Origin of the sequence: Flavobacterium lacisediminis (genome assembly GCF_025909975.1) — a bacterium.
Lineage (GTDB): Bacteria > Bacteroidota > Bacteroidia > Flavobacteriales > Flavobacteriaceae > Flavobacterium > Flavobacterium lacisediminis.
This window is the reverse complement of the sequence record NZ_JAPCIO010000002.1, coordinates 1-115,343: the sequence shown is the minus strand read 5'-3', so window position 1 is coordinate 115,343 and position 115,343 is coordinate 1. Positions and strand designations below refer to the sequence as shown.

The 115,343-nt window shown below is 32.1% G+C and carries 104 protein-coding genes and 3 tRNA genes (1 of these 107 running past the window's edge); 44 read left to right on the top strand and 63 right to left on the bottom strand.

Features of this window, described 5'->3' with window-relative positions; all coding sequences use genetic code 11:
- From OJ995_RS03095 to OJ995_RS03085, 3 genes are all read left to right on the top strand, one after another.
- A protein-coding gene (locus tag OJ995_RS03095) for a S46 family peptidase (protein WP_264368103.1) crosses the window boundary here: on the top strand, positions 1 to 362 show its 3' end. 1,792 nt of this gene lie to the left of the window's left edge; the window shows 362 of its 2,154 coding nt (coding positions 1,793-2,154); its start codon lies off the left edge, out of view; its stop codon occupies positions 360 to 362.
- A 163-nt stretch (positions 363 to 525) separates the two neighbouring features.
- Entirely contained in the window at positions 526 to 732 is a 207-nt protein-coding gene (locus OJ995_RS03090; protein WP_026724294.1) for a hypothetical protein, read from the top strand.
- Positions 733 to 850: 118 nt separating this feature from the next.
- Positions 851 to 1,078, top strand: coding sequence for a hypothetical protein (locus tag OJ995_RS03085; RefSeq protein WP_264368102.1), 228 nt, complete (start codon positions 851 to 853; stop codon positions 1,076 to 1,078).
- A gap of 47 nt (positions 1,079 to 1,125) precedes the next feature.
- On the opposite strand, the gene OJ995_RS03080 is transcribed toward OJ995_RS03085, so the two are convergent.
- From OJ995_RS03080 to mutS, 4 genes are all read right to left on the bottom strand, one after another.
- Positions 1,126 to 1,479, bottom strand: coding sequence for a YegP family protein (locus OJ995_RS03080; protein WP_264368101.1), 354 nt, complete (start codon positions 1,477 to 1,479; stop codon positions 1,126 to 1,128).
- Between the two features lie 107 nt (positions 1,480 to 1,586).
- Positions 1,587 to 1,672 (bottom strand) — tRNA-Leu (locus OJ995_RS03075).
- Between the two features lie 16 nt (positions 1,673 to 1,688).
- Positions 1,689 to 1,761, bottom strand: a tRNA-Gly gene (locus OJ995_RS03070).
- Positions 1,762 to 1,912: 151 nt separating this feature from the next.
- On the bottom strand, positions 1,913 to 4,480 hold the full coding sequence (gene mutS, locus OJ995_RS03065; protein WP_264368439.1) for a DNA mismatch repair protein MutS: 2,568 nt from the start codon (positions 4,478 to 4,480) through the stop codon (positions 1,913 to 1,915).
- Positions 4,481 to 4,644: 164 nt separating this feature from the next.
- Between mutS and OJ995_RS03060 the strand changes: the two genes are divergently transcribed.
- A complete protein-coding gene (locus tag OJ995_RS03060) occupies positions 4,645 to 5,172 on the top strand; it encodes an RNA methyltransferase (protein WP_264368100.1) in 528 nt (175 codons plus the stop codon).
- 2 nt (positions 5,173 to 5,174) lie between these two features.
- On the opposite strand, the gene OJ995_RS03055 is transcribed toward OJ995_RS03060, so the two are convergent.
- On the bottom strand, positions 5,175 to 5,693 hold the full coding sequence (locus tag OJ995_RS03055; RefSeq protein ID WP_264368099.1) for a hypothetical protein: 519 nt from the start codon (positions 5,691 to 5,693) through the stop codon (positions 5,175 to 5,177).
- Positions 5,694 to 5,700: 7 nt separating this feature from the next.
- Entirely contained in the window at positions 5,701 to 6,834 is a 1,134-nt protein-coding gene (folK, locus tag OJ995_RS03050; protein WP_264368098.1) for a 2-amino-4-hydroxy-6-hydroxymethyldihydropteridine diphosphokinase, read from the bottom strand.
- A gap of 115 nt (positions 6,835 to 6,949) precedes the next feature.
- Here folK and sppA point away from each other — a divergent pair, with 115 nt between their 5' ends.
- The 6 genes from sppA to OJ995_RS03020 all read left to right on the top strand — a co-directional run bounded on the left by sppA (position 6,950) and on the right by OJ995_RS03020 (position 13,538).
- The gene (sppA, locus tag OJ995_RS03045) at positions 6,950 to 8,716 is read left to right on the top strand and encodes a signal peptide peptidase SppA (protein ID WP_264368097.1); all 1,767 of its coding nucleotides are present in this window, start codon (positions 6,950 to 6,952) and stop codon (positions 8,714 to 8,716) included.
- A gap of 143 nt (positions 8,717 to 8,859) precedes the next feature.
- The gene (locus tag OJ995_RS03040; protein WP_264368096.1) at positions 8,860 to 11,466 is read left to right on the top strand and encodes an AsmA family protein; all 2,607 of its coding nucleotides are present in this window, start codon (positions 8,860 to 8,862) and stop codon (positions 11,464 to 11,466) included.
- 146 nt (positions 11,467 to 11,612) lie between these two features.
- Positions 11,613 to 11,816, top strand: a complete 204-nt coding sequence (locus OJ995_RS03035; protein ID WP_264368095.1) for a hypothetical protein — start codon at positions 11,613 to 11,615, stop codon at positions 11,814 to 11,816.
- 26 nt (positions 11,817 to 11,842) lie between these two features.
- Positions 11,843 to 12,259: a hypothetical protein gene (locus OJ995_RS03030; RefSeq protein ID WP_264368094.1), complete on the top strand. Its 417-nt coding sequence runs from the start codon at positions 11,843 to 11,845 to the stop codon at positions 12,257 to 12,259.
- Positions 12,260 to 12,265: 6 nt separating this feature from the next.
- Positions 12,266 to 13,105, top strand: a complete 840-nt coding sequence (locus tag OJ995_RS03025; RefSeq protein WP_264368093.1) for a glycoside hydrolase family 19 protein — start codon at positions 12,266 to 12,268, stop codon at positions 13,103 to 13,105.
- A gap of 7 nt (positions 13,106 to 13,112) precedes the next feature.
- Complete coding sequence (locus OJ995_RS03020; protein WP_264368092.1) at positions 13,113 to 13,538, top strand: hypothetical protein; 426 nt, start codon at positions 13,113 to 13,115, stop codon at positions 13,536 to 13,538.
- Between the two features lie 112 nt (positions 13,539 to 13,650).
- Here OJ995_RS03020 and OJ995_RS03015 read toward each other — a convergent pair whose 3' ends face one another.
- Positions 13,651 to 14,442 carry a DUF2797 domain-containing protein gene (locus OJ995_RS03015; RefSeq protein WP_264368091.1) on the bottom strand — a complete coding sequence of 264 codons (792 nt, stop codon included), beginning with the start codon at positions 14,440 to 14,442 and terminating at the stop codon, positions 13,651 to 13,653.
- Positions 14,443 to 14,542: 100 nt separating this feature from the next.
- On the opposite strand from OJ995_RS03015, the gene OJ995_RS03010 reads away from it, so the two are divergent.
- The 3 genes from OJ995_RS03010 to OJ995_RS03000 all read left to right on the top strand — a co-directional run bounded on the left by OJ995_RS03010 (position 14,543) and on the right by OJ995_RS03000 (position 18,151).
- Positions 14,543 to 16,054: a GH3 auxin-responsive promoter family protein gene (locus OJ995_RS03010; protein ID WP_264368090.1), complete on the top strand. Its 1,512-nt coding sequence runs from the start codon at positions 14,543 to 14,545 to the stop codon at positions 16,052 to 16,054.
- 367 nt (positions 16,055 to 16,421) lie between these two features.
- The gene (locus OJ995_RS03005) at positions 16,422 to 17,984 is read left to right on the top strand and encodes an OmpA family protein (RefSeq protein ID WP_264368089.1); all 1,563 of its coding nucleotides are present in this window, start codon (positions 16,422 to 16,424) and stop codon (positions 17,982 to 17,984) included.
- A gap of 32 nt (positions 17,985 to 18,016) precedes the next feature.
- A complete protein-coding gene (locus OJ995_RS03000) occupies positions 18,017 to 18,151 on the top strand; it encodes a hypothetical protein (RefSeq protein ID WP_264368088.1) in 135 nt (44 codons plus the stop codon).
- A 50-nt stretch (positions 18,152 to 18,201) separates the two neighbouring features.
- Here OJ995_RS03000 and clpX read toward each other — a convergent pair whose 3' ends face one another.
- From clpX to OJ995_RS02960, 8 genes are all read right to left on the bottom strand, one after another.
- Positions 18,202 to 19,434, bottom strand: a complete 1,233-nt coding sequence (gene clpX, locus OJ995_RS02995; RefSeq protein ID WP_264368087.1) for an ATP-dependent Clp protease ATP-binding subunit ClpX — start codon at positions 19,432 to 19,434, stop codon at positions 18,202 to 18,204.
- A 72-nt stretch (positions 19,435 to 19,506) separates the two neighbouring features.
- Entirely contained in the window at positions 19,507 to 20,163 is a 657-nt protein-coding gene (clpP, locus tag OJ995_RS02990; protein ID WP_111566130.1) for an ATP-dependent Clp endopeptidase proteolytic subunit ClpP, read from the bottom strand.
- A 108-nt stretch (positions 20,164 to 20,271) separates the two neighbouring features.
- Positions 20,272 to 21,597 (bottom strand): trigger factor, encoded by a 1,326-nt coding sequence (gene tig, locus OJ995_RS02985; protein WP_264368086.1) that lies wholly within the window; start codon positions 21,595 to 21,597, stop codon positions 20,272 to 20,274.
- A gap of 101 nt (positions 21,598 to 21,698) precedes the next feature.
- Positions 21,699 to 22,043 carry a phage holin family protein gene (locus OJ995_RS02980; protein WP_264368085.1) on the bottom strand — a complete coding sequence of 115 codons (345 nt, stop codon included), beginning with the start codon at positions 22,041 to 22,043 and terminating at the stop codon, positions 21,699 to 21,701.
- Positions 22,044 to 22,120: 77 nt separating this feature from the next.
- Positions 22,121 to 23,734: an SGNH/GDSL hydrolase family protein gene (locus OJ995_RS02975; RefSeq protein ID WP_264368084.1), complete on the bottom strand. Its 1,614-nt coding sequence runs from the start codon at positions 23,732 to 23,734 to the stop codon at positions 22,121 to 22,123.
- Between the two features lie 17 nt (positions 23,735 to 23,751).
- Complete coding sequence (locus OJ995_RS02970; protein ID WP_264368083.1) at positions 23,752 to 25,002, bottom strand: OmpP1/FadL family transporter; 1,251 nt, start codon at positions 25,000 to 25,002, stop codon at positions 23,752 to 23,754.
- Positions 25,003 to 25,124: 122 nt separating this feature from the next.
- Positions 25,125 to 25,886: an alpha/beta fold hydrolase gene (locus OJ995_RS02965; protein WP_264368438.1), complete on the bottom strand. Its 762-nt coding sequence runs from the start codon at positions 25,884 to 25,886 to the stop codon at positions 25,125 to 25,127.
- Positions 25,887 to 25,890: 4 nt separating this feature from the next.
- On the bottom strand, positions 25,891 to 26,604 hold the full coding sequence (locus OJ995_RS02960; protein ID WP_264368082.1) for a pyridoxine 5'-phosphate synthase: 714 nt from the start codon (positions 26,602 to 26,604) through the stop codon (positions 25,891 to 25,893).
- Positions 26,605 to 26,698: 94 nt separating this feature from the next.
- On the opposite strand from OJ995_RS02960, the gene OJ995_RS02955 reads away from it, so the two are divergent.
- From OJ995_RS02955 to murI, 8 genes are all read left to right on the top strand, one after another.
- Positions 26,699 to 27,358 (top strand): CBS domain-containing protein, encoded by a 660-nt coding sequence (locus OJ995_RS02955; RefSeq protein WP_133608348.1) that lies wholly within the window; start codon positions 26,699 to 26,701, stop codon positions 27,356 to 27,358.
- Between the two features lie 11 nt (positions 27,359 to 27,369).
- The gene (locus OJ995_RS02950; protein WP_133608351.1) at positions 27,370 to 28,254 is read left to right on the top strand and encodes an NAD kinase; all 885 of its coding nucleotides are present in this window, start codon (positions 27,370 to 27,372) and stop codon (positions 28,252 to 28,254) included.
- 120 nt (positions 28,255 to 28,374) lie between these two features.
- On the top strand, positions 28,375 to 29,058 hold the full coding sequence (gene porG, locus OJ995_RS02945; protein WP_264368081.1) for a type IX secretion system protein PorG: 684 nt from the start codon (positions 28,375 to 28,377) through the stop codon (positions 29,056 to 29,058).
- Positions 29,059 to 29,060: 2 nt separating this feature from the next.
- Complete coding sequence (gene uppS / locus OJ995_RS02940; RefSeq protein ID WP_264368080.1) at positions 29,061 to 29,816, top strand: undecaprenyl pyrophosphate synthase; 756 nt, start codon at positions 29,061 to 29,063, stop codon at positions 29,814 to 29,816.
- Positions 29,734 to 32,484 (top strand): outer membrane protein assembly factor BamA, encoded by a 2,751-nt coding sequence (bamA, locus tag OJ995_RS02935; RefSeq protein ID WP_264368079.1) that lies wholly within the window; start codon positions 29,734 to 29,736, stop codon positions 32,482 to 32,484. The genes uppS and bamA overlap by 83 nt, the downstream gene beginning before the upstream one ends.
- A 102-nt stretch (positions 32,485 to 32,586) precedes the next feature.
- Entirely contained in the window at positions 32,587 to 33,612 is a 1,026-nt protein-coding gene (locus OJ995_RS02930) for an OmpH/Skp family outer membrane protein (RefSeq protein WP_264368078.1), read from the top strand.
- 24 nt (positions 33,613 to 33,636) lie between these two features.
- Complete coding sequence (locus tag OJ995_RS02925; protein WP_026724328.1) at positions 33,637 to 34,140, top strand: OmpH/Skp family outer membrane protein; 504 nt, start codon at positions 33,637 to 33,639, stop codon at positions 34,138 to 34,140.
- A gap of 73 nt (positions 34,141 to 34,213) precedes the next feature.
- Entirely contained in the window at positions 34,214 to 34,993 is a 780-nt protein-coding gene (gene murI, locus OJ995_RS02920) for a glutamate racemase (protein WP_264368077.1), read from the top strand.
- A gap of 1 nt (position 34,994) precedes the next feature.
- Here murI and OJ995_RS02915 read toward each other — a convergent pair whose 3' ends face one another.
- Both OJ995_RS02915 and OJ995_RS02910 read right to left on the bottom strand, forming a co-directional pair.
- A complete protein-coding gene (locus OJ995_RS02915) occupies positions 34,995 to 35,507 on the bottom strand; it encodes a gamma carbonic anhydrase family protein (protein ID WP_194093319.1) in 513 nt (170 codons plus the stop codon).
- 63 nt (positions 35,508 to 35,570) lie between these two features.
- A complete protein-coding gene (locus OJ995_RS02910) occupies positions 35,571 to 36,560 on the bottom strand; it encodes a PorP/SprF family type IX secretion system membrane protein (protein ID WP_264368076.1) in 990 nt (329 codons plus the stop codon).
- 326 nt (positions 36,561 to 36,886) lie between these two features.
- Between OJ995_RS02910 and OJ995_RS02905 the strand changes: the two genes are divergently transcribed.
- Positions 36,887 to 37,786 carry a NifU family protein gene (locus tag OJ995_RS02905; RefSeq protein WP_264368075.1) on the top strand — a complete coding sequence of 300 codons (900 nt, stop codon included), beginning with the start codon at positions 36,887 to 36,889 and terminating at the stop codon, positions 37,784 to 37,786.
- A 46-nt stretch (positions 37,787 to 37,832) separates the two neighbouring features.
- Here the strand turns inward: OJ995_RS02905 and OJ995_RS02900 are convergent, their stop codons facing one another.
- Complete coding sequence (locus OJ995_RS02900; RefSeq protein ID WP_264368074.1) at positions 37,833 to 40,085, bottom strand: inorganic phosphate transporter; 2,253 nt, start codon at positions 40,083 to 40,085, stop codon at positions 37,833 to 37,835.
- A 134-nt stretch (positions 40,086 to 40,219) separates the two neighbouring features.
- Between OJ995_RS02900 and OJ995_RS02895 the strand changes: the two genes are divergently transcribed.
- Positions 40,220 to 40,420, top strand: a complete 201-nt coding sequence (locus OJ995_RS02895) for a dodecin family protein (protein WP_262316947.1) — start codon at positions 40,220 to 40,222, stop codon at positions 40,418 to 40,420.
- A 105-nt stretch (positions 40,421 to 40,525) separates the two neighbouring features.
- Positions 40,526 to 41,296 (top strand): mechanosensitive ion channel family protein, encoded by a 771-nt coding sequence (locus OJ995_RS02890; RefSeq protein ID WP_264368073.1) that lies wholly within the window; start codon positions 40,526 to 40,528, stop codon positions 41,294 to 41,296.
- Here OJ995_RS02890 and tsaB read toward each other — a convergent pair whose 3' ends face one another.
- The 3 genes from tsaB to OJ995_RS02875 all read right to left on the bottom strand — a co-directional run bounded on the left by tsaB (position 41,297) and on the right by OJ995_RS02875 (position 44,718).
- The gene (gene tsaB / locus OJ995_RS02885; protein WP_264368072.1) at positions 41,297 to 41,956 is read right to left on the bottom strand and encodes a tRNA (adenosine(37)-N6)-threonylcarbamoyltransferase complex dimerization subunit type 1 TsaB; all 660 of its coding nucleotides are present in this window, start codon (positions 41,954 to 41,956) and stop codon (positions 41,297 to 41,299) included. It lies immediately after the preceding gene.
- A gap of 99 nt (positions 41,957 to 42,055) precedes the next feature.
- Positions 42,056 to 43,378, bottom strand: coding sequence for an efflux RND transporter periplasmic adaptor subunit (locus tag OJ995_RS02880; protein ID WP_264368071.1), 1,323 nt, complete (start codon positions 43,376 to 43,378; stop codon positions 42,056 to 42,058).
- Positions 43,379 to 43,398: 20 nt separating this feature from the next.
- Positions 43,399 to 44,718, bottom strand: a complete 1,320-nt coding sequence (locus OJ995_RS02875; protein ID WP_264368437.1) for a TolC family protein — start codon at positions 44,716 to 44,718, stop codon at positions 43,399 to 43,401.
- A gap of 105 nt (positions 44,719 to 44,823) precedes the next feature.
- On the opposite strand from OJ995_RS02875, the gene OJ995_RS02870 reads away from it, so the two are divergent.
- The gene (locus OJ995_RS02870) at positions 44,824 to 46,215 is read left to right on the top strand and encodes a DUF4403 family protein (protein ID WP_264368070.1); all 1,392 of its coding nucleotides are present in this window, start codon (positions 44,824 to 44,826) and stop codon (positions 46,213 to 46,215) included.
- A gap of 34 nt (positions 46,216 to 46,249) precedes the next feature.
- On the opposite strand, the gene OJ995_RS02865 is transcribed toward OJ995_RS02870, so the two are convergent.
- From OJ995_RS02865 to OJ995_RS02705, 33 genes are all read right to left on the bottom strand, one after another.
- Positions 46,250 to 46,492, bottom strand: a complete 243-nt coding sequence (locus tag OJ995_RS02865; RefSeq protein ID WP_264368069.1) for a hypothetical protein — start codon at positions 46,490 to 46,492, stop codon at positions 46,250 to 46,252.
- A complete protein-coding gene (locus OJ995_RS02860) occupies positions 46,482 to 47,021 on the bottom strand; it encodes a DUF420 domain-containing protein (protein WP_133608387.1) in 540 nt (179 codons plus the stop codon). Before OJ995_RS02860 ends, OJ995_RS02865 begins: the two co-directional genes overlap by 11 nt.
- Before the next feature lies 1 nt (position 47,022).
- A complete protein-coding gene (locus tag OJ995_RS02855; protein WP_264368436.1) occupies positions 47,023 to 47,652 on the bottom strand; it encodes an SCO family protein in 630 nt (209 codons plus the stop codon).
- A gap of 3 nt (positions 47,653 to 47,655) precedes the next feature.
- Positions 47,656 to 48,357: a hypothetical protein gene (locus OJ995_RS02850; protein ID WP_264368068.1), complete on the bottom strand. Its 702-nt coding sequence runs from the start codon at positions 48,355 to 48,357 to the stop codon at positions 47,656 to 47,658.
- Between the two features lie 77 nt (positions 48,358 to 48,434).
- Positions 48,435 to 48,785: a cytochrome C oxidase subunit IV family protein gene (locus OJ995_RS02845; protein WP_133608393.1), complete on the bottom strand. Its 351-nt coding sequence runs from the start codon at positions 48,783 to 48,785 to the stop codon at positions 48,435 to 48,437.
- A gap of 20 nt (positions 48,786 to 48,805) precedes the next feature.
- Positions 48,806 to 49,786: a cytochrome c oxidase subunit 3 gene (locus OJ995_RS02840; RefSeq protein WP_264368067.1), complete on the bottom strand. Its 981-nt coding sequence runs from the start codon at positions 49,784 to 49,786 to the stop codon at positions 48,806 to 48,808.
- 45 nt (positions 49,787 to 49,831) lie between these two features.
- The gene (locus OJ995_RS02835; protein ID WP_133608397.1) at positions 49,832 to 50,419 is read right to left on the bottom strand and encodes a cytochrome c oxidase subunit 3; all 588 of its coding nucleotides are present in this window, start codon (positions 50,417 to 50,419) and stop codon (positions 49,832 to 49,834) included.
- 2 nt (positions 50,420 to 50,421) lie between these two features.
- A complete protein-coding gene (gene cyoE / locus OJ995_RS02830) occupies positions 50,422 to 51,324 on the bottom strand; it encodes a heme o synthase (RefSeq protein WP_264368066.1) in 903 nt (300 codons plus the stop codon).
- A 146-nt stretch (positions 51,325 to 51,470) separates the two neighbouring features.
- Complete coding sequence (locus tag OJ995_RS02825; protein WP_264368065.1) at positions 51,471 to 52,229, bottom strand: hypothetical protein; 759 nt, start codon at positions 52,227 to 52,229, stop codon at positions 51,471 to 51,473.
- A gap of 30 nt (positions 52,230 to 52,259) precedes the next feature.
- Entirely contained in the window at positions 52,260 to 52,583 is a 324-nt protein-coding gene (locus OJ995_RS02820; protein WP_264368064.1) for a DUF1493 family protein, read from the bottom strand.
- Positions 52,584 to 52,639: 56 nt separating this feature from the next.
- Positions 52,640 to 52,975 carry a hypothetical protein gene (locus OJ995_RS02815; RefSeq protein WP_264368063.1) on the bottom strand — a complete coding sequence of 112 codons (336 nt, stop codon included), beginning with the start codon at positions 52,973 to 52,975 and terminating at the stop codon, positions 52,640 to 52,642.
- Between the two features lie 86 nt (positions 52,976 to 53,061).
- Positions 53,062 to 53,412, bottom strand: coding sequence for a hypothetical protein (locus tag OJ995_RS02810; protein WP_264368062.1), 351 nt, complete (start codon positions 53,410 to 53,412; stop codon positions 53,062 to 53,064).
- 56 nt (positions 53,413 to 53,468) lie between these two features.
- Positions 53,469 to 55,571 carry a capsule assembly Wzi family protein gene (locus OJ995_RS02805; RefSeq protein WP_264368061.1) on the bottom strand — a complete coding sequence of 701 codons (2,103 nt, stop codon included), beginning with the start codon at positions 55,569 to 55,571 and terminating at the stop codon, positions 53,469 to 53,471.
- 10 nt (positions 55,572 to 55,581) lie between these two features.
- A complete protein-coding gene (deoC, locus tag OJ995_RS02800; RefSeq protein ID WP_264368060.1) occupies positions 55,582 to 56,325 on the bottom strand; it encodes a deoxyribose-phosphate aldolase in 744 nt (247 codons plus the stop codon).
- Positions 56,326 to 56,399: 74 nt separating this feature from the next.
- On the bottom strand, positions 56,400 to 57,161 hold the full coding sequence (locus tag OJ995_RS02795; RefSeq protein ID WP_264368059.1) for a TonB family protein: 762 nt from the start codon (positions 57,159 to 57,161) through the stop codon (positions 56,400 to 56,402).
- A gap of 92 nt (positions 57,162 to 57,253) precedes the next feature.
- Complete coding sequence (locus tag OJ995_RS02790; protein WP_264368058.1) at positions 57,254 to 57,991, bottom strand: energy transducer TonB; 738 nt, start codon at positions 57,989 to 57,991, stop codon at positions 57,254 to 57,256.
- Positions 57,992 to 58,035: 44 nt separating this feature from the next.
- Entirely contained in the window at positions 58,036 to 58,428 is a 393-nt protein-coding gene (locus OJ995_RS02785; RefSeq protein ID WP_264368057.1) for a VanZ family protein, read from the bottom strand.
- Positions 58,397 to 58,777 (bottom strand): glycine cleavage system protein GcvH, encoded by a 381-nt coding sequence (gcvH, locus tag OJ995_RS02780; protein ID WP_264368056.1) that lies wholly within the window; start codon positions 58,775 to 58,777, stop codon positions 58,397 to 58,399. The genes OJ995_RS02785 and gcvH overlap by 32 nt, the downstream gene beginning before the upstream one ends.
- A gap of 138 nt (positions 58,778 to 58,915) precedes the next feature.
- The gene (gene sov, locus OJ995_RS02775) at positions 58,916 to 66,076 is read right to left on the bottom strand and encodes a T9SS outer membrane translocon Sov/SprA (protein WP_264368055.1); all 7,161 of its coding nucleotides are present in this window, start codon (positions 66,074 to 66,076) and stop codon (positions 58,916 to 58,918) included.
- A 63-nt stretch (positions 66,077 to 66,139) separates the two neighbouring features.
- Positions 66,140 to 66,721 (bottom strand): Holliday junction branch migration protein RuvA, encoded by a 582-nt coding sequence (gene ruvA / locus OJ995_RS02770; RefSeq protein WP_264368054.1) that lies wholly within the window; start codon positions 66,719 to 66,721, stop codon positions 66,140 to 66,142.
- A gap of 7 nt (positions 66,722 to 66,728) precedes the next feature.
- A complete protein-coding gene (locus OJ995_RS02765; RefSeq protein WP_264368053.1) occupies positions 66,729 to 69,011 on the bottom strand; it encodes an NADP-dependent malic enzyme in 2,283 nt (760 codons plus the stop codon).
- A gap of 170 nt (positions 69,012 to 69,181) precedes the next feature.
- On the bottom strand, positions 69,182 to 69,616 hold the full coding sequence (locus OJ995_RS02760) for a hypothetical protein (protein WP_264368052.1): 435 nt from the start codon (positions 69,614 to 69,616) through the stop codon (positions 69,182 to 69,184).
- Positions 69,617 to 69,624: 8 nt separating this feature from the next.
- Positions 69,625 to 70,506, bottom strand: a complete 882-nt coding sequence (locus OJ995_RS02755; RefSeq protein WP_264368051.1) for a DUF808 domain-containing protein — start codon at positions 70,504 to 70,506, stop codon at positions 69,625 to 69,627.
- An 89-nt stretch (positions 70,507 to 70,595) separates the two neighbouring features.
- Positions 70,596 to 71,522: a tRNA epoxyqueuosine(34) reductase QueG gene (gene queG / locus OJ995_RS02750; protein WP_264368050.1), complete on the bottom strand. Its 927-nt coding sequence runs from the start codon at positions 71,520 to 71,522 to the stop codon at positions 70,596 to 70,598.
- A 1-nt stretch (position 71,523) separates the two neighbouring features.
- Positions 71,524 to 72,546: a Holliday junction branch migration DNA helicase RuvB gene (ruvB, locus tag OJ995_RS02745; protein WP_111566171.1), complete on the bottom strand. Its 1,023-nt coding sequence runs from the start codon at positions 72,544 to 72,546 to the stop codon at positions 71,524 to 71,526.
- Between the two features lie 74 nt (positions 72,547 to 72,620).
- On the bottom strand, positions 72,621 to 74,387 hold the full coding sequence (locus OJ995_RS02740; protein ID WP_264368049.1) for a cytochrome c oxidase subunit I: 1,767 nt from the start codon (positions 74,385 to 74,387) through the stop codon (positions 72,621 to 72,623).
- Between the two features lie 31 nt (positions 74,388 to 74,418).
- On the bottom strand, positions 74,419 to 75,579 hold the full coding sequence (locus OJ995_RS02735) for a cytochrome c oxidase subunit II (RefSeq protein WP_264368048.1): 1,161 nt from the start codon (positions 75,577 to 75,579) through the stop codon (positions 74,419 to 74,421).
- A 19-nt stretch (positions 75,580 to 75,598) separates the two neighbouring features.
- Positions 75,599 to 77,107, bottom strand: coding sequence for a quinol:cytochrome C oxidoreductase (locus OJ995_RS02730; RefSeq protein ID WP_264368047.1), 1,509 nt, complete (start codon positions 77,105 to 77,107; stop codon positions 75,599 to 75,601).
- 27 nt (positions 77,108 to 77,134) lie between these two features.
- Positions 77,135 to 77,680 carry a c-type cytochrome gene (locus tag OJ995_RS02725; RefSeq protein WP_264368046.1) on the bottom strand — a complete coding sequence of 182 codons (546 nt, stop codon included), beginning with the start codon at positions 77,678 to 77,680 and terminating at the stop codon, positions 77,135 to 77,137.
- 9 nt (positions 77,681 to 77,689) lie between these two features.
- Entirely contained in the window at positions 77,690 to 78,214 is a 525-nt protein-coding gene (locus OJ995_RS02720) for a DUF3341 domain-containing protein (RefSeq protein WP_264368045.1), read from the bottom strand.
- 4 nt (positions 78,215 to 78,218) lie between these two features.
- Positions 78,219 to 79,628: an NrfD/PsrC family molybdoenzyme membrane anchor subunit gene (gene nrfD, locus OJ995_RS02715; RefSeq protein WP_264368044.1), complete on the bottom strand. Its 1,410-nt coding sequence runs from the start codon at positions 79,626 to 79,628 to the stop codon at positions 78,219 to 78,221.
- 31 nt (positions 79,629 to 79,659) lie between these two features.
- Positions 79,660 to 82,695 (bottom strand): TAT-variant-translocated molybdopterin oxidoreductase, encoded by a 3,036-nt coding sequence (locus tag OJ995_RS02710; protein ID WP_264368043.1) that lies wholly within the window; start codon positions 82,693 to 82,695, stop codon positions 79,660 to 79,662.
- 32 nt (positions 82,696 to 82,727) lie between these two features.
- Complete coding sequence (locus tag OJ995_RS02705) at positions 82,728 to 83,996, bottom strand: c-type cytochrome (RefSeq protein ID WP_264368042.1); 1,269 nt, start codon at positions 83,994 to 83,996, stop codon at positions 82,728 to 82,730.
- A 216-nt stretch (positions 83,997 to 84,212) separates the two neighbouring features.
- Here OJ995_RS02705 and OJ995_RS02700 point away from each other — a divergent pair, with 216 nt between their 5' ends.
- Complete coding sequence (locus tag OJ995_RS02700) at positions 84,213 to 84,602, top strand: SPOR domain-containing protein (protein WP_264368041.1); 390 nt, start codon at positions 84,213 to 84,215, stop codon at positions 84,600 to 84,602.
- 61 nt (positions 84,603 to 84,663) lie between these two features.
- Here the strand turns inward: OJ995_RS02700 and infB are convergent, their stop codons facing one another.
- The 3 genes from infB to rimP are packed head-to-tail and all read right to left on the bottom strand — an operon-like array spanning position 84,664 to position 89,266.
- Positions 84,664 to 87,495, bottom strand: a complete 2,832-nt coding sequence (gene infB, locus OJ995_RS02695; protein WP_264368040.1) for a translation initiation factor IF-2 — start codon at positions 87,493 to 87,495, stop codon at positions 84,664 to 84,666.
- Between the two features lie 48 nt (positions 87,496 to 87,543).
- Entirely contained in the window at positions 87,544 to 88,785 is a 1,242-nt protein-coding gene (nusA, locus tag OJ995_RS02690) for a transcription termination factor NusA (RefSeq protein ID WP_264368039.1), read from the bottom strand.
- A gap of 13 nt (positions 88,786 to 88,798) precedes the next feature.
- A complete protein-coding gene (gene rimP / locus OJ995_RS02685) occupies positions 88,799 to 89,266 on the bottom strand; it encodes a ribosome assembly cofactor RimP (protein ID WP_264368435.1) in 468 nt (155 codons plus the stop codon).
- Between the two features lie 170 nt (positions 89,267 to 89,436).
- Here rimP and OJ995_RS02680 point away from each other — a divergent pair, with 170 nt between their 5' ends.
- Entirely contained in the window at positions 89,437 to 90,261 is an 825-nt protein-coding gene (locus tag OJ995_RS02680) for a universal stress protein (RefSeq protein ID WP_264368038.1), read from the top strand.
- A 120-nt stretch (positions 90,262 to 90,381) separates the two neighbouring features.
- Here OJ995_RS02680 and OJ995_RS02675 read toward each other — a convergent pair.
- Positions 90,382 to 90,452: transfer RNA gene (locus OJ995_RS02675), tRNA-Gln, on the bottom strand.
- Positions 90,453 to 90,608: 156 nt separating this feature from the next.
- Between OJ995_RS02675 and OJ995_RS02670 the strand changes: the two genes are divergently transcribed.
- Both OJ995_RS02670 and OJ995_RS02665 read left to right on the top strand, forming a co-directional pair.
- Entirely contained in the window at positions 90,609 to 93,809 is a 3,201-nt protein-coding gene (locus OJ995_RS02670; protein ID WP_264368037.1) for a glycosyltransferase family 117 protein, read from the top strand.
- A 76-nt stretch (positions 93,810 to 93,885) separates the two neighbouring features.
- Positions 93,886 to 94,524 carry a polysaccharide deacetylase family protein gene (locus OJ995_RS02665; RefSeq protein WP_264368036.1) on the top strand — a complete coding sequence of 213 codons (639 nt, stop codon included), beginning with the start codon at positions 93,886 to 93,888 and terminating at the stop codon, positions 94,522 to 94,524.
- On the opposite strand, the gene OJ995_RS02660 is transcribed toward OJ995_RS02665, so the two are convergent.
- Together OJ995_RS02660 and OJ995_RS02655 are read right to left on the bottom strand one after the other, a co-directional pair.
- Positions 94,521 to 94,817: a thioredoxin family protein gene (locus OJ995_RS02660; protein ID WP_026724375.1), complete on the bottom strand. Its 297-nt coding sequence runs from the start codon at positions 94,815 to 94,817 to the stop codon at positions 94,521 to 94,523. The two genes, OJ995_RS02665 and OJ995_RS02660, sit on opposite strands and share 4 nt — an antisense overlap.
- A 73-nt stretch (positions 94,818 to 94,890) precedes the next feature.
- Positions 94,891 to 96,120, bottom strand: a complete 1,230-nt coding sequence (locus OJ995_RS02655) for a metallophosphoesterase (RefSeq protein ID WP_264368035.1) — start codon at positions 96,118 to 96,120, stop codon at positions 94,891 to 94,893.
- 124 nt (positions 96,121 to 96,244) lie between these two features.
- On the opposite strand from OJ995_RS02655, the gene polA reads away from it, so the two are divergent.
- The 7 genes from polA to OJ995_RS02620 all read left to right on the top strand — a co-directional run bounded on the left by polA (position 96,245) and on the right by OJ995_RS02620 (position 103,175).
- Positions 96,245 to 99,097, top strand: a complete 2,853-nt coding sequence (gene polA / locus OJ995_RS02650; RefSeq protein ID WP_264368033.1) for a DNA polymerase I — start codon at positions 96,245 to 96,247, stop codon at positions 99,095 to 99,097.
- A gap of 97 nt (positions 99,098 to 99,194) precedes the next feature.
- Positions 99,195 to 99,734, top strand: coding sequence for a hypothetical protein (locus tag OJ995_RS02645; RefSeq protein ID WP_264368032.1), 540 nt, complete (start codon positions 99,195 to 99,197; stop codon positions 99,732 to 99,734).
- Entirely contained in the window at positions 99,724 to 100,146 is a 423-nt protein-coding gene (locus tag OJ995_RS02640; protein ID WP_264368031.1) for a DUF1493 family protein, read from the top strand. The genes OJ995_RS02645 and OJ995_RS02640 overlap by 11 nt, the downstream gene beginning before the upstream one ends.
- A 68-nt stretch (positions 100,147 to 100,214) precedes the next feature.
- A complete protein-coding gene (locus tag OJ995_RS02635; RefSeq protein WP_008256034.1) occupies positions 100,215 to 100,469 on the top strand; it encodes an autorepressor SdpR family transcription factor in 255 nt (84 codons plus the stop codon).
- Between the two features lie 3 nt (positions 100,470 to 100,472).
- Complete coding sequence (locus OJ995_RS02630) at positions 100,473 to 101,114, top strand: SdpI family protein (protein WP_264368030.1); 642 nt, start codon at positions 100,473 to 100,475, stop codon at positions 101,112 to 101,114.
- 41 nt (positions 101,115 to 101,155) lie between these two features.
- The gene (locus OJ995_RS02625) at positions 101,156 to 102,463 is read left to right on the top strand and encodes a serine hydrolase domain-containing protein (RefSeq protein ID WP_264368029.1); all 1,308 of its coding nucleotides are present in this window, start codon (positions 101,156 to 101,158) and stop codon (positions 102,461 to 102,463) included.
- A gap of 1 nt (position 102,464) precedes the next feature.
- The gene (locus OJ995_RS02620; protein ID WP_264368028.1) at positions 102,465 to 103,175 is read left to right on the top strand and encodes a nicotinamide mononucleotide transporter family protein; all 711 of its coding nucleotides are present in this window, start codon (positions 102,465 to 102,467) and stop codon (positions 103,173 to 103,175) included.
- A gap of 44 nt (positions 103,176 to 103,219) precedes the next feature.
- Here OJ995_RS02620 and OJ995_RS02615 read toward each other — a convergent pair whose 3' ends face one another.
- Together OJ995_RS02615 and OJ995_RS02610 are read right to left on the bottom strand one after the other, a co-directional pair.
- The gene (locus OJ995_RS02615) at positions 103,220 to 103,702 is read right to left on the bottom strand and encodes a hypothetical protein (protein WP_264368027.1); all 483 of its coding nucleotides are present in this window, start codon (positions 103,700 to 103,702) and stop codon (positions 103,220 to 103,222) included.
- Positions 103,703 to 103,885: 183 nt separating this feature from the next.
- Entirely contained in the window at positions 103,886 to 104,911 is a 1,026-nt protein-coding gene (locus OJ995_RS02610) for a LacI family DNA-binding transcriptional regulator (protein WP_264368026.1), read from the bottom strand.
- 197 nt (positions 104,912 to 105,108) lie between these two features.
- Here OJ995_RS02610 and rplM point away from each other — a divergent pair, with 197 nt between their 5' ends.
- From rplM to OJ995_RS02570, 8 genes are all read left to right on the top strand, one after another.
- Positions 105,109 to 105,564 carry a 50S ribosomal protein L13 gene (rplM, locus tag OJ995_RS02605; RefSeq protein ID WP_133608466.1) on the top strand — a complete coding sequence of 152 codons (456 nt, stop codon included), beginning with the start codon at positions 105,109 to 105,111 and terminating at the stop codon, positions 105,562 to 105,564.
- Complete coding sequence (rpsI, locus tag OJ995_RS02600) at positions 105,564 to 105,950, top strand: 30S ribosomal protein S9 (protein ID WP_008256015.1); 387 nt, start codon at positions 105,564 to 105,566, stop codon at positions 105,948 to 105,950. The genes rplM and rpsI overlap by 1 nt, the downstream gene beginning before the upstream one ends.
- 175 nt (positions 105,951 to 106,125) lie before the next feature.
- Positions 106,126 to 106,887, top strand: coding sequence for a 30S ribosomal protein S2 (rpsB, locus tag OJ995_RS02595; protein ID WP_008256012.1), 762 nt, complete (start codon positions 106,126 to 106,128; stop codon positions 106,885 to 106,887).
- 139 nt (positions 106,888 to 107,026) lie between these two features.
- Positions 107,027 to 107,848: a translation elongation factor Ts gene (gene tsf, locus OJ995_RS02590; RefSeq protein WP_264368025.1), complete on the top strand. Its 822-nt coding sequence runs from the start codon at positions 107,027 to 107,029 to the stop codon at positions 107,846 to 107,848.
- A 109-nt stretch (positions 107,849 to 107,957) separates the two neighbouring features.
- Positions 107,958 to 111,659: a TraB/GumN family protein gene (locus tag OJ995_RS02585; protein ID WP_264368024.1), complete on the top strand. Its 3,702-nt coding sequence runs from the start codon at positions 107,958 to 107,960 to the stop codon at positions 111,657 to 111,659.
- A 1-nt stretch (position 111,660) separates the two neighbouring features.
- A complete protein-coding gene (locus OJ995_RS02580; protein ID WP_264368023.1) occupies positions 111,661 to 112,320 on the top strand; it encodes a queuosine precursor transporter in 660 nt (219 codons plus the stop codon).
- Positions 112,310 to 112,870 carry a DNA-3-methyladenine glycosylase I gene (locus OJ995_RS02575; RefSeq protein ID WP_264368022.1) on the top strand — a complete coding sequence of 187 codons (561 nt, stop codon included), beginning with the start codon at positions 112,310 to 112,312 and terminating at the stop codon, positions 112,868 to 112,870. Before OJ995_RS02580 ends, OJ995_RS02575 begins: the two co-directional genes overlap by 11 nt.
- A gap of 4 nt (positions 112,871 to 112,874) precedes the next feature.
- Entirely contained in the window at positions 112,875 to 113,087 is a 213-nt protein-coding gene (locus tag OJ995_RS02570) for a VF530 family protein (RefSeq protein ID WP_264368021.1), read from the top strand.
- 125 nt (positions 113,088 to 113,212) lie between these two features.
- On the opposite strand, the gene OJ995_RS02565 is transcribed toward OJ995_RS02570, so the two are convergent.
- On the bottom strand, positions 113,213 to 115,343 hold a 2,131-nt coding region (locus OJ995_RS02565), incomplete at its 5' end, for a LamG-like jellyroll fold domain-containing protein (RefSeq protein ID WP_264368020.1).

Here is a 115,343-nt window from a genome sequence, read left to right as displayed (position 1 = left end):
ATATCCCTGGTGATTACGAATTTGACGTTCCAAAAAAATTAATCGATTTGTATAATGCAAAAGATTACGGAAGATATGCCGATAAAAATGGAAAAATGCCATTAGCGTTTATTGCAACAAATCATACTACAGGAGGAAACTCTGGAAGTCCGGCTTTAGATGCAAAAGGAAACCTTATCGGATTGAACTTTGATAGAGTTTGGGAAGGTACCATGAGCGACATTTATTATAGTCCAGAAATCTGTAGAAACATCATGGTTGATGCTCGTTATATTCTATTTGTGATTGATAAATTTGCAGGTGCGAAAAATCTTATAGAGGAGATGACGATAGTATATCCTAAGTCTCAAAAAGCCAAATAATTACAAATATTCATAAAAATAAAAAGTTTGGCACGCCATTTGAAATAAAGCATTTCGGAATACAAAGAAAAAAAATGAAAAAAAATGTCTAAAAATATTTTGACATGTTAAAAAATTTATATCTTTGCTCCGAATTAATAATTAACCTTTATAATTTAGTAAGATGAAAAAAGTTGTTTTAAGTTTAGCAATTGTTGCTGCTATGTTCGTATCATGTAAAGAAAATGCTGCTGAAGAAACTCCAGCTGTTGACTCAACTGTAGTTGAAACTCCTGCTGTTGAAGAAGCTCCTGTAGCTGATTCTACTGCTGTAGTTGCTGATTCTGCTGCTACTGCTGCACCTGCTGCTGAAGCTGCACCTGCTAAGTAATTTATTGCTGACAGAAAAAATCAAGCTCCACAATGTGGGGCTTTTTTTTAAATATAAAAAAATACAGGATAGTGAAATTCTATTCAAAAAAATTTTAACCTTTTATAATTAAAACAAAATGAAAAAAGTTGTATTAAGTTTAGCAGTTGTTGCTGCTATGTTCGTTTCTTGTAAAGAAGCTGCTGCTGAGGCAGAAACTGTAGTTGATTCTACTGCTACTGAAGTAACTGAAACTGTTGAAGCTGTTGCTGACTCTACTGCTGTAGTTGCTGATTCTGCTGCTGCTAAAGTTGAAGGAGCTGCTACTGAAGCTGTTGAAGCAGTTAAAGAAGAAGTAAAAAAATAATTTTTAATTATTTTATATTTAAAAGCCTCGCAATGCGAGGCTTTTTTTTATTCTGATGGTCCAAATATATCTTCAGCAGAAGAAAAGTCTAAAAACTCCGCTTTATCTGCATACTTGATAATTTCATCAATCCCTTTTTGAAGCAACAATTGTGTAGTATACCTTCTACTTACTGCCACCTCATGCTCATCCAATATCAATCGGAAGAAAAACTTTCCGCTAGACGATTTAAAACGCATAAAAACACAACGTTCTAAAGAACATTTAAGTTTTTCTATCTCTTCTTCACATTCAAAACGCAATTCAAAATCGTTGCTTGTAAAAATAGTCTTCCCTTTTCTGGAAACAAACTCATATTTATAAACTCCACTTAATCGTTGTGCGATTACAAATGTACCCATATAGTTGTGATTGATAATTTTATAAAGAATTCTTTAAAGATAACAGAAAATTCTAAATGGAGAATTTTATAAACAAAAAAAGCTCCGAACAATGTTCGGAGCTTTTGTACTCAAGGCGGGACTTGAACCCGCACGGGCATTACTACCCACTGGATTTTAAGTCCAGCGTGTCTACCAATTCCACCACTCAAGCAAATATTTTGGTATAGAGCGAAAAACGGGGTTCGAACCCGCGACCTCGACCTTGGCAAGGTCGCGCTCTACCAACTGAGCTATTTTCGCGTTTCGTATTGTAATCTCTTAAAGAACGTCGCCATACTTGTTCCGTATTGCGAGTGCAAATATAGTACATATTTTTATTCTTGCAAGTACTTTTTAAATAAAAATTGAAACTTTTTCATAACCTTTTGATAACGAATATTTTATTTTGAAATTATTTTTTAACCAACATTCGTTTTATTTCGTTTAGCTTCATTAAAGCTTCAACAGGCGTTAAAGTATTAATGTCGATATTCATGATTTCTTCTTTAATATCTTCTAAAAGTGGATCATCTAAATTGAAAAAACTCAATTGCAATTCATCATTTGCTGATTTAATTCCGGATAATTCTTCGCTCGAATGTCTTTTTTCTAATTGCTTCAATAGTTTTTGTGCTTTTTGAATCACAATTTGAGGCATTCCAGCCATTTTCGCTACGTGAATACCAAAACTATGTGCGCTTCCGCCTTTCACTAATTTACGAATGAATAAAACGGTATCTTTTAATTCCTTTACCGAAACATTGAAATTCTGAATTCTGTCAAACGTAACTTCCATTTCGTTTAACTCGTGATAATGTGTAGCGAAAAGTGTTTTCGGCTTATTTGGATGTTCGTGCAAATATTCAGAAATCGCCCAAGCAATTGAAATTCCGTCATAGGTTGACGTTCCTCTTCCAATTTCATCTAACAAAACCAAACTCCTTTCAGAAATATTGTTCAAAATGGAAGCGGTTTCGTTCATTTCCACCATAAAAGTAGATTCACCCATCGAAATATTATCGCTTGCTCCTACTCTGGTGAAAATTTTATCCACAACACCCATTCTCACGCTTTCTGCTGGAACAAAACTTCCCATTTGCGCCATTAACACAATCAAAGCCGTTTGACGCAAAATTGCCGATTTACCCGACATATTCGGACCGGTAATCATGATGATTTGCTGGGTTTCTCTATCCAAATAAACGTCATTAGAAATATACGGCACACCAACAGGCAACTGCTTTTCAATAACAGGATGACGTCCTTCTTTAATTTCTAAATCGAAACTTTCATCTAAATCAGGACAAACATATTTATTATCAATCGCTAATTGAGTGAAAGAAGTCAAACAATCCAATTGTGCAATTAAATTCGCATTCAACTGAACGTGTTTGATATAAGTCGCAATCCAATTCACCAACTGCTCAAACAACTGTGATTCTAATTGATGGATTTTTTCCTCAGCGCCTAAAATTTTAGATTCATATTCTTTTAATTCTTCCGTAATGTATCGCTCTGCATTTACTAAGGTTTGCTTACGAATCCATTCGGCTGGAACTTTATCTTTATGTGTATTTCGAACTTCAATATAATAACCAAAAACGTTATTGAACGATATTTTCAACGAAGGAATACCTGAAGCAGCGCTTTCTCTTTGTTCTAATTCTTCCAAATATCCTTTCCCAGTTGAAGAAATCGCTCTTAATTCATCTAATTCGGAATGAACTCCAACAGCAATTGCGTTTCCTTTATTTACACTTACTGGTGCATCTTCCTGAATGGTCGTTTTGATTTTTTCTCGTAACAATTCACAAGCGTGTAAACTATCCCCAATAACTCGCAACGCTTCATTATCACTAGCTAAAGCCAAGGTTTTGATTGGAATAATCGCATCTAAAGAATCTTTTAAGAAATTGACTTCTCTTGGCGAAATTTTGCCTGTTGCTACTTTTGAAATCAAACGTTCCAAATCGGAAATTTGTTTGATTTGATATTGAATTTGTTGTAAAACTTCAGGATTGGTTTTCAAATATGAAATCACTTCATGACGACTTCTTATTTTTGAAATATCTTTCAACGGAAGCGCCAACCAACGTTTCAAAAGCCTTGCTCCCATTGGCGAAAGCGTTTTGTCTATCACATCTAAAAGCGTAACTGCATTTGGATTATAACTGTGATATAACTCTAAATTTCGAATCGTGAATTTATCCATCCAAACGTAAGCATCTTCGGCAATACGTTGAATATTGGTAATGTGTTGGATTTTATTATGCTGCGTTTCCGACAAATAATACAAAATCGCCCCCGAAGCAATCAAACCTTCAGTTAATTCTTCAACACCAAAGCCTTTTAGCGAATTGGTTTGAAAATGTTTGGTCAAACTTTCTAACGCATAATCTTCTTTGTACACCCAATCTTCCAAAAAGAACGTATGAAAATCATCACCAAAAACCGAATTAAACTGATTTTTAAATTGTTTCGGGATTAAAATTTCACTCGGACGAAAGTTTTGCAATAATTTGTCGATGTATTCTTCATTGCCTTGCGAAACTAAAAATTCACCTGTAGAAACATCTAAAAATGCTACACCAAGTGATTTTTTTCCAAAATGAACTGCTGCTAAAAAGTTATTCGACTTCGATTGTAACACCTCATCATTCATTGAAACTCCTGGCGTAACTAATTCTGTAACTCCACGTTTTACGATGGTTTTAGTCATTTTTGGATCTTCTAATTGATCGCAAATAGCTACTCGAAGTCCGGCTTTAACTAATTTGGGTAAATACGTATTAATGGAATGATGGGGAAATCCTGCCAACGCCGTTTCGGTTTCAGAACCAGCACCACGTTTGGTTAAGGTAATCCCTAAAATTCCGGCTGCACGCACTGCATCTTCTCCAAAAGTTTCATAAAAATCGCCCACACGAAACAACAAACAGGCATCGGGATATTTATTTTTTATCTCGTTGTATTGCTTCATTAAAGGCGTTTCCTTGGGTGCTTTATCGGGAGTTGCTGCAGATTTTTTAGCCACAATTTCAAATTTTAAGTATGATTGCGAAGGTAAGAAAATCAAAGACAATGACAATATGATTTTTAAAAATCGAGTTTTCAAGTTTTATAATTAATCTTTACTTTTGCCACATGAGAAAATTAGCCAACGCAGAATTAGAACGTAAAAACATCAACGAGTTTAAAGAAGCTCAAAAAACACCCATTATTATCATCTTAGACGATATTAGAAGTTTGCATAATATTGGTTCGGTTTTTAGAACTTCGGATGCTTTTTTAATTGAAAAGATTTATTTGTGCGGTATTACGGCTACACCGCCCAACAAAGAAATCCACAAAACAGCCCTTGGCGCTACGGACACCGTGACTTGGGAATATGCGAAAGATGTTTTAGAAGTGGTGAATCAATTGAAACTAGAAAATGTAAAAGTGTATTCGGTAGAACAAACCGAAAATGCGATTATGCTAGATGATTTTCAGCCTGAAGCGAATACAAAATATGCTTTAATTTTTGGAAATGAAGTTAAAGGTGTTTCGCAAGAAGCTATTAATTTAAGTGATGGCGTAATTGAAATTCCGCAATTAGGAAGTAAACATTCGTTGAATATTTCGGTGAGTGCTGGAATTGTAATTTGGGATTTTTTTCAGAAGATGAAATAAAATTAATCTCCATAGATAATTCCCCAAAAACCAATTTTCAAAGTATAATTTACAAATTCCTGACCATCATATTTTTCTGTTCTTAACTCTACCTTTCGATTTAATTTTTCATCATTAATTTCAATATTATAATAATCCCCTCCTCTTCCTGTATGATGATAAACGTAAGTTACATTACCAGAAATTATAATCTCCTCATTTCTTATCAAAGCGTTACTTACAACAACTAAAAATCGAGTAAAAAAGAACAAACTAAAAAAAATCAATATTGAATATATTAAAGGAGCAAAAACTCGATCAAACTTTTTTGGTTTTTCATTTTCTTGCTTTACAATTTTAGAATAAAACTTATAAACAAAAAAAGCCAGAATACCTGACAAAAAAATAATTGGAATAATTAAATTTTGAAGAACTAATTCTGAAGCTTTTCCAATCTCAATTATATCGAATGGAGAAGTATAACTTGCAAAAAAAGCTGTGAAAAGACCAAAAATAACAGGAAAAATTATTTCTTTTTTCATAATTTATTCAATTAACTAACTTTCTTTTTATACTATCCAAAACTCTTATATAATCCTCCTGTTTTTTCACGAAATCTAAATCCGAAACATCAATAATCAACACATTCAAATCGGTTTGTGTTTTGATGTAATCTAAGTAGCCTTGATTGATTTTTTCTAAATAATCCGCTGGAATTTCTTGTTCGTAACTTCTACCACGTTTCTTGATGTTTTCCAAAAGACGGTCGGTGTTTTGATACAAATACACATACAAATCAGGTTTTGGCATTTCTTTGTGGATGATGTCAAACATGGTTTTGTACAAACGAAATTCGTCTTCTTGAAGTGTAACTTTGGCAAAAATCAACGATTTGAAAATATGATAATCGGCAACCACAAAATCTTTGAACAAATCAAATTGCGCTAAATCATCGGATAATTGTTGATATCTATCGGCTAAAAACGACATTTCTAAAGGAAACGCATAGCGACTTTGGTCTTTGTAAAACTTTGGTAAAAACGGATTATCAGCAAAACGTTCTAACACTAATTTGGCATTACAATCTTCTGCTAACTTGGTTGATAAAGTGGTTTTTCCTGCTCCAATATTTCCTTCAATGGCAATGTAATTGAATTGTTGTAATTGGAGTTTTTCAATTGGAGAAACTATAGAATGGACTGCTTTAATTTCGCTTTTATCTTCGGTTTGAAATAATAGTTGCGCAATAGATTTCTTTAACGTTGGATGTTCCCAATTTAATCCCAAATCCATCATGGGTTGCAAAACAAATTTTCGATTTTGCATTAATGGATGTGGAACTTGTAACGTTTCGTTCGAAATAATTTCTTCATCAAAAGCAATAATATCTACATCAATTATTCGGGCTTGATAACCTAAATCTTTGGAACGCACTCTACCCAACTTCTTCTCTACTTTCAAAACCTGATTCAAAATTTTTTGAGCCGATTTTGACGTATGAATTAGAATAGCAGTATTATAAAAAGGTTCGCTTTCAAAACCCCAGGCTGGAGTTTCATAAATTTTAGAAACCTTTATAACCGTCGCTACTTCGTTATGAATCAAATCAATACAAGACTGAATCGTTTCTAATCGATTGCCTTGATTGCTTCCTAATGATAAAATGACTTGATGTTGACTCATATTGGCAAAATAACAAACAATTTTAGACTTATAATTTACCTTTTCGGTTTTTTTATGAACATGTAACAATTTTACACTTTTAACTACTAATCAAGTAAATAATAAATAAATTGAAATGAGATTTTTAGGAAATGTATTAGCTACAATTGTAGGTATATTTATTTTTTGCATGATTTTTTTCTTCGGAATCATTATCATTGGCGCTATTGCTGGCAGTGGTGAAGATACGGTTACTGTTAAAAAGAATTCGGTGATTGAATTAGACTTATCAAAAGTATCTTTAGACTACGCCGGAAAAACCAACTATAAAGACTTCAATTACTTTGAAGCGCATCACAATGGTGTTACCGATATTTTAAATGCAATTGAAGCTGCAAAAACTGATGATAAAATCAAAGGGATTTCTATTCTTAATAATCAATCACAGCTAGGATTAGCGCAAAGCAAAGCCGTTCGTGATAAATTAGAAGATTTTAAAAAATCAGGGAAATTCGTTTATGCTTATGCAAACAGCTATTCTCAAAAAGAATATTACATCAATTCTGTAGCCGACCAAGTATATTTGAATCCAATGGGCGAAGTAGATTTAAAAGGTTTATCTGCGGAAATTTTATACATGAAAGACTTACAAGAGAAAACAGGTGTAAAAATGGAAGTTATTCGTCATGGAAAATACAAAAGTGCAGTAGAACCTTTCTTAGCTCAAGAAATGAGTCCAGAAAATCGTGAACAAATGACGGTTTTGTTGAACTCGGTTTGGAATACAATTGTTGCCGATATTTCTAAAAGCAGAAAATTATCTGTTGCCCAATTGAATGCTATTGCCAATACTTTAGGTGCAAGAACTCCAGAGTTAGCTTTAGCCAATAAATTAGTTGACAAAGTAGCTTATGAAGATGAGTATCACGATATGATTAGAACGAAATTAAAAATAGACAAAAAAGAAAAATACGATATTGTTAGCATTACTGATTATGCTAAAAAAGCAGCTTCTACAGTTGAAGATTATTCAAAAGACGATATCATTGCGGTAATTTATGCTCAAGGCGAAATTGCGGGTGGTGAAGGCGATGTTAACGTAATCGGTGAAGGCTCTATTAAACGCACATTACAAGAAGCTCGTGAAGATAAAGATGTAAAAGCGATTGTATTGCGTGTAAATAGTCCTGGAGGAAGCGCTTTGACTTCTGAATTGATTTGGAGAGAAATTGAAATTACTAAAAAAGTGAAACCAGTTGTAGTTTCCATGGGGAATTATGCAGCTTCCGGCGGTTATTATATTGCAGCTAATGCAGATAGAATTTTCGCAGAACCAAATACGATTACAGGTTCAATTGGAGTTTTTGGAATGTTACCAAATATGAGTGAATTAGGCAAAAACATCGGAATTAATGCCGAACAAGTAAAAACACATGAAAACGCAAGTGGATACAGTGTTTTTGAACCGATTGACGAAAACTTTAAAGGGATTGTTTTAGAAAGCATTGAAAAAACATACGCTACTTTCTTAAAACGTGTCGCGGATGGCAGAAAAATGACAACAGCTCAAGTAGATGCAATTGCACAAGGAAGAGTTTGGACAGGTGTTGACGCACACAAACTTGGTTTAGTTGACGAAATTGGAGGTTTAGATGCTGCAATCAAATACGCAGCTAAACTTGGAAAAACTTCTTCTTACAGAACAGAAAACTTCCCAGAGTACGAGAAAAGTTTTGAAGATTTATTAGCTAATTTCACAGGAATGGCAATGTTTAAAACCAAAGAGCAATTATTAAAAGAGCAATTAGGAGAAGAAGGTTTTCAAATGTTAGAACAAATCAAACGTGTTAAAAGCAGAAAAGGCATTCAAGCGATGATGCCTTACGAAATTGAGATTCATTAATCTATACTATAAACATCAAAATCCCAAAGACAATATGTTTTTGGGATTTTTTTTATAAGTTTTACTTAAAATTAATGTTTAAATTTACAATTGGTATTAATTTTGCGTAACTTAAAATCACATTCACTTCAAAAAATACAATTATGTTAAAAAAAGTTTTAAAAGGACTTGGGATATTTCTTTTGGTAACCATCATCGCGTTAGCAGCAGCTCCTTTTTTGTTTAAAGACAAAATCAAAGAAATGATTGCCAAAACGTTGAATGAAAACGTAAATGCAAATATTGCATTTGAAGATGTGGATTTGAGTTTATTTAAAAGTTTTCCGCAAGCGCATGTAACAATCGACAAGCTTAGCATTATTAACAAAGCTCCTTTTGCCGGAGATACACTTTTATATGCTGGAGAAACTAATGTTACCATGAGCGTTAAAGAACTTTTCAAAGGTGAAGGCGAAACCATGAGTTTAGAAAGTTTCAGTGCAATTGACGGAATTGTAAATATCATTTTCAATAAAGATGGTGTGGGCAATTTTGATATCGCATTAAAAGAAGCAGAAGAAAAAAAACCTACAGATAGCAAACCTTTTGCTTTGGATATTCAGAATTATGAGGTTGAAAATTTAAAATTCAGTTATGTAGATGAAGGTTCTGATATGAAAATGGTATTGGACAGCATTTATCATGAAGGAAAAGGAAATTTTGCCGCTCAAAAATTAGATTTGGAAACAAAAACTACTGCCAAACTATCTTTTGAAATGGAAAAAATGAACTACATGAACAATGTAGGCATTACTTTAGACGCCGTTTTAGGAATTGATTTAGAGAAAAGCAAATATGAATTCAAAGACAACAAAGCGTTGATTAATCAATTGCCACTAGAATTCAACGGATTTATTCAAATGGTGGAAGCAGGTCAAACGTATGATTTAACATTCAAAACACCAACTTCTGATTTCAAAAACTTCTTAGGATTAGTTCCTGCTGCTTATTCAGGTGATATCAACAAAGTAAAAACAACTGGGCAATTTTCAGTAGATGGAAAAGTAAAAGGGAATTTAACCGAAACTACAATTCCTGCATTTGATGTAAAAATCGCTTCTAAAAATGCGTCATTCCAATATCCTGAGTTACCAAAATCAGTTAAAAATATTGTGATTGATACACACATTATCAATGAAACTGGCTTGATGAATGACACTTACGTGAATTTAAATCAATTATCTTTTGCTATTGATCAAGACGTTTTTAATGCTAAAGCGAATATTAGAAACATCGCAACAAACGCATTAGTTGATGCCGAATTAAAAGGTGTTATCAACTTGGCAAATGTTACCAAAGCGTATCCGGTAAAACTAGACAAACCTTTAACAGGAATTTTAAAAGCAGATGTAAAAACGAAATTCGACATGCTATCGGTAGAGAAAAGTCAATATCAAAACATACAAAATTCAGGAACTGTTAATTTAACTGGATTCAATTATGAAGGTCCAGAAATGGCAAAACCATTTAAAATTAATCAAGCTAATGTAGTGTTCAATCCGAATCACATTAACTTAAGTAAGTTTGATGCTAAAACTGGCACATCTGATATTCAAGTAAACGGAACCTTAGATAATTTCTATGGCTTTATGTTTAAAAATCAAATTTTGAAAGGAAATTTCAACATGAATTCGACCAAATTAGTGGTTTCTGATTTCATGGCTCCAACCACCACTACATCCGAAGATGGCAAGAAAACAACTGAAGCGGTTAAAATTCCTTCATTCTTAGATTGTAGCATTACAGCTAAAGCAGGGACTGTTGTTTATGATAATTTAAACTTGAAAGATGTTTCTGGAAACATGGTTATCCGAGATGAAGCAGTTACCTTAAATAATTTAAAAATGGGTATTTTTGGAGGAAACATTGGTTTAACTGGAACTGTTTCTACTAAAGGAAATACACCAAAATTTGATATGAATTTAGGATTAAACGCCGTGAATATTGCTGAATCATTTACCCAATTAGATATGTTGAAATCGATTGCACCAATTGCTGGAGTAATTAACGGAAAACTGAATTCAACCATCAAACTTTCTGGAAATTTACAAAATGATATGACGCCTAACTTAAAAACCATTTCTGGTGATTTATTTGGGCAATTATTATCTACTACTATAAATGAAAAGAACTCAGCCATGTTAACTTCATTGAGTTCAAATATGAAATTCATCGATTTAAACAAGTTGAATTTGAATGACGTTAAAGCAGCATTATCCTTTAAAGATGGGAAAGTAAACGTTAAACCATTTGATATTAAATACCAAGACATTACCGTAAACGTAGGCGGAAGTCACGGGTTTGATCAAAACATGAATTACAATTTGAAATTTGATGTTCCAGTAAAATATTTAGGAAAAGATGTAAACAATTTAATTGCTAAATTAACACCTGCCGACCAAAAACAAATAACTAGCATTCCTGTAAACGGATTAATGACAGGAAACTTTTCGCAACCAAAATTTAATTCCGATTTAAAACAATCGACTACGAATTTAACCACACAATTAGTTAAAATGCAGAAAGATAAATATGTAAATCAAGGCACAACAGCTTTAACTAATATGTTAGGAGGAACTAAAAACAATACTTCTGGAACCACTACAACGGCAACAGATACTACAAAACCTAAAACCACTCCTAAGGAGGAAATTAAAACAAAAGCAACTGATGCAATAAATGGTTGGCTTAAAAAGAAGAAAAAAGAATAAGCATAATAAAAGAAACCCTTTCAATCTTGAAAGGGTTTTGTTTTACTTTGAAAAAAATTGAAATTTTAACATAAACTGCAGAAAAACTACAGCAACGCATTCAAAAAAGTTTCATTTGTTTGTTGAAAATTTTAAAACAGACAAATATGAAACAAAAACTCAAGAAAATTTTATTGCTCTATTTATTTACTGGAACACTTTTTGTATCTTGTACAATGGAAGAAGAAGTGATACGGAATCATAATTATTCAAAAGATATTAAAATTTATCAAAAATCTTTTGACGAATTAATTAAAGATTCAAAATTTGCTACATCTTTCAACAAACTACCAAAAAGAAAAACAATTTAAAATCGAGTGCGCAAGCAAGAACTGTTATGGAAGAACAATATGGCTTTACAATAACAAACACACCGGTTAGGGTAATGCAAGTAGGAAATTTAACTTCCTACACATTTCATATTGAACGAGATTCGCCTAACAGCACTTATTTTGAAAATTTAGTGGTTCAAAATGATAGTATTGGTAATACTACTGCACATATTATTAAATATACACCATTTATGCCTATGATGCAATTTGCTGAACATAATAGTTACAGTTTTGTAGGCGATAGTGAAGTTACTTCTATAGTTTATGATGATAATACAATAAATATAAATGGTAGAGTAATAACTGTTTGTAGAAATTTATACCGAACAATGTGCAATGGTAAAAGTGATGGTAGCTGTACTGGCAGCCCACACATAGTTAATGGTGCATGTCTAAATTATTCTCCAAATTGTATTTTTTAACAGTTTTTGAATGAAACTTGTTCAACATATGATGATGGAGAAAATGACGAGGTTATTTCTGACGACTCAGCAATTGGAGGTGATAATACTTCTGGAGGAAGTGGGACAGTAGGAACTGATCCAATTTATTCTGACCCTTTGTGCCCAACTTGTCCTGAATTTTCAGATAAAGATTGCAATATAACTGTCGAGCAATTGCAACAATTATTTCCAAATTCTACAGCAGATATAAGAAATAAATTAGCAGAAATGATAAATGAAGTTGCAAATGATTTTGGTATAGATACAAAAAATGAAATTTGTCACTTTTTAGCTCAAACTGGAGCGGAAACAGGTGGTTTTATTACATTAAATGCAACAGAGGGTTTGAATTACACATCCGCTAATAGATTATTAATAGTCTACCCGAGTAAATTTTCTTTAACAGACCCTAGTTTAGCAAACCCAAATAATTACTTAAATAATCCTCAAGCTTTAGCAAACTATGTATATTGTTGCAAATACGGAAATGGTAATGAAGCGAGTGGCGATGGCTGGAGATATAGAGGAAGAGGAATTGTACAATTAACATGGAAAAGTAATTATGATGCGTATGTTAATTTTTTGAATAACATAGGTTTAGGTTGGTCATATAGTAACCCAGATATTATAGAGTCGGACTATCGACATTCAATTGTAAGTGGAATGTGGTTTTTCAAGCAAAATGTTCTAGATAAAATGGAAATTAATGATGCTACAACTTCAAATTCAGTTACAAAAAAAGTAAATAGATATGCCCCTAAAGACACTAAAATAATTAGGCAAAACTATCTTAATTCCGCAAAAAATATTATTAACTGTCAATAATTTAATTATGAAAAATAAATATATCATACTCTTATTTATGTTAACTACTTCAATACTAGTTTTTGGCTTTTCAGGTTATAAATTTATAAATAAAAAAACTAATGAAAATCTAATAATAACTGAGGATCCTGAAACTGAAATTCTCGGATTTTGGGTTTTAGAAAATGATCCATCAACTAAAATTGAATTTACAATTGATGGATATATAAAAAGCTATACTGATAATCAATTAGAATCAACAGACCTATATCAAATAACAAATACATGTGAGGGAGAAACTTTATCAAATAATGAAAAGTTTTTAAAAATTATTGATTCAAATGACGCATCCATTTTTTGTAGTATCATTAATGGTGTGAATGCTAACAATAGTAACATTTTATCCTTAACAACGTCTAATCAAGGTAAACTTGTTGTATACATAAGACCATAAATACAATTTCGTTTCTAATTATAAATTTTTATTGTAAAAATTTAAATAGTCATATTAGATTAAAAACAATCATAAACCCTTAATTCTTTTAACAAGAATTAAGGGTTTCTTTTTATAAACTCATTTTCACCACATAACCCTCATAAGTTCTTACATTAAAAACAGTACCATCTTCAAAAAGCAGGTATTGTCCTTTAATACCTGTTAGCGTTCCCATAAAGCTTGGCGTTTTATCTAAATTTAAACTCGTTACTTTTTTTGGATATTGCAAAACTGGAAAATCTAATTGAATGATTTTTTCTTCCTTTGGAAAATAATCTTTTACTTCATTGGGTAACCAATCCAAGACTTTATTTCGTTCTGAAATTAAATCCATATTGGGCACTTCGTTTTTTAGCATTTTTTGCCAATTGGTTTTATCGGCAAAATGGTTTTTTAATGCTACTTCTGTAATTCCAGCTAAATATCTATTTGGCACTTCTACAATGGGAATGGCTTGCACAGCACCTTGATCAATCCAACGAGTTGGCACTTGGGTTTTTCTCGTTACTCCTACTTTCACTTCACTTGACAAAGCTAAATACACCACATGCGGTTGTAATTGTACGCGCTTTTCATAGGCTAAATCTCTATCTTCAATATCTAAATGCGCAGTGCTTAATTCGGGTTTCATAATCCAATCGCCTACTGCTGGACTACTCATAAAACAATCATAACAAAATCCTTGACGAAAAATTTTCTTGGCTTTCCCACAATTCAAACACTGATAGCCTTGAAATTCAATTTCCATTTGTTTTCCTAAAAGTTGATTCAGATTTAAAAAACTATTTTCAAAAACCAAATAGTATTGAATTGGGCTTTCAAATTCGGTTTGCATTTTACTAAGCGTGCCTTGATAATTCATTTGTGTTAAGATTTACTTTTTCGTTCTATTATTTGAAAAAATTGCTATTTTTGGTAAAGTTATTATTCCGTTTTAATAATTCAAAATTAGAAATAGGTAAATGCCATTACAAATTATAAATTCTGTTGCCACTTGGATTTTGAAGAAACGAATTCATCAAATGGAATTGTTTTTAAAATATCCTCATGAAGTGCAAGAAGAATTGCTTTTCAACCTTATAAAATCAGCCGAAAGCACCCAAATCGGAAAGAAATACAACTTTTCTTCCATGAAGAATTACACCACTTTTAGTGAGCGAATTCCTGTTTCAACTTATGAAGATTTAGAACCTTTGATTGAAAAAACAAGACAAGGAGAACAAAATGTGTTTTGGAATTCTAACATTAAGTGGTTTGCTAAATCAAGTGGAACTACTAATGCTAAGAGTAAATTTATCCCTGTAAGTGCAGAATCGCTAGAAAACTGCCATTATAAAGCCAGTAAAGATTTATTGTGTTTGTATTTAAACAACAACGAAGAATCACAAATGTTTACTGGAAAAAGTTTACGTTTAGGAGGAAGCAAACAATTATACGAAAACAACAATACTTTTTTTGGCGATTTATCAGCAATTTTAATTGACAATATGCCTATTTGGGCCGAGTTCAGCTCCACTCCAAGCAGTAAAATATCGTTAATGGGCGATTGGGAAACCAAATTACCAGCTATCATTAATGAAACAATTAACGAAAATGTAACGAGTTTAGCAGGTGTTCCGAGTTGGATGATGGTTTTATTACAAAAGACATTGGAAACCACTGGAAAATCTAATTTATTAGAGCTTTGGCCAAATGCAGAAGTATATTTTCATGGAGGCGTAAATTTTGACCCTTATCGCGAACAATACAAGAAATTATTTCCAAAAGACAATTTCAAATATTACGAAATTTATAATGCTTCGGAAGGTTTTTTTGCTATACAAGACTTAAATGATTCAAACGAATTGTTGTTGATGTTAGATTACGGAATTTTCTACGAATTCATTCCAATGGATACTTTTGGAACTTTAAACCAACGTGTTATTCGATTGAATCAAGTAGAATTGAATAAAAATTATGCTTTAGTAATTACAACTAACTCAGGTTTATGGCGTTATTTAATTGGAGATACCATACGATTTACTTCTTTAAATCCATATAGAATTAAAGTAACTGGAAGAACCAAACATCATATTAATGTTTTTGGAGAAGAACTAATGGTTGAAAATACCGATACGGCTCTAACTAAAACTTGCAAAGAATTCAACTGCGAAATTACAGATTATACCGTTGCTCCCATTTTTATGAGCGATAAACAAAAAGGTGCTCATGAATGGATTATCGAATTTAAAGCCAAACCCGATAATATAGAAAACTTCAGAAATGCATTAGATAAAAATCTTCAAAATGTAAATTCTGATTACGAAGCAAAACGCTACAACAATATGACTTTAAATCCGTTAGTATTAAATGTGGCTCGTGAAAATCTTTTTTATGACTGGTTAAAACAACAAGATAAATTAGGTGGGCAACACAAAGTACCAAGACTTTCTAATGAAAGAACCTATTTAGAAAGCCTATTAACGCTACAATAATCATTATGAAAAAGAAGATAATTTATTCACTTATCATGTTAGTTCTACTTACAGTATCTTGTGGACCAAGACGTTATAAATGCGGACCATACCGAAAATGCGAAAATTCGATAGAAAAAAACAAAAATCATTCCTTTTATAGAGAATTTCATAAAATTGCAAACTGTTAAATACATTTCATTGCGATATTCTTAATAAAATCGATTTACTAAAAATGCAGTAAATCGATTTTTTTTGCGTTTTATCGAAAAAAAGGAAGGAAATATAACAAAAAAAATATTTTTTGTGTTTGTTTAATAAAAATAACACTAATTTTGCACGCGTTTTAACGAATCATTAACTAATTATTATTTAAGCAATTAAATTTATGAAACTAACAAAAATCCTTACGTTATTTTTACTTTTAGGAAGCCTATTATCTTTTGGACAAGAACCAAAACGTTCAGAAGGAGCAGAAGCTATTGTAAATGCCATCAATAAAAATACAAAAGGAATTAGCTTCATTATTAGTGACACTGGAATCAATTCGGAGTTAAATGAAATTGGCACCACTTTCTTTAAAAACAAATACATCATTTTGTCTAATAAAAAAAGAAGACATGCAGATGTAACTGTTAATCCAATTACAAATACTCCTAATAACAATTTATATTGTGTAGATGTAAAAGAAGATGGAAACTTATCTTTCCCTTTACTTTTCTCTCAAGCATTAGATTCTGAAAACGAAGAGGGTTCAATCGGATTTTCGTCTGATCAAAGAACTATTTTCTTTACACAAGAAAACCCAACCAACAAGCAATTGTTCACATTACACAAAGCAACTCTTAATGAAAAAGATGCTAAAAAATGGACTGATATTACTAATTTAAAAATTGTTCCTGAACAGTATTCAGCAGAAACTCCTAGTGTATCTCCTGATGGGAAGAAAATTTATATTGCAACAAATATTCCTGGTGGCTTTGGAGGATTTGATATCTATGAAGCTACAATTGCAGAAGACGGAACAATTGGCAACTTAGTTAATTTAGGCCCAAATGTAAACACTGCTGATGATGAAAAATATCCATATATGTCTTCTGACAACAAATATTTATATTTTTCTTCAAAAGGTCATTTAAATTTAGGTGGTTATGATGTATTTAGATCTGCATACGTAGATAATTCATTTTTAACAGCTATGAATTTAGGAACTGATTTAAATTCAAGAAGAGACGATGTTGCTTTTGTAATGACATCTCCATCTAAAGGATATATTTCAACTGACAAACATCAATCAGGAAACTTTGATATTTTAAAATTCGATATTAAAAAGCAAGACAATCTATTCTTTAACTACACAATAGTTGAAGAAGTAACTAAAACTGCTTTACCAAATGCAACAGTAGTAGTAACCGATGAATTTGGAACTAAGTTAGCAGAAACACAATCTGACAATAACGGTAAAATCAAATTAGCTCTTGAGCCATTAACAACTTATAATGTTGTGGTTAACAAAGATGGTTATGAAACTAAAAAGTTAAATATTGCAACTGGTGATACTGATAAAAATATTGCTTTAACTCAGAAAAAAGCAGTTGTTACTGATGATGCGATTGTAATTGAAAACATTTATTTTGATTTCAATAAATCAAGCATCAAAAAAGAATCTGAATTATCTTTAAATAAAATTGTTGAAGTACTTAAGAACAATACTAACATGAGTATTACAATTAATGCTCATACAGACAGCAAAGGTACAGATACATACAACCAAACGTTATCTGAAAGTAGAGCAAAATCTGCTTACCAATATTTACTTAAAAAAGGTATTCCAGCAACTCAGTTAACCTACAAAGGTTTTGGTGAAAGCGAATTGTTAGAAAAGTGCGAAAAATGTACTGCAAAACAAGATCAAACTAACCGAAGAGTGGAATTCAAAATCGTTAAATAAAAACTCTCTCAATTAAATACAACTATAAAAAAATGAAAAAAATCTCTTTAGTATTAGCCTTATCAACAGTAGTATTATTAACATCATGTTCAAGCGGATGGAGTTGCAAAGCAAGATATTGCAACACCAAACAAACAAAAACAATCGAGCAAAAGAAAAATGCTTAATCATAAAAAAAGGTCGCCAATTGGCGACCTTTTTATTTCTATTACTTTCATTAAGAAACTGCTTTCAAACGTTGAAGTAAGTTTTTACTCAAACTGTTTTCTGCATATTCTTTTGTAACTTGTAAATGTTTGTCATCAGAACTTGGTAATTCGTACATAGCATCTGTTAAAATCGCCTCACATAACGAACGTAAACCTCTGGCTCCTAATTTATATTCTAAAGCTTTTGCTACAATGTAATTCAAAGCTTCTTCCTCAATTTCTAAGGTTACTTCATCCATTTCAAACAACTTCTTGTATTGTTTTACTAAAGCGTTTTTAGGCTCAGTTAAAATAGCTCTTAATGTTTCTGCGTCTAAAGGATCCATATGCGTTAGAACTGGTAAACGACCTATAATTTCTGGAATTAATCCAAAATCCTTCACGTCTTTCGGAATCAAATATTGCAACAAATTATCTTTATCAATTTGGTCGGTTCCAATAGAAGAACTATAACCAACTGCTTGTCTGTTTAAACGTTTTGAAATAATTCTTTCAATTCCGTCGAAAGCACCACCTGCGATGAATAAGATATTTTGTGTATTAACTTCGACAAATTTTTGGTCGGGATGTTTTCTTCCTCCTTTTGGTGGTACGTTTACAACTGTTCCTTCTAACAATTTCAACAAAGCTTGTTGTACTCCTTCACCGGAAACATCACGCGTAATTGATGGATTATCACTTTTACGAGCAATTTTATCAATTTCGTCAATGAACACGATTCCTCTTTCAGCTTTAGCTACATCATAATCAGCAGCTTGTAGCAAACGAGTTAAAATGCTTTCCACATCTTCTCCTACATAACCCGCTTCGGTTAAAACAGTAGCATCTACAATAGCCAAAGGAACATTCAACATTTTAGCAATGGTTTTTGCTACCAATGTTTTTCCAGTTCCAGTTTGACCCACCATTAAGATGTTACTTTTTTCAATCTCAACTTCGTCTTCTAATTGAATTTGCATCAAACGTTTGTAGTGATTGTAAACCGCTACACTCATTACTTTTTTAGTTTGATCTTGCCCAATTACGTAATCATCTAAAAACGCACGAATTTCTTTTGGTTTCAACAGAATCAAATCGGCAACCAAATTGGAATTACCCGATTGTTTTAATTCTTCTAATACAATTCCGTGAGCTTGTTCGATACATTTGTCGCAAATATGCGCATTAATCCCTGCAATTAATAAATTGGTTTCAGGCTTTTTCCTTCCGCAGAATGAACACTCTAATACTTCTTTAGCCATTTTTTTGTGATTAGTGAAAAGTGATTAGTAAGTAGTTTATCACTATTTACAAATCACTTTTCACTTTTTAAATTATCTTGTTAAAACCTCATCAATCATTCCATATTCTTTTGCTTCAGCAGCAATCATCCAATAATCGCGCTCAGAATCTTTGTGCACTTTTTCGAACGATTGTCCAGAATGTTTAGAAATGATTTCATATAATTCATCTTTTAATTTCAACATTTCTTTCAAGTTGATTTCCATATCGGTTGCAACACCTTGTGCGCCTCCTGATGGTTGGTGAATCATAACTCTTGAATGTGGTAAAGCTGAACGTTTTCCTTCTGCTCCAGCACATAATAAAACAGCGCCCATTGAAGCCGCCATTCCTGTACAAATTGTAGCTACGTCTGGTTTTACGAATTGCATTGTATCATAAATTCCTAATCCAGCATACACACTTCCTCCTGGAGAATTGATATAAATACTGATATCTTTAGAAGCATCAACACTTTCTAAAAACAACAATTGTGCTTGAATAATATTTGCCACATAATCATCAACTCCAGTTCCTAAGAAAATGATTCTATCCATCATTAAACGAGAGAAAACGTCCATTGAAGCTACGTTTAATTGGCGTTCTTCAATAATATATGGAGTCATACTTCCAACAATTTTATCGTAATATAAACTGTTTACTCCGTGATGCTTAGTAGCATATTTTTTAAATTCTTTTCCGTAGTTCATTTTTGTATGGTTTAAATAATTAATATTTAGAAATTCTGCTCTTGAATACAGAATAAAAAAGCGCCAAAACTAGTCTGACGCTCAAAGATAATTATTTTTTGTGAGATATTATTCTCCGTACATTTCTTTAATGAATTGCTCGTAATTAACTTCTTTAGTTTTTGTTTTTACTTTTTCTTTGTAAAGACCTAACATTTTTTCGCTCATTACTTGCTCTGATAAACGTTTTACTTCATCTTGGTTAGACATTACACGAGCTACAATTCCGTTAATTTCATCTTCTGAAGGATTTAACTGACCAAATTGCGCCATTTGTTTCTTGATTAATTCAGCAGTATGTGCTTTTAAATCTTCGAAAGTAATTTGTAAATTATTATCAGCCATTACTTTTCCTTCAATTAATTGGAAACGTAATCCTTTTTCAGCTTTTGCATATTCTTCTTCCGCTTGTTCAGCAGTTAAAGGAGTTTCACCTACATTTTGAATCCATCTTTTTAAGAAAGCTTCTGGCAAATCGAATTTTGTAGTTTCAATTAAGAAATCAGTAACATCATTTAAGAATTTTTGATCTGCTTGTTGAGCAAATTGTGCTTCAGCATCTTCTTTAATTCTCGCTTTTAAATCCTCAACTGAAGAAAGAACTCCAGGTCCGAATAATTTATCTAGTAATTCTTGGTTTAATTCAGCTTTTTCAATTTCATTGATTTCTTCAATTGTAAAATCAACATTAATATCCAAACCGTGAACATCATCATGACCTACTTTTAAGTAATCCATTAATTTGTGATCGTCATCGAATAAACCTTTAGTTCCGATAGTTACTACATCACCTACTTTTTTTCCGATAAATGCTTTTGCTACTTTTTTATCAGCAAAAATATCTAAACCGAAGTTAGCTGGAGCATTGATTCCTTTTTCTTCGTTTGTAAAAGTTCCTCTAACTTCAAAGTCAGCTTTTACTTCTGCTTGAGAAATTAATTTTCCGTATTGTTTTTGGATTCTTTCTACTTGATCATTCAACATTTTATCATCTGCAATAACGTTGAATTTTGTAACGTTGTTTTTTGCTGTTAAATCAACTGAAAACTTAGGAGCTAATCCTAATTCGAAGTCAAAAGAAAAATTTTCCGCATCCCAATCGATACTATCTGTTACTTTTGGAAGTGGATTTCCAAGAATATCTAATTTTTCAGTAGTTAAATAGTTATTAAGAGAAGTTTGCAACACTTTATTTACTTCTTCTAACAAAACAGCTTTACCATATTGTTTTTGGATTAAACTCATTGGAACAGCTCCTTTTCTGAAACCAGAAATTGATGCGTTTTTTCTATAATCTGCTAATACTTTCTCTACTTTATCTGAATAATCTTCTTTAGAAATTGCTACTGTTACAATAGCATTTAAATCATCAACTTGCGTTTTTGTAATGTTCATTATCTGTTTATTTAAGTACCATAAAATTTGGGTTGCAAAATTATAGAATTTTTACAACCCAAACAAGTTTTTAATTTATTGAAATTCAATTCGCTATAAATTTATTTTTCGTCGATGAAGATTTTATTCAAAATAGACTGAGTAATTGACAATAAGATACTAAACAATAAGGCGTCTAAAAAACCATCAACACTAAATTCAACTATAAAATAATCACAAATTATAATGATAATTGCGTTGATTACTAATAAAAAAAGACCTAATGTAAAAAAGGTAACTGGAATTGTTAGCAACACTAGTATTGGTTTTAGAAAAGTATTCAAAAGTCCTAACACAACCGCTACCATTAAAGCCCCTGTTAAGCTAGTAACATGAACTCCAGGTAAAAAATAAGAAAGTACAAATACTACAATTGTACTGATGAAAAGTTTAATAATTAAATTCATTTTATTGTCTTTAGAAATTTAAAGTTACAAAAAAAAGGCATCAATAATGATGCCTTTTTTAAATATTTATATCAAATTTAGTTTGAACCTACAATATTAATTCCAGGGAAATAAGATGGATTATGTAATGGTAAATTTGCATTATAATGACGATTAATTACTTTAATAATCTCATTAGTAATTACTGCATACCCACGCGCATTTGGATGAACTCCATCTAAAGAGAACAACACAACACCTTCTGTAGCCGCTCCACTAAAATAATTTGCAGTATAAACCTGACCTGTTTCAACTCTTAAAGCTCCAACTAATTGGTTCATGATTGCATTCATATCTGCAACAGCCAATCCTTTAGATGCAGCAATTGAACGAATAGATGAATTGTATGAAGCAGTTGCATTAGAAACTTTCAATTGCTCAGTAGTAGTTAACACCCATTTGTTAGCCATTGGGTAAGAAACACCATTAATATTGATTAAAGTTGATGGCGAAGAAGCATTTGGTGTTCCAATTACTCCAGAAGCTCTCAATACAACTAAATCATCACGAGTAGCTTGACGTGCTTTTCCAAACACCATACCAAAAGCAGTTGCAGTTGGCGCTCCTAATGTTGGTGTCAAAACAGCTGTAATTTGAGCTGATCTATCAGCAGCGTCAGCATCATAAATTAAAATTGGATTAGCAGCAGTAGCTGATAATAATTTTACTCTATTTGGCTCACCAAAAGCAGAAAAAATTTGATTTAACGGACCATATAATTGCGCATTTAATGCATTAATATTTGCTGAACCACCTAAAGCAGTAGGCGAAAGCGGATTATAAGGAACTGTTGTAAAATAAGGAATAGAAGTTACACTAGGAACCGTAGCTACAACTCCTTTAGCACCATTCATTGTTAATGTATTAATGATAGTAGAATAAACACTTGCATAAACATTAGCATTCGTAATATCATTTCCACCATAAGTTGAAGGATCTAAATTTCCAGTTGCATTGTGGTCAGCAGCTGGAGTTGGCAATAAACTTTCATCAACTGATGGTGTTAATGGATTGTCAGGCAAAGCCCCACCACCTGTAGCATAAGACAACACATCATTAGCTCCAATCCAGTTAGTAAAGAAGGTTGGATTTTTTGTCATTGCATCACCTAATACCGTTGAAGAAGCTGTAATAGCGTGTCTTACGAAATATGGATTTGCATAACCAGGCATAACACCAGCAACATCACCATAAGTATTTGATAATAAATGGAATGATTTTGCTCCAGGAACTCCCATGTTATTATAAGCTGTTGCTTGAGGATTTGAAACTTCAATTGTAGATGTTCCAGCAATTGGTTCTGGTCTTCCTTGTGAAGCATCGATTACTAATCTTGTGCCACCTATTGGAATACCTCCTAACATTAACCCTCCTAAGTTATTAACATCATCTGCATAAGAAGGTTGTGTAAATTCTCCACCTCCTACTAATGCGAATTGTCTTGCTAATAAACTTGGGTAAGAATACGATTGACTTACTCTAGAAACTGTTCCATCCATATAACCAGCGGTTAATGAATTTCCAATAGCAACATAAGAAGAGAAGTCAGCATCACCTGCTGAATATTCTGCGTTTACTTCATTTTCGAATTCTGGCTCACACGAAGCAAAACCAGCAGCTAAAATAGCTAAATATATAAATTTATTTTTCATCTTTCTTTAAGTTTAAATTAGAAACCGTAAGTTATACCAATACCTGGTGAAAAAACAGAACTTTTGTAAGTTCCACCAAATGGTTGGATATTTCCATTTTCTGAATAATGGTTATAAGAGTTATCCACTTCGTCAAAGTGTAAATAAAGGAATGAAAAATCAATACCTAATTTACCATTTAATTGGTAAGTTAAACCTCCTGTGTATCCCATCGAATCATTTCTTGGTGTTTCTGGAGCAAAATACCCATCTTGTACTGGACTTTCGTCAAAATACCAACCCGCTCTGAAAGTAAATTTATCATTAGCTTTGTATTGTGTTCCAACACGGTAAGTACTTGAATTTTGATAATTTCTTGGGTTAACAGATGAAGTACCATTTTCAAAGTTAACAGTCAATGCTTCATAAACACTCCACATTGCTCTATTATAATCAAATGCTAACATCCATTTATCAGTTACTTGATAAGACAAACCTACTGTAAACTCAGCTGGCAATGGAAGGTCTGCATCAAATTTTTGATCTTGAAATCTTGGATCTGTAGAAGCAAAATCAGGAATATCATTAAAATTAGCATCACCACCGCGAGCTTCCATGATAATTTCAGAACGATAATTCATTCCTAATCTTAACTTATCAGTTGGATTAAACATAATACCTGCTGTATATCCCCAAGCATTGATTCCTTGTGCATCTAATGTTACATCAGCTGGTTGTCCGTCAACAGACAACAAAGGATTTGTTGCTAAATTTCTATTAAAATTAACCCCACCCATTGCTAAGATAGGTCCTCCACCAAAACTAAAGTGCTCCCCTACTCTTACTGAAATTGAAGGTTGAAAAAAGATAGCTTTTAAATCAATATTATTAACTAAGTGAGCTCCTTCCCAATCTTGATCCCATTCAACTGAACTTCCATAAGGCGTATAAACCGCTAGTCCAGCAGTAAACCAATCATTTAATCTGTAAGTAGCATAAATATTGAATGGAGTACCAACATTTTGAGTTGAAGCTTCCCAATTATATTGAGAATTTTGAAACTTTGTTTCTGCAAATAATCCACTAACCCCAACAGATAAATTGAATTTTTTATCTAAAAAAGCCATACCTGCAGGATTGAAAAAAGCAACCTCTGCGCTATTTACTACAGCAACACCTGTGTGTCCCATAGCTAATTGTTTTTGACCTTGGATGCTTACTCTATATCCTCCTGCAAAAGCAGTAGAGCCAGCCAAAGCCAATAATGTTAAAGAAAGTAATTTTCTCATAATGTAAAAATGTGTTAGTTTTTTCTTTGTTTATAAAAATCTATACTTCAAAATTATAACAAAATATGAATTTTACAATTTTTTTAACTAAAAAATTATGCATGCATAATTTTTTAGCTGTTTTATTTAATAAAATTTAGAACATAGAAATAAAAATCTTTTGGATTTTCTGCATGCAACCAATGCCCGGCATTCTTAATTGTTTCAATCTTCGCCATTGGAAAATGATGATAAATAGTTTCAAAATCACTATCTAAAATATAATCTGATTTATCACCTCTTAAAAACAATGTGTCTTTAGAAAAAATATTTTCAAATGGTAAAGCCGTTCCAATAGTTTCTATTTTTTCATTGAAAACTTTTAAATTAAATCGGAATGCCAATTGCTCTGGAGTTTCCCAATATAAATTCTTCAATAAAAACTGTCGGGTTCCGAAATCTTTAATGTAACCTGAGACTAGTTCTTCCACTTCAGCTCTACTTGGTTTTTTTGAAAAATCGACTGCATTTAATGATGCTAAAATCGTTTGGTGATGCGGCGCATAATATTTTGGACCAATATCAGCCACAATTAATTTAGAAACCAATTCGGGATAAGTTGTAGCTAAAAGCATCGCAACCTTTCCACCCATAGAATGTCCAATTATTGTGATATCTTTTAATTGATGAAATTCGCAATATTGTTTTACATCCTCTACCATGATTTCATATGAAAAATCTTCAGAATGGAAACTTTTTCCATGATTCCTTAAATCTAAAGCATGTACTTGAAAACCTTCATTAGCAAATTGCGTTCCTAATGTTTTCCAGTTATCAGACATTCCTAAAAAACCGTGAATAATTACTAGTGGCTTGCCTTCGCCTTCTATTCTTGAGTGCAACAACATCTTATTTTAATTTTTGAAGATACATATTCACTACATTTTCTAGACCTAAATATAACGACTCAGCAATTAAAGCATGCCCGATTGAAACTTCTAGCAATCCTGGAATATTATCTTTAAAAAATTTGATATTATCCAAACTTAAATCATGACCCGCATTAATACCTAATCCTAATTCATTCGCTTTGATAGCTGCTTTTACATAAGGTTCAATTCCGCTTTTGTTTCCTAAGCCATATTCATGAGCGAATGATTCGGTATATAATTCGATACGTTCTGTACCTGTTGCTTTTGCTCCTTCAATCATTTTTTCGTCAGCATCTACAAAAATGGAAGTTCTAATTCCGTTTCTTTGAAATTCTTGAATTACTTCTAATAAATACGATTGATGTTTAATTGTATCCCAACCTGCATTTGAAGTCAAAGCACCAATAGCATCAGGCACCAAAGTAACTTGAGTAGGCTTACATTCTAAAACCAAATCAATAAAATTGTGTTGCGGATTTCCTTCAATATTATATTCGGTATACACAACCGATTTTAAATCGCGTGCATCTTGATAACGAATATGTCTTTCATCTGGTCTTGGATGAATGGTAATTCCATCTGCTCCAAATTGCTGAATGTCATTTGCAACTTTCAATAAATCAGGCACATTACCTCCTCTTGAATTACGAAGCGTTGCTATTTTATTAATATTTACTGATAACTTTGTCATGATAATTTTTAATTTATACAAAAATACAAAGTATAAGTTAGCTAGCATGTGGTATTTTTTGATTATTTTGCGATATATTTTCATCACATCCACAATGAATAATCTTACAAGCTACATAAATAACGAAATAAAACCTCTAAAGCACACCGATTCTATCGCTGAAGCTCAGGATTTGTTTTTGGATTTTCCTTACACGCATTTCCCAGTTACCGAAGATGGTATATATATAGGATGCGTGAGTAAAGAGAACGTTGAACTTTTAAATAGCGATGCCATTGTAAATGAAACTCGCTTTCATTTTGAGCGATTTTTTGTTCGCACTTCCACGATTTGGCTTGATGTGCTGGAAATTTTTGCTAAAAACGAAAGTAATTTAATTCCGGTTTTAGACGATAAAAACACCTATTTAGGTTATTATGAATTAGAAGATGTTATTCGGTTTTTCCATGAAACTCCTTTCTTAAAAGAAGAAGGCGGCATTATTGTCGTAGAAAAAGAAACAGATAAGTTTTCTATGAGTCAAGTGGCTCAAATTATCGAGAGTAATAATGCGAAGATCTTAGGTTTATTTATTTCGAATGTAGTAGGAAACAAAGTAGAAATTACTGTAAAAATTAGTCAAAGCGGATTGAACGATATTATTCAAACTTTCAGACGTTATGAATATGAAATTATTTCAGAACATCAAGATGATTCTTACTTAAACAGTTTAAAAGAACGCTCTGATTATTTAGATAAATACTTGAACATTTAAAAGAGACAACAATGAAAATAGCGTTATTTGGCCAATATTACCAAAACAGTACCGCTGAAATCGTACAAAAAGTAGTTACTTTTTTAGAATCAAATGCTATTACAATTGCTTTTGAAGCGAGTTTTTTAGCTAGTCTTAAAGAAAAAAATATCATTTTAAAAGAGTACGAAACCTATTCCAATTACAACAATTTAGATGCCGATTTCAAAGCGTTAATAAGTATTGGCGGAGATGGAACTATTCTAAAAGCAGCAACTTTTGTTAGAGATAAAAACATTCCGATTATTGGAATAAATGCTGGGAGATTAGGGTTTTTAGCAACTATTCAATTTGAAAATATTGAAACGCTTTTGCAAAAATTACTTAATGACGATTATGCAATTTCAAAAAGAACATTATTAAGCATTGAAACTACACCAGAATATGATAATTTTAGCGAATTAGATTTTGCCTTAAACGAAGTTACTGTCGCTAGAAAAGATACTACTTCGATGATAACGATTGTCACCTATTTAAATGGAGAATATCTTACTTCATATTGGGCAGATGGTTTAATTGTTTCAACACCAACAGGCTCAACAGGATATTCACTTAGTTGCGGCGGACCAGTTCTTACGCCAAATGTAGAAAGCTTAGTTATAACTCCAATGGCACCTCACAACTTAAACGCAAGACCTTTAGTTATAACGGATGACATGGAAATTGAACTTCGAATTTCTGGACGAGAAGAACAATTTTTAATTTCATTAGATTCGAGAATTTCTGCGGTTTCAAAAGATACGATTGTTCGAATTAAAAAATCGCCTTTTACCATTTCGATAATTGAATTTAAGGAAGAATCTTTCCTAAATACTATCAGAAAAAAATTACTTTGGGGAGAAGACAAAAGAAATTAACACCTTCATTATATCATTTTTCGTTTTTTAACGTTTTTAGTTTATCAAAAGACAACAAAAAAATCCTTTAAAATAGGGATAAGAAGTCATTATTGTTATATTTGCAAACTATTTTAAAAAATGAAGTACTTTTTAATCTATATATCGCTGATTTTCTGTGGGTTTAACACACATGCTCAAATAAACGAATTAGGTGTATTTGTGGGTGGTGTGAATTATATTGGTGATGTTGGTCCAACGACCTATATCGCGCCAAACGAACCTGCAATAGGAATTATCTACAAATGGAATAGAAGTCCTCGTCATGCCTATCGTTTTTCATACACGCAAGGAAGTTTGAAATCGAAAGACATAGATAGCGATGTTCCAAGTCGCTACTTAAGAGGGAATTCATTTGAAAATAGTGTAAAAGAATTTTCAGCAGGATTAGAATTTAGTTTTATGGATTTTGATTTACACGATTCTAAAACAAAGGTTTCGCCATATGTTTATAGCGGTGTAAGTTATTTTATATATGATGAAATTTATATATTAGACAATACGAGCTATCTGGATTATCAGAGTAGTACTTTTGCTATACCAATGGTAGTGGGAATAAAAGGACGTTTTTTTCAGAATTTTATAATTGGAGCTGAAATAGGGTTCCGATATACATTTACTGACAATTTAGACGGAAGTAATCCTGAAAATGATAATTTTGAAACGTTGCGTTTTGGGAATTTAAATAGTAATGATTGGTATGTATTTACCGGTTTAACATTAACATATACATTTGGCAAAAACCCTTGTTTTTGCGCAGAATAAAAATGGAGCTAGTTCAACAAATAAATACCGCTGCTTTACCAGAACATTTGGCCATTATTATGGACGGAAATGGTAGATGGGCAAAACAAAAAGGATTAATTCGAGCATTGGGACATGAAAGTGGAACAAAGTCGGTTAAAACTACCGTTGAAACTTGTGCGAAACTTGGAATAAAAAACCTTACTCTTTATGCGTTTTCAACAGAAAATTGGAATCGCCCAAAATTAGAAGTTGAGACCTTAATGAAACTATTAATCTCTTCTTTAAAAAAAGAAATCAAAACTTTACAAGGCAATAATATTAAATTAAATGCTATAGGAAATTTAACAAATTTACCTTCTAGCGTACAAAAAGAATTACAAGAAGTAATAGACAAAACTTCCGAAAACACTAGGATGACACTCACTTTAGCACTTAGTTATGGCGCTAGAGAAGAACTTATTCAAGCTGTTAAAAAAATTTCTGACAAAGTTAAAAATAATATAATTTCTGAAGAGGCTATTGACGAATCAATTATTAATCAGCATCTTTACACACACAATTTACCTGATGTCGATTTAGTAATCAGAACAAGTGGAGAACATCGTATAAGTAATTTCCTGTTATGGCAAATAGCCTATGCGGAATTTTATTTCACAGAAGTCCTTTGGCCTGATTTTTCAGAAAATCATTTATATGAAGCAATTATTAGTTATCAAAAAAGAGAACGCCGTTTTGGAAAAACCAGCGAACAAATTATACCCGAAAAAAATGTTTAAAAAAGGATTACAACTACTTTCAATTATTATATTACTAAACAGCTCTTCAATTTTTTCTCAAGAAACTAAACTTGAAAACGGAAAAGAATACATATTAGCTAAAGTATCTGTTACAGGAAAAATATCCTATAACGAGCAAACTGTTACAACATTTACTGGTTTAGAAAAAGGGCAATCCATCATGGTTCCTGGAGAAGACATTAGTACGGCTATTAAAAAACTTTGGAAATTAGGTTTGTTTTCTGATGTAAACTTCTATGTTAATGAAATAAAAGGAGATAGTATTTACCTTGAATTAAACATTAATGAATTACCAAAACTTTCAGATATTAAAATCCAAGGTGTAAAAAAAGGTAAATCTGAAGAATTAATTAAAGAAACTGATTTAAAGAAAGGGAAAATTGTTAATGAAAATCTATTAACAACTACTAGAAATTATATTGAGAATAAATATAAAAAAGATGGTTACTTTAATACGAAAGTAGCAATAAACATTATTCCTGACAGTACCGAAACCGAAGTTAAAATGGTGATTAATGTAGATAAAGGAAGTAAAGTTAAAGTAAGTAAAATCGATTTTGATGGCAATTCCGAAATATCAGATTCAAAATTGCGAAGTGCATTTAAAAATACCAAAGCAAAAAACCCAATTCGAGTATTTAAATCTTCAAAATACATTAAAGAAAAATACAAAGAAGATTTAAACACTGTTGTAGATAAATACAAAGAAAATGGATTTCGTGACGCTAGAATCATAAGTGATTCTGTCATATATGATAAAAAAAACAACACCATTGCTATAAAAGTCAAAATTGAAGAAGGTAGAAAATACTACTTTGGAGATATTCGTTATTTAGGTAATACCGTTTATACTGATAATTTTTTAAATTCATATCTTGGGATTAAAAAAGGGGATGTTTATAATGGTACACTCCTAGAAGAACGAATTGCAGACAAAAGCAAACCCGATGGTGAAGATTTAACTAATTTATACCAAAACAATGGATATTTGTTTTCAAATATAAATCCTGTAGAAATAAGAACTGTTAATGATACTATTGATTTTGAAATTAGAATAACAGAAGGACCAATAGCGTATTTTAACAAAATAACTGTTGTAGGAAATGACAAAACTAATGACCATGTAATTTACAGAGAGCTTAGAACAAAACCAGGACAAAAATACAGCAAAGAGGATTTAATTCGTTCTATTCGTGAAATTGGTCAATTAGGTTTCTTTGATCCAGAAGCTATAAAACCCGATTTTAAAAATGTAGATCCACAAGCTGGAACTGTTGACATTGAATACAATGTAGTTGAAAAAGGATCAAGCCAAGTTGAGCTTCAAGGAGGTTACGGAGGTGGAGGTTTCATAGGAACTCTAGGTTTATCTTTTAATAATTTTTCTGCAAGAAATATCTTTAAAAAAGATGCTTATAAACCATTACCAATGGGAGATGGACAAAAAATGTCTTTACGCTTACAAGGAAGTTCTTATTTCAGAACTTATAGTTTGTCTTTCTCTGAACCATGGTTTGGAGGAAAAAAACCAGTGAGTTTTTCTTCTTCATTTTCATATAGTAAACAATTTTTGTATAATTACCAAACTCGTGACGTAACAAGGGATCAAAGTTTTAATATTATAGCACTATCAACCGGTATTGCAAAAAGACTAACTGTGCCTGATGACTATTTTGTATTATCACAAGCATTATCTTTCCAATACTATGACTTAAACAACTACAATACTGGGTTATTTACATTTGGTGATGGCGCATCTAGAAACTTAACATATACAATTGGTTTAACAAGAAACAGCAAAGGAGTTAATCCTATTTTCCCTACAAGTGGTTCTGAATTTAGTGTTTCTGCAAAATTCACTTTACCATACTCAGCATTTAATGGAGTTGATTATGAAGACTTAGAAAATCAAAAAAGTTATAAATTAAAGTATGATCCTAATGATTCAAGTATTCAATTACAACCAACAGAAGATGGTCAAATTGCAATTCCAGGTGATTATTTAGCTGAAACGGAAGAAGGTTCTGGTGTGTATGAAACAGTTGGTACTGATTGGACACGCGCTTCAGCCGATGTAGGCAAAGTGGATCAGAAAAAGTATAATTGGTTAGAATATTATAAAATTAAATTCAAAGGTGATTGGTACATGAGAATTTGGGATAAACTTGTATTAAGAACCTTAGGAGAATTTGGTTATATGGGAGCCTACAATAACGATAGAGGTGTTGTTCCTTTTGAACGATTCTATTTAGGTGGAGATGGATTAGCTAACTTTTCATTAGATGGTAGAGAAGTAATTCAGTTGCGCGGATATCCAAACAACTCACTTTCTCCTGTAAATGCAAATGGAGAACAATTAGGAGCAACAGTCTATAATAAATTTTCATTAGAACTAAGATATCCAATTACATTAAATCAATCAGCTTCTATTTATGCATTATCATTCCTTGAAGCAGGTTCATCATATAATGACTTTAAAAGCTATAATCCTTTTAATTTACAACGTTCAGCAGGAGTTGGTTTACGTGTATTTATGCCAGCTTTTGGACTGTTAGGAATTGATTTTGCTCACGGTTTTGATGCTATCCCGGGACAAACAGTTAAAAGTGGTTGGCAAACACACTTTATTATTGGACAACAATTTTAAGGTTAGTTAGTACTTTTTTGTTAAATTCGTAAAAATATTTTACATTTTATTGCGTTTGACAATTATTAAGTTGGTTCAGCTACTAAACAAAATTAAGTTGAAATGAAAAAATTATTATTTATACTTGCACTAATCTCTTTTTCTACCCAAGCACAAACTGCTAAAGGAGTTAAAATTGGATACATAGATATGGAATATATCTTAGAAAAAGTGCCCGATTATGCTGATGCTATTAATCAATTAGAGCAAAAAGCACAAAAATGGAAGCAAGAAATTGAAGTTAAAAAGGCAGAAATCACCAAGTTAAAAGAAAACTTAAAAACGGAAAGAGTACTTTTAACAAAAGAATTAATTGAAGAAAGAGAAGAAGAAATTGCTTATTTAGAAAAAGAGCTTCTAGAATACCAAGAAAAAAGATTTGGACCTAAAGGGGATTTAATTATTCAAAAATCGGTTTTAATAAAACCTATTCAAGATCAAATTTTCACTATAGTTCAAGATGTTGCTGAACAAAGAAAATATGATTTTATTTTTGATAAATCATCAGATTTAACCATGTTATTTGCCGCTCAAAAATATGACATTAGTGACTATGTTGTAAAGAAATTAACTGCTTCTCAAAAAAGAGAAGAAATGTCTAAAAAACAATTGAAAGCCTTGGAAGCAAAAGAGGCACTTGATGAAGCTGTAGAAGAGAATCCTGCATTTACAGAAAGACAAAGAATTTTAGATGAGAAAAAAGCTGCAAGAGAAAAATTACTGGAAGAACGCAGAATAGCAAATGAACAAAAGAAAGCTGATGCCGCAGAAAAAAGAAAAAAATTATTAGAAGAACGTGATGCTAAAAAAAATGGCACAGTAATTGAAAATAAAACTTCTGAAGGTGATAAAGACGAAAAAACAGAAGATAAAAAAGAAGAAGGTTCTAAGCAAGATAAAGAAATAGTAAAAGAAGAAACAAAAAAACTATCTCCTGAAGAAGCTCGCCAAAAACTGATTGAAGAGAGAAACAAAAAACTCGAAGAAAGAAAAAAAGCTTTAGAAGAAAAAAAGAAAAAAATAGCAGAGGAAAGAGAAGCTGCTAAAAAAGCAAAAGAACAGAAAACAGAAACAGAGAACAAAAATTAAATAACTTAAATTTTAAAATCAAAAATGAAACAATTAAAAACTTTAGCAATTGCAATCGTACTTTTTATTGGAACGCAAGTTTCAGCTCAAACAAAAGTTGCTCATATAGATGTACAAGCTTTAATGACTTCTATGCCTGAAATGAAAACAGCACAAGATCAAATGAAAAAAATTCAGGAGACTTACGATAAAGACTACAAAAACATGGTAGCTGAATACCAAACAAAATTACAAAAATACGAGCAAGAAGCTCCAACTGCAGGAGACGCTTTAAACGAAACTCGTTCTAAAGAAATGCAAGACATGGGTGCTCGTATCCAACAATTTCAACAAACAGCTCAAAAAGAATTAGGCCAAAAAGAAATGGACTTAATTAAACCAATCATGGAAAAAGCTCAAGCTGCTATCAAAAAAGTAGCAAAAGAAAAAGGATTTAACTATGTATTGGATTCTACTACAGGAAGTGGCGTATTAGTTGCTGATGGTACAGATTTATTAGCTGATGTTAAAAAATCATTAGGTTTCTAATTAATTCAAAACAGAATTTTAAAAACTGCTCAATCTTAGTTTAGATTGAGCAGTTTTTTTTATTTTTGTTATCATGATAAACAAAAAACCCATAGGCCTATTTGATTCAGGTATTGGCGGAACATCCATATGGAGAGAAGTTCACACGCTAATGCCTAACGAAAACACTATCTATCTTGCAGACAGCAAGAATGCTCCCTATGGACTTAAATCTAAAGATGAAATTATAGCTCTCAGTTGTAAAAACACAGAATTTTTACTCGAAAACAACTGCAAAATTATTGTTGTAGCCTGCAATACAGCAACTACAAATGCCATTAAAGAACTTAGAGCTAAATACGATGTTCCCTTTATAGGTATAGAGCCTGCAATTAAGCCAGCAGCACTTCAATCTAAAACTCAAACAATCGGCATACTAGCTACAAAAGGAACGCTTAATAGCGAATTATTCCATAAAAATGTATCAAATCATCCTGATGTAAAAATAATTGAGCAAATAGGCCATGGTTTAGTTCAATTAATCGAAAATGGCGATATGGATTCTGCAGAAATGGAAGATTTATTAAAAAGCTATTTAAACCCAATGGTGGAAAAAAACATCGACTATTTAGTGCTAGGCTGTAGCCATTATCCTTATTTAATCCCTCAAATTCAAAAAATTATTCCACCACACATTAAAATAATTGATTCTGGTGAAGCAGTAGCTAAACAAACACAAAAAATATTAGAACAAAATCACTTACTAAATCATTCAAATGAAAAAAGCTCGCAAATATTCTATACGAATAGCGAGCCAGAAGTTTTAAAAACTATACTAGGAAATCGTGAAACTGTGATTTATAAGAATTTTTAGTTTATTCTTTAAACCAACCTGAATACATCACATAATTATTTGAAATACGTTCAATTTCACCTGCAAAATCACTCTGATCTATATCTTTAACTTTCTTTGCAGGAACACCCGCATAAATACAACCCGATTCTACAACTGTATTTTGGGTAATAACCGAACCTGCAGCAACTATTGAATTACTTTCAATTACACAATTATCCATAACTATTGCTCCCATGCCTATTAACACATTATCTTTTATCGTACAACCATGCACGATAGCATTATGTCCTATAGAAACGTTATTTCCAATAACTGTGGGATGCTTTTGGTAAGTACAATGAACTACTGCACCATCCTGAATATTAACCTTATTTCCAATTGTTATGGAATTAACATCACCTCTTATTACAGCATTAAACCAAACACTACAATTAGAACCAAAAGAAACTTCTCCTACAATAGTTGCATTTTCAGCAACATAACAATCGTCTGGGATTTGAGGAAATTTCCCATTTACTTCTTTGATTAACATAATTAACTCTTTTAAAAAAAATGTCCCGATAAATCGGGACAAATATACTTGAAATTTTTATTCTTAATTAACAGCTGGACAATTACAATCCCATTGTTTGTCTTTACAGAAAACATTAATACCTAAAGTAATTTGGTGAAATCCACCATTATCAAACTTAATATCACCCATAACATGACTGTATGTATATGAAAACATAAAATTATTATAATTAACACCTAAAATTGGTGAAACCCACTGTAAATTTTGTTTACCACCTTCATACTGTGCGCTATCAAAACTTCTTCTATATGAAACTGCAGCCCATAACTTACCAAAATCAACTGCTTTATAAACTTTAAGATTTAAATCAATTGAAGATTCTTTAGTTTCAGAAATACGTTGATACATTAATGATGGCTCGAAAAGCAATTTGTCTTCATTTCCAAAAACAGCACCTACACTCCACAATAATTTACTTAAATTATCAGATTCAAATCCTTCCGAATATAGTTCTCTTCTTTGGCTTGCTAAAAAGTTTTTCATAGTTACATGAGTAAAGAAATCCATGTAGTGATACGAAACCCCTAAATCTATATTAAAATAAGCATCTTTTTGAATTACTCCATTAACGATAACTGGATCATTTCCTGTAAAAGTTGAACCATCTAATGTACTTTGAACAAAAGCAGTGCTTAATCCAAAAGATAATTGATTTAAATCAACAGTACCTCTAGAAAATCTCAAATGGTGAGCATAAGTTAATTTAGCCCCTTTTTGAGAATGATAACCATTTTTATCATTAAATAGAATTACTCCAACACCAGAAACACCATCTTCATCTATTGCTGTATTAAAACTAACTGTTTGTAATGATGGAGCTTCATCTTGTCCAAACCATTGTTGACGACCAGTTAATCTAACTTTACCACAATTAGCAGCACCTGCCATTGAAGGGTGAATTAAATAATAATTATCCGACAAATAATCCGAATAAACAGCTATTCCTTCTTGTGCAAAAGAAAATTGTGCCAATAAAAATGCTAAAATAAAATAACTCTTTTTAAAATTCATTGTAGTTATTGTTTAATGAAAACATACTTCTTACTATTCTAATCAAACTTCTAGGTTTTAAAATTAGAACATTATTAATAAAAAACAACTAAAAATGTGGTTTTTTACTACGAACTTGCCAAAGATATAAATTTTTAGGTTTCTTTTACAATTCGCTTAAAATATTCTTAAGTTAAATTTACATTTTTTTAATGATTAGAATACAAAAAGAGCTTTTCTAACTTTTAAGTTCATCAAAATCTAATAAAAAGTTAAATAAAAAAGTCTATATCCAAAACAAACCACAAATCTTTTGAACTTTGTATCTTTGCAAAAAATTAATTATCATGCAAGTAATCGCAACTAAAATAACTCAAAATCCAGCCATTGTAAAATTTGAATTGGATGAAATAATCGTAAGAACAGAGAATTTTGAATTCAAAAACATTGACGAAACGCAAAATTCACCTTTAGCCAAACAATTATTTTTCCTTCCTTTTGTAAAAACAGTTTATATTTCTGGAAACTTCATCGCTATTGAAAAATTTTCAATTGTAGAATGGGAAGATGTTCAAGAAGATGTGGCTAATCAAATAAATGAGTTTATTTCAAATGGTGGCATTATCATACAAGTTGATGAAAACAAATCTAAAAAACAGCCTATCACCGTTTATGCTGAAACCACCCCTAACCCATCAGTTTTAAAATTTGTTTGCAATAAACTTTTAACTAAAACGGCTTTAGAATGTAAAAACATTGATGAAACAAGTGCTTCACCTTTAGCGAAAGAATTATTTAAGTTTCCTTTTGTGAAAGAAATTTTTATTGACGAAAATTACATTTCAGTTACCAAATTTGCTGTGACAGAATGGGATGAAATCACTTTAGAGTTAAGAACTTTCATTAAAGAATACATCGAAAACGGAAATACTGTAATTGACGAAACTGCCATCGTAAAAACAGAAATCCACCAAAAACAACAAGAAGCTTATTTCGACACACTTGACGTAACTTCACAGCAAATCATCAACATTATTGAAGAATATGTAAAGCCTGCTGTTCAAAGTGATGGCGGAAACATTATGTTTGAATCTTTTGACCCAATAGAAAAAAGAGTTAAGGTAGTTTTGCAAGGTGCTTGTAGTGGTTGCCCATCGTCTACCTTTACTTTGAAAAACGGAATTGAAAACATGTTGAAAGATATGTTAAAAGACGAAGCTATTAAAGTAGAAGCTATTAACGGATAATTTCTAAAGTTTATAAAAACAAAAAAGAGCCTTACGGCTCTTTTTTTTATTTCTTATTGTTTTGCTGATTAAATTCTTTAAACAATTCTAATAAATTCATAATAGATTTAATTAAATCATTTGTTTCAAGAAGTAATGAGAAATACAACTTACTGTTTTTTGGACTTGTTTCAGTTGTTCTAATTCTTGTAATCTGTTTCGTGATTAATTCAGATACCGTATCTAAGAACACTTTTTTATCTCTTAAAATTTCATCTAATTTAGAGAAATCTTCTGTTTTAAAACTTTCTTCTAAACGGCTGAACAATTCTTGCAATTGCGCATCAACTATTTTAAGATCACGAATTTGATTGAATTTTAATTTCTTGTGATTGTTATTTACATGTGAATGACTGCTTGATGTTATGTAATCAATCGACTGCACCATGTCTTGTAAATAACCTAAAATTAAGATATAAAATTTACTTGCTTCAACAGAATTTTCATCTAAATTCTTAATAAAATAGAAAACATTACTTTTTAACTCATCAATTTCTTTTTCAAGTTTTTTTAGTGATTTTTTGTTTTCTTTAAGTTTAGCTAAATCTTGTAAACCTAAATTATCAACCACATTCGAATATAATGCACTTGTTTTTCTTAAAACCTTAGAAATTTGAGAAGAACTTTCTGTAATCATTTCTTTTAACGTTACAATATCTTCTTTTCTTAAGCTTTTAATTTCTTCTTCTTCTTTAACTTTCTTTTTGTGAATTTGGTTACTTCTGTAGAAGAAAATTGCTACAATAATCATAAAAGCAAAGAAGGCAAATACTTCCCCAACAAATAAGATGTAGGCAATGATAGCAGACGATAAGAAAGCCGCTAAAGCGGTTACAAACCAACCTCCAATTACATTAAATACTCCAGCCACACGATATACAGCACTTTCTCTATCCCAAGCTCTATCAGCAAAAGACGAACCCATTGCCACCATAAAAGTTACATAAGTAGTAGATAATGGTAATTTCATAGAAGTTCCGATAGAAATCAGAATCGAAGCTACAATTAAGTTAACAGAAGCACGTACCATGTCAAACATAGGTTGCTCATCTCTTTTTCCAGTATATTCTGGCTGAACAAACTGCGCATCTAATTTTCTTTGTAACGATTTTGGCAAAATAAAACTAATAATGTTACCTAAATACATCATAGCACGAACTAAATTTCTTGATAAATTATTCGCGTTGTATTTTTCGTTTCCTTCTCCTTGTCTTGATAAGTTCTGTTCTGTTTCAATTACAGATTTTGCTTTTTTAGATGTCCATAATGTGTAAACCATTACTAATCCAGCTAAAGCTAAAAAGATGAAAGGCGCTGGTAAATTTTCCTTTTCTAAACCAGACATCATAAATTCAGTTGCTCCAACAGTTTGTCCAGGTGCAGCCCAAATTTCAAAAGCTTGATAAGCAGCAATTGGAACACCAATAAAGTTAACCAAATCATTTCCTGCAAAAGCAAGTGCTAATCCAAAAGTACCAACTATGATGATAAATTTAAAAACACTGTATTTAAAAACACTTATTAATAATTGACAAACAATTGTCCATAAAATTAATGAATAAGCAATAATTGTAAATGGACTTTCTTTAATAAAATCTTTTACTTCAGAAGGCACAAATGTTATTGATTTTAATCCTTTTACCAAAATGAAAAAAGTAATAGCTGTCATAGCAACTCCTCCAAAAAGTGCCGCAACATATTTATATCTTTTTTCGATATGGAACGTAAAAATTAACCTTGACACATATTGTACTAACGAACCTAAAGCAAAAGACAATGCCACAGAAAGCAAAATACTATAAACAATTTCTGAAGCTTTCTCAGTGTTGATATATTTCCCTAAAGTACTAAAACTATCATTACTTACATATACTTTATAAACAGCTAATGCTACAGAAGCTCCTAATAAAGAGAAAATCACAGAAACCGTTGTTGAAGTAGGTAATCCTAGAGTATTAAAGACATCAAGTAACAATACATCGGTAATCATTACCGCTAAAAAGATGATAATTACATCATTAAAGCTAAACATACTAGGTGTAAAAATACCATTTCTGGCAATTTCCATCATCCCGTTTGAATAAAGTGCTCCAACTGCAACACCTAAACTCGCAACAATCATAATTGTCTTAAACGAAACTGCTTTTGAACCAATTGCTGAATTTAAGAAATTAACCGCATCATTACTTACTCCTACCATTAAATCGGTAACCGCAAGGATAGCTAATGCAATTAACATAATAATATAAATCTGCTCCATTTTTTTATGAATTAATTTGGTGCAAAAGTCCTCCAAGATTTTTAATCTAACGTTAATTTAATGTTATCAATTTTAACAAAAAAGTGTTCTTAGAAAAAAATCCTTAACTTTAATTTAAAATTAAATCTATTCTTATGGCAGTATTAAAAGTAATTGAAGTTCTGTCTAGCTCAACAGTAAGTTGGGAAGACGCAACAAGAAAAGCAGTGGCTCAAGCAGCAAAATCATTAAAGAACATTCGTTCTGTTTATGTACAAGATCAAAGTGCTTCGGTAAAAGACAACGAAGTAACCGAATTTAGAGTAAATCTAAAACTAACTTTTGAAATTGAATAAATTTAAAAAAATATTTTAAAGTAAGCGTTCTAAAAAAGTACGCTTTTTTTATACTTTTTATAAATCGTAAAAGAATCTCAGAATATCTTTGCAAAAAAATTAAGCATGAACCCAACAGAAATCCAAAATTACATCGAAACCATAAAGAAATTAATCTTAGAATATTCTCCCAAATTTGTAGTAGCCATTATTATTCTTGTATTTGGATTGTGGGCAACAAGTTTTATCACCAAGACAGCTAAAAAAGTAATGATAAAACGCAATGTAGAATTAACACTTTCTAATTTTATAGGAAACTTGATTTTTTGGACATTACGTGTTTTACTTTTTGTAACTGTAATTTCAAAATTAGGTATTGAAACATCAGCATTTGTAACCATTTTGGGCGCTGCAGGTTTAGCGATTGGTTTATCACTACAAGGTTCGCTTTCTAATTTTGCTGGTGGAATTTTAATTATTCTTTTCAAGCCTTTTAGATTAGGAGATACTATTGAAGCACATGGAGAAACAGGAAAAGTAGATGAAATTTTGATTTTTTCCACAAGATTAATCACCGCAACTAATCAAGTAATTTATATTCCAAACGGAATTTTATCCAACGGAAAAATCAAAAATTATTCGCAATTAGGAATTAGAAGAGCCGATTTAGTTTTAAAAACAAACTATGATTCTAATTTTTCTAAAATTAAAACTAGTATTTTAAATTTTACTTCTTCTCACGACTTAGTTTTGCTAGATCCAAAACCAGAAATTTTAATCACTGATTTGTCTGAAACCACAATTGTTTTTACAGTGAAAGTTTGGACAAATAATAACGATTACCCAAAGGTAACTTCTGATATTTTAGAATTTAGTAAAAGTGAAATATCGCTTTAACTATTTACTCAAAACGAAATCTTTCAAATAATAAGGTTCAAAATAAGCGACATCAACAAAGTCGCATTTTTGATATTTATCAAACGACAAATGACTCATTTCGTTAGCCGAAGGAAAAACTACATCCGAATGAAAAACAAATTTAACATCAGTTAAAGTGTTTTTGAATTTTTCAGTGCCATCGCCTACTAAATGAATTGTTTCTGTAATTTCTTGATAAGAAGTTTCATCAATAATTTCGGCTTGAGTGTTTCTAATTTGATTGTGGTTTTTATCGTAGAAAGCAGTAAAAACTTCCATTCTACGAGCATCAATCATTGGAATGATAATACCGTCTTCAATTTGAATTTGTTTTGCTAAAAGTTGCAATGTATCAATAGCAATCATCGGAATATTCAATGCATAGCATAATCCTTTTGCAGAAGAAACACCAATTCGTAAACCTGTATAAGAACCAGGCCCTTGACTTACCGCAATTGCAGACAAATCAGAAAATTTTAAATTGCTTTCCGAAAGCAATTCTTCAATAAAAACATGTAACTTTTCTGCATGAGAAAAATTTTGCTCTGCAATTTCTTTACAGGCTATTGTTATTCCATCCTTTGCTAAAGCTACTGAGCAATTTTTTGTTGCGGTTTCAATATTTAGAATAATTGACATAATCCGGTTTTTGAAATGCAAAGTTAAGAAGATAAACGTGTAAAAAAAATAAGGCGCAGTTTCCCACGCCTTATTTACTCAAATTAACTAATAAGAAATCTATTCTTTACTATCTTTTTTGTCTTTTTTATCTTTTTCTGTTTCCACTCGAACTTTATCATTAGAAACTAAATCTTTAGAAACCGTTGTATAAGGCCCAACAATAATCTCTTCTCCTGGCTTTAAACCTGAAATGATTTCGATATTACTATCATCTTGAATTCCAGTTTTTACTACTCGTAATTTTGCTTTATCTCCAACTTTTACAAAAACACATTCATATTTTTTATCGCTTTTAGGAGCTGTTCCTTTTTGCTCTTGCTCTTTCTTTTCTAACTCAGCTACTACATCTTTTTTTACAGAAGTTGTATCATCTTTTACCACAACAGCACTAATTGGAACCGCAACAATATTTTCTTTACGTTTCGTGATAATATCAACCGTAGCTGTCATACCTGGTCTAAATGGAGAGAAATTCTCTGGCTTTCCTTCTAATAAATCTTGGTACGATTCTTTTAAAATTCTAACTTTTACTTTAAAATTTGTAACCTGATCAGCTGTTAAAGCCGTACTTGCTGAATTAGAAATACTTGTAACAATTCCTTTAAACTCTCTTTTTAAATACGCATCTACTTCAATATTAGCTGAATCTCCAATGCTAACTTTTACAATATCATTTTCGTTTACATCAACTTCTACTTCCATATTATTTAAGTTAGCAATTCTAAGAATTTCAGTTCCTGCCATTTGTTGCGTTCCTAAAACTCTTTCTCCTAACTCAACATTCAACAACGAAACAGTTCCGTCTGCTGGTGCGTAAATCGTTGTTCTACCCAAGTTATCTTTTGCTTCAGTAACCGTTGCTGAAGCACTTTGTACTTGGTAATAAGCCGATTGCTTATTAGCAACAGCTACTTCATAAGCCGATACAATTCTATCCCATTCTGATTTTGAAATAATTCCTTTATCGAACAATTTTTTATTTCGGTCGTAATTGGCTTTTGCTTCTTTAACCTGAGCATCAGCTTGACTTAACCCAGCTTTTGTAGTTGACATAGAAGCTACTGAGCGGTTTACTCCAGATTCATATAAATCAGGATTAATTCTTACTAATAAATCTCCTTTTTTAACTTGTTGTCCTTCTTTAATAGGCAATGCAATAATTTCACCTGATACTTCTGAAGATATTTTCACCTCAATTTCAGGTTGAATTTTTCCAGTAGCAGAAACCGTTTCTACAATTGTTGTTTGAGCAACTTTTGATAATTCAACAATTTTTGAATCCTCATTATTTCCGATAACTCCACCTTTTTTAAGCCCAATTAACAATAAGATTAATCCGATTGTGCTCCCTAATAAAATGAATATGGTTTTCTTTGACATGACTAGGTATTTAAATTTTATTATTGTTTTTTGATTAATGGAATTCCAAAATAGAATTCTAAAATTTTTGTTCTAAAAATGTAATCGTATTTAGTTCTCAAAACTTCTGATTGTGCATTTTCATATGCAAAAGATGCTTGAGAAAAATCAAATGAATTCATCAAACCTACTTCAAAACGTTCTTTAGAAAAATTGAAAGATTGTTTTCTAGCTTCTAAAGTTTTTTGAGCTGCTTCGAAAGATTTTTTAGCATTTAATACATCGTTATATGCTTGGTATACATTACGCTCTAAATCTAGTTCTGCTTGTTTTAACTGAAACTCCGTACGTTCTTGATTGATTTTTGCACGTTGAACTCTTCCTCTTGTAGCAAATCCATTTAAAATTGGAACATTTAACTGTAATCCAACTGCTGTACCATCAAACAATGATAACTGATCTGCAAAATTAAATGGAGTACTTTCAGACCAACGAGTATTATACCCAACAAAACCAGTTAATGTTGGCAAGTAAGACGAGCGTGAAATAGATACATCTTTTTTAGCAATATCAACATTTGACAAAGCAATTTTTACATCTTTAACCGATTCTTTTGCTTTAGCCAAAATAGACTCTTGTGTTTCATTTAGCACATTAGACATTGGCAAATCAATTACTTCGTCAGAAATATCAAATGTGGCATAATCTTCCAATAATAAAGTTTGACACAATGCAATTTTAGAAATTAGAAGTGCATTTTCAGTACTAATAATTTGTTGTTGCTGAGTAGCATCAGTAGCTTGTAATTCATAAATATCCCCTGCCGGAAGAGAACCTGCTTCTATTAACTCTTGAGTTCTTTTAATATTTTCTTTAGTAACTAAATTTTGATTTTTTTGGACTTTCAATTGTTCTTTATTGAACAAAATTTGCAAGTATGAATTAGCTACCGAAAGCGCAATATCGTCTTTCATCTTATCTAATCGATAAGAATTTGCAATTTTATTTAATTTGGATCTTTGTAACGTTTTCCAATTTGCTAATCCGTTAAACAAAGTAATATTCGAATTTGCACCAGCTGAAAACGATTTAAATGTTTCGTTTTGAAATTGGTTAGTAACTGGATTAATACTTGCTCCTGTATTGATACTATAATTTGCATTAGCATTCAAAGTTGGTAAAAAACCACCTATAGCTTCTAGTTTTTCAATGTCTGAAGTTTTCAAATCTAACTCTGACTGCTTTATAGAAATATTGTTTTGAATGGCATAATCCACACACTCTTCTAAAGTCCATTTCTTATTCTGAGCCGAAAGTTGAAAACCAACTAACAATAGAAAAAGAACTATTTTTTTTGTTATCATTTTATGCGCTTTAATTCTCATTTCTTATAAGACCTCTTTTTTATTATTTTGTTACAGCATATCGATTAAAATTTTACTTTTACACCGAAAATTAGATTTGCTATGAAAACCTTTCTTGTAGTTTTTGCTTTACTTTTTACAATAGCCTTGACTGTTTCATGTGGCACCACAAAAAAAATTGAAGCCTTAAAACCTTTACCATCAAACAATAATTCAGTTGTTTTTAAAAACAAAGTTTCTTTTATATCAATGCCAGTTGAAATTACTCTTAAAGAATTAGAGCAACAATTGAATAAAAATGTAACTGGATTAATCTACAATGATTCTATCTTAAGCGACGACAAAACCGAGATGAAAATTTGGAAAACAGCACCAATAAAACTAAGCGAAAAAAACGGCAATATCATATCTATTATTCCTTTGAAAATTTGGGCAAAATTCAAATATGGAACTGATTTTATGGGATTGAACGACACTCGTGAAGTCAATCTAAATGGCACTATAACTTTAGATAGCAAAACCCACTTATCGAATTGGAAATTAACCACTATTTCCAAAATAGAAGATTTTGAATGGAGTGAAAGTCCAACTATTTTAGTTGCTGGAAAAAACATCCCAATAACTTACATTATCAATCCAACACTCAGCTTATTCAAATCTAAAATATCTAAAAAAATTGACGAAGCTATTGATAAAACTTGCGATTTCAAACCTCAAGTGTTAGCAGTTTTAGAAAAATTAAGCACTCCTTTTTTAACCAGCGAACAATATGAAACTTGGTTTAAAATGGTTCCTCTGGAATTATATGTTACAGAAGCCAAACTTACCAAAACTAAGATTATGCTAAACATGGGTTTAAAATGCAACATGCAAACCATGGTGGGTCAAGAACCTAAAAATAGCTTTGATGCAACAAAAATTATACTAAAACCTGTAACCACAATTCCTGAAAACACAACAGCTTCTATTGTAGCAGTGTCTACATATGAAAGTGCAAGTAAAATTGTAACCAAAAATTTCCAAGGTCAAGAATTTGCATCAGGAAGTAGAAAAATTGTGGTTCAAAAAGTAGATTTATGGCAAAAAGACGGTAAAATGATTATTGCTTTAGATGTTTTAGGAAGCATTAATGGTACTATTTATTTGTCGGGAATTCCGAATTACAATCCTATTTCGAAAGAGATTTACTTTGACCAAATGGATTATGTGTTAAATACAAAAGGGATTTTAACCAAATCGGCAAATTGGCTTTTACAAGGAACCATTTTAAGAAAAATTCAAGAAAACTGCCGCTACTCGATAAAAGGAAATTTAGAAGAAGGCAAGAAAAGCATGAATCCATATTTATCAAATTATTCACCAATGAAAGGTGTTTTTGTAAACGGAACTTTAAACGATTTTGAATTTGAAAAGGTGGAATTAACTGATAAAGCTATCATTGCATTCATCACCACTTCAGGAAAAATGAGTATAAGTATTGACGGAATGGAATAAAAAAAGGCGTTTCAATTGAAACGCCTTTTTTTATTTAAACTTCTTTCTTTTTACCATATTTTAATCGGTAAATGGCGTAACCTAAAATACCAACTAATATGTATGGAATTGCCATTAAATATACAATTCCGTCGTTAACAGCCTCAGCTTTTACTCCGCCTTCTTCACTTTCAAGAGCTGCTCGACACATGGCACATTGGGCACTTGAGATATTAGAAAAAAGAGAAAAGGATATAGTAAAAACTACTATTTTTAAACTTTTGAATTTAGTTTGCATAATACGGAGAAATCATTAAATACACCACAACTCCTGTAACGGCAACATATAACCAAATTGGGAATGTAATTTTTGCAATCTTTTTGTGTTTATCAAATCGTTGTGACCAAGCTTTTACATACGTAGTTAAAACCAATGGAATAATAATAATTGATAATAAAATATGAGTAATCAATATAAAATAGTAGACATATTTAATCGCTCCTTCTCCACCAAATTTTGTAGAATCAGAAGTCATGTGATATGCCACATACATACCTAAAAAAGCAACCGAACATGCGATGGCAACTTTCATTAAATTTTCGTGTAATTTTCTGTTCCCATTTTTGATGGCGATAACTGCTGCCACCAAAACAACAGCTGTTAATCCGTTGATAGTTGCATAAATTGGTGGTAAAAATGATAATGGTTGCACATCATAACCTAATTTTCTTAGATTAACTCCAAAAAGCAAAGCCACAACTGCCGGAATTGCTACAGATAAAACAACAATTAGTTTGTTATATTTTGTTTCTTTATTCGTTTCCATATTATTCATCTAATAATTTTTTGATATCTTCTTTTATAGCTTCAACTCCAGAAGCCTCTAACCCATCGTAATACAAAATTGGATTCCCTTGAGCATCTTTTCTGCATCTGATTTTTCCATCTTTATCTACTAAAGCAAATAAACCTGAATGTTCAAATCCACCAGCTACTTTGTTGTTTTCGCCAGCATATAAGTTAAAACCTTTGTTAGCTAAACTGTAGATGTATTCTTTATCACCGGTTAAAAAATGCCAATTGTAATGTTTTACCCCTAATAAATTAGCATGCTCTTTCAATACTTGAGGCGTATCTTTTGCCGGATCAATCGTAATGGAAGCTATTCCGAAATTAGGATTCCCATAAAATTCTTCTTGCAATTGCAACATGCTTTGATTCATTTTTGGACAAATCGTTGGACAAGTTGAAAAGAAAAATTCCACTACATACACTTTCCCTAAATAATCTTTTTCGGAAATAGATTTATCATCTTGATTCGTTAATTTGAATGCTGGAACAGGACCAATTTCTACTAAATCTGATTTTTGAAATTTTGCAATAATTTTAGGCACAGCCCAAATTCCAAAAATCAATATAATAAAAGAAATACCTATGTATGATTTATTTTTCATCAGTAATTACTTTTGTCTTTCAATGTTTTCTTTGATGTTATCTCTAAAAGCATCTTTTCTTTCGTTCTTATTCTTTTTAAGTGCTAAACGATATTCACGTAAAATAATCTTAATATCATCTGTCATTTCATTGTGTAAATCGGCTGCCGAAATGGTGTTATAACTTTCTTTATACTCATTTTCACCTTTTCGATTTTTACCATTCCTACCGCGATGATTTAATTCTTTGTCAACAATAATAACAGCTGGTGTTCCTTTGTTATCATCTAACTGACCATTCAATTTGTAACTATCATAGAATTCCTGAATTTTTTCTGGAGTTGAAAAAACAAACTTCCAACCACTCATATCTCCTGTAATAGGAGCTAATTCATCTATGATTTGTTGACATTCTTTTTCCTTTCCTGAAGGAACCACCATAATCATTTGGAAATCTTTAAACCCTTTGTATTTATTATAAATCTTCTGATTCAGATTGAAAAAGTTACCTCGATTTGTAATTACTTCTGTACCTACAAAACCTAAAACAGTAATTTTTCCTTTCATTGCCTGTTTTGTTCCGTCTAAACTTGACCAATCGGAAGGAATTTCTTGATTGTTCTTAGAAATCGTTGGTAAAAAAAGAGAATTATGAGATGCCGTAGAAAACACCAAATAAATGGCGATTGGCAATATAAAAAGAGATATGAGGACTAATTTATTTTTCATTAGATGAAACTAATTTTGTTCATACAAAAGTAAAAAAAATCCCGATGTAAATCGGGATTATATATTAGAAACAAGTGTTAAAATATCCACTTTAAGTGACCTGTTTTGAAAACTTCGTAAACGTAATCTCCTTCTACTAACAAAATAAAGCATAAGTAAAGGATTAAGAACGTAACTGTCCAAACAATTGATCTTCTAAACCATTTTTTTTCACCTTCCATGTGCATGAATGCCCAAGTAATGTAATATGCTTTTACAATAGTTAAGATGATGAACAACCAGTTCAATAAATTCATTCCTAAAAAATTAGTGAAAAATAATGATTTAGGTTTATAGATTCCGAATAAAACCTCTACTATAGTAATTACAGATAGAATTCCAAAAACTATCCAAATTCTCTTTGTATTTGATTCGTGTGCGTGTGCCATGATATACTTTTATTATATAATTATACTAAATAGAAGAAAGTAAATACGAATACCCACACTAAATCGACAAAGTGCCAGTATAATCCAACTTTTTCAACCATTTCGTAGCTTTTTCTCTTTTCGTAAGTACCTAATAACACATTAAAGAAAATGATGATATTAATCAATACTCCAGTAAATACGTGGAATCCGTGGAAACCTGTGATAAAGAAGAAAAAGTTAGCAAACAATTTATGTCCGTATTCGTTTCTAACTAAGTTAGCACCTTCAACAACATATTTAGCTTCCGCTAATCTTTTTAAAGATTCTTCTCTTGATAAAACAGTTTTGTGTTTTTCAGCATTTAAATATTCTGAACGAACTAAAATAGACTCATCAGCTTTGAAACCTTCTACTACTTCATTAACTGAATATGTAGGCAAAGTAGCTTCATTCATGAACCAAACTCCATCATTTCTATCTAATTGCTCTCTAGACTCTGGCAAAGTTGTAGCAAATTCAGCTAAAGCAACTCTTTTAAAAGTTCCGTCTTCTTGTTTTTGAACAAATTGTAAGATTGAACCTCCTTTAGTTTCAACAGCACCATATTCTCCTTTGATGAAGTTCTTCCATTCCCAAGCTTGAGAACCTAAGAAGATAAAACCACCAATAATAGTTAAAAACATGTAGAATGCTACTTTTGTTTTTTTCATGTGATGACCAGCATCAACAGCTAAAACCATAGTAACTGAAGAGAAAATTAAGATAAAAGTCATTAACGCAACATAATACATTGGCGCATTTACACCATGTAAAAATGGAAAGTGGTTAAAAACTTCATCGGCGATAGGCCAAGTTTCAATAAATTTAAATCTTGAAAAACCGTACGCGGCTAAGAACCCAGAAAAAGTTAATGCATCTGACAAGATGAAAAACCACATCATCATTTTACCATAGGTTGCTCCTAATGGTCCTGGACCTCCGTCTAAAGCGTGTTCGTCTGAAATAACTGTCGCTCCCATAAATTTTTTAATTGTTAAAAAGTTCCCAAATTTATTATTTTTTTTCTATTTGAAAAAATAGAAAAATAAAAACAAATAAACCCAAATAAAATCCATAAAGTGCCAATACATCGCACTTAGCTCTATACCAAGGGTTTGAGCCGAATTGTATTTTTGTTTATAATGATTATAAATTACTACTAAAAGCGAAATAATACCTCCCAAAAGGTGAGCAATGTGAACCAAAACAGCAATATACAAGAATGAAGTCGTTACATTACTTTCACTTCCTGTAAAGAAATAGCCATTTTCGATTACTTGTCCAAATCCTTTAAATTGTAATACTATAAACGCAATTCCAAGCGCTAAAGTAAGCAATAAAAAGGTTGTAGCCATACTTCTGTTATCTTTTTTTGTAGCTTGTAATGCTAAATAAAAAGTAAAACTACTTACTAACATAGCTACTGTACTGATTACAAAAGCAGAAGGCAATACAAAATCTTTTAACCAATCAGGTCTTGACTTACTTACAACGTAAGCACTAGTTAATCCTGCGAAAATCATACAAATGCTAATCATTCCAAACCACAATAACAATTTGTAGGTTTTGCCTTTGCGAGCTTGTTCTTCTTCCAATGTCATTCTATTTTCCATAACTATCGTAAAAATTTATCTATCACATATATTATCTGCAACAAAGAAATATAAGATACACTTACTATCATTAATTTTCTTGCTGCTTTTGCATCCATTTGTTTGTGTAATTGTACCGCATAAAACAACATCCACAATCCTAATAAAAATACGATTACCGCTGCAGTTTTCGATAAAATCAAGTTACCAGTAAATCCGAAAGCTGGAATTATGGAAGCTAAAATCATCCAAATGGTGTATAGTATCGTTTGAAGAGCGGTTTTTTTGTCTTTTTTACCTGTTGGCAACATGAAAAAACCTGCTTTTTTGTAATCGTCATATAAAAACCAACCAATTGCCCAAAAATGAGGAAATTGCCAAAAGAATTGAATAATAAACAACGTTCCTGCTTCAATTCCGAAGTGACCTGTTGCCGCTACCCAACCTAACATAAAAGGAATAGCTCCAGGAAAAGCTCCAACAAAAACAGAAAGCGGAGTTAACGTTTTTAATGGCGTGTACAAACTCACATACATGAAAATCGAAATCGCGCCAAACATAGCGGTTTTAGGATTTACATTGTATAAAATAGCTAATCCTAAAATAGTTAAAACGCAACCTAAAATAAAAGCATTTTGTTTAGAAACACGACCAGAAGGTAAAGGACGATTTTTAGTTCGGTCCATTTTGGCGTCTAATTCAATTTCGATGATTTGATTGAAAACATTGGAAGCGCCCACCATGCAATAACCCCCAACAATTAATAGCACTAAAACTAGCCATTGAAAAGGTTGTTCCTCATTAAATCCTAACAAATAACCCGCAATGGTAGAAACCACTACACTAATAGATAACCGCGCCTTTGTGATTTCTACAAAGTCTTTGTAAAGAGATTTTTTTATTTGAGGTTGTGTATTCGTGTCCACTTTAGTGTTTTTCGCTGTGAAATTGCGCGCAAAGATACGATATGAAAATTAGAATTTAGAATTTAGAATTTAGAAAATTCGTTAAAAGTGGGAAATATTGAAAATTGTTTATCAAAAACAATTTTCAATATAAGAAATTATCAATCTTATTTAAATTGAAAATTTAATCTAATATCATTTTTAGGTTTTGTAATTTGTTTTCTTAATTCTTCTTCACTTCTAAAATAATATCTAAAAACTTCAGATTTGATGAATTTTTCAGAAAATATATCACATTCAATCTTTACAAACTTTACTATTTTTTTATCTTTAACTACTTTTAAATCAGCATCAATATTTTCGTCTTTAAAAGTTTGATCATCAATTATAGGTGTAATATAATAAACCTTATTGTTTACAATTTCAAACATCCCATTAGAACATGTATCTGTGAAAAAATAGAAACTATTTAAATCAAAATCATAAACCGAAAAAATCATTCTCATCGCTCCTAAAACACTTACCCTCAAATTCTCTTTTATGTAAAAAGGAAAATAGCAATCTGTAATTGGAATAAAATCTGAGATAATATATTTTTCTTTGTTTAAAACAAAAACAATTTGGGAATCGTAATTCTCAAAATCTATACTTTCTATGAAATTTTTAGTATTATCACTCTTTTTAGTATTGAAAATAGGAATTGGCAATAATTCTAAATCTACTTTTTTTGAAACTGTATAAATGGTTTCTTGAGAATTATTAAGAGTGTCAGGATTATTTTTATAATATTCATAACACTTTTCAAATTCTTCTTTAGCCAATTTATTTATGCTCGTTTTATTAATAATAATCTTTTCCTCTAATTTTTGAGAATAAGAAAATTCAAAACAAGTAAGTAGAATATAGATTATTAATACGTTTTTCATTTACAACTAAGTTTTTAGAACCTAAAAAAATTACTTTTTATTGTTTTCCATAAAATTGAATAAGTCTTGAATCGTTAATTCTTTTTCGATTTCTCTTACTTTTTTCTTTTTAAACAAAGTATCAAATGAAATTAGAGTACAAAGCTCCGTTTCTTCTAAAAAATATTGTTTAAAATTAAATGTATCAAATGAAACATTAAATTCTACTCCTAATTCTTGAAATAAATAAAGAACTTCATCTCCATCGAATTCAACATTGAAATCATTTCTTACTATACTTGAAGGAAATATTTCATCTTCATCATAAGATTTATTTTTAATAAACGAAATCAAATTATCTAATGTTAGTTCCATTTTTTCTTATTTAAAAGAGATTGTAAGATGATTACGAAAGTCACCGAGCAAGACCACTAATTTATAGATTTCTCTATTACATTATTTGAATTTAGCTTTTCTCTATTCTTATTAGCCCCTATAACAAAGAATAATCCAATTAAAAATATTATCATTAAAACCAAAAAACCTCCAAGTTTATCTTTCTTAAATGATCTTTTTAAAAAAATTTCATTTTTAACTACTAAATAATAATTAATCATATAAATCGCAACTCCAAAAATCAAAAGCACAAAAATATTATCTATATTAGGGATAGTCTTATCAGTCCAATAATAATTAAATAAAATTAGCACATAAAAAACAAAACATAAAAAAACACAACTGAAAATAGCCGTTGAAGTAAGTGCCATTTTGTGATTTTCTTTTGAAAAATCCCTAAATGACGAATAAATTCTAAATAAAAAATAATAATAAAAATTCATGAAATTTATTTTACTTAATGATCAAAACCTGAAGTTGCCCATTCAAAGAAATTAAAAAGTAAAAATATTACCATAAATATATTTATTGCAAAAACTAACTTTTTAACAATGTGATTCTTTGTTAACAAAGCAAAACCATTTAAAGCAGCATAAGCTAAAACCAATATTCCAAGTAGTAAATTCCATTTTTTAAAATTTTCGATACTCTGATATTTCCATTCTGTAGCATTTTCAGAAATGCTATAAACATGAATGTATTCAACTGAATTTTTAGAGATAGTATTAATTTCCAAAAACAAACCAAAAGCTATAATTATACTTATAACTATAAGTAAAATAGAATTAATTTTAAAAAAAACCTTCATTAAACTATACTAATTTTATAAAAAAATCTTGTCTTCGTAATTTAATTTTAAATCCACTAATAATCAAAATACCAGTTAAATAAATCGCTTCTTAGTCCTATTGAAAACCAAGTCGTGTTTGATTTTATGGTTGCCGCAGTTTCAGCTGTTGGATCAAAATTTCTGAACATTACATTTCCGAAAACTTTTAAATTATACGCTGGATTTACTAAATATCCTACTTGTAAATCAGCAATCATAACGGTAGTTTTATTTCCTTGTGCAATCGAAACTCCGGTGTCGTATGGACGATTTTCATCGTAATCTAAATAGATATTTCCTCCGTAGTTGAAGTTGTCTGTTCCGTTGTTGAAATCAAATCCGCGTTGGCCGTAAATTAACTTGGCATCAGCAAAATATCTTCCTTTGTAATAACGAGCAATTGCAACGAATTCTCTAAAATTCGCTCCCCATAAATGCCCCATACTTTGGTTATTATGCCCATAATTGGTAATAGGATCACTATGAGAATACACATAAGGACGTACTTGGTTGTATTCTACTTGAAGCAATAAGTTTTTCACCTTAAAAGCATCGTAATACTTCGCTCCTATTTGGTAAGCAAATTTATTTCTCCAACTTTGATTGCTTTCTTTTACATCGCCAATAGCAAACTCGTCAATTAAAAACTGTCCGTAGAAGTTAATTTGATTGTTCCATTTGTATTTTGAAGTTAATCCAAGCAATGCATTTCCGGTTTTAGACGATGAGCCAAACTCAACCGTTCTGTAAAAAATTAAAGGATTTACGAAGTTGAAATCGAAACCTCTATCATTGGTATTTGTCCAAACCACATTTTCAAAGAAACCTAAATTCCATTTTTTAGTTACATTCCAACTCAAATAATGACTTGCCATGTATTTTGTAGCATAAGTTCCATCTATTGTGGCCGCATCACGAACATCTTTCAGCCACATATACGTGTTTGTATATTTAATTTTCCAAAAAGAAGTATTTATTTTAAAGTAAGGATAAGGGCTTGCACCATCGCTTTGTAATAATGAGCGATAACCATCACCTAAGAAATTTCTTCCGTAACCCAGTTGCAGATTTACGAATTTACTTGGTTGGTATTTAATATTTGCTTCTGCCAATGGAAAATCATAAGCATCATCTTTAAAACGTTTTGCAATTCCAATCCCTGGAATAATTGCTGGATTTCCACCTGAAGGTCGAATACTTTCTGCATAAGCATTATAGTAATCAGCAAATCTACCTTGACTTTCATAAATGGAAGTTGTAAAAGTTAATTCCTTTCCAAGTCCACCATTAACAATTAAACCTCTTGTATTTACAAATGTATTGGACGCTTCACTCTCAGTGTCTTTTCCTATTCTAAAATCGAAAATTGGATTTAAAGTAAACCAATATTCTTCACCTTGAATTGCAACTAAATTTTCGTTCCATAATTTTCTTCCCCACCAAGATGCTTTTTGTTTTGCAAAAGATTGATTTGCGGTTTCAAAATCATAATATTTCGCTACTTCATCATACGAATAGGGCTTTGATGCAGTATGATTATTACTTCCTACTTGATTTAACAAAGCGTCAAAAACACCATAATTTTGATGTGAAAACTGCACAATTCCCGAGCTTTTAAATTGTGGATTTTCAAATGGTTTTATCACTAAATCATTATATTCTGATAATTCCTTTTTGTTATCAATTAAAACGGTATTTGTTTTGGCATACTTTGTAGCTACATCCTCTTGCGTGTTTGGAGCAACTAAAGGAATATTAATTTTTATAGAAAATTTAGAATACGTTGGTTTACCTGAATAAGTAGCAGGAGAAACTTTTGGTAACGATTCAAAAACGCGAGCTGCTTCTTTTTTAAGTGACTCGTGAGCAGCATCGGTATACAAAACCTTGAAATTTCCGACAGTATCTACTTCAAAAACAGCAATTACTATTCCTTTGTAGTTTTGCTCTTGAAGCTCTTGTGGCACTTTAAAATTATTATAAAAATAATTTTGAATCGTATTATAAAAACAAGATTCTTGTTGTTTGCCAATAGCATTTACACAATCTGGAAATACTGGAAATTGTTCGTTAGACGAATTTTGAGCAAAAGTTGTTAATCCAATGAACAACAATAGTAAACAATATATTTTTCTCATTTGGTTATTTTTAATAATCGCTATTTGAAATTTCACCATTTGCAATTGCTTTTGCGGCAGATGTACCAATTCTTTTTACTCCCAATTGAATCATTTCTACTGCTTCTTCATACGTTCTAACGCCTCCGGCTGCTTTTACCGGTAAAGGAAATGAATTTTCTAGCATTAATTTGATTGTTGGAACTGTAGCACCATTTGGAACTCCTTCCGGTGTTTTATAAAAACCTGTAGATGATTTAACAAATACTTTGTCGTATTCTTTTTCGCTAAAATTAGCAATTACCACATTTTTAATTAATGTAGTAAGTTGCACAATTTGATGATTATCTAATGCCGCCACTTCAATAATCCATTTTACAATTTTATTGTGAGCCAAACCTAATTTTGTTCCCTGAACAACTTGTTCTTTCACTGCATCAACTTCACCTCTTTTGAATGCTTCATAATCCACAACGTAATCTAAATCGTCAGCACCATTTTCAATAGCTTGTTTGGCTTCAACTAATTTATCTTCTAAAGTTCCGTTTCCTAGAGGGAAATCGATAACTGTTCCAATAGTAACCTTTGAATTAGCCTTTTGAATCATTTTTTTTGCCAATACTACTTTATCTGGTCGAATCATGATTAATTTAAAATCGTTATCGATGGCTTCTTGGATACAATTTATCACAACTTCCGTATTCTCATTTTCAGAAAGGTTAGCTTGAGCAGCTGTTTTAAGATACGTAGAATCTAAATATTGTTTGACATTCATATTACTTAGGATTATAATGTGTAAAAATAAAAAAATCCCATCGAAATGGGATATTTTATAGTAATTATATTTATTTATTTCATTCTGAATCCAACTGGAATACTGTATTTGATTTTAACAGGTTTATCAGCATGTGTTGCAGGGATAAGCTTTGGGATTTTTCTAACTGCTCTTTCAGCAGCTTTTTGCATATCAATTGTAGCTCTTTTATTATCTAAAGCTTTAACATTTGTTATCATTCCTTTTTCATCAATAACAAACTCTACCAAAGCCACACCTTGTCTCCCTTTTTCTAAATCATTATCTGGATACACAAGATATTTAGTGATTGCTTTCGCCATTTGCTCATCAAAACATGCTTTTTGCTCAACTCTGCTCAAGCCTTTACAAGCCTCAAACATTGGTAAATTATCTACTGAATAAGGAGTAAACTCTTTAGGCAACTCTTCTTTTCCAACTCCATTATCTTTAGGGTCTTCTGTTGGAGTTGTATTTGGATTAGTGTTTTGATTATCAGGATTCTCTTGAGGCGTTACTTTAACACTAGTATCATCTTTTTTAGGCTCTTCTTTTGTAGGTTTAAAAACATCTGTAACTCTAGTTACTTTAACAGTAACTGGCTTACTTACTTCTTGTTTTGTTACAGGAGCTGGATTATACACAAATGTTGGCTCAGGAGTAATTTCAATTGGAGGAATACACCCAATAGATTTAGTAATATCCTTAAAATTAAATTCTAAAATAAAAAGCACAACTAACATAGTGGCAATTAAACCAACTTGAAAATAGATAAAACTATTTTTTACTCTTTTCGGAAAATCAACATTTGCTTTCATGATTATATAGATTAATAGTTAACACTTTGTTAATTAATCTATACAATTTATATGCCAAAAAAAAATCCCAGCTAAAAAGCTGGGATTTAATATTATTGTAATTTGAATGTAATCGGCTGACTATATTTTACTTTTACAGGTTTACCTCTTTGCATACCTGGTTTAAATTTTGGTAATTTTTCAATTACTCTTTTTGCTTCTTTTTCTAAAAGTTCTCCACCTTTAGGTCCTCTAACTTGTACATTTGAGATACCACCGTCTTTATCAATTACGAATAAAACAGAAACTCTACCTTGAATACCATCTTCCATAGCTTTTTCAGGATACTGTTGGTTCTTTTTAATGTGTTTAGCCATTTGCTCCATAAAACAATCTAAACGTTTGCTTTTTTCAACTTTTTCACATCCAGGAAAAACAGGAACGTCTTCAATTACAGCGAAAGGAACTTCCTCATCAATTTCTTCAGCTGTTCCACCCTCTTCACCATATGAAGAAGCTGTATTAATTACAACTGCCTTATTTTCATCTACTTCTGTAGTTTCAATTTTTTTGTCTTCAATAACTTGTTTGTTATCTACAATTTGAATTACTTCAGGAGCTGGTGGTGGTGGTGGTGGTAATTTTTGTACAGGCGGCATCGTTAAGATAACTTCCTCATCATCTACAACCATATTGTCTGCTACACTAATTTGTTCCGTTTCTTCTCTTGGGTCTTCAGTTTTCATTTCAATGCTTACATAAGTTAACATTAAAATTGCAGTAAGGCCAATTAGAAAATATAGCGAACTATTTCTCTTTGGATCAACATTAGGATTTTTCTTTACTTCCATAATTTTAATTTTGAGGTGCTAATATAGTTAATATTAGAAATGTTTTAAAAATATTTATTAAAAATTTTATTTTTTACAACAAAAAAGCCAATAAAACCTACAATTGCTCCTAACGAATTAGCGAACATATCATATAAATCAGCTTCCCTTGTTTTAGTTAATACACTTTGAAGAACTTCAATAATTATGCCATACAATATTGCAAAAGCAACAATTAACAAATCATACTTGATATTTAAATAAGATTTTACAGTTGCAAAGCTCCAAAGAACAACAAATACAAAATAAAACAAAAAATGTACTATTTTATCGTTCCCAAGTATACTCACTTTAGGGATATTATTAGAACTCACCAAACTTGCAACTGTAATTAAAACAGTCCAAATTATAGCGAGAAATAAAAAATTACGCTCCGATAAGTGCTTTATAATCTTCACTCGACAAAAGTGCTTCTACTTCAGATGCATCAGAAATTTTGACTTTTACCATCCAACCATCACCGTAAGGATCAGTATTTACTTTTTCAGGATCTGACTCTAATGAATCATTGAATTCAATAATTTCTCCAGATAAAGGCAAAAACAAATCTGAAACTGTTTTTACAGCTTCAACTGTTCCAAAAACTTCGTCTTTATCTAAAGTTTGATCTAAAGTTTCCACTTCTACATACACGATATCTCCTAATTCTTTTTGAGCAAAATCAGTAATTCCTACAGTTGCAACATCTCCGTCAACTGAAACCCATTCGTGGTCTTTAGTGTATTTTAAATTAGTTGGTATATTCATTTGGTTATAATTTTTTGACGTACAAATGTAATTGTATTTATTGAATTGAAAAAAAGGTTTTTGTTATTTTTTTGTATAAAAAAACACCCGTTAAAAAAAATACTTTTAACGGGTGTTTTACTTTTATCTTTTAATTAATTAATTTCCAAAATTATATCTTAAGGTAAATCCACTTCTAATATTAGTTGTTGGAAAAGAAGTTGAAATAACCGCTTGGGAGAATTGATGATCATAAAAGAAAATTGCCGTTAAATATTTACTAAACGAATAATCTGCCGTTAATTTAATTGACCATAAATCTTGTCCTCCTCCTAATTGATTGTTGTCATAATCTAAATATCGAACAATAGTATTACTTTTTCTTAACGAAAAATCTGCCTTTATATTGATATCACTTTTTATAACTCCAGCAGCATTATCCGCTAAAGCAGAATTAATTGTTACATCTTTAATTCTATACCCAAGACCAATGATATATTCGTTATCGCTAACCTCGGTAAGTAAATTATTATCAAAACTCATATTAAGCGTTCTTCCTTTTTTAATTTCAGCTAATACTTTAAACGAATTTTTCAAAGTCATATCAAGCTTCACCAAAGGATTAAACTGTTCCGTTAAATTGACGTTTGACACAATTTTATTAGCATAAAAATTACCATTCGCATCTACTGGAGCAGCATTTAAATTAGAACGAAATGCATTTACATTATAACTTGCTCTATAACCATGTTGAATTGAGAATGTTTTGAAGTTTTCTTTAAACCAAGAATAACGCATCAAACCTGTATATTTAACAGTCCAATTTGGCAATGGAGTGTTTCTGAAAACTCCTGTTGCTACTTTTCCAGCATCTTGTCCAGAATAGGCTGCAATAAACGATGGCAATAATACTTGTTGGCTATTTTTACCATAACCAACTGGGTAACCTTCAGCATCTCTTGGGAAAGTTGTAGATCCGTAATAGCTTTCTGCCAATCGATTTGCAACAACCAATCTGTTATCTCTCAAATCTTGAAATGCTTGAGAAAAATTCACATCACTTTGTGAAAATGAAGTTTTAAGTAAGACTGTTGAAATATTAAAATTACCAAAATCATATGGCGAACGAGAATTATAATTTCCACCCGTTACATCGTATTGTTCTGAAAAATTATATGTGTAAGAACGTTCTGCACTTAAATCAATTTTCAAATCAGGAAACACCTCTAACTGAGCCGTCAAATTCAATTTAGTATTTTCAACTTTTGTAAAATTTTGATTAAATTCTGGAAAACCAGTTAACCAACCATTTCTTGCCGCTTCATAACGCACATCTGCTTGACTACCAAAAATAAAACCTAAAGTAGGCTTTGAAGAACCAAAAAACCCTAAACCAGGTAAATATCCTGGCAAGAAAGTACCTTTGTTTTCTGTATAATTTACTTGAATGTTTTTTACACTTGTAACAACACCAATTAATCCCGACATAAAAAGATTACGCTCATTAGAAATGTTTTTATTTCCTGCAGATGTAACTTTTTGCCCTGGTTTTGGAGCAGCTTGTTTTTCTTTTGTGTTAGCTACGTTTTTATTTTTGTTTGATTTTGTTTTAGTTAAACCTACATATTTATAAAACATATCCATGTTAAATGTAGTGTTCAATTTATGAGAACTCGCATTTTGTATCGTATTCCCCAACTGATATAATGTTCCATCTTCAGCCTCAATACTTGAAAAAGCATCTGACGAACGTTGCCAGTTATAATCTCCAGTATAAGTATAAGTAGATTTTACAAAACTCAATATTGGCAATTTATTAATTGGAAGATCATAATTTACCACAAATTGTTGGTTGTGCTGATTAGCTGTTCCTGTATTCCAGTAATCATCCCAAATATCCAATCCGTCAATTGGCAGGTTATTTTCATCCAAATAATTTCTAACGATATTATTTGAAGCAGCTGTATAATTTACACGTAATGATTTTGTAATATTATAATTGAACCCATATTGATAATTGAAGAAATAATTTCTTCTGTATAAATCTCCTAATCCAATACCTTCAACATCTACTAAACGGAATCTTTGTTTGTTAAACTGTCTTAATATCGTAGAACTGAAAGAAATATTTGTAGGCAAGAAATTAAAATTAAAATCACTTAACAATTTATAATAATTACTCTTTTTAAATACTTTAGTTTCTTTAAAAGGCTCAACTGTTAATGGTTTAAATGAGAAAGCGTAATCAACCGTAGATCTATTTTGTTGATCAATTAAATTTTCAATTTCATAATCATGATGTTGTGTTTCATTTAATGAATATGATAATGTTAAATTCTCAACATCATAAAAATGAGGTTTTTTCTCTGGATTTTTTTCCTTTTTAACCCCAATCAAGTTGATACTTGTTCTCTTAGTATAATCAATAGCTCTGTTTTCAATATTAGAACGCTCAGCTGGGTCTGTTGTTAAATCTAACAATTGTTGTAATTCAATATCCTGATAAAAAGGATCATATTTAGGAGTTATTGTTTCCTCACCAACCCCATAATTAAAAGGAAGATTAATTCCCCATTTCTTTGGCAATAATTTCCCTAAATTTATATTAGTTACAATATCGTATTGAAAAACATCTTCTCTACTTCTTTCATTTGGACCTTGTTCTAAAGACCCAAATCCAATAGTACTCATTCGAGTTGTAGCGGAAACAGTTGCGAAATCAGCTAAATTGGAATCTAAATTAGCAACTGCGGCATAACCGCCTTTGTTATCCATATCAGACATACGTAACTCATTAAACCAAACTTCTCCTCTTTGAATTTGTCCTGATTTATTTTTAACCCCAATCATTAAAGTTCTAACTAACCCAAAATTAGGATTCCCCTTTATCCCTAACGTAAGCCTATCATTTGAAGACCCTATATTTTCCTCTTCAACAAAACCAATTCCGTTTGCATCATAAGTAATAGATGGATCATTAGCCAATGCTAATATTTTCAATTGTGTTAAAAGTGATAGCGGCACATCTATTTCATTTTCTGATGGCCAAATTCCATCAGCTGAAGATTCTCCATAAGCAGTAACTTTTAAAGGAATTTCTACTTGATAAAAGTTGTCTGTAAAATCGTTTCCAAATCTAATGAAAGCTGTTAAATCATCATCTTGCAAACCACCAGTCTCTGTTGCTTCTGCATGCAAAAACATACGTAATTTTTTATATTGACGCATGTCAACACTAACATTTTTGAAAACTGCTCTAGAATCATTTGGCTGTAAACCATTCGCTATGCCTCCTGATTTATCATAAACTCTTAATGACAGTGATTGTTCATTCTGATTTATTACAGTATTGTTATTATATAGTTGCTCTCTAACAACACCTGGAGGCGTTACATATTTAATTGGTGTTCTATCCCCATTCTCCTGAATATTCAAAGCAACAACATCAAACGCTGTATTATCATCATCGGGTTCTGGATCATTAAAATCTAATGAATTTACATAACGTCTCCATTCGCCTCTTACTAAATCTAATGCTCCAAAACGCAATGTAACTTCATCTTTAAATCCAGTCATATACATACGCATAAAACGAATCGATCTAAAATCATTTATAGGCCCTACTTTATTCGCATCTGTAAATTCTTGAATTGGAATTTTATATAAAATCCATCTAGCATTAGCTGTTTGTCCGTTTGGCAATACATCCGTGAATTTTCTTGAATCCACAATGTAGTTTTGACCAACTGGTACTCCATTGTCGGTATCAGGATATTTCAATATAGGCACTTCAAACTTAAAGTAAGCATTAATGGTATTCATCGTATTGTCTCGATTGATATCTTCAACATCTGGATACGTTGTATTACCTCTATTTGCATCAGTTACTGTAACAGGAGAGTTTCCTTCAAAGCCGTTATAATTTTTATATCGCGTAACGATATCACCTGTTGTATTTAAATAAAATTGATAATTATCTGCTGATGGATCCAATTGAGATGCAAATGTTGGGAATTTTGCAACTTCATCGTTATCGGTTAACCCATCAAATCCTGCATCTTGAACCGCTCTATTTGCTCCATTAGTATCAAATGCATAAATTAGTGATTGTGATGCTGGAACTTCTCCCCAAGAAGTTGATACTACTGGCTGAATTGAATTCTCTTCAGGCAAACCATTTTCATATAACTTTCTTCCATCTCTCAAAATATCTTCTGAAATTTCACCTAAATTGAATACTATTTTTCCAGTGTTAGTAGGATCTGCAACATCACCAGGATTTCCGTAGTAAGGATCTAATACCCAAAACTGAATATATTCAACATTTGACTGTTCAAAATTTGTTGAATTTATAGAACGCATAATTCCTCCCCAATTTTCAGGAGCTTCAAGATCTGTAAATTGATTAGTAGCAGCCAAAGTAGGATTAAAATTATACGGACCTCTATCTTTTGGATAATAGGTTAAATCTAAAGTATTAATAACAGTTGATTGTCCTTGAGCAATATCAGTAACTGGATATAACTCTCTACTAAAAATTCTTCTTGTTTTATTCAAAGACAAATCTGCATCAGAAATTCCTGCAGGAGGTTGAACATAAAAAACAGGATCTATACTATACCATGACATTTTAGCTCTTTTGAAACCAACATTCAAAGCATCTACTGTGGTTTCATTTGATGTTGGATCACCGTCAAAAGACTCTTCTAATGGAATACTTGCTAAAGACCATGCTTGTGGGCTTCTCATATCAATTGTTGATTGCGACCCTTCAAAATCATCTATATAAGATGTAGATTCTCCATTAAATTGATCCGCTTTTGATGCTCCTGGTTTTAAATAAGCTATTTCTCCTCTTAAGGAAATATTTGAAGGCACATCGGTATCAATATTTGGAAGTTTATTTACTAATCTAGTTAAAAAAGGAACTTCAGTTGAGTAATTTCCATTAAATCCAAAAATAGTATTGTTAACAGACTCTTGTCCATAATTTGATTTTGTAGTAAATGGTCGCTCCGACATGTTTAACAAAGTTGCACCTATCAAAAACTTGTCATTGAACTTATGTTCAACATTGAAACCCCAAAATCTTCTTGTTTGCTGACCAAAAACTGAATTGTTTTCTACTGAGACTTCAATAGGTGTACTAGCTAAAGATGGATCTAAAATATTCACCTTACCCATCTGATAATTAACTGTATAGTCAACACCTTCAACTAAAACTCTTCCTCCAGCAGTTACAACAACAGAACCCTGTGGCACATTAAAAGCACCAATTGAAATTCCATCGCCACCCATGGATTTAAATCGTCCTTTTAATTGAAATTTATTTTTAGCACTTTCTTGTAAAGCAGCAGCTTGTGTTGTTTTATATAAATTTCTGAAAACGTACTTAGCCTGATTACTATTATAAGTTAATGGATCATCGTAATTTTCCGCAAGTGTTGAAACATCTAATTTATTAAATAAGTGTTTCCCAAAAGGTTCAACTTTCAAGAAAATAATCCTTCCTTTTTGGGCATCAACTGTTAAACCTGGATAAAAATCAAAAAAACCGTCTCCTCCTTCTTGAGGGTCATTGGTGAAATTTAATTTATCTAAATCAAATACTTTAAGTAAAGGAGTTTCAACAACATCCGCTGGCAAAGGATCAACCCCAGATTGTGTAATATAATTTAATGGAGAAGGATCCGTGTATAATATATTTAACTTAAAATCATCTTGTTGTAATTGAGAACCTCCTGGAATTTGATAGATGTTTTTCATCATTATATTCCATGTTGGCATTGTGAAAAAAGGACCAGAACCTCCTACTTGATATTTATCAATTGTCAAATTACTCTTTAACAATTTCAAAATTAAAGCTTGAGAACTTGGAACACCTGAAGTATCTACGTTTGTAGCATCTACTCCGTCTGTACCAAACTCTCCCACTTGATAAACTTGATCTCCAATTGTATATTGATAAGCTACTGCTAACACTTCATCATTTGCTAAACGCTGATTAAGCGAAATATAACCAAGCTGTGGATGAAATGTATATTCGGAAGATGTTAATTTTCTTGCATTTTCTAATTTAGCAAAGTCAACTCCTTCAGCCATTCCTGGAATATTAAAACCATTAGACGCGGTAGAAACATCCCTAATAGAACTATTCAAAAAATTACTCCCAATATTTGTTGGGTCAAATTTGTTATTTCCGTTATTTGATGGATTATCAGTAGCTACATTATAAAAAGTTGGGTTAGCAGTTACATTAACATGCACGGTTTCTTCTGGTAAAACATTGGTCAAAGGACCTTCTCCAATATCTTGTAAGGCTACAATGTTTCTTAAATTATTTTCAGTTGAATTTACTCTATTTTGCTTATTTGTAATCCAAACCTCAATTCTATTAATTTGAACACGTGAGTTCACATATGGAAAAGTTTCCAAAGATTTATCATACTTATCTCTAAAATATTGTGATAAGAAATAGTGACGATCTACATCATAATCTAAAGCAAACAATTCAAAATCTTGAAGCGTACCTCCTCCTTGAGCGGTTACTGATTTTGTCTGAGACTTTTGTTCTGAAAAAACACCAGTGAATGTTGTTTTACCAAATTGTAACTGAGCTTTAACCCCAAATAAACTTTGTGCACCTCTAATTAAAGAATTTGACAATGGGAAACTAACATTACCCACTTCAATTTTTTGAATGATATCATCTTCCGTAGGGGTGTATTCTAATTTTATTAAATTTTGAAAAGCAAAAGTAGATTGTGTGTCATAATTTACATTGACATTCAAACGTGTTCCTACTTTTCCTTGTAAACCAACGCTGATTCTCTGATCAAAATCAAAACTTGTTGTTTTTCTGTTTCTAGGAGAAAAAGATGGATTATCTTGTTTTGTAAAACGAACTCCTAAATCCAACTCAACAGAACCTGTAGGTTTTACATCAATTGTATTTCCACCAAAAATAGTTTCAAAAAACTTAGAATTTACATAATATCTTGGCAATAAATTTTTCTTTGCCTCCTCAGAACCTGCTTTTTTACCGTCTATTGCAGCAGATTTCTCCTGATAATATTTACGCATTTGCTCACGAAGAACTAATTCTTCATATTGCTTTGGCGTAAGTATCATAGGATAGTTAATATTAAATCCGTCTACAGAACTAGTATAGATATAACGATCAGATGCTGGGTCGTATGTATATTTATCCAATATACTTACAGGATTAGGCAAATTTAACTTTCCTAAGTCAACTCCAGTTTTTACAGAATCTTTTTCCTCTTCGTCTACTTGAGCTTGTAGCGAAAAAGAAAAAAGCATACATAATAATGCAAGGCTATATTGTAATTTATTTATTGCTTTTATGTTTATGTTTTTCAAGTTTTATAAATTTTTTAAAGCTTGTTTTATTAAGTTTTCAACAGTAGCATTTGGGGTTTCTCTGATGATTTTGTCGATTACTTTTTCGGCTGCTTTTCTTGCAAATCCTAAAACTTCTAAAGCTGATAACGCTTCATCTTTATTTGTATTGCTTTCAATGACCGAAACTTCATCTAAATTGTACACTTTTAACACTTTTTCTTTTAAATCTAAGATAATTCGTTGGGCTGTTTTAGCTCCAATTCCTTTCATCGATTGCATCGTTCCTACATCATTTGAAGCAATTGCCTGAATAATTTGACTAGGCGCTAACGAAGACAACATAGTTCTAGCAGTACTAGCTCCAACTCCAGAAACTGAAAGTAATAATTTAAACAATTCACGTTCTTGTTTTTCCACAAAACCATACAACGTATGAGCGTCTTCTTTTATTTGCAAAAAAGTGAATAATTTCAGACTTTCAGAATCGGGTAATAATGAATAAGTGTGTAATGAAATATTGATATGATAGCCCACACCATTACAGTCAATAATGACTTCGGTAGGTGTTTTTTCAACTAATTTTCCTTGAATGTGCGCTATCATATTTGTATTATTTGTTAAGCTTTCTTCCTTTTTCTTGAGCGTCTACAACAGCTACTGCTGCCATATTTACCATTTCTTCCACGCTTGCTCCTAATTGAAATACGTGAACTGGTTTGTCTAATCCTAAAATAATTGGACCAATAGATTCTGCCTTATTCAGCTCTTTCAATAATTTGTAAGTGATGTTTGCAGCATCTAAATTAGGAAAAATAAGTGTATTCACTTTTTTATTTACCAACTTTGAAAATGGAAACTTACTTTTTAGCATGTCTGGATTCAAAGCAAAGTCCGTTTGAATTTCTCCATCCACCACTAAATCAGGGAAATTTTCATGTAAATAAGCTACTGCTTGACTTACTTTACTTGGTCCTTCATTATGTGATGAACCAAAATTTGAGTACGACACCATTGCAATTACTGGCTCCATTCCGAACATTCTTACGGTTTTAGCTGTCATTAAAGCAATTCTAGCTAAATCATCAGCAGAAGGATTTGGATTTATCGCTGTATCCGATAAGAAAATTGGACCTCTAGTGGTCATCATCATATTGGTTGTCGCGATTTTAGAAACACCTGGCGCTTTATCAATTAATTGAATAACAGGCTTAATCGTTGAAGGATAACTTCTTGAATATCCAGTTACCAATGCATCTGCTTCACCTGTGTTTACCATCATTAAACCAAAATAGTTACGCTCACGCATCCATTTTTCAGCATCTAATAAGGTAATTCCTTTGCGTTTTCTGGTTTCCCAAAAATGCTTCGCATATTCTAATCTCTTAGCTTCAGATTCTTTAGTTTTTGGATCAAAAACTGGCACTTCAGTATCGAAACCAATTTCATCTTTTAATTCTTTGATGATTTCTTGGTTTCCTAATAAAATTGGGAACCCAATACCTTCTTCATGTACAATTTGCGCTGCTTTTAACACATCAATTTGATCTGCTTCTGCGAAAATGATACGTTTTGGATTCGTTCTTGCTCTGTTAGTTAACAAACGAATCATTTTATTATCAGAACCCATTCGTTCTAACAATTCGTCTTTATATTTTTCCCAATCGGTAATAGGCGCTGTTGCTACACCTGATTCCATAGCGGCTTTGGCTACGGCTGGTGGAACTGCCGCAATTAATCTTGGGTCAAAAGGCTTTGGAATGATATAATCGCGACCAAACGTTAATTTGGTTTCTCCATACGCAATATTTACTTGCTCTGGAACTGATTCTTTCGCTAATTCCGCTAAAGCGATAACAGCTGCTTTCTTCATTTCCTCATTAATTTTAGTCGCTCTAACATCTAAAGCACCTCTAAAAATAAACGGGAAACCAAGCACATTATTTACCTGATTAGGATGATCAGAACGGCCTGTTGCCATAATGATATCTTTTCTTGTATCGATAGCTAAGTTGTAGTTAATTTCAGGTGTAGGATTCGCCATCGCAAAAACGATAGGATTATCCGCCATTCCTAACAACATTTCTGGTGTAACGATATCTCCAGATGACAATCCGATAAACACATCAGCACCTTTCATAGCGTGTGCTAAATCGTCATAATGTTTATCCGTAGCATAAACACGTTGCATATCTGAAACTCTTGGGTCGTCTTTTCGTAATGCACCTTTACTGTTGAACATTATCACGTTTTCAGGTTTCACGCCAAAAGAAACATATAAATTAGCACAAGCAATAGCAGCCGAACCTGCTCCAGAAATGACCATTTTCACATCTTCCATTTTCTTGCCTGCTAATTCTACTGCGTTCAATAAAGCGGCCGATGAAATAATAGCGGTTCCGTGTTGGTCATCGTGCATTACTGGAATATTCAATTCCTCTACCAAACGTCTTTCAATTTCGAAAGATTCTGGTGCTTTGATGTCTTCTAGGTTAATTCCTCCGAAAGTTGGAGAAATATTTTTTACCGTTGCAATGAATTCTTCGATGTCTTTTGTTCCAACTTCGATATCAAAAACATCAATATCAGCGAAGATTTTGAACAACAACCCTTTTCCTTCCATTACAGGTTTTGAAGCTTCTGGACCAATATCTCCTAAACCTAAAACAGCGGTTCCGTTTGTTATTACGGCTACTAAATTTCCTTTTGCGGTATATTTATAAACGTTATTAACGTCTTTTTCAATTTCTAAACAAGGTTCTGCAACTCCAGGAGAATAAGCTAATGCTAAATCTCTTTGTGTAGCATACTTTTTGGTAGGAACAACCTGAATTTTACCAGGTGTAGGTTTTGCGTGATATAATAAGGCTTCTCTACGTTTACTATCTTTATGCATGGTTTTATATTTTACTAACTTACAAATATAGTAGTATGCACATTAAATGGGAAATTATTTTGGCATTCTTTTGAAAAAAATAAATGGATTATTTATTGAAGTTGATTTGGTTTTAGACTTGAAGGAATATTTTACAAAACAAAAATACTTTACTAGTATAAAATATTCATTTAAGGAAAAAATTGGGTTAGCCAACCATTTAACAAATCATCAAAATAGCTTTCAACATATTTTTGATATTTTTTAATAGGTATTTCTTTTAAACCATCTTTTGGAATAAATTTAATTGAATCAGGCGCTGGACATTCAACAAAAAAAGAACTATGCTTCGGATTTTTCTCATCAAATACAATAAAATAATTAGCCCCTTCTAAAGCTTTTTTACTTGTACTATCCCAAGCTAAATAAATACTATCATTTACTAAATATCTATATTCAACACCACTATTACCGCTACCATAAGTATTCCGTAAAGCTATTGCAGTTGTAAACTTAGCATTGCTATATAAGACTTTATTTTCATAATAAATATAATAAACTACAGATAAGTAAATTAAAACTATGAGTAAAAAAATCTTGACCAATGTATTTATTTGTAATTTCATCTATCATTTTATTTCACAAACAAAAGTTTTATCTTCTTAAAACCTGTCATTAACAAAACTGCTACTAAACCAAATGCGATTCCAACACCAAATTCAGCTATTGTTGATGGAATACTATGTGGTACTAAATGATGAATATATTCGATATTATGCAGAAAAATACCTCCTGAAACTAAGATAAGCGCAATAGTTCCTACGACAGCAAGGAATTTAATAACAAGTGGCAATGCTTTAATCAAAATACCACCTAAAGAAGACAAAAATCCTTTATCGTTGCCTTTTCGCATTAAATAAAATCCGGCATCATCCATTCTTACAATTAAAGCTACAATTCCGTAAACTCCAACGGTAGCAATAATAGCTACAAAAGTTACACTTAAAATTTGGGTAATCAATGGATGTTCTTTTTCCATTGCTGTTCCTAAGGCGATAATGACAATTTCAAGCGAAAGAATAAAATCGGTTTTAATAGCCGAACTTACTTTTGCTTTTTCAGAATTTTCGTTATCTTCCTCAAGCTTACTTTCTTTGATAACTTCTTCGCCTTTTTTTGCACGATGAAAAAGATATTCTATAATTTTCTCCACACCTTCGTAGGCTAAGTAAACTCCTCCAATAATTAAAGCGGCTTTAATGGCTGGCGGATACAACCAATTCAACACAAAAACTACTGGCAGAATAATTAGTTTATTGATAAACGAGCCTTTTGTAATTGCCCACAACACAGGAATTTCTCTTGAAGCTAAAAATCCAGTTGCTTTTTCGGCATTTACTGCTAAGTCATCTCCTAAAATTCCAGCTGTTTTTTTGGTTGCTAATTTACTTGTCATTGCTACATCGTCCATCAATGCAGCGATATCGTCTAAGATTGCGAAAAATCCTGATGCCATAATATTTAATTTTCTTTTTAATAACCCTCAAAGCTACGTCAAAGTTTTCTTTTGGAAAATATTTTTTGTCTGAAAAAGTTTATACAATTTTATTTCTTCAAAAAATTGATATTACGAAGCAAGCCTTCGTATTTGGTTCGTTTCACAGCAGAATTTTTAAATACTTTCTGAAAAGTATCCACCGTAATTTCTTCCCAATCCGATTTTGAAAAATTTAAAATATCCGAATTCGTTTGAAAAAGCGGTTCATTATGTGGTTTTGAAAAACGATTCCACGGGCAAACGTCTTGACAAACATCACAACCAAACATCCAATCGTCAAATTTACCTTGCATTTCTTGTGGTAAATTATCTTTCAATTCAATGGTGAAATAAGAAATACATTTGCTTCCATCCACAACATAAGGTGCAACAATAGCTTCTGTAGGACAAGCATCTAAACAAGCAGTGCAAGAACCACAATGGTCGGTTGTTGGTGTATCGTAATCTAATTCCAAATCGATAATCAATTCGGCAATAAAATAGAACGAACCGACTTTTTGGGTGATAAGATTACTATTTTTTCCAACCCAACCCAAGCCACTTTTTGCCGCCCAAGCTTTGTCTAAAACCGGTGCCGAATCTACAAAAGCCCTGCCTGAAACCTCTCCTATTTCGGTTTGAATGAAATGTAATAATTCTTTTAATTTTTCTTTTATGACATGATGATAATCTTGTCCGTAAGCGTATTTTGAGATTTTATACGAATCTTCATTTTGAAGTTCTGGAGGATAATAATTTAGCAACAAAGAAATCACACTTTTAGCATCATCTACCAAAAGCGTTGGATTCAATCGTTTGTCAAAATGGTTTTCCATATAACTCATTTGACCGTTCATTTGATTGTTTAACCAATTTTCTAAACGAGGTGCTTCTTCTTCAAGAAAACCAGCTTTAGAAATACCGCATGACAAAAAGCCGAGGCGTTGGGCTTCGGCTTTTATCAACTGTGTATATTTTTCTTTATTGTTTATCAAACTAAAATAAACCTCCTTGAATGTTATTTTTAATTTTGCCTAAATGTTTATAGGCTTTTTCAGTCACTTCTCGACCGCGAGGTGTTCTCATAATAAATCCTTCTTGAATTAAGAAAGGTTCGTATACCTCTTCAATAGTTTCACCACTTTCGGAAACAGCGGTAGCCAAGGTTGATAATCCAACTGGTCCGCCTTTGAATTTTTCGATTATGGTTAATAGAATTTTATTGTCCATCTCGTCTAAACCGTGTGCATCAACATTAAGTGCTTTTAATGCAAATTTTGCAATTTCAATGTCGATTTTACCGTTTCCTTTGATTTGAGCAAAATCTCTAACACGGCGCAATAAAGCATTAGCAATACGAGGTGTTCCTCTACTTCTGCCAGCGATTTCTATTGCAGCTTCCATTGTAATTGGCATCTTTAAAATGGATGAACTACGTTGCACAATTGTGGTTAATAATTCGGTATTGTAATATTGTAATCTACTCTGAATTCCAAAACGAGCACGCATTGGAGCCGTCAATAATCCAGAACGAGTGGTTGCCCCAACTAAAGTAAATGGATTTAAATTGATTTGAACCGTTCTTGCATTTGGACCCGATTCTATCATGATATCAATCTTGAAATCTTCCATTGCCGAATACAAATATTCTTCAACTATAGGGCTTAAACGGTGAATTTCATCAATGAATAAAACATCTCTTTCTTCCAAATTGGTCAATAATCCAGCTAAATCACCTGGTTTATCTAACACAGGTCCTGAAGTAATTTTGATTCCAACGCCTAACTCGTTTGCCAAGATATTTGCCAAGGTTGTTTTACCTAAACCTGGAGGCCCATGAAACAACGTATGATCTAAGGCTTCTTTTCGCAAATTAGCTGCTTGTACAAAAACAATTAGATTTTCTAATACTTGTTCTTGTCCGGAAAAATCATCGAAACTAAGTGGGCGCAACGCTTTTTCGATATCAATATCTTGCGGAGAATAGGATTCTTTATTGGGATTCAAATTATCGTTCATAAAAGCAAAGATAAGTAAAGTTATAAAACAAAAACCTCTCCGATTGGAGAGGTTTGTATATTGTGGAAAAAATCTTAGTGATGTAAAACTTCTTCTCCTTCTTTCATTGGTGTGATTTGAGTAACAAAGTCTTCATCATGACCTGGTTTACTGTAATCATAAGGCCATCTGTGTACTTCAGGAATTTCTCCAGGCCAGTTACCGTGAATATGTTCTACTGGAGTAGTCCATTCTAAAGTATTTGATCTCCATGGATTTTGAGTTGCTTTCTTACCATAGAAAATACTATAGAAGAAGTTCCAGAAGAATACGATTTGGAAGGCAGCTCCAACGATAGCAAAAATCGTAATCAAAACATTCACATCAGCTAATTCATCAAATAATGGGAAAGCTGAGTTAGTGTAGTAACGTCTTGGTAAACCAGCCATTCCAATAAAGTGCATTGGGAAGAAAACTCCGTAAGCACAAACAGCAGTTACCCAAAAGTGAACGTAACCTAAGTTTTTGTTCATCATTCTACCGAACATTTTAGGGAACCAGTGGTAAACACCAGCAAAGAAACCGTAAAGTGCAGAGATACCCATTACTAAGTGGAAGTGAGCTACTACGAAATACGTATCGTGAACGTTAATATCTAAAGTTGAATCTCCAAGAATAATACCCGTTAAACCTCCAGTGATGAAAGTAGATACTAATCCAATAGAGAATAACATTGCAGGATTTAATTGTAAGTTACCTTTCCAAAGTGTTGTAATATAGTTGAACGCTTTTACAGCAGATGGAATCGCAATTAATAATGTTGTAAAGGTAAATACTGAACCTAAGAAAGGATTCATTCCTGAAATAAACATGTGGTGACCCCAAACAATAGTTGATAAGAATGCAATTGCTAAGATAGAAGCAATCATTGCACGGTAACCAAAAATTGGTTTTCTAGAGTTTGTAGCAATAATTTCAGAAGTAATACCTAAAGCTGGTAATAATACAATGTATACTTCAGGGTGACCTAAGAACCAGAATAAGTGCTCGAATAATACTGGAGAACCACCTTGGTAATGTAAAACTTCACCTTGAATGAAAATATCTGATAAGAAGAATGATGTTCCAAAACTTCTATCGAAAATTAATAATAATGCCGCAGAGAATAATACTGGGAAAGATACAATACCGATAATAGCTGTTACGAAGAAAGCCCAAACTGTTAAAGGCAATCTTGTCATCGTCATTCCTTTAGTTCTTAAGTTGATAACTGTAACTACGTAGTTCAATGATCCCATTAATGAAGATGCAATGAAAATAGCCATAGAAGCCAACCATAAGGTCATACCTAAACCAGAACCAGGAATTGCTTGTGGTAAAGCACTTAAAGGAGGGTAAATTGTCCAACCTGCAGAAGCTGGTCCTGATTCTACAAATAAAGAAGCAATCATGATAACACAAGAAATGAAGAACATCCAGAAAGAAAGCATATTCATAAATCCTGAAGCCATATCACGTGCTCCAATTTGTAATGGAATTAACAAGTTACTAAATGTACCACTTAAACCAGCGGTAAGTACAAAGAATACCATGATTGTTCCGTGAATAGTTACCAAAGCAAGGTAAATATCGTTACGCATTACTCCATCTGGCGCGAAATTATCTCCTAAGAATACTTTGAAAATTTCGAAAGATTCTTCTGGCCATGCAATTTGCATACGGAAGAATAAAGATAAAACAACTCCAACAATACCCATCAATAAACCTGAAATAAGGTATTGCTTCGCTATCATTTTGTGATCAAGACTAAAGATGTATTTAGTAATGAAAGTTTCTTTATGATGACCGTGATCGTGTGACATACTAATTCTATTATATTTAATATAAAATAACTTATTTAATAACTTGAGCTACAACTTTAGTTGAATCAACAGCTACAGCTGGAGTAACTACAGCTGGTGCTACTGCAGGAGCAGGAGCATTAGCTTCTTTCCATTGCTGTGCTAATGTAGGTTTTTCAGCTAACCATGCTTTAAAATCAGCAGGTGTATCAACAACAATTTTCATTTGCATGTTGTAGTGAGATGCACCACAAATTTTATTACATAATAATAAATAATCAAATGTATATGGGTCTAAAGCTACACCACCTTCAGCAACAATTTTCTTACTGTTTTTAGTTCTGATTTTGTTGATTTTATCAACTTTAGCCATTATAGCTTCATCAGATCTCATATCAACAGTGGTAACTGTTGGAATAAAAGAAAACTGAGTAATCATACCAGGAACACAATTCATTTGTGCTCTAAAATGAGGCATATAAGCTGAGTGTAAAACGTCTTGTGAACGCATTTTAAAAATCACTCTTTTACCAACTGGCAAATGCAATTCAGTAACCACTTTATCATCTTGAGCAGCTGGGTCAGCTAAATCAACTCCTAAAGTATTGATACCTTCGATTAATCTTACATTTGCTTTTCCTAATGTTTTATCATCACCAGCATAACGCGCTTCCCAACCAAATTGTTTAGCGTATAACTCGATAACAATAGCATCTTGCTCGTCTTCTTTATCAACAAACATGATGTCGTTCCAAGTATATAAACCATACATAATTAAACCAGCTAAAACGATAACTGGAATAATTGTCCAAATAGCTTCTAACCTATTGTTATCTGCAAAATATAATGCTTTTTGACCTTCTTTACCTCTATATTTGAAAGTAAAGTAGTGCAATAAGAACTGAGTAATAGTTTGAACAAAGAAAATTAATACCATAGAAATAGCCATTAAATTATCAACGTCTTTACCATGCTCAGAAGCAGGAGTGCCTAATACTAAATCACCCCAAGCATATAATGAATAAATAGTGAATACATAAATGAAACCAACAAAGGCAAACATTAAATAACCATTAACACTATTATCTTTATCATTAGCAATTTCATCATTGTCTGAAGAACCGCCAATTTGGGTTAAATCAAAAATTTTAGTTAATTGCCAAACTGCAATACCGACTAGAACTAAAATTATAAATACCAAGAAACTTGTCATTTTTATTTCTTTTTAACTATTAATAATGAAAATGTTTACTTTCCTCAATGAAAGGATTTCCTTTTGGAACTAATGGAGCCTTAGTTAAAGCTGTAAATACAACGAAGATAAATAAACCTAAGAAGAACATTAAAGCTCCAATTTCAGGAATACCAATAAACCATTGATCACCAACTGTTGCAGGCATAATCATATTGAAGAAATCAACATAATGTCCAAATAATATTACGATACCTGCCATAACTACAATCCAAGTTAAACGTTTGAAATCTGTATTGATTAAGATTAACAATGGGAAAATGAAGTTTAAAGCTAACATTCCGAAGAAAGGTAATTTGTAGTGTTCGATACGAGTTACGAAATAAGTAACCTCTTCTGGAATATTTGAATACCAAATCAACATAAATTGAGAGAACCACAAGTATGTCCAGAAAATACTGATACCAAACATAAATTTAGCTAAATCGTGAATATGACTTGTATTAACATGCTCTAAATATCCTTTAGATTTTAAGTACAAAGTAATCATTGCAATTACAGTAATTCCACTTACGAAGAAACTTGCAAATACATACCATCCAAATAAAGTACTGTACCAGTGTGGGTCAACAGACATAATCCAATCCCAAGACATAATTGATTCAGAAACTATAAAGAATACTAGGAAAAATGCAGCTAATTTGAAGTTTTTCTTGTAAGGTGCGTTATCTTCAGCGCTATCTTGTGCTAATGAATTTTGTCTGAATTTGAAACGAACAAAATTCCATACAACTAAAATAATTGCTGCAGTTGCTAAAAATCTTCCAACACTTAACCAACCTTTTTTAAGGAAAATAAGTTTGTCAAATTTAACTGATTCTGGATTAACAACTTCAGGATCCATCCAAACAAATAAATGGTTATAATGCATACCAGCCGCAACTAACAATACAAAGAAAATAATAGAACCTGGTAATAAATACGCAGTAATACCTTCCATTACTCTAAATAAGATTGGAGACCAACCTGCTTGAGCTGCATATTGGATAGCGTAGAAAGCTAAAACCCCAACCGAGATTAACATAAAGAAGATACAAGCAACATACAAGGCAGCCCAAGGCTTGTTTTGTAATTGGTGTAAAACATGTTCTAAATGTTCTTTATGATCATCGTGAGAATGAGCGTCAGCTTTAGCATGAGCATCGTGATTGTCTGAATGAGCAGGAGCTTCAGCAACAGCTACAACAGCAGTAGTATCTTCTGCATGTGCAGTAGAATCAACTGAAGTAGTATGAGCTGCGACATGTGTTGAATCTATAGCATGAGCCTCAGCAACTTTTACAGTATCAGCTACAACATGAGTATCTACAGCATGTGGAGCAACTTTCTCTACATGAGCAGCTTCATGTCCATGATGACTATCTGCTAATAATTTTTCTACATCCTCAATTGTTTTAGGAGCTGCCATGAAACCAATTCCAATACCAATTGCACCTAAAATCATTAGGACGAATGAAAAAGTTTTTAATTTACTTGAAAACGTGTACATATCTATTATTTTCAAAAAGTTTTACTATTATAATCCAGCTTTTAATTTTAAAACGTAGTCTGCAACTACCCAACGTTCTTCTTGAGACAATTGGTTAGCATGAGAACCCATAGAATTTAATCCATAAGTAACTACGTGAAAAATACTTCCATCTGTAATTTCTCTATCTTTATAACTTGGTACTCCAAGGAATTTTTCTTTAACCACTAAATTTCCTTTTCCATCACCTTTTTCACCGTGACAAATTGCACAATAAACAGTGTATAATTCTTTAGCTTTATCAGGATTGATTGCTGTAGAATCTAATGGAGATTTTAAAGTTGCTTTAGCTAAAGCATATCCTTCTGGTGTATTTGGAATATCGTAAGGAACAAATCCTCTTTTAATTGATCCCTTTGCAGGCACTTGAGCTTCCACTCCTCCTTTAAATACACTATGCTCAGAATAAGTCTCATAAGAAACCGCCTCGTACATATTAGGGAAAAACTGATAGTTTGGTTTTGCTTTATCGAAACATGAAGTTGCCATGAAAGACAAACCTACTACTGCTACTATTTTATATAAACTTTTCATAACTATCTATTAATGCTTTTCTACAACTTTAACTTCAACTGCTCCAGTACTTGTAAAGAAAGAAACTAATTCTTCTTCGTTACAATGAACACCAACTTCCATTAAAAAATGGTCATCAGTTGTTCTTACATCTGGATTTTCAGCTTTTTTAAATGGCCATAATTTACTTCTCATGTAAAAGGTAATTACCATTAAGTGAGCTGCAAAGAAAACCGTTCCTTCAAACATAATAGGCACAAATGCAGGCATGTTATCAATATAACTAAAACTTGGTTTTCCTCCAATATCTTGAGGCCAATCATTTATCATTACAAAATTCATCAATGTAGTGTAAATTGAAAGTCCAACTAGACCATAGATAAATGCACAGATAGCTAGTCTTGTTGGTGCTAAGCCCATAGCCTTGTCCAATCCGTGAACTGGAAAAGGTGTATAAATTTCTTCAATATGATGATGAGCTGCTCTTGTTTGTTTAACAGCATCCATTAAAACATCATCATCATTATATATAGCGTGAATTACTTTATTACTCATGATATTAATGATTATCTGAATGATTATGACCGTGTTGTTCTCTTTCTCTCTTATAATTATCTCCAGAACCTTTTAAGATTGTTTTAACCTCTGCCTGAGCAATTACAGGGAAACTTCTAGAATATAATAAAAATAATACGAAGAAGAATCCGATAGTTCCAATATAGATACCAGCATCAACAAAAGTTGGTTGGAACATAGTCCATGAAGATGGTAAATAATCTCTATGTAATGAAGTTACGATAATTACGAAACGCTCAAACCACATACCTACGTTTACTACAATTGAAATGATGAAAGACGCCATAATGTTAGTTCTAATTTTCTTAGACCACATTACTTGTGGAGAAATTACGTTACAAGTCATCATTAACCAATATGACCACCAGTAAGGACCAGTTGCTCTGTTTAAGAATGCATATTGTTCGTACTCAACTCCAGAATACCAAGCTACGAATAACTCCGTAATATATGCACAACCTACGATAGAACCAGTAATCATAATTACGATGTTCATTAATTCGATATGTTGGATTGTGATATAATCTTCTAGGTTAGATACTTTTCTCATAATGATAAGAAGTGTATTTACCATTGCGAATCCTGAAAAGATAGCTCCAGCAACGAAATATGGAGGTAAGATTGTGGTATGCCATCCAGGAATTACAGAAGTAGCAAAGTCAAAGGATACAATAGTGTGTACAGAAAGTACAAGAGGAGTTGCTAAACCAGCTAATACAAGAGAAACCTCTTCAAAACGTTGCCAGTCTTTAGCTCTACCAGACCATCCAAAAGATAAGGTAGAATAAACTCTTTTTGTAAAAGGAGTTACGGCTCTATCACGTAGCATAGCAAAGTCAGGTAATAAACCAGTCCACCAGAAAACTAATGATACTGATAAATACGTAGAAATTGCGAATACGTCCCATAATAATGGAGAGTTAAAGTTAACCCATAATGATCCGAATTGATTTGGAATTGGTAATACCCAGTATCCTAACCATGGACGACCCATGTGAATAATTGGGAATAAACCTGCTTGCATTACCGAGAAAATCGTCATTGCTTCTGCAGAACGGTTAATTGCCATTCTCCATTTTTGACGGAATAATAATAATACTGCAGAGATAAGAGTTCCGGCGTGACCGATACCTACCCACCAAACGAAATTGGTGATATCCCAAGCCCAACCTACTGTTTTATTTAATCCCCATGTTCCAATACCAGTGGTTACAGTATAAATCATACAACCTAATCCCCATAGGAAAGCGGCTAATGCAATTGAAAATACTGTCCACCATTGTTTGTTTGCTCTACCTTCTACAGGTCTAGCCACATCTACCGTTACATCGTGGTAAGATTTACTTCCTACTACTAAAGGTTTTCTAATGGGTGCTTCGTAATGAGACGACATAATCCTTTATATTGTTTCTATTAATTAATACTTATTTATCGTTTCTAACTTTCACGTGATACATCACGTTTGGTTTTGTTCCGATGTGCTCTAATAAATGATACATTCTGTCTGATTCTACTAATTTAGCAACATCTGATGCTGAATCATTAATATCACCAAATTTCATAGCTCCACTTGAACAAGCAGCAGAACAAGCAGTTTGGAATTCATCCTTACCTACAGCTCTACCTTCACGTTTTGCTTTCAATTTAACAGCTTGAGTCATTTGGATACACATTGAACATTTTTCCATAACTCCACGAGAACGTACATTTACATCTGGATTGATAACCATACGACCTAAATCATCATTCATATGATAATCGAACTCGCTATTTTTGTTATATAAGAACCAGTTGAAACGTCTTACTTTATATGGACAGTTGTTAGCACAGTAACGAGTACCAACACATCTGTTGTATGCCATGTGGTTTTGACCTTCTCTACCATGAGATGTAGCAGCTACAGGACAAACCGTCTCACAAGGAGCGTGGTTACAGTGCTGACACATTACAGGTTGGAAAGCTATTTGAGGATTTTCTGAAGGATCTTCCATACTTGCAAAAGTATCGATAGAACTCATTAATCCACTTGCAGATTCTTTTAATTCGATATCTCCAGCAAAAGTTTCTTTAGAAGAATAATATCTGTCGATACGTAACCAGTGCATATCTCTACTTCTTCTAACTTCATCTTTACCTACAACTGGCACATTGTTTTCTGCATGACATGCGATAACACAAGCACCACATCCAGTACAAGCATTTAAGTCGATAGATAAATTAAAATGATGACCAACACTTCTGTCAAAAGAATCCCATAAGTCAACTTCTGTAGCAGCTGTTGGTTTATGATCTAATGATACCATTGGAACAGGATTCCAAACTTTAGCATCTTTAGTATTGAAAACTTCTAATGTAGTTTCTTTGATAATATCACCTCTACCCATTAATGTTTTTTGTAACTGAACACAAGCAAATTCATGCTCACCTTCCACAACAGTAATAGTAGCTGATTGATTCGAGTTTAAGTTAGTGTATAAAGCATAAGCATTAACACCTACTTGCATCTCTTCTTTTAATCCTAATTTTTTACCATATCCAAAAGCTAAACCTAAAGTTCCTTTTGCTTGACCTGGTTGGATAATTGCTGGAACATTCTCTAAAGTAGCGTTACCTGCTTTAATTGTAACATAACTTCCGTTTAAACCCCCGTTAGCCACATTCCAGTTTTTAACACCTGCTGCATCAGCATCTGCTTTAGAAATAGTCACATAGTTATCCCAAGATACTCTTGTAATAGGATCTGGGAATTCTTGTAACCATGGATTGTTTGCTTGTTGCCCATCTCCCATTCCAACTTTAGAATATAAAACTAAATCGAAGTTAGAAGATTTTGATTGTGCTAAAGCTGAAGCTGCCGAAGCATAATCAGCAGAAACTGCAGTTAACGGACTTGCTACAGAAGCAACAAAACCATCATGAACTGCTTGATTCCAAGATTTTCCAGCTAAAGAAGTAACTGAGAAAGATTTTAAGAAATCGTAATAAGCAACTGTATTGTCTGTCCAAGTTAATAAAGCTTCTTGGAACTGTTTTGTATTGAATAAAGGACGAATAGTTGGTTGCATAATGCTGTAATTACCTCTAGTAATTGCAACATCTCCCCAAGATTCTAAATAATGTGGAGCCGCAGCAGCAATTGAAGTTAAAGTTGAAGTTTCATCTTCTTTCATAGAGAAAGAAACTGAAAGTTTAACTGATTTTAAAGCTGCTACGAAATCTTTTGAATTTGCTAAAGTATACGCTGGATTAACACCATTCATAATTAAAGTGTGAACTTTACCAGCTTTCATATCTGCTACTAATTGAGCAACTGCTTTTGCATCACCTTTTCTTGTAAGGATAGCATCAGAAGGATTGAATGCCTCAGACTGTAATGCATTGTTAATAGCTAAAACTACTAATTGCGCATTAACATCATCTAAACCAGTTACAATAACACCTTTGTTTTTAGCATCTTTAAGCTGCTTAGCTGCTTTTGCAATTTGAGCATTTTTTGGTTGAGCACCATTTACAACAGCATAATATAAATCAGCTAATGATTGTTTTTGTTGCGCAACTGTCATTGGAATTCTAACATCTGCATTAGCACCTGCTAAAGACATATTAGATTCAATTTGAATATGTTTAGACATCATTCCGTTTTTAGGAATACGACCTTGAGCATATCCTGCATCAAAACCTCCTCCTTGCCAATCTCCTAAGAAATCCGCACCAACAGAAACGATAACATCTGATTTTGAAAAATCATAATTAGCCAAAGCTCTTACACCATAAACTGCTTGAAAAGCATCTAAAGCGTTTGATTCAGAAACTGCATCATAAACAACATGTTTAGTTGTTGGATATTTAGCAACTAAAGAAGCAATTAAAGCATCTGTTGAAGGACTTGCCATGGTGTTTGTTAACACTACTACATTTCCACCTTTTGCTTTTGCATCTTCTAAACTAGCTTTAACTTTAGTGTTTACGTCAGCCCAAGTTGCATCTTTACCAGCAATTTTAGGTTGTTTTAAACGTAAACTATCATATAATGAAAGAACAGAAGCGTGAACTCTTGCATTTGCTCCAGTTTTTGCTCCTTCTAAATTATTGTTCTCTACTTTAATAGGACGACCCTCACGAGTTTTGATTAAAATATTAGCAAAATCAAAACCATCAGCCATTGTTGTTGCATAATAATCAGCAACACCAGGAATAATTTCTTCTGGTTGAACTACGTAAGGAATTGACTTTACAACAGGACCTTCACAAGCTGCTAATGAAGCTGCAGCCGTGCTAAATCCAACATATTTCAAAAAGTCACGACGAGTAGTTGACGAAGCAGACAAAGATTCTTTATCTCCTAAGAATTGGTCAACCGGAATTGGTTCCACAAACTCGTTGTTTCTTAGCGTCTCAACAATAGAACTATTTTCGTTTAGTTCTTCAACACTTTTCCAGTATTTTTTGTTTGATGCCATTGTATAGTATATTAGCTTCTTAAATTATTTTATTAATAGTGACATTTACCACATTCTAAACCTCCCATTTGAGCAGCAGTTAACTGAGATACTCCGTATTTTTTAGAAAGTTCTTCATGGATTTTTTTGTAGTAAGCATTATCTTCTACTTTCACATTTGTTTCTCTGTGACAGTTGATACACCATCCCATTGTTAATGGAGCATGTTGTTTCATGATTTCCATTTCTTCAACTGGACCGTGACAAGTTTGACACTCAACTCCTGCAACAGTTACGTGTTGAGAGTGATTGAAATAAACGTGATCTGGTAAATTATGAATTCTAACCCATTTAACTGGTTTAGTTTTTCCTGTATATTTTTGTAACGATTTGTCCCATCCAACAGCATCGTATAATTTAGCAATTTCACCATCGTAAAACGCTTTTGAATGCTCTTCAGTTGCAGTAGTTTCAGCTACTTCACTAATGTTTTTGTGACAGTTCATACAAACATTCAAAGAAGGAATGTTAGAATGTTTACCAACTCTTGCTGCAGAGTGACAGTATTTACAATCAATTCCGTTTTCACCAGCATGAATTCTGTGTGAATAATGAATTGGTTGCACTGGCTCATATCCTTGATCAACCCCAATTTGCATCATCCATCCGTATGCAAAATAAGCAGAAACCAACAATAACAAGATTGCAGAAACTAATACTAAGAATTGATTTTTAGCGTATGCTCTGAAAACATTCATTAATGAACGATCTTTTTGCGCAACCTCTAATCCTTTAGCACTAGCAATTTTAGTTAACATATTATTCACTAAGAACAACATAACAACTAACATTATCATTACTAATGAAAGCACTCCTAATATAACATTATTAGAAACACCAGATTCATCAGTAGCTGTTTTTGCATCAGGTCCAGGAACCGGAGTAGCAACAACAGGAGCTGGCTCAGAAGTATAAGCAATAATATTGTCAATATCCTCATTTGACAATTGTGGAAATGCAGTCATCGGAACTTTATTATTATCCTCAAAAACCTTTACAGCTTGCGCATCTCCTGACTTGATTAATTCTCCACTATTCTTTATCCACTTATACAACCATTCTTTGTCATACTTAGCCTCAACTCCACGAAGTGCTGGACCCGTAGCTTTTGCATCTAATTTATGACATGCCGCACAATTGGTATTAAATAATTCTTTACCCTTTGCCGCATCCTGAGAGAACGCAGATAAAGAAGTCACTAGCACGAATGCTACACTGAAGAAAATCTTTGAAAACGATTTATGGTTACCCACCTTTTTCATATTTAAAATGATTATCGACTTAATTTGGTATACTTTTAGATATATGTTATCTAAAAACAACACGTTATTTTTTCAAAACTCCGACAAAAATACAATATTCGAACTATTATTAAAACCTTAATTTTATCTTAAAATGTAATTTATATTTGTTCTAAATAATTTTTAAGCATCCTATTATCATCTTAAATTGTATTTTTGTATTAAAATCACTTGTGTATGAAAAATTTATCAAAACATAACTTATTGTACTTCTTTATTCTATCTTCTTTTTTTTGTTTGAGTTCGAACGCTCAGGACGGAAAAACAAACATTTCAGTTGATCCAAAAATCGATCAACTATTGAAAGAAAAAAGAAAACTAAATACTGGTTTGTTTTTAAACGAAGGATATAAAATTCAAATTTTTTACGGAAATAGCGAAGAATCTAAGAAGAAATTACAAGAATTTAAAAAAGAATTCAAAGACCTTGATGGCACTATCATTTTTAACAGCCCCAACTATAAAGTATGGATTGGCAATTTTAAAACAAGAATAGAAGTAGAACGTGTAATGCTTGACATAAAGAAAAAATACCCTACTGCTTTAATCATCAAACCATCAAATTAAAAAATAAAGAACAATAAAAAAGCCATTCATTTGAATGGCTTTTTTATTGTCTATAATTGAACTATTTCAATTTTTTCTTAACCTCTACCTCATGGAATCCTTCAATTAAATCATACTCACGAATATCGTTGTAATTTTTAATCTGCATACCACAATCGTATCCTTTAGAAACTTCTTTAACATCGTCTTTGAAACGTTTTAAAGTAGCTAATTCACCAGTGTAAATTACAACTCCTTCTCTAATTAAACGTATTTTAGAATTTCTAAAGATTTTACCATCAGTTACCATACATCCTGCAATAGTTCCCACTTTAGAAACTTTGAAAATTTCTCTAATTTCGGCTGTACCTGTGATTTCTTCTTTCATCTCAGGAGACAACATTCCTTCCATTGCATCTTTTAAGTCATCAATTGCGTCGTAAATAATTGAATAGTTACGAATATCGATTTCTTCTTTTTCTGCTAATTGTTTTGCATTTCCTTGAGGACGAACGTTAAATCCGATAATAATTGCATCGGAAGCAGAAGCTAACAATACGTCAGATTCAGTAATTGCTCCAACTCCTTTATGAATAATGTTGATTTGAATTTCTTCGGTAGATAATTTAGAGAATGAATCCGATAATGCTTCAACAGAACCATCAACGTCTCCTTTAAGGATAATATTCAATTCTTTAAATTGTCCTAATGCAATACGACGACCGATTTCAGCAAGCGTAATGTGTTTTTGCGTACGAACCGATTGCTCACGTTGTAATTGTGTACGTTTAGATGCAATTTGTTTTGCTTCTCTTTCGTCTTCGTAAACATTAAATTTATCACCCGCTGTTGGTGCACCATCTAAACCTAATACAGATACCGGAGTTGATGGACCTGCTTCTTTGATTTGATGTCCTCTTTCGTCAAACATGGCTCTAATTTTACCATGATTTTTTCCAGCTAACACATAATCTCCAATACGAAGTGTTCCTGCTTGTACTAAAATAGTAGAAACATATCCTTTTCCTTTATCTAACTGAGCCTCAACAACCGTTCCAAGCGCAGGTTTTTTTGGATTTGCAGTAAGCTCTAAAACTTCTGCTTCCAATAATACTTTTTCTAATAATTCTGAAACACCAGTTCCTTGTTTAGCAGAAATATCGTGTGATTGGTATTTACCACCCCAATCTTCAACTAATAAATTCATTCCAGCTAATTGCTCTTTAATTTTTTCTGGATTAGCCGCTGGCTTATCTACTTTATTAATAGCAAAAATCATAGGAACACCAGCAGCTTGCGCGTGACTGATTGCTTCTTTTGTTTGTGGCATGATATCATCATCCGCAGCAATTACGATAATAGCAATATCCGTAACTTGAGCTCCACGTGCACGCATCGCGGTAAACGCCTCGTGACCTGGTGTATCTAAGAATGTGATTTTTTCGCCATTTTCTAAAATTACTCCGTATGCTCCAATATGTTGTGTAATTCCTCCTGATTCACCTGCAATAACATTTGCCTTACGAATATAATCTAATAAAGAGGTTTTACCGTGGTCAACGTGACCCATTACGGTAACAATTGGTGCTCTGTGTACTAAATCTTCTGGATTATCTTGAACTACTTCAGCAGCTTCTTCAATATCAGTTGTAATAAATTCAACTTCAAATCCGAACTCATCTGCAACGATAGACAATGTTTCTGCATCTAAACGTTGGTTCATCGTAACCATGATTCCAAGCGACATACATGTTCCGATTACTTTTGTAATAGGCACATCCATTAAAGATGCAATTTCACCTACAGTAACAAATTCTGTTACTTTTAATGTTTTACTTCCTTCTTCTTGTGCTTGTAATTCATCATCAACACGTTGACGGTGAGAATCTCTTTTATCTCTACGGTATTTTGCCGATTTCGATTTATTACCTTTTCCTTGTAATCTTTCAAGAGTTTCTTTAATTTGATTTTTAACGTCTTCTTCAGAAGGCTCTACCTTTTGAATAATTGGTTTTTTACCTTTATTAAATCCACCTCCAGCTGATCCTCCTTTAACAAACTCTTTCTTAGGTCCGCCAGCGTTATTGTTTGCTCCAGGAGCTCCAGGTCCGCCAGGTTTAATAATACGTTTACGTTTGTTTTTATTGTTATTATTAGCAGCATTTGCCCCACCAGCATTTGGTGCTTGAGGAGTTCCTGGCTTTTTAATATCTTTTTTAGGATCTTCTTTTTTCTTTTTAGGTTTTTCAAATTGAGATAAATCAATTTTTTGACCTGTAAATGTAGCTCCAGAAAGTTTTTGATACTGCGTTTCAATTTTTTCTTCTGCAGCTTCCTCTGAAGAGGCTTCTGCTTTTACTTCAACTTCTTTATCAGGCTTAACAATTTCAGCTTTTTTAACCACTGGAATTTCTTCCTTAACCTCAGTTTTAACAGGCTCTGGAGTTTTCTCAACAACTGGTTTTTCTTCTGCTACAACTGGTTTTTCTTCTGTTTTAACAACAGGTTTTTCTTCAGAAACTGGCTTTTCAGACTTAACTTCTTGTTTTTTAGGATCTAAATCGATTTTACCAACTGCTTTTGGAGCAGATAAAACTGCTTTAGCTTTGATAATCTCTTGTCTTTGACGCTCTTCTTCCTGCAAACGCTTTGCTTCTTGTTCTTTTTCTAGTTCGCGTTTAAGCGCCTCTTTCTCTTTTCTTTTTTCTTCACTCACTTCAAGAGAGGCTACCTTATTCCCTTTGTCAGCAGAAAATTGACCGCATAAGACTTTGTATTCCTCTTGTGATATTTTAGCATTTGGACTTGACTCAATTTCATGACCCTTTTCTTTAAGAAAATCCACAGCTCTATCAAGAGAAATATTTAACTCCCTTAAAATTTTGTTTATTCTTATTACTCTTTCTTCAGACATATAACCTTTTTAAAATTCTTTGTATTGTTGTGTTGTTTGGTTAAAGAATTATCCTTCTAATTCTTCTTTTAATATATTCATTACATCTAAAATAGTTTCCTCTTCAAGATCAGTTCTTCTTACCAAGTCAGCAACATCTTGATTTAATACGCTTCTAGCTGTATCTAAACCGATTTTTTCAAATTCTTCAATTACCCAAGCCTCGATTTCATCAGAAAATTCTCTTAATTCCACGTCATCTTCTTCTTCTGTAATACCTTCACGGATAACATCAATTTCGTAACCTGTTAACAAACTCGCTAATTTGATGTTATTCCCACCTCTACCAATAGCTTTAGAAACTTCTTCAATTTTTAAGAACACCTCTGCGGTTTTAGCTTCTTCGTTAATTTTAACGGTAGAAACTTTTGCAGGACTTAAAGCTCTAGTAATATATAACTGAGCATTTGTTGTATAATTAATTACGTCGATATTTTCGTTTCCTAATTCACGTACAATTCCATGAATACGAGAACCTTTCATACCTACACAAGCTCCAACAGGATCAATTCTATCATCATAAGAATCTACCGCTACTTTAGCTTTTTCACCTGGTATACGAACTACTTTTTTGATAGTGATTAAACCATCAAATACTTCAGGGATTTCTTGTTCGAATAATTTTTCAAGGAATTCTGGAGCAGTTCTTGACATGATGATTTGAGGTTTATTACCTTTTAATTCAACATTTTCAATCACACCTCTTACATTATCTCCTTTTTTGAAATAATCGTTTGGAATTTGTTTTTCTTTTGGCAAAACAATTTCATTCCCTTCATCATCCATCAAAATTACAGCTTTTGGACGAACATGATGCACTTCTGCAGTATAAATATCACCAATTAAATCTTTAAATTGTTTGTAAAGATTTGTGTTATCGTGCTCATGAATTTTAGAAATTAAGTTTTGACGTAATGCCAAAATAGCTCTTCTTCCTAATTGAATTAATTTTACTTCTTCAGAAACATCTTCACCCACTTCAAAATCAGGTTCAATTCTTCTTGCTTCAGACAAAGAAATCTCAGAATTAGGATCCTCTACTTCTCCATCTTCAACCACAACACGATTTCTCCAAATCTCCATATCCCCTTTGTCAGGATTAATGATGATATCGAAATTATCGTCAGATCCGTATTTCTTTTTCAATGCATTTCTAAATACATCTTCTAAAATTGCCATTAGTGTAACTCTATCGATGAGTTTATCGTCTTTAAATTCTGAAAACGATTCGATTAATGCAATATTCTCCATGTCAACTCTTTATTTAAAATGATATTATAACAATTGCTTCTTTTATATTCTCGTAAGGAAGTTCCAGTTTTTTATCAACTGTTTCTTTTCCTTTTCCAATTTTTTTAGGCTCACGAGCCTGCCACTCCAAAGTAATTTTTTCATCGTCAGCTATCGTCAATTTCGCTTCAACTTCTTCCGATGTAATGGTTTTAACTTTTAGAGTTCTACCAATATTTTTCTTATATTGTCTTACTAACTTTAATGGACTTGAAACGCCAGCTGAAGCAACTTCCAAAGAAAAATCTTGTTCTTCTCGATCTAAATTATTTTCAACTGCTCTACTAACATCGATACAATCCTGCAAATTTACACCAAAATCACCATCTAAAATAATACTAATTTTATTAGCTTCATTAATAGATAAATCAATCAAAAAAAGATGTTCACGCTCGGCCAATGCCGCATCCAATACTTCTTGAACTTTATTTTTAAATGTCATATTTTTATAAAAAGAGGCACGCTGTGCGTGCCTCATAATCCTTAGTCCTTTAATAACGATGCAAATATACAAATTTTTTTGAATTAAAAAAAAGATTGTCAGTTTGGATATTTTTTGTACTTTTATGGTGTAATTCATTTTACACCATTAAAATAACCTAAAACAAACTTATGAAACGAATTTTAGTACCAACCGATTTTTCAAAACACGCAGAATACGCATTAAAAGTTGCAGCACAAATCGCCAAAAAGAATGACGGAGAGATTTTTTTACTACACATGTTAGAATTACCAACAACTGGAAATGACGCTGTTTCAAGAGCTCACGACATACCAGAACTGATGTTTTTCAAAAATGCAGCCGTAGCTAAATTAGATGAATTAATGGATGCCGATTATTTAGACGGAGTTAAAATTTCAAGAATTATTCAATTTGAAATGGCTTTCGAAGGAATTATTAAAAACGGAGAAGCTCATAATGCCGATTTAATTGTCATGGGATCTCACGGAGCAAATGGTTTCCAAGAAATGTTTATTGGCTCTAACACAGAAAAAGTAGTAAGAAATTCTGATGTTCCTGTATTAGTTATCAAAAGAGAAGAAGAAACTTTCAATGCTTCTAAATTTGTATTTGCTTCAGACTTTTCAGACGAAATCAAAAAACCATTTGAAAAAGTAGTTGAATTTGTTAACAAATTTGGCTCTCACCTTTATTTAGCAAACATCAATACTCCAAACAACTTTAAGTCTACTAAAGTAGCTCAAAAGCAAATGGACGAATTTATTGCAAACTTCAAAGTAGACAACTATTCAACTCATATTTACAATGATGTAAATGTTGAAAAAGGTATTTTACATTTTGCGAAAAGCATTGATGCTGATATTATTGGAATGAGTACACACGGAAGAAAAGGTTTATCACACTTCTTCAACGGAAGTATTAGTGAAGATTTAGTAAATCACGCTAAAAGACCCGTTATTACTTTTAAAATCTAATTTTAAGATTTTTATTCATAAAAAAAGACCACAATTGTGGTCTTTTTTTATGAATAACTAGCACTAGATTAACCACTTGTATAAAATAAAAAACTCCGCTTATTTCTAAGCGGAGTTTTGTTGGCCCACAAGGACTCGAACCTTGAATGACGGTACCAAAAACCGGAGTGTTACCATTACACCATGGGCCAATACCTAACAACCTTTTCGATTGCGAGTGCAAATGTAATGTATATTTTTTATTCTGCAAATTTTTCTAAAAAAAATATTAAAAAAATTATTAAACCGAAATCGTAAACAAAAAAATAGTTTCTTTGTAGGAGAATATAGAAAAATCAAAATATAATATGAATTCATTCAACTTTAAAAAGTGGAACACTATTTTAGGATGGTCTACTTTTATGGTAGCATTAATTACTTATTCATTAACTGTAGAACCTACAATGAGTTTTTGGGATTGTGGTGAGTACATCGCAACTTCAGCAAACCTAGAAGTAGGCCACCCGCCTGGAGCACCATTATTCCAAATGCTAGGTGCTTTCTTTGCTATGTTTGCCTTTAGTCCAGACAAAATAGCTTTGATGGTAAACTACCTTTCTGTATTCTCTAGTGCTTTTACAGTTCTTTTTATGTTCTGGTCGTTAACCATATTATTAAAAAAATTAATTGGTAACGAAAAAGAACTTTCAACAAACAATGCTATTATGATTTTAGGTAGCGCTGCAGTAGCAAGTTTATCATTCACTTTTACCGATAGCTTTTGGTATAATGCAGTAGAAGCTGAAGTTTATGCAATGGCAACTTTTCTAATTGCATTATTATTTTGGTTAGGATTACGTTGGGAACAAGAACTTAACACACCAAGAGGCAACAAATGGTTACTAATTATTTCTTTAGTTATTGGACTTTCATTTGGTGTTCACTTTATGGCTTTATTAGCATTTCCTGCAATTGGGTTTTTATATTTTTTCAAAAAATACAATAATATAACCATTAAAAGCTTCTTAATTGCAAATGTGGTTATCATTGCTATCTTACTTTTCATTTTTAAACTCTTACTCCCTTACACATTAGCTTTCTTTGGTAAAACGGAAATTTTCATGGTAAATAGCCTTGGAATGCCATTTAACTCAGGAACAATATTTGCCTTTATTTTAATTATTGCGGCTTTTTATTTTGGATTAAATTATACCAAGAAAAAAGGACATGTTTTTTATAATACATTAATCTTATCCACTCTTTTCATCTTGATTGGATTTTCAACTTGGATGATGTTACCAATTAGAGCAAATGCCAACACTCCAATTAACGAAAACAAACCTTCAGATGCGGCAGAAGTTTTAGCTTATTACAATCGTGAGCAATATGGAGAACAAAAATTATTCTATGGCCCTCAATTTTCAGACACTTATTCTGGCTTAGATCCTGTCACTCCTTATTTAGACGATAAGCCTAACTACGAGCGTGATTATAAAACAAAAAAATACATCATTACTAACGATTATATCAACGCGAAACAAAATACAGATGATGCTCATAAAGCATTATTACCAAGAATGTGGAGCAATGAACACAGAGAAAATTACATGATTTTTACTGAACCATTAGAGTTTAGAATTAATCCTGAATATGCTCATGAAGACGAATTAGTTCAAATTGTAACCCAATTTAGAAAAGCACACGCTGCTGGAGAAATTGACGAAGCAGATTATGATAAATTCTTAAAAGGATATGGTGAATATTTAATTGTAGACAAACCAACATTTGCTAACAATATGAAATTTATGGTACAATATCAATTTGGATATATGTACTTACGTTATTTACTATGGAATTTTGTAGGAAGACAAAGCGATGTACAAGGAAAATACGACAATACTAATGGGAATTGGTTAAGCGGTATTGATTTTATTGATGAGATGTTTATAGGAACTCAAAAAAATCTACCATCTGACATGCAAAATAATAAAGGAAGAAACACTTATTTCTTCTTGCCTTTCATTTTAGCAATTATCGGAATGGTATTTCATGCAAAAAGAGATGTAAAAAGTTTCTATGTATTACTTACTTTATTTTTATTCACTGGATTAGCATTAAAAATATATTTAAACGAAAGACCATTTGAACCAAGAGAAAGAGATTACGCATTAGTAGGTTCATTCTATGTGTTTGCCATGTGGATTGGGTATGGAATTTATGCCATTTTTGATACTTTAAAAAAATACATTCAACCAAAAGTAGCCATTCCTGTTGTGTTGGCTGTTTCATTATTAGCTTCTCCAGTGGTTTTAGCAGCTCAAAACTGGGATGACCATGATCGTTCGAACAAAGACACTGCGTTAACAATGGCGAAAGCATATTTAGATTCTTGTGAACCAAATGCCATTTTATTTACCATTGGTGATAACGATACTTTCCCATTATGGTACATGCAAGAAATTGAAGGCTATAGAACCGATATTCGAATCGTAAATACAAGCTTATTCATGACCGATTGGTACATTGACCAAATGAAAATGAAAACGCACAATTCAGAGCCTATACCTAGTTCTTTTAACAGAGAACAATACAAAGGAAGTAATAGAGATTATAGTTTGTATGTAGAAAGAACTAAAGAACCTTTATTATTAGATGAAATGATTAAATTCATTGCACTAGATGATGAAAGAGCTAAAATTGAATTAAATAATGGTCGTAAAATTAATTACTTCCCATCCAAAAAAGTAATTTACCCTATTGACAAAGCAGCGGTTATAAAAAACAAAGCTGTTTCAGAAAAATTTTATGATTCAATTGTTCCTGCTATCGAATTTGAAATCAAAGATGATGCACTTTACAAAAATCGTTTGATGATGTTAGACATCGTAAATCAAAATAACTGGAAACGCCCTATCTATTTTACTGGTGGAAGTTTTGGTGAGGACGATTATCTTTGGATGAAAGATTACCTTCAATTAGACGGAATGTGTTTTAAATTAGTACCAATTAAAACGCCTGCAGAATCTCCAAGTCCAATGAAAATGGGACAAATTGATGCTGATAAAATGTACAATATTGTAATGAAATGGGATTGGGGTAATAGCGGTAAATCGATTATCTATCACGATCCTGAAACACGTAAAAACAGTATTAGCTATAGAACGAATTTAGCTCGCTTAATGGAAGCTTTAATCATGGAAGGTAAAATGAATAAAGCAGAAAAAGTTATTGACTTGGCAATGGAAAAAATGCCTGTTCAATATTTTGAGTATTATTCAATGCTTGAGCCATTTGCGATTGGTTATTACGAAGTAGGTAAAAAAGAAAAAGCAAGAGCTATTATTTCTGAAGTCATTAAAAAATACCAAGAAAATTTAACGTTCTATAACAGCTGGAAACCAAGTGAACAAAACTTTGGAGCTATGGATATTGTAAGTGACATTGAATACTACAGAAGTTTACTTCAAGTTGCTGAATCGGCTGGGGATATAGAATTCTATAACAAAGAAAAAGTGAAGTTCAATAATTTCAACAAAATGTTTGAACGTTTTGGAAGAAAAATGGAATAACTAATTTTCAAAATATAAAATGTTCCAAGTGAAAGAAATTTCGTTTGGAACATTTTTTTTATACTAATTTTACAAGATGAACTTCAATTGGGTAAAAACAAATAAATGGATTAAAAAGATTTTCAATAATCTGGTTTGGGATATTCCAAATTCGGATAAAAAAATCTATTTAACTTTTGATGATGGCCCAATTCCTGACGTAACCGAATGGGTTTTAGATATTTTAAAATCCGAAGAAATCAAGGCGACATTCTTTTGTATTGGTGATAATATCAAAAGGCATCCAGAAGTTTATAAAAGAATTTTGTCTGAAGGCCATCAAACAGGAAACCACACCTTCAACCATTTAAACGGTTGGAAAACCGATACTAATCATTACATCGATAATTTCAAGTTGTGCGAAACTGAACACTCGAAACTCGAAACTCAAAACTCAAAACTCTTCCGTCCTCCTTACGGAAAAATCAAACCAAGTCAATCAAAAGCAATTCGACAATTTGGTTATAAAATAATCATGTGGGATGTTTTGAGTTATGATTTTGACTCAACCATTTCAGCAGAAAAATGTTTAGAAAACGCAATTTCAAATACAGAACAAGGAAGCATTATCGTATTTCACGATAGCCTGAAAGCAGAAAAAAATCTGAAATATGCATTACCAAAAGCAATACAAATTTTAAAAGATAAGGGGTTTGTTTTTGATGTAATTTCTTAGGCTTGTTCTTGCACTAAAGAAATCAATGTATTCGCATCAAGTTCGCCGCTTTGTCTCCATACCATTTGACCTTCTTTATAAATCATTAAAGTAGGCAAACCTTTAATACGAAGCGCTTCAGCTAATTCCTGATTTTTATCCACATCAATTTTAATTACACGTGCTTTATCTCCTAAAGCAGCCGCAACGTGACGAATTACTTCATTCATAGCTACTGAAGGTTCATTCCACTCTGTAAAAAAATCGATAAGTACAGGTACTTGAGCATCGATAAGTTCTCCAAATTTTGACATAAATTGAATTTATTAGTATCAAAAAAATAATTTTCACACGAAAATAATATACAAATGTAGCATTTTTACTGAATTACGCTACATTTTCTCCTTTTTTTAGTTCAATAACCGTTATTTCGGGCATAATTCCTACTCTACCAGGATAAGCATGGAAGCCAAAACCCCGATTTACATAAATATATCTTCCCGCATTTTCATACAATCCAGCCCATTGTTTGTAAACATATTGCACAGGACTCCATTTTACCCAACCCGGAATTTCTATCCCAAATTGGAAACCATGTGTATGACCAGAAAGCGTTAAATGATAATGATTGTCATCGTGCTGAATTTTCTCATCCCAATGACTTGGATCGTGACTCATTACAATTTTAAAATCTTCTTTCTTTAAACCTTTTGAAGCTAATTTTAAATCTCCTCGTTCACCAAATTTTCTTCCCCAGTTTTCAACTCCAACAATTGCTAATTCCTGATTGTCTTTTTTGATTTTCACATGTTCATTCAACAATAATTTGAAATCAATTTTATCATGAATCGCTTTTATTCCTTCAAAATTAGCTTGTTTTTCAGCTTGAGATTTCCAATCTAAATATTCGCCATAATCATGATTTCCTAAAATAGAAAACTTTCCGAATTTCGGATTATGAATTCCTTTGAAAGTATCAATCCAAGGATCCATTTCGGTAGCGTGTGTATTTACGATATCTCCAGTAAACAAAACCATATCCGAATTTTGCTCATTAATCAAATCAATCGCATATTGGATTTTCTCTGCATCATCAAAACTTCCACTGTGAACATCCGAAATGTGAGTAATCGTGGTACCATCAAAAGCATCTGGCAAATCAGGAAAAAACAAGGTTTGTTTGATTACTTTGTAATTGTATTTTCCAATGGTAATTCCATATAAAAATGAAGCAAACGGAATAGCAGCTATTCCTAAAGCAATCTGACTTACAAAACGTCTTCTTTCAGGTAAAAAACCTTCAGAACCACTTTTTGTTATCACGCCAATTAATCCAGCAAAAAAGCGGATAATGTCTTCTCCAAATAATATGATAGTCAATAATAATTTTGGCACATAAAGTAGTAACAACAACCCAAAAGTCAACATGGTTTTTGGTGTTTGCCCTACACTTCTATCAAAATGATATAATTGATAAACAATATAAAATAAAGCGATTGCAGATGTTATATAATAGAAAATAAAAAACCACTTCGATTTTATCAAAGTCTTAAACGCCTGAAAAGCATAGATTTCCAGAATGACAACAAATACTAAAAAAACAATCCAACGAATCATTAGCTCTTTTTTTTTGCAAAGTAAGGAACAAGTTAGACAAATTGATGCTGCATTAAATGAATTTTAACAAAGTTTTTTTAAGCAAAGAATTGTACTTTTACATTTTAAATGAAATTTCAGAACAATGTCACAAAAACGTCTTTTCCTTCTTGATGCTTACGCGCTTATCTTTCGTGGGTATTATGCTTTTATAAAAAATCCTCGTATCAATTCGAAAGGAATGGATACTTCGGCCATTATGGGATTCATGAATTCTTTAATGGATGTAATTAAACGCGAAAAACCAGATCATTTAGCCGTAGCTTTTGATAAAGGTGGAAGCGATTATCGTTTTGAAATGTATCAAGAATACAAAGCGCACCGTGACGAAACGCCAGAAGCGATTAAAATTGCTGTTCCCTATATTCAAGAATTATTAAAGGCGATGCATATTCCAATTATCGAAAAAGCGGGTTTTGAAGCCGATGATTTAATTGGAACTTTAGCAAAACAAGCCGAAAAAGAAGGTTTTCAAGTTTTCATGGTGACACCTGATAAGGATTTTGCCCAATTGGTTTCAGAAAATATTTTCATGTACAAACCTGCCCGAATGGGTAACGATATCGAGATTTGGGGAATTCCTGAAGTCTTAGAAAAATTCGAAATCGAGCGTCCAGACCAAGTAATTGATTTCTTAGGAATGATGGGCGATTCTGCCGATAATATTCCGGGATTACCTGGCGTTGGCGAAAAAACAGCTAAAAAATTCTTAGCGGAATACGGAACTTTAGAAAATTTATTAGCCAACACGCATCAATTGAAAGGTGCGATGAAAGAAAAAATCGAGGCGAATAAAGAGTTAGGACTTTTATCGAAAAAGTTAGCTACTATCCTACTCGATTGTCCGGTGACTTTTGATGCTGACGATTACGAATTATCAAAACCCGATGTTGAAAAAACGGATGCTTTGTTTCAGGAACTAGAATTCCGCCAAATGAAAGCGCAGTTTGATAAACTTTTTGGAAGCGGAAAAGAATATGACGAGATTGATTCTAACGGAACTAATTCAGACACTCCACAACCTACTAAAAAAGCGCCTGCAAAAAAATCAAACGAAGACCAATTTGATTTATTCGGTTTTAGTGATGAATCGGATGAATCAACTGCGAATCATTCGTATTATGCAACGTTAGAAAACACGACGCATTTTTACCAAATTATTCAAGGCGATTTACCAGTAAAATTATTAATGCAAAATCTATTGAATCAAACTTCGGTTTGTTTTGATACTGAAACTACTGGAATTGACGCTTTGAATGCCGAGTTAGTAGGAATGTCGTTCTCTTTCGAAAAAGGAAAAGGATTTTACGTTCCGTTTCCAGAAAATCAGGAAGAAGCACAAACATTAATTGAAAAATTCCGACCATTCTTCGAAAATGAAAACATCGAAAAAATCGGTCAGAACATGAAATACGACTTGAAAATTCTTTCGAATTACAACATTCAAGTCAAAGGAAAATTATTCGACACCATGATTGCGCATTATCTGATTAATCCTGATATGCGTCATAATATGGATGTATTGTCGGAAACGTATTTGAAATATGCGCCAAAATCGGTTGAAACTTTAATTGGTAAAAAAGGTAAAAATCAATTGTCGATGCGCGATGTTCCTTTGGAAGACATTAAAGAATATGCAACTGAAGATGCCGATATTACTTTCCAATTAAAAGAACATTTCCAACCTATTTTAGAAAAAGTAGGCACTAAAAAATTGTTTGACGAAATCGAAATTCCGTTAGTTCCTGTTTTAGCGGATATGGAAAAAGAAGGTATTCGTTTGGATGTGGAATTTCTAAAAAGTATGTCGGTTGACATGCAAAAAGAAATCGATGCATTGGAACAACAAATTTATGAAACTGCTGGTGAGAAATTCAATTTGGCTTCTCCAAAACAGTTAGGCGATATTTTATTCGACAAACTAAAAATTGGTGGCGCGAAACAAAAGAAAACCAAAACCGGTCAGTATGCTACTGGTGAAGAAGTGTTGAGTTATTTGGCAAATGAACATCAAATTGTGCGCGATATTTTAGAATGGCGTCAAATGGTGAAATTACAAAGTACGTATATTGATGCGTTACCAAATCAAGTTGATAAAAAAACAGGTCGAGTGCATACCGATTATATGCAAACGGTTGCCGCTACAGGTCGTTTGAGTTCGAATAATCCAAACTTACAAAACATCCCTATTCGTACCGAAAGAGGAAGACAAATTAGAAAAGCTTTCATTGCACGCGATGAAAATTACACCTTACTTTCTGCCGATTATTCTCAAATTGAATTGCGAATTATTGCTGCTTTATGCGGTGAAGAAAACATGATTAAAGCGTTTCAAAATCACGAAGACATTCATAAAAGTACGGCTGCAAAAGTATTCAATGTGCCTTTAGACGAAGTTACCAAAGAGCAAAGAAGTCACGCGAAAACCGTGAACTTCGGAATTATTTATGGCGTTTCGGCATTTGGATTGAGCAACCAAACCAACTTATCAAGAAAAGAAAGTGCGGATTTAATTGAAGCTTATTACAAAACCTATCCAAGATTAAAATCGTTTATCCAAGAGCAAGTGGATTTTGCTAGAGAAAACGGTTATGTAGAAACCATTTCAGGAAGAAGACGTTATTTAAAAGACATCAACTCAGCCAACGCAATTGTTCGTGGTGGTGCGGAACGAAATGCGGTGAATGCGCCAATACAAGGTTCGGCTGCGGATATTATTAAAATTGCGATGATTAACATCCACAAAAAATTGACTTCTGAAAATTGGAAATCAAAAATGTTATTGCAAGTGCATGACGAATTAGTATTTGATGTACACAACTCCGAATTAGAAAAAATTCAACCAATGATCAAACACGAAATGGAAAACGCATTCAAAATGGCAGTTCCGTTGGATGTGGAAATTGGATTGGGTAAAAACTGGTTGGAAGCGCATTAGGAAAGTGGTCAGTGGACATCCCGAAACTTCGGGAGCAGTTGGCAGTTGGATTAGTTTTGTCATTTCGACGTAGGAGAAATCTCATAATTTAATTTAAATGAAAATTTTAAAGAAAATCATAATAATTTTAATCATTATAGTTTCTGTAGTAATTATAATGATTAATGACATTAATGATAGAAATCAATATTATTCAATTGTTACTCCTGATGAAGAATTAAAAACATTTTTTATGCACAAAACTTCGGAAGAACAAGAAAAAGCTTATAAAGAGAATTTTGGAAATGAAGAATATAAATTCCCAAGAAAGAAAGTTGCCAAGGTTAAATTGTATCAAAACAAATTTTTAATAAGTCGATTAACTTCGAAAGATATTTCTGAAACTGATAAAATTAAACTATTAAACTTCTTTAATAACCCAGAAAATTTTAGTTGGGGAGAAACTACTTGGAGTTTAGACGAATCTGAATATATTTTGAGATTTTTTGACGAAAATGAAGTTGAAGTTGGTAAAATTTGGCTTTGTTTTGAAGGTTGTGGAATGACGAAATCAATTCCTTTTTCGCCAAACATGAAATATGGCGGATTAAGTAAATCTGGAAAAGATAAGATTAAAGAGATTCTTAATGATTACTGAAAAAGAAATAATTGATTTCATTGAAACAGAATATTGGAAATCCAATCTTCAGTCGAATTCTGATATTTTTGAAACAGTAAGAATTAGCGGCGATGATTGTTATGAATTAATAGAAAAGTTTTCCAAAAAATATGATGTTGATATATCAAACTTCTTATGGTATTTTCATCATGAAGAAGAAGGAAGTTGGAATAGCATTGGAGGATATTTTTATAAATCTCCTGACAAATTGGTTAAAAGGATTCCAATTACACCAAAAATGCTAACAAAGTTTGCTGAAACAAAAAAATGGGAAATTAATTATCCATATCATAAACTTCCTGAAAAAAGAAAAGACATTCTACTTAATAAAATTGTATTAATTGTCACCTTAATCCTGGCAATTATTGGATTCTTAATTAATGTAATGTGATAAATTTCTTCCAATCATTTTGCCATTTCAAATAATATTTAGATATTTGTCTAAATATTTAAATTAATATGAACGCAATTTTCAAAGCCTTAAACGACGAAACCAGAAGAGATATTCTGGAATTGCTGCGCAAACAGGAAATGACGGCTGGCGATATTGCGGACCAATTTCATATTTCAAAACCCAGTATTTCGCATCATTTAGATATTTTAAAACGTGCCGATTTAGTCACGAGCGAGAAAAAAGGACAATTTGTAGTCTATTCTTTAAACACTACAATTGTTGACGACATTTTACAATGGATTATTACCTTAAAAAAATAAAGTATGGAGAAGTTTAAAAAAGAAATTCCGTTTTTAGCAATTGCATTAATTCCTTTTGTTTATCTAATTTACATTTGGAATCGTTTGCCAGAAAAAGTACCCATGCATTGGAATGGCGCTGGAGAGATTGACCGCTATGGCGATAAAAAAGAATTGGTTGTCATGCTATTTATGTTGGTAGGAATTACTTACATCATCTTTTTAGTGATTCCGTTCATAGATCCAAAGCAAAAATTACAAAACATGGGCAACAAACTGAATAATTTACGAATGATTCTTACTTTATTCATGTCGGGTTTAGCGGTTTTTATTTTGTACAGTGTGCAACAAAAAAGCAGTAATCCTGGATTTGTGTTTGCAATTATTGGCTTGCTTTTTGCTTTTTTAGGTAATTATTTCAAAACCATAAAACCGAATTATTTCATTGGAATCAAAACCCCTTGGACATTAGAAAACGAAGAAGTTTGGAAAAAAACACATATTCTAGGTGGGAAACTATGGTTCGTAGGCGGACTTTTAATGGCGTTTACATTTTTGTTACCAAACGAAATGCAATTGTATACTTTTTTAGGAATTACTGCCGTTATTACAATTGTTCCGATTGTTTATTCCTATTTAGAATTCAAAAAAATCAAAAATCAGTAACAAAATAAAATCTCAACTACTAATTAGTAAAACAAAAAATCATGAAGAAATTACTATTACTTTTTGTATTTGCCATTTCTACTTTCACTTTTGGACAAGAAAAATTTGAAAAAATAGATAGTTTACTAACCTATTTAAATAGCAATAACAAATTTATGGGTTCGTTAACCATTCGTGAAGGTGAAAACGTTGTTTTCAATAAAGCCTATGGTTTTGCTGATGTTGAAAAAGGAATTAAAGCCGATCGCTTAACGAAATATAAAATAGGCTCAATTACCAAAACATTTACAGCGGTAATAATCATGCAATTGATTGAAGAAAAAAAACTAACACTTCAAACCAAACTGAATCGATTTTACCCAAAAATCCCAAATGCTGAAAAAATTTCGATTTACGACTTATTGCACCATAGAACAGGAATTGTAGACTACCTTAATGGTGATACCATAACTGGGCAAAACATTTATCGTCTTCATACAAAAGAAGAAATGATTAACAAGATAACTGCTTATCAACCGTTATTCGAACCTGGAACAAAACACGAATATAGCAACTCAAATTACAGTTTATTAGGCTATATCATCGAATCGATTACTAAAAAATCATATGCTGAAAACGTTCAAAATAGAATTTCAAAAAAAGCAGAATTAACCAATACCTATTTTCCTCAAGAAAAGATTAACTCAGCAAATAATGAAAGTTATTCTTATATGTTCAACGGAGAAACATGGGGGAAAATTGAAGAATGGGATAATTCGATTGCCTATTCAGCCGGAGCCATCATTTCAACTCCTGCCGATTTAACCCGATTTATGTATGCACTTTTTGAAGGAAAATTAGTAAAACCCGCTTCTTTAGAACAAATGAAAGAAATCAAAGATGGTTATGGAAAAGCTTTAGTGCAATTTCCGTTTGGAGAAAGACGTTTTTATGGTCACACGGGCGGAATAGAAAGTTTTAGAGCAGTTGTTGGTTATTATCCAACAGAAAAATTAGGAGTTTCCTTAATTGTAAATGGCGAAAATTTCAACCGAAACGACATTATGATAGGAATCTTAAGTATCTATTATAAAATGCCTTTCCCATTTCCTGTTTTTACAAAAATAGACGCAAAGGAATTAGTAAAATACACAGGAACTTATGCATCTAAAGATTTACCTTTAAAAATAACTGTTACAGAAAAAAATGGGGAATTATTAGCCCAAGCAACTGGTCAAAGCGCATTTCCCTTAACCTTTAAAAAAGAAAATACTTTTGTATTTACAGGAGCTGGAATTGAAATGGTATTTGGTGACAACACTTTTGTACTAAATCAGGGCGGAATGAAGTTTAACTTTACAAAAGAATAATATGCAGAACACCCTCGCTACCATCAAAAGTATTACCAATAGTAAATATCTCGATATCATTGGAGTGGTTTTGGTGGTGGGCGTTTCGGTGTATTTAGAATATTATAAAACTACTTACGATTTTAGTTTCGATGGAAAGAATTACTCGTTTTACTTGGGTTACTTTTCGATTTTAAACACTTGCTTATCCATGATGGCGACTCGATTGGTCACCAAGAAAAACAACATTGGAAATTTAATTAGTACTTGTAATACCTTATTAAGTGGAAGTATCGATTTTCTTTTAGGAAATATCGGTGCGATTTTAACGTATCCTGTTTCGTTTTTTGGAAACTATTTTGCCTTTAGAATTTGGAAGAAAAAACAATATTTGAATGCGATTGATGGTATCTTTTTCCGAAATATGGCAATAGGCTTACTCCTTTCACTAGTACTGAATTACATTGCTTTCACTACATTTTCAGACAAAGCGATTGATTGGAAATTATTTTTTGCCATTGCTATTCCGGCCGGAATTAGTTTTGGTGGCACATTTAATATAGGTAGAATGTATCCCGACAATTGGATCAATTGGCAAGTATATAATTTATTCAAAATTGTACAAAATGTAATGCTGATGAACATTGCCAACACAGCAAAATATGTGTTTTATATGTTCAATGCGATTTTGGGTTATATTACTTGGAAGGATGATAAGAAGATGCAGAATTAAAATAAATTTCCAAATTGAATATTTAAATTAATACTCTTTAGATTTTAATTATCCTCTTTCATCATTTTTTCATACTCTTGAGTTGTGTAAAAATACTTAAACCCATTTAGAGAATTAATTTTCCACTTACCATTTTCTTTATTAGCTTTTACTCTATAGGTATGAGACATTTGTTCATCCCAAGTCCAAATAAAGCTGGCAATATCTTTATTTATTACCAAACTATCAATAGTTAATGTTTTCCAATAATTATCTGGATAATCTTGACAGCCGCACCAATCATCAGCACCAGTTTCCCAAAGTGATATTCCATCATTCCTATTTCTCCATTTTAAGTCTGCTTTCCTAATTGAAGCATCTATATTTTTAGCTATTTCTTTGTGTTTGTTCAAGAATTCGATGCTGAAGAAATTAGTCATTTTGAAAACCTCGGTATTGTTTTGATATTTATCCCAGTCTATTCCAATAAAAATACTATCTCGTTCATCCTCATATTTATAAGGAAAATCCTCAGTTTCGTTATTCATGTGCCACTCATAAACTTGCCTAACAAGATTTGTTAATTCTGTGCTATCAATATTTGATTGATTGATTGTTGTGCTATCTTTTGCGATTATATTATTTTGAGCCTTTTCGCTACAACTAAAAATCAAGATTATAACCAAAATTACAAAGTAGAAATTTAAAACTCTCATAATATATTTTCTAAATTAATTCAATTTCCTAGTAGATTCTCTCTGACGCAACTCCGTTTTAATTACGACAGTTTTCGGTTGGTAAAACTCGTCTTTAGAATTAAGTTTGTGAATTAACAGTTCTGCAGCTTTGGCTCCAATTTCCGGTGCGTGTTGACTTACCGTAGATAAACTCGGAGTTAATCGTCTTGACCAAACACCATCGGCAAAACCAATAATATTTAACTCTTCTGGAATTTTGATTCCTTTTTTAAGCGCCATTTTCATAGCAGCTGTTGCACTGTGTTCGTCCAAAGCAAAAATAGCATCCATCTTTTTAGAAGCAATTAACTCTTGTAATTTCAAATCGAAATCTTCAATTGAAGTTTCTAAAATAATTAACTTATTATCAATTGGCATATTCCCATCGGAAATGGCTTTTTGGTAACCTTCTAAACGCAATTTTCCAACACTCAAATTATTTATCGTAGAAAGTAAAGCGATTTTTTTACTTCCCAATTTTATCAAATGCGAAGTAGCATCATAAGCCGAATCAAAATCGTCTACCACCACTTTATCGCAGTTAATACCATCGGCTACTCTATCAAACATAACGATAGGCGTTCCGCTATTCATGATATCTTTAAAATGTTTATACTCTTTTAAGGATTGCGTTTCTTCAGCAATAGCCACAATGAAACCATCAATAGTTCCATTGTTCAACATGTCCATAACTTGCTGCTCTTTATTGAAAGATTCATTTGAAATTCCGGTAATCACATTATACCCTTTTGATAAAGCTTCTTTTTCAATACCACTGAAAACTTTCGCAAAAAATGGATTTAAAATATTAGGAATAATTACACCTATAGTATTAGTACGCTGATTTTTTAAATTCTTGGCAATACTATTAGGTTTGTAATTCTGCAAAGCGGCATACTCTTGAATTTTTATTTTGGTAGCTTCACTGATTTCTGGACTATCACTTAATGCTTTAGAAACAGTAGATATTGATACGCCAAATTCTAGGGCAATTTGTTTTAGAGTTGCTTTTGCTTTCATAAATATCAGTTAAGAGGTAAAAATAGTGTATTTCTTGAATTAAAAAAAACAACTCCACTCGAATTTTACATAATGGTATGGACTTTAATAAATTAGAAAAAATAATATTTTCTATAAGGGGTTTGCAAATCTAATAAATAATTGTACTTTTGCACTCCCTTTATTGGGAATGGAATGTTTAATTTAAATTAATTATTGTGAACACATTAAGCTACAAAACAGTATCAGCCAACAAAGCAACTGCAGACAAGCAGTGGATTGTTGTGGACGCTGAAGGGCATAACTTAGGTCGTTTATCTACAAAAGTAGCAATGCTTTTAAGAGGTAAATACAAGCCAAGTTATACACCGCACGTTGATTGTGGAGATAACGTAATTGTTATCAACGCAGAAAAAATCAACCTTACTGGTAACAAGTTAGATGACAAAACGTACATCAGACACACAGGTTACCCAGGAGGTCAAAGAACTTTAACTGCTAAAGTAATGCAACAAAAAAACCCTGCATTATTAGTAGAAAAAGCTATCAAAGGAATGTTACCTAAAAACAAATTAGGTGCTGAATTATTCCGTAATTTAAATGTATATGTAGGTTCTGAGCACAAACATGCTGCTCAAACACCTAAAACCGTTAACCTAAACGATCTTAAGTAATGGGAGTTATTCACAAAATCGGTAGAAGAAAATGCGCTGTTGCACGTGTTTATGTTTCAGAAGGAACAGGAAAAATCACTGTTAACAAAAGAGAATTCACTAACTACTTCCCAACTGCAACTTTACAGTACAAAGTTATGCAACCAATGTCTATGACAGAAAATGCATCAAACTTTGACGTTAAAGTAAACGTATATGGTGGTGGTTCAACAGGACAAGCAGAAGCTGTGAGAATGGCTATTGCAAGAGCAATGTGTGAAGTTGAGGCTGAAAACAGAGCTATCCTTAAACCAGAAGGATTATTAACAAGAGATCCTAGAATGGTTGAACGTAAAAAATTCGGTCAGAAAAAAGCACGTAAGAGATTCCAATTCTCGAAACGTTAATATTCGATATTTATCAGAATATTTTTTCAGATACATTTTTACAATTAAAATTGAATTAAAAACAAAGTTGTCGATATTCCTTGTAAAAAGGGAATTAGTTTAGCATCTAAATTTTCAAGACCAACGCAAGTGACTACTTGAAAATTGCTAATCACGGAACGTAAACTATTACACAATGGCAAACAAAATTGACGTTAAAGAGTTATTAGAAGCAGGTGTACATTTCGGACACATGACTCGTAAATGGGATCCAAACATGGCTCCTTACATTTATATGGAGCGTAATGGTATTCATATCATTAACCTATATAAAACTGCAGCTAAAATTGAAGAAGCTAACGAAGCTTTGAAAAAAATTGCTGCATCTGGTAGAAAAGTATTATTCGTTGCTACCAAAAAACAAGCAAAAGATATCGTTGCTGAGAAAGCAGCTGCATGTAACATGCCTTACATCACTGAAAGATGGCCAGGTGGTATGTTAACTAACTTCGTAACTATCCGTAAAGCTGTTAAAAAAATGGCTTCTATTGATAGAATGAAGAAAGACGGTACTTTCATGACTTTATCTAAAAAAGAAAGATTACAAGTAGATCGTTTACGTGCTAAATTAGAGAAAAACTTAGGTTCTATTGCTGACATGTCTAGACTTCCAGCAGCTCTTTTTGTAGTAGACGTTAAAGCTGAGCATATTGCAATTAAAGAAGCACAAAAATTAAACATTCCAGTTTTCGCAATGGTAGATACGAACTCGGATCCACGTCCAATTGATTTCGTTATTCCTGCTAATGATGATGCTTCTAAATCTATTGATAAAGTTTTATCTTTAGTATCTGCTGCTTTAATCGAAGGTCTTTCTGATAGAAAAGTTGAAAAAGACGAATTACCAGCTAAAGAAGTAGAAGCTACTGAAGCTCCTGCTACTGAAACTGAAGCATAAATAAATTAAATTCCAAGAATTAAATTCCAAATTCCAAACTTGTTCTAACTTTTAGTTAGCAATTTAGTAAAATTGGAATTTGGGATTTAGTGATTGGGATTTTTTACTTTTATAAACAACAAATTAAAAAAAATACAAAATGGCAAATATTACTGCTGCAGACGTAAATAAATTAAGAACTATCACTGGTGCTGGAATGATGGATTGCAAGAAAGCATTAGTGGAAGCAGAAGGAGATTTCGATTTAGCTATCGAAAACTTAAGAAAAAAAGGTCAAAAAGTAGCTGCTAACCGTTCAGATAGAGAATCTACTGAAGGTGCTGCTATTGCTGTTATCAACGCAGACAAAACAGCTGGTGTAGCTATTACATTAAACTGTGAAACTGATTTCGTAGGTAAAAACGAATCTTTCGTAAAATTAGCTACAGATTTAGCTAACCAAGCGTTAAACTATGCTACTAAAGAAGAATTATTAGCTTCTGATTTCAACGGAATTACTGTTGCTGATAAATTAATCGAGCAAACTGGAGTTATCGGAGAAAAAATCGAAATCGGTGCTTTTGAAAGATTAGAAGGTGCATTTGTTGGATCTTACATCCACGCTGGTAAAATTGCTACTTTAGTGGCTTTATCTGCAAACGTTGATGGAGCTGACGAAGCTGCTAAAAACGTAGCAATGCAAGCTGCTGCTATGAACCCAATTGCTTTAAACGAAGCTGGTGTTGATGCTGCAATCATTGAAAAAGAAATCGAAATTGCTAAAGAACAATTAAGAGCTGAAGGTAAACCAGAAGCTATGTTAGACAATATCTCTAAAGGTAAAATCCAACGTTTCTACAAAGATAACACTTTAGTAAACCAAGATTATATCAAAGATAGTTCTATGAGTGTTGCTGCTTACATTAAATCAGTTGACGCTAACTTAACTGTGTCTGGATTCAAAAGAGTTGCTTTAGGATAATCATATTCTAAACACATAAATACAAAACCTTAATTCTTTAACAAGAGTTAAGGTTTTTTTCTTTTCAAAATACTGTATATTTGGGGTAATCGAAAAAAATAAAATAGCCTTGAAAAAAATTGCTCTTCTATTAGCCCTTGTATCAGTTTCCTTATTTGCACAAGAAAAAAAATACCAAAGTTTGCTGTGGGAAATTAGCGGTAATGGCTTACAAAAGAAATCATATGTTTACGGCTCTATGCACGTAAGCGATAAGGTTTCATATCATTTATCCGATAATTTTTTTAAACACCTTCAAGAGGCTGATATTGTAGCCAATGAAAGCGAACCAAGAACTTGGACTACGCTTTTTGATTTGTTTAGCTTTTATAGTCAATATACTAATCAAGGGAAATTTTACACCAATTTTTACATCAAACCGATTGAAAAAGATAATTTATACCCATTGTTTAGAAGTAGTAATTATAACCTTATAAGTTTACTTACTAGAACTGACGAAGCACAAAAAGATTATCAAGAAGAAACCTATCTAGATATGTTTATCTACAGAACAGGTAGAAAATACAACAAAAGAACCGTAGGTTTAGAAGACGTAAAGCAATCCACTTTAAACATCATGATGGCACAAGCTAAAATGGACGAAAGTGAAGTGGATAAAAACCGTCAAGCCATTTTAAAAATTTTAAAAAACAAATCCTACGACCAAGCACTTAACGATTATTACAGAGAAAAAGACTTAGACATGATTGATTCGTTAACCATGTTAAGTTCACCAAAATCGTTTTTAAAAGCCATGCTTTTTGACCGAAACGTTGAAATGGTTAAAAACATGGATTCGATAATGAAAACCGGAAGTTTGTTTAGTGCTATTGGAGCCGCTCACTTGCCAGGTCCAAAAGGAGTAATCGAATTACTTAGAGCTAAAGGATATAAAGTAACACCCGTATTTGGAAACTACACCGAAAAAGGAAAAGCAGCTAAAAAACAAATAGAAGAATACTTCACAAAGCCAGAATTAAAAAACAGAACAACTGCCGATGGTATGATTTCATTACCACTATTTGAAATTGTTTTAGAAAATGGAGAAGATTTAGAATCTCCAGATTTAGTAAATGGAGGCTTTGTAAATGTAAAAAGAAAACTTTTAAACGATTTCATAAACAAGAAAAACAAAACATTCAATATCAAAACATTAGACAGTTTGTTTTATGAAAATATTCCAGGAGAAATTCTAGAAAAAAAATCGTTTCAGGAAAAAAATTATTGGGTTTACGACATTAAAAGTAAAACCAAAACAGGCAACGCGCAACGTTATCGCTATTACATTACTCCGCTAGAAATTATTACAGTAATTATGGGCGGTGAAGGCGATTATGTAAGACGTTTTGAAGAAGATATTTTTTCAAAAATCGAATTAAAAGACAATAAAAACACTTGGGAAAAAATCAGTCCAAGAAAAGGAAATTTTGAAGTACAAGTTCCAGCTTACAATACTTACATTGGAAATAAAAACAATAGTAAAGACAATTCGGATATTGCTATTACGGCTCTAGATGAAAAGAAAAAGAGCTTTTACTTTTTAATCGAAAAAACGCTTCCTGAAATTGATAATTTAGAAAATTCGGAATACGAATTGAAGCGAATTCACCAAGAATTTTATGCTCAACATGAGTTAGATTCTACCCAAACTAAGTTCAATAAAGACCGAATTGCTTTCTTCTCTAAATCGAGTATTGAAAACAGAGAAATTCAATTGAAATCGCAATTAAATGGCAACAAATATTATCTTTTAGGTACAGTTAATGCAGAAGAAACAGATGCTAAACGTTTTTTTGACTCGTTTGAGATTAAACCTTCTATAGATCCTGAAAGTTATAGAATATTCCGAGACACTACCAATCACTTTAGTATCGAAATTCCAGAAAAACAGAATGAACACTTAGACTTTTTAGTTGAAAGAGAACTTCAAAACGGAAGTAAAAAGAAAAACCATTTTACGGCGCAGTCAAAAAACTACCAATTTTTAGGAAGTAATGGTTCTATCATTCAACTTAACTATTACAAATATCATCGTTATGAGTCTGAAAAATCATTAGATTCTATCTGGAAAAATTATCGCAAACAAATTATTGGAGATATTACTGTAAATGAAACCCCAGCAGATATCGAAGGGGATAATGAAGTAATTGAAGTGCCAATTCCAGAGGAAGATTTCAATTTAGCTTCCGATTATATGTTTTCAGATTGGGATAAAAAGTTATTTCCAAAAGAAGAAAAACTAAAAATTATTGACGAAAAAATTAGTTTCGACAAAGATAAAAACGTTCATACTTTTGAAGCTATGGTTTCTAAACCAAGTTCAAAACAAGCTATTAAATACAAGTTATTATTAAACGGAAATACCATTTACGAGCTATCAACGTTGGTTGCAAAAGACTATGACAATAAAGATCCATTTGTAGAAAAAACATTCCATTCGATTGCTCTAGAAAACAAAAACACAGAGAACATTTTAGAAAATAAAATGGACTTATTTTTAAGCGATGTTAGAAGTAAACACGACAGTATTCGTTATTCTGCCTTAAAATCAATAGAGCATTTAACTGTTGGAAAAGAAGATTTACCAAAGTTTAAAACCTTCCTAAATACTTTTAAATTCAAAGATGATGAAACTGAAATTTTAGGGGAATTATATGAAAAATTAGGTCAAATCAAATCGCCTGAAGTCATTACATATTTAGAAAATGCTTACAAGAAAGAAAACACAAATACTGTTATTCAGTTTGCCGTTTTAAGAGCATTGACCTTTCAAAAAAGCAAAGAAGCATACAAGAAAATTTTAGAATTGTTAGAATATGATTTACCAATTTCAGACAATGAATATGAAATTATTGGACTCTTTAATCATTTTGAAGAAGATTTAGAAAATAGTCAGGTTTTGTTTCCAAATATTTTTCAATACTACAGCATTAAAGAGTTTCATGAGCCTATTGTTTCTTTTACACATCAACTTTTACTAAAAAATCATGGTAATGCAAAAAAATTAAAATCGTACAAAAAAATGATTTTAACTAATGCAAAACTAGAGTACAAACGTTTAGCTAGTTGGAAAAGTAAACAAAACTTCAAAAACGAAGATGAAGACGAATATTATGAAGAAGACGAAGCTCCAATAGAAGATTTCATTAGTTATTATACCATTTTATATCCGTTTAAAGCAGAAAAAGATGTGGCACAACTATTTAAAAAAGCAACCGATTTAAACATTGAAGAATTAGATTTAGCTTTTGCCGAAGTACAATTGGAAAAAACCAACCAAGTTGATTCACAAACAATGGATAAAATTGTTGGAAATGAAAAAATTCAGTTTATTGGGTTTTTAATGATGCATCACATGAAACAAAATTCGTTCTTAACGAAATACGATGAAAAAACTATTGCCATGGCTGCCGAAATTTACTCGGAAGACATCGATAAGAAAAAAGACTCATTGTCATTCTATGATTCTAAGGAAATTCGATTTAATGGTAAAAAAATCATGTATTTCTTCTTCAAGAAAATAAACATCGAAGAGAATTCATATAATTCAAATCAACAACAAATAAGTGGCATTGCATTTATCATTGAAAATGGAAAAATTAACATTAAGGAATATTGTAAATTAAATGCCAAAACCTATTTAGAAGAAAAAGAAATAGATGCCATAATTAAAAGCATGATAGACGAATCGTTAAACGATAATCACAGAAGAGCCTCTTATGGTAAATTAAAAATGAATAATAATCTTTTTGGTGATTTAGAAGACTATTAGTATGTTTCATAGAAAAAAAGACATTATATACGTTGTTTTAGCTGGGATTTTCATTACCAATGCATTAGTTGCGGAATTAATTGGTGGAAAATTAATCCATGTTGGCAACACCGTAATGAGTTTAGGTATTTTACCTTGGCCCATTGTGTTCATCACCACAGATTTAATCAACGAGTATTTTGGTGAAAAAGGTGTAAAAAAATTATCATTCATAACCGCTGGTTTAATTGCCTATACCTTTTTTTTATTACTAATAGGACTTCAAATTCCAGCAGTAAAAGGTGATGGATTAATATCTGACGATCAATTTAATGCGGTATTTGGTCAAAGTATGTGGATTATAGTAGGAAGTATTACTGCTTTTTTGGTATCGCAATTAATTGACGTCACTATTTTTCACTTTGTAAAAAACCGAACTGGAAAGAAAATGCTTTGGTTAAGAAGTACAGGTTCAACTGTAATTTCACAATTATTTGATAGTTTTATTGTTTTGGGAATTGCCTTTTGGTTACCTGGAAAAATAAACGGCGAAACGTTTGTAGCATCTGCATTTACAGGATATTCAGTTAAACTAGGAATTGCTATTTGTTTAACGCCTTTAATTTATCTCGGACATTATTTAATTGACAACTATTTAGGAGCAGAAAAACATGGAAACTAAACAAAGATGCGCTTGGTGCGAAAAAGATGATTTATACCGCAATTATCACGATAACGAATGGGGAAAACCAGTTTATGATGATGAAACTATTTTCGAATTTTTGATTTTAGAAACATTTCAAGCGGGATTAAGTTGGTATACTGTTTTAGCCAAAAGAGAAAATTTCAGAAGAGCATTTGATAATTTCGATTTGAAAAAAATTGCCAATTATTCAGAAGATAAAATGGCGCAATTAGCAGAAGATACTGGAATTATTAGAAACAAATTAAAAATTAAAGCAACAATAACCAATGCACAAGCTTTTATAGAAGTGCAGGAAGAATTTGGAAGTTTCTCCAAATATATTTGGGGATTTGTGGATGGAAAACCAATTGACAACCAACCTAAAACCTTAAGCGAAGTAAAAGCAACTACACCTATTTCAGACGCATTAAGCAAAGACATGAAAAAGCGTGGATTTAAATTTGTAGGTTCAACTGTTATGTATGCACACATGCAAGCTACTGGAATGGTGAATGACCATGTTGTAAATTGTCACACAAGAAAATAAAAATATGAGTAACGACCCACTTCACGGAAAATCATTAAAATCCATTGTAGAACAATTAGTTGACTTTTATGGTTTTGATACTTTGGCAGAACTCATTAACATCAATTGCTTCAAAGAAAATCCATCAATAAATTCAAGCTTAAAATTCTTAAGAAAAACGGATTGGGCAAGAAAAAAAGTTGAGGAATTGTATGTAAGAACTTTGCCTAAACTTTAAAAACAAAAAGGCTGTCAGATGACAGCCTTTTATTTACAAACTATAAATATAAATACCTAGCAAAGTTAATATTACATAAAGTAGTATTAATAAAATTTCAAACTTATATTTATAGAGAAACTTCATTAATTTTTAATCAATTTATGTGACTCAGAATTACCATTAGCATCTGTAACTTTAAGTAAATAAACTCCAGTATTAATGTTTGAAATATCAATACTATTTGTTCCATTAGCTAATGATTGATTGTAAACTAATTTTCCTAATAAATCATAAATTTCTACTGAAACATTTTGTTGCGAAACAATATTGAAAATTCCCGTTGAAGGGTTAGGATAAATAGTAATACTATTTACATTTTCAAAATCTGAATTTCCTAAAGTTGCACAAGTATTACCTATTGTAATTGTTGAACCTGATCTCCAGTTTGAAGTAGCTCCTGTTAAAGCAAAACTAGTTAAAGTTCCATTGTTTGCATTACTAGAACTGTCAAGAAGTGAAGTAACTGTTGAATTGTTCACGCTATCATTACCTTGGTTAAACTTGTAATAAGCAACTAATTCAGGTTGTGATTGTGCTTCACAATTCATTGTATTCATAATATCTGTAGCTGTTAAAGCCATATCCCACAATCTTACTTCGTCTATATCACCATCAAATCTTTCAGACGTATTAGATCCAATACTAAAACTAGTTGTTCTCGAAGGAATTACTCCTGTTTTTGCAGATGAATTAGCTAATACTCCGTCAATATAGATTCTCATTGTAGTTCCATCCCAAGTTCCAGTAACATGTTGCCAAGTATTTAGAACAACAGAACCTACAGCTGATACACTTGTATAACCACTTCCGCTATCTAACCAAAAAGCATAATTTGCTCCATCACGTCTTAGCATCATTTGCATAGAATTATTATTCGTTGGATAATTATAATTACCTACAATAGTTCCTAAACCAGAATTAGTTTCAGATCTTACCCAAGCTTGGATAGTAACTTTTGTTTTACCTGTAAAATAAGTAGTTAATCCAGAACCCAAATCTACCACATCATCAATTCCATCAAAATTCAAATGAGTTGCAGGTGCAGGTGCGTTAACTGTTACCACAATTTCAACTCTGGTACTCTCACAACCATTTGCATTTGTTGAAGAAACCCAATAAGAAGTGTTTCCTGCAGTAGCAGTACTTGGAGTTGGAGCTGTTGTAGAACCTGTTCCTCCTGTTGCTGTAGTATACCACATTAATCCTGTTCCATTTGCACCAGTTGTAGCAGTTAAAGCAGAAGCTGTGTCTCCTTGATTATAAGTTACTGGTGTTGTTACTGATGCCACCGAAGGCACAATTGAACCTGTTGCTACAGGTGAACCTACTAAAAAGTTAGAAGTAGATCCGTTTAATGTGAAATTTGTTATTGTTCCGTTAGGCCCTGTTGTTGCTAACAATGTCGTAATTGCTGAATTGTTAGCTTGATCAACTCCTTGATTGAATTTATAATAAGCTATCAAACCAGACTCTGTCCCTTGTAATTCGCAATTTTTAGTGGCTAATAATTGATCTGGTGTTTTTGCTATATTCCATATTTTAACTTCATCAATTGATCCGTTAAAGAATTCACCACCATATCCTGAAGCACCAATCATATAAGGCTGAGCAGATGTTTGTAAACTGTAAGCTAGAGGGATGTTTACTGATGCTGCTTCTATTCCATCTATATAAAGTTTCAATGTGGTATCATTATAAACCATTGCAACATGATGCCAAGTATTTGCTACAATTGAACCAACAGAAGTGTTAGCTCCATATGCTCCAAAACCTAAAAATCCATTTAGTCTTGATCCATCAATTCTTAAATTGAATTGAGCTCCATTCGAAATATGATTCCCAACAATAGTTTTTACTCCAGTAGTATTTGGAACATTAATCCAAGCTTCGGCTGTAAAGAAATTAGCTCCATTTAATGTGCTCGATAACGAACTACCTAACCCAACCATATCATTTGAACCATCAAAATTTAAGTGAGTTGCAGGCAAAGACACCGTCACAACAATTTCTGTTCTTGCACTCTCACATCCATTTGCATTTGTAGAAGAAACCCAATAAGAAGTATTTCCAACCGTAGCAGTTGAAGGAGTTGGAGCAGTAGCTGAACCTACACCACCTGTTGCTGTAGTATACCATAATAATCCTGTTCCGTTTGCACCTACTGTTGCAGTTAATGCTGATGCTGTTGCTCCTTGAGCATAAAAAACTGGAGTA

Coding starts and splice junctions, on each gene's coding strand:
- OJ995_RS02820 (WP_264368064.1), bottom strand. CDS start 52,583: ATGGAACTAACATTAGATAATTTGATTTCGTTTATTAAAAATAAATCT.
- OJ995_RS02630 (WP_264368030.1), top strand. CDS start 100,473: ATGGAGAAGTTTAAAAAAGAAATTCCGTTTTTAGCAATTGCATTAATT.
- OJ995_RS03010 (WP_264368090.1), top strand. CDS start 14,543: ATGCCATTACAAATTATAAATTCTGTTGCCACTTGGATTTTGAAGAAA.
- OJ995_RS03000 (WP_264368088.1), top strand. CDS start 18,017: ATGAAAAAAATCTCTTTAGTATTAGCCTTATCAACAGTAGTATTATTA.
- rimP (WP_264368435.1), bottom strand. CDS start 89,266: ATGACATTTAAAAATAAAGTTCAAGAAGTATTGGATGCGGCATTGGCC.
- OJ995_RS03040 (WP_264368096.1), top strand. CDS start 8,860: ATGTTAAAAAAAGTTTTAAAAGGACTTGGGATATTTCTTTTGGTAACC.
- OJ995_RS02845 (WP_133608393.1), bottom strand. CDS start 48,785: ATGGCACACGCACACGAATCAAATACAAAGAGAATTTGGATAGTTTTT.
- OJ995_RS02790 (WP_264368058.1), bottom strand. CDS start 57,991: ATGGAAGTAAAGAAAAATCCTAATGTTGATCCAAAGAGAAATAGTTCG.
- OJ995_RS02825 (WP_264368065.1), bottom strand. CDS start 52,229: ATGAAAAACGTATTAATAATCTATATTCTACTTACTTGTTTTGAATTT.
- infB (WP_264368040.1), bottom strand. CDS start 87,495: ATGTCTGAAGAAAGAGTAATAAGAATAAACAAAATTTTAAGGGAGTTA.
- OJ995_RS02720 (WP_264368045.1), bottom strand. CDS start 78,214: ATGAGTAATAAAGTAATTCACGCTATATATAATGATGATGATGTTTTA.
- OJ995_RS02910 (WP_264368076.1), bottom strand. CDS start 36,560: ATGAATTTTAAAAAGAGTTATTTTATTTTAGCATTTTTATTGGCACAA.
- OJ995_RS02835 (WP_133608397.1), bottom strand. CDS start 50,419: ATGGAAAATAGAATGACATTGGAAGAAGAACAAGCTCGCAAAGGCAAA.
- OJ995_RS02625 (WP_264368029.1), top strand. CDS start 101,156: ATGAAGAAATTACTATTACTTTTTGTATTTGCCATTTCTACTTTCACT.
- OJ995_RS03060 (WP_264368100.1), top strand. CDS start 4,645: ATGAGAAAATTAGCCAACGCAGAATTAGAACGTAAAAACATCAACGAG.
- OJ995_RS02730 (WP_264368047.1), bottom strand. CDS start 77,107: ATGTACACGTTTTCAAGTAAATTAAAAACTTTTTCATTCGTCCTAATG.
- OJ995_RS02930 (WP_264368078.1), top strand. CDS start 32,587: ATGAAAAAATTATTATTTATACTTGCACTAATCTCTTTTTCTACCCAA.
- OJ995_RS02725 (WP_264368046.1), bottom strand. CDS start 77,680: ATGAAAAGTTTATATAAAATAGTAGCAGTAGTAGGTTTGTCTTTCATG.
- OJ995_RS02925 (WP_026724328.1), top strand. CDS start 33,637: ATGAAACAATTAAAAACTTTAGCAATTGCAATCGTACTTTTTATTGGA.
- OJ995_RS02815 (WP_264368063.1), bottom strand. CDS start 52,975: ATGGCACTTACTTCAACGGCTATTTTCAGTTGTGTTTTTTTATGTTTT.
- OJ995_RS02620 (WP_264368028.1), top strand. CDS start 102,465: ATGCAGAACACCCTCGCTACCATCAAAAGTATTACCAATAGTAAATAT.
- OJ995_RS02755 (WP_264368051.1), bottom strand. CDS start 70,506: ATGGCATCAGGATTTTTCGCAATCTTAGACGATATCGCTGCATTGATG.
- OJ995_RS02700 (WP_264368041.1), top strand. CDS start 84,213: ATGAAAAATTTATCAAAACATAACTTATTGTACTTCTTTATTCTATCT.
- uppS (WP_264368080.1), top strand. CDS start 29,061: ATGGAGCTAGTTCAACAAATAAATACCGCTGCTTTACCAGAACATTTG.
- OJ995_RS02870 (WP_264368070.1), top strand. CDS start 44,824: ATGAAAACCTTTCTTGTAGTTTTTGCTTTACTTTTTACAATAGCCTTG.
- deoC (WP_264368060.1), bottom strand. CDS start 56,325: ATGAATGTCAAACAATATTTAGATTCTACGTATCTTAAAACAGCTGCT.
- sppA (WP_264368097.1), top strand. CDS start 6,950: ATGAGATTTTTAGGAAATGTATTAGCTACAATTGTAGGTATATTTATT.
- OJ995_RS02705 (WP_264368042.1), bottom strand. CDS start 83,996: ATGAAAAAGGTGGGTAACCATAAATCGTTTTCAAAGATTTTCTTCAGT.
- OJ995_RS02805 (WP_264368061.1), bottom strand. CDS start 55,571: ATGAGAAAAATATATTGTTTACTATTGTTGTTCATTGGATTAACAACT.
- OJ995_RS02665 (WP_264368036.1), top strand. CDS start 93,886: ATGAACTTCAATTGGGTAAAAACAAATAAATGGATTAAAAAGATTTTC.
- OJ995_RS02970 (WP_264368083.1), bottom strand. CDS start 25,002: ATGAGAAAATTACTTTCTTTAACATTATTGGCTTTGGCTGGCTCTACT.
- OJ995_RS03020 (WP_264368092.1), top strand. CDS start 13,113: ATGAAAAATAAATATATCATACTCTTATTTATGTTAACTACTTCAATA.
- clpX (WP_264368087.1), bottom strand. CDS start 19,434: ATGGCTAAAGAAGTATTAGAGTGTTCATTCTGCGGAAGGAAAAAGCCT.
- gcvH (WP_264368056.1), bottom strand. CDS start 58,777: ATGAATATACCAACTAATTTAAAATACACTAAAGACCACGAATGGGTT.
- OJ995_RS02640 (WP_264368031.1), top strand. CDS start 99,724: ATGATTACTGAAAAAGAAATAATTGATTTCATTGAAACAGAATATTGG.
- tsaB (WP_264368072.1), bottom strand. CDS start 41,956: ATGTCAATTATTCTAAATATTGAAACCGCAACAAAAAATTGCTCAGTA.
- OJ995_RS02980 (WP_264368085.1), bottom strand. CDS start 22,043: ATGAATTTAATTATTAAACTTTTCATCAGTACAATTGTAGTATTTGTA.
- OJ995_RS02740 (WP_264368049.1), bottom strand. CDS start 74,387: ATGTCACACGATCACGGTCATCATAAAGAAACTTTCATTACTAAATAC.
- porG (WP_264368081.1), top strand. CDS start 28,375: ATGAAGTACTTTTTAATCTATATATCGCTGATTTTCTGTGGGTTTAAC.
- OJ995_RS02960 (WP_264368082.1), bottom strand. CDS start 26,604: ATGACAAAGTTATCAGTAAATATTAATAAAATAGCAACGCTTCGTAAT.
- OJ995_RS02610 (WP_264368026.1), bottom strand. CDS start 104,911: ATGAAAGCAAAAGCAACTCTAAAACAAATTGCCCTAGAATTTGGCGTA.
- OJ995_RS02645 (WP_264368032.1), top strand. CDS start 99,195: ATGAAAATTTTAAAGAAAATCATAATAATTTTAATCATTATAGTTTCT.
- OJ995_RS02710 (WP_264368043.1), bottom strand. CDS start 82,695: ATGGCATCAAACAAAAAATACTGGAAAAGTGTTGAAGAACTAAACGAA.
- OJ995_RS02655 (WP_264368035.1), bottom strand. CDS start 96,120: ATGATTCGTTGGATTGTTTTTTTAGTATTTGTTGTCATTCTGGAAATC.
- OJ995_RS03055 (WP_264368099.1), bottom strand. CDS start 5,693: ATGAAAAAAGAAATAATTTTTCCTGTTATTTTTGGTCTTTTCACAGCT.
- bamA (WP_264368079.1), top strand. CDS start 29,734: ATGAAGCAATTATTAGTTATCAAAAAAGAGAACGCCGTTTTGGAAAAA.
- tig (WP_264368086.1), bottom strand. CDS start 21,597: ATGAACATTACAAAAACGCAAGTTGATGATTTAAATGCTATTGTAACA.
- OJ995_RS02975 (WP_264368084.1), bottom strand. CDS start 23,734: ATGAAAAATAAATTTATATATTTAGCTATTTTAGCTGCTGGTTTTGCT.
- OJ995_RS02865 (WP_264368069.1), bottom strand. CDS start 46,492: ATGCAAACTAAATTCAAAAGTTTAAAAATAGTAGTTTTTACTATATCC.
- rpsB (WP_008256012.1), top strand. CDS start 106,126: ATGGCAAACAAAATTGACGTTAAAGAGTTATTAGAAGCAGGTGTACAT.
- OJ995_RS02575 (WP_264368022.1), top strand. CDS start 112,310: ATGGAAACTAAACAAAGATGCGCTTGGTGCGAAAAAGATGATTTATAC.
- OJ995_RS02850 (WP_264368068.1), bottom strand. CDS start 48,357: ATGAAAAATAAATTAGTCCTCATATCTCTTTTTATATTGCCAATCGCC.
- OJ995_RS02615 (WP_264368027.1), bottom strand. CDS start 103,702: ATGAATAACGAAACTGAGGATTTTCCTTATAAATATGAGGATGAACGA.
- OJ995_RS02895 (WP_262316947.1), top strand. CDS start 40,220: ATGGCAGTATTAAAAGTAATTGAAGTTCTGTCTAGCTCAACAGTAAGT.
- OJ995_RS02915 (WP_194093319.1), bottom strand. CDS start 35,507: ATGTTAATCAAAGAAGTAAATGGGAAATTTCCTCAAATCCCAGACGAT.
- polA (WP_264368033.1), top strand. CDS start 96,245: ATGTCACAAAAACGTCTTTTCCTTCTTGATGCTTACGCGCTTATCTTT.
- OJ995_RS02735 (WP_264368048.1), bottom strand. CDS start 75,579: ATGACAAGTTTCTTGGTATTTATAATTTTAGTTCTAGTCGGTATTGCA.
- OJ995_RS02670 (WP_264368037.1), top strand. CDS start 90,609: ATGAATTCATTCAACTTTAAAAAGTGGAACACTATTTTAGGATGGTCT.
- clpP (WP_111566130.1), bottom strand. CDS start 20,163: ATGAACTACGGAAAAGAATTTAAAAAATATGCTACTAAGCATCACGGA.
- OJ995_RS02765 (WP_264368053.1), bottom strand. CDS start 69,011: ATGCATAAAGATAGTAAACGTAGAGAAGCCTTATTATATCACGCAAAA.
- nusA (WP_264368039.1), bottom strand. CDS start 88,785: ATGGAGAATATTGCATTAATCGAATCGTTTTCAGAATTTAAAGACGAT.
- mutS (WP_264368439.1), bottom strand. CDS start 4,480: ATGAAGCAATACAACGAGATAAAAAATAAATATCCCGATGCCTGTTTG.
- OJ995_RS02570 (WP_264368021.1), top strand. CDS start 112,875: ATGAGTAACGACCCACTTCACGGAAAATCATTAAAATCCATTGTAGAA.
- OJ995_RS02880 (WP_264368071.1), bottom strand. CDS start 43,378: ATGTCAAAGAAAACCATATTCATTTTATTAGGGAGCACAATCGGATTA.
- ruvB (WP_111566171.1), bottom strand. CDS start 72,546: ATGAACGATAATTTGAATCCCAATAAAGAATCCTATTCTCCGCAAGAT.
- tsf (WP_264368025.1), top strand. CDS start 107,027: ATGGCAAATATTACTGCTGCAGACGTAAATAAATTAAGAACTATCACT.
- OJ995_RS03090 (WP_026724294.1), top strand. CDS start 526: ATGAAAAAAGTTGTTTTAAGTTTAGCAATTGTTGCTGCTATGTTCGTA.
- OJ995_RS02635 (WP_008256034.1), top strand. CDS start 100,215: ATGAACGCAATTTTCAAAGCCTTAAACGACGAAACCAGAAGAGATATT.
- nrfD (WP_264368044.1), bottom strand. CDS start 79,628: ATGTCGTCTCATTACGAAGCACCCATTAGAAAACCTTTAGTAGTAGGA.
- murI (WP_264368077.1), top strand. CDS start 34,214: ATGATAAACAAAAAACCCATAGGCCTATTTGATTCAGGTATTGGCGGA.
- OJ995_RS02955 (WP_133608348.1), top strand. CDS start 26,699: ATGAATAATCTTACAAGCTACATAAATAACGAAATAAAACCTCTAAAG.
- OJ995_RS02580 (WP_264368023.1), top strand. CDS start 111,661: ATGTTTCATAGAAAAAAAGACATTATATACGTTGTTTTAGCTGGGATT.
- folK (WP_264368098.1), bottom strand. CDS start 6,834: ATGAGTCAACATCAAGTCATTTTATCATTAGGAAGCAATCAAGGCAAT.
- OJ995_RS02900 (WP_264368074.1), bottom strand. CDS start 40,085: ATGGAGCAGATTTATATTATTATGTTAATTGCATTAGCTATCCTTGCG.
- OJ995_RS02660 (WP_026724375.1), bottom strand. CDS start 94,817: ATGTCAAAATTTGGAGAACTTATCGATGCTCAAGTACCTGTACTTATC.
- OJ995_RS03005 (WP_264368089.1), top strand. CDS start 16,422: ATGAAACTAACAAAAATCCTTACGTTATTTTTACTTTTAGGAAGCCTA.
- OJ995_RS02950 (WP_133608351.1), top strand. CDS start 27,370: ATGAAAATAGCGTTATTTGGCCAATATTACCAAAACAGTACCGCTGAA.
- OJ995_RS03030 (WP_264368094.1), top strand. CDS start 11,843: ATGGAAGAACAATATGGCTTTACAATAACAAACACACCGGTTAGGGTA.
- OJ995_RS02760 (WP_264368052.1), bottom strand. CDS start 69,616: ATGAAATTACAAATAAATACATTGGTCAAGATTTTTTTACTCATAGTT.
- OJ995_RS03085 (WP_264368102.1), top strand. CDS start 851: ATGAAAAAAGTTGTATTAAGTTTAGCAGTTGTTGCTGCTATGTTCGTT.
- rpsI (WP_008256015.1), top strand. CDS start 105,564: ATGGGAGTTATTCACAAAATCGGTAGAAGAAAATGCGCTGTTGCACGT.
- OJ995_RS03080 (WP_264368101.1), bottom strand. CDS start 1,479: ATGGGTACATTTGTAATCGCACAACGATTAAGTGGAGTTTATAAATAT.
- OJ995_RS02680 (WP_264368038.1), top strand. CDS start 89,437: ATGAAACGAATTTTAGTACCAACCGATTTTTCAAAACACGCAGAATAC.
- OJ995_RS03035 (WP_264368095.1), top strand. CDS start 11,613: ATGAAACAAAAACTCAAGAAAATTTTATTGCTCTATTTATTTACTGGA.
- OJ995_RS02890 (WP_264368073.1), top strand. CDS start 40,526: ATGAACCCAACAGAAATCCAAAATTACATCGAAACCATAAAGAAATTA.
- OJ995_RS02810 (WP_264368062.1), bottom strand. CDS start 53,412: ATGAAGGTTTTTTTTAAAATTAATTCTATTTTACTTATAGTTATAAGT.
- OJ995_RS03015 (WP_264368091.1), bottom strand. CDS start 14,442: ATGAATTATCAAGGCACGCTTAGTAAAATGCAAACCGAATTTGAAAGC.
- OJ995_RS02860 (WP_133608387.1), bottom strand. CDS start 47,021: ATGGAAACGAATAAAGAAACAAAATATAACAAACTAATTGTTGTTTTA.
- OJ995_RS02840 (WP_264368067.1), bottom strand. CDS start 49,786: ATGGGAGCGACAGTTATTTCAGACGAACACGCTTTAGACGGAGGTCCA.
- OJ995_RS02795 (WP_264368059.1), bottom strand. CDS start 57,161: ATGAAAGCAAATGTTGATTTTCCGAAAAGAGTAAAAAATAGTTTTATC.
- sov (WP_264368055.1), bottom strand. CDS start 66,076: ATGCTTTTTTCTTTTTCGCTACAAGCTCAAGTAGACGAAGAGGAAAAA.
- ruvA (WP_264368054.1), bottom strand. CDS start 66,721: ATGATAGCGCACATTCAAGGAAAATTAGTTGAAAAAACACCTACCGAA.
- OJ995_RS02905 (WP_264368075.1), top strand. CDS start 36,887: ATGCAAGTAATCGCAACTAAAATAACTCAAAATCCAGCCATTGTAAAA.